Origin of the sequence: Hymenobacter psoromatis, assembly GCF_020012125.1 — a bacterium.
Classification (GTDB): domain Bacteria; phylum Bacteroidota; class Bacteroidia; order Cytophagales; family Hymenobacteraceae; genus Hymenobacter; species Hymenobacter psoromatis.
This window is the reverse complement of the sequence record NZ_JAIFAG010000001.1, coordinates 345,017-460,359: the sequence shown is the minus strand read 5'-3', so window position 1 is coordinate 460,359 and position 115,343 is coordinate 345,017. Positions and strand designations below refer to the sequence as shown.

General features: G+C 61.2%; 98 protein-coding genes, 1 tRNA gene and 1 pseudogene (2 of these 100 running past the window's edge). 58 read left to right on the top strand and 42 right to left on the bottom strand.

Annotated features, from left to right (window positions below):
• The 4 genes from LC531_RS01925 to yidD all read right to left on the bottom strand — a co-directional run.
• Positions 1-2,827, bottom strand: partial view of a SusC/RagA family TonB-linked outer membrane protein gene (locus tag LC531_RS01925; RefSeq protein WP_223648643.1) — the 5' portion only. It extends 638 nt beyond the left edge of the window; only the first 2,827 of its 3,465 coding nucleotides appear in the window; the start codon lies at positions 2,825-2,827; its stop codon lies off the left edge, out of view.
• 100 nt (positions 2,828-2,927) lie between these two features.
• Positions 2,928-4,010 (bottom strand): FecR family protein, encoded by a 1,083-nt coding sequence (locus LC531_RS01920; protein WP_223648642.1) that lies wholly within the window; start codon positions 4,008-4,010, stop codon positions 2,928-2,930.
• A gap of 210 nt (positions 4,011-4,220) precedes the next feature.
• On the bottom strand, positions 4,221-4,799 hold the full coding sequence (locus LC531_RS01915) for an RNA polymerase sigma factor (RefSeq protein ID WP_223648641.1): 579 nt from the start codon (positions 4,797-4,799) through the stop codon (positions 4,221-4,223).
• A gap of 186 nt (positions 4,800-4,985) precedes the next feature.
• Entirely contained in the window at positions 4,986-5,198 is a 213-nt protein-coding gene (gene yidD / locus LC531_RS01910; protein ID WP_223648640.1) for a membrane protein insertion efficiency factor YidD, read from the bottom strand.
• 131 nt (positions 5,199-5,329) lie between these two features.
• On the opposite strand from yidD, the gene LC531_RS01905 reads away from it, so the two are divergent.
• From LC531_RS01905 to LC531_RS01895, 3 genes are all read left to right on the top strand, one after another.
• A complete protein-coding gene (locus LC531_RS01905) occupies positions 5,330-6,217 on the top strand; it encodes a hypothetical protein (protein WP_223648639.1) in 888 nt (295 codons plus the stop codon).
• Between the two features lie 148 nt (positions 6,218-6,365).
• A complete protein-coding gene (locus LC531_RS01900; RefSeq protein ID WP_223648638.1) occupies positions 6,366-8,498 on the top strand; it encodes a helix-hairpin-helix domain-containing protein in 2,133 nt (710 codons plus the stop codon).
• A gap of 172 nt (positions 8,499-8,670) precedes the next feature.
• Positions 8,671-9,318 (top strand): hypothetical protein, encoded by a 648-nt coding sequence (locus LC531_RS01895; protein WP_223648636.1) that lies wholly within the window; start codon positions 8,671-8,673, stop codon positions 9,316-9,318.
• A 140-nt stretch (positions 9,319-9,458) separates the two neighbouring features.
• Here LC531_RS01895 and LC531_RS22585 read toward each other — a convergent pair whose 3' ends face one another.
• From LC531_RS22585 to LC531_RS01875, 4 genes are all read right to left on the bottom strand, one after another.
• Positions 9,459-11,408, bottom strand: coding sequence for a DUF3857 domain-containing transglutaminase family protein (locus LC531_RS22585; protein ID WP_262903251.1), 1,950 nt, complete (start codon positions 11,406-11,408; stop codon positions 9,459-9,461).
• 153 nt (positions 11,409-11,561) lie between these two features.
• Entirely contained in the window at positions 11,562-13,655 is a 2,094-nt protein-coding gene (locus tag LC531_RS01885; protein WP_223648634.1) for a DUF3857 domain-containing protein, read from the bottom strand.
• Between the two features lie 2 nt (positions 13,656-13,657).
• Positions 13,658-15,739, bottom strand: coding sequence for a DUF3857 domain-containing protein (locus LC531_RS01880; protein WP_223648633.1), 2,082 nt, complete (start codon positions 15,737-15,739; stop codon positions 13,658-13,660).
• Positions 15,740-15,844: 105 nt separating this feature from the next.
• Positions 15,845-17,077 (bottom strand): MFS transporter, encoded by a 1,233-nt coding sequence (locus tag LC531_RS01875; protein WP_223648632.1) that lies wholly within the window; start codon positions 17,075-17,077, stop codon positions 15,845-15,847.
• A gap of 275 nt (positions 17,078-17,352) precedes the next feature.
• On the opposite strand from LC531_RS01875, the gene LC531_RS01870 reads away from it, so the two are divergent.
• Both LC531_RS01870 and LC531_RS01865 read left to right on the top strand, forming a co-directional pair.
• Positions 17,353-19,242 (top strand): ABC transporter ATP-binding protein, encoded by a 1,890-nt coding sequence (locus tag LC531_RS01870; RefSeq protein ID WP_223648631.1) that lies wholly within the window; start codon positions 17,353-17,355, stop codon positions 19,240-19,242.
• 75 nt (positions 19,243-19,317) lie between these two features.
• Complete coding sequence (locus tag LC531_RS01865; protein WP_223648630.1) at positions 19,318-19,719, top strand: hypothetical protein; 402 nt, start codon at positions 19,318-19,320, stop codon at positions 19,717-19,719.
• Positions 19,720-19,781: 62 nt separating this feature from the next.
• Here the strand turns inward: LC531_RS01865 and LC531_RS01860 are convergent, their stop codons facing one another.
• Positions 19,782-20,393 (bottom strand): Uma2 family endonuclease, encoded by a 612-nt coding sequence (locus tag LC531_RS01860; RefSeq protein ID WP_223648629.1) that lies wholly within the window; start codon positions 20,391-20,393, stop codon positions 19,782-19,784.
• Positions 20,394-20,518: 125 nt separating this feature from the next.
• On the opposite strand from LC531_RS01860, the gene LC531_RS01855 reads away from it, so the two are divergent.
• Entirely contained in the window at positions 20,519-21,100 is a 582-nt protein-coding gene (locus LC531_RS01855; RefSeq protein ID WP_223648628.1) for a histidine phosphatase family protein, read from the top strand.
• A 13-nt stretch (positions 21,101-21,113) separates the two neighbouring features.
• Here the strand turns inward: LC531_RS01855 and LC531_RS01850 are convergent, their stop codons facing one another.
• Positions 21,114-21,719 (bottom strand): Uma2 family endonuclease, encoded by a 606-nt coding sequence (locus tag LC531_RS01850; protein ID WP_223648627.1) that lies wholly within the window; start codon positions 21,717-21,719, stop codon positions 21,114-21,116.
• 143 nt (positions 21,720-21,862) lie between these two features.
• Between LC531_RS01850 and LC531_RS01845 the strand changes: the two genes are divergently transcribed.
• From LC531_RS01845 to LC531_RS01790, 12 genes and pseudogenes are all read left to right on the top strand, one after another.
• On the top strand, positions 21,863-22,525 hold the full coding sequence (locus tag LC531_RS01845; RefSeq protein ID WP_223648626.1) for a DUF4136 domain-containing protein: 663 nt from the start codon (positions 21,863-21,865) through the stop codon (positions 22,523-22,525).
• 96 nt (positions 22,526-22,621) lie between these two features.
• Positions 22,622-22,999, top strand: a pseudogene (locus LC531_RS01840) (NADH-quinone oxidoreductase subunit A); the annotation flags it as partial.
• 195 nt (positions 23,000-23,194) lie between these two features.
• Positions 23,195-23,752 carry an NADH-quinone oxidoreductase subunit B gene (locus LC531_RS01835; protein ID WP_223648625.1) on the top strand — a complete coding sequence of 186 codons (558 nt, stop codon included), beginning with the start codon at positions 23,195-23,197 and terminating at the stop codon, positions 23,750-23,752.
• Positions 23,753-23,813: 61 nt separating this feature from the next.
• The gene (locus tag LC531_RS01830) at positions 23,814-24,383 is read left to right on the top strand and encodes an NADH-quinone oxidoreductase subunit C (protein WP_223648624.1); all 570 of its coding nucleotides are present in this window, start codon (positions 23,814-23,816) and stop codon (positions 24,381-24,383) included.
• A 122-nt stretch (positions 24,384-24,505) separates the two neighbouring features.
• The gene (nuoD, locus tag LC531_RS01825; RefSeq protein WP_223648623.1) at positions 24,506-25,768 is read left to right on the top strand and encodes an NADH dehydrogenase (quinone) subunit D; all 1,263 of its coding nucleotides are present in this window, start codon (positions 24,506-24,508) and stop codon (positions 25,766-25,768) included.
• A 22-nt stretch (positions 25,769-25,790) separates the two neighbouring features.
• Positions 25,791-26,357: an NADH-quinone oxidoreductase subunit NuoE family protein gene (locus LC531_RS01820; protein ID WP_223648622.1), complete on the top strand. Its 567-nt coding sequence runs from the start codon at positions 25,791-25,793 to the stop codon at positions 26,355-26,357.
• A gap of 12 nt (positions 26,358-26,369) precedes the next feature.
• Positions 26,370-26,600: a hypothetical protein gene (locus LC531_RS01815; RefSeq protein WP_223648621.1), complete on the top strand. Its 231-nt coding sequence runs from the start codon at positions 26,370-26,372 to the stop codon at positions 26,598-26,600.
• 160 nt (positions 26,601-26,760) lie between these two features.
• The gene (gene nuoF / locus LC531_RS01810; protein WP_223648620.1) at positions 26,761-28,098 is read left to right on the top strand and encodes an NADH-quinone oxidoreductase subunit NuoF; all 1,338 of its coding nucleotides are present in this window, start codon (positions 26,761-26,763) and stop codon (positions 28,096-28,098) included.
• 112 nt (positions 28,099-28,210) lie between these two features.
• Entirely contained in the window at positions 28,211-29,236 is a 1,026-nt protein-coding gene (locus LC531_RS01805; RefSeq protein ID WP_223648619.1) for an NADH-quinone oxidoreductase subunit G, read from the top strand.
• Positions 29,237-29,288: 52 nt separating this feature from the next.
• On the top strand, positions 29,289-30,425 hold the full coding sequence (gene nuoH, locus LC531_RS01800) for an NADH-quinone oxidoreductase subunit NuoH (protein ID WP_223648618.1): 1,137 nt from the start codon (positions 29,289-29,291) through the stop codon (positions 30,423-30,425).
• 296 nt (positions 30,426-30,721) lie between these two features.
• On the top strand, positions 30,722-31,300 hold the full coding sequence (locus tag LC531_RS01795) for a NuoI/complex I 23 kDa subunit family protein (RefSeq protein ID WP_223648617.1): 579 nt from the start codon (positions 30,722-30,724) through the stop codon (positions 31,298-31,300).
• A 79-nt stretch (positions 31,301-31,379) separates the two neighbouring features.
• Positions 31,380-31,886, top strand: a complete 507-nt coding sequence (locus tag LC531_RS01790) for an NADH-quinone oxidoreductase subunit J family protein (RefSeq protein ID WP_223648616.1) — start codon at positions 31,380-31,382, stop codon at positions 31,884-31,886.
• Here LC531_RS01790 and LC531_RS01785 read toward each other — a convergent pair.
• The 4 genes from LC531_RS01785 to aspS form a co-directional block, all read right to left on the bottom strand.
• Entirely contained in the window at positions 31,780-32,958 is a 1,179-nt protein-coding gene (locus LC531_RS01785) for an SWIM zinc finger family protein (protein WP_223648615.1), read from the bottom strand. The genes LC531_RS01790 and LC531_RS01785 overlap by 107 nt on opposite strands.
• A 113-nt stretch (positions 32,959-33,071) precedes the next feature.
• Entirely contained in the window at positions 33,072-33,272 is a 201-nt protein-coding gene (locus LC531_RS01780; protein WP_223648614.1) for a hypothetical protein, read from the bottom strand.
• Positions 33,273-33,282: 10 nt separating this feature from the next.
• Positions 33,283-33,786, bottom strand: coding sequence for a hypothetical protein (locus tag LC531_RS01775; RefSeq protein ID WP_223648613.1), 504 nt, complete (start codon positions 33,784-33,786; stop codon positions 33,283-33,285).
• A gap of 24 nt (positions 33,787-33,810) precedes the next feature.
• The gene (aspS, locus tag LC531_RS01770; RefSeq protein ID WP_223648612.1) at positions 33,811-35,574 is read right to left on the bottom strand and encodes an aspartate--tRNA ligase; all 1,764 of its coding nucleotides are present in this window, start codon (positions 35,572-35,574) and stop codon (positions 33,811-33,813) included.
• A gap of 246 nt (positions 35,575-35,820) precedes the next feature.
• Between aspS and LC531_RS01765 the strand changes: the two genes are divergently transcribed.
• From LC531_RS01765 to LC531_RS01745, 5 genes are all read left to right on the top strand, one after another.
• Positions 35,821-36,261 (top strand): T9SS type A sorting domain-containing protein, encoded by a 441-nt coding sequence (locus tag LC531_RS01765; RefSeq protein ID WP_223648611.1) that lies wholly within the window; start codon positions 35,821-35,823, stop codon positions 36,259-36,261.
• Between the two features lie 122 nt (positions 36,262-36,383).
• Positions 36,384-36,932 (top strand): hypothetical protein, encoded by a 549-nt coding sequence (locus LC531_RS01760; RefSeq protein WP_223648610.1) that lies wholly within the window; start codon positions 36,384-36,386, stop codon positions 36,930-36,932.
• A 60-nt stretch (positions 36,933-36,992) separates the two neighbouring features.
• Positions 36,993-37,433 carry a nucleoside deaminase gene (locus tag LC531_RS01755; RefSeq protein WP_223648609.1) on the top strand — a complete coding sequence of 147 codons (441 nt, stop codon included), beginning with the start codon at positions 36,993-36,995 and terminating at the stop codon, positions 37,431-37,433.
• A gap of 92 nt (positions 37,434-37,525) precedes the next feature.
• A complete protein-coding gene (locus tag LC531_RS01750; protein WP_223648608.1) occupies positions 37,526-38,134 on the top strand; it encodes a superoxide dismutase in 609 nt (202 codons plus the stop codon).
• A gap of 216 nt (positions 38,135-38,350) precedes the next feature.
• Entirely contained in the window at positions 38,351-39,625 is a 1,275-nt protein-coding gene (locus LC531_RS01745) for a nucleoside permease (protein ID WP_223648607.1), read from the top strand.
• A gap of 216 nt (positions 39,626-39,841) precedes the next feature.
• On the opposite strand, the gene tssD (LC531_RS01740) is transcribed toward LC531_RS01745, so the two are convergent.
• The 3 genes from tssD (LC531_RS01740) to LC531_RS01730 form a co-directional block, all read right to left on the bottom strand.
• Positions 39,842-40,243, bottom strand: coding sequence for a type VI secretion system tube protein TssD (gene tssD, locus LC531_RS01740; RefSeq protein ID WP_223648606.1), 402 nt, complete (start codon positions 40,241-40,243; stop codon positions 39,842-39,844).
• A 147-nt stretch (positions 40,244-40,390) separates the two neighbouring features.
• Positions 40,391-41,764 carry a DUF5458 family protein gene (locus LC531_RS01735; protein ID WP_223648605.1) on the bottom strand — a complete coding sequence of 458 codons (1,374 nt, stop codon included), beginning with the start codon at positions 41,762-41,764 and terminating at the stop codon, positions 40,391-40,393.
• A 46-nt stretch (positions 41,765-41,810) separates the two neighbouring features.
• The gene (locus LC531_RS01730; protein WP_223648604.1) at positions 41,811-42,251 is read right to left on the bottom strand and encodes a hypothetical protein; all 441 of its coding nucleotides are present in this window, start codon (positions 42,249-42,251) and stop codon (positions 41,811-41,813) included.
• A 412-nt stretch (positions 42,252-42,663) separates the two neighbouring features.
• Here LC531_RS01730 and LC531_RS01725 point away from each other — a divergent pair, with 412 nt between their 5' ends.
• Positions 42,664-45,159, top strand: coding sequence for an ATP-dependent Clp protease ATP-binding subunit (locus LC531_RS01725; RefSeq protein WP_223648603.1), 2,496 nt, complete (start codon positions 42,664-42,666; stop codon positions 45,157-45,159).
• A 26-nt stretch (positions 45,160-45,185) separates the two neighbouring features.
• Here the strand turns inward: LC531_RS01725 and LC531_RS01720 are convergent, their stop codons facing one another.
• Both LC531_RS01720 and LC531_RS01715 read right to left on the bottom strand, forming a co-directional pair.
• Positions 45,186-47,057: a type VI secretion system baseplate subunit TssF gene (locus LC531_RS01720; RefSeq protein ID WP_223648602.1), complete on the bottom strand. Its 1,872-nt coding sequence runs from the start codon at positions 47,055-47,057 to the stop codon at positions 45,186-45,188.
• A 127-nt stretch (positions 47,058-47,184) separates the two neighbouring features.
• Positions 47,185-47,610 (bottom strand): GPW/gp25 family protein, encoded by a 426-nt coding sequence (locus LC531_RS01715; RefSeq protein WP_223648601.1) that lies wholly within the window; start codon positions 47,608-47,610, stop codon positions 47,185-47,187.
• A gap of 387 nt (positions 47,611-47,997) precedes the next feature.
• Between LC531_RS01715 and tssD (LC531_RS01710) the strand changes: the two genes are divergently transcribed.
• The 17 genes from tssD (LC531_RS01710) (at position 47,998) to LC531_RS01630 (ending at position 62,108) form a co-directional block, all read left to right on the top strand.
• The gene (gene tssD, locus LC531_RS01710; protein ID WP_223648600.1) at positions 47,998-48,408 is read left to right on the top strand and encodes a type VI secretion system tube protein TssD; all 411 of its coding nucleotides are present in this window, start codon (positions 47,998-48,000) and stop codon (positions 48,406-48,408) included.
• Between the two features lie 44 nt (positions 48,409-48,452).
• Positions 48,453-48,857: a type VI secretion system tube protein TssD gene (gene tssD / locus LC531_RS01705; RefSeq protein ID WP_223648599.1), complete on the top strand. Its 405-nt coding sequence runs from the start codon at positions 48,453-48,455 to the stop codon at positions 48,855-48,857.
• A gap of 47 nt (positions 48,858-48,904) precedes the next feature.
• Positions 48,905-50,053 (top strand): hypothetical protein, encoded by a 1,149-nt coding sequence (locus tag LC531_RS01700; RefSeq protein WP_223648598.1) that lies wholly within the window; start codon positions 48,905-48,907, stop codon positions 50,051-50,053.
• A 209-nt stretch (positions 50,054-50,262) separates the two neighbouring features.
• Positions 50,263-50,694, top strand: a complete 432-nt coding sequence (locus LC531_RS01695) for a hypothetical protein (RefSeq protein ID WP_223648597.1) — start codon at positions 50,263-50,265, stop codon at positions 50,692-50,694.
• A 256-nt stretch (positions 50,695-50,950) separates the two neighbouring features.
• Positions 50,951-51,196, top strand: a complete 246-nt coding sequence (locus LC531_RS01690) for a hypothetical protein (RefSeq protein ID WP_223648596.1) — start codon at positions 50,951-50,953, stop codon at positions 51,194-51,196.
• Positions 51,197-51,370: 174 nt separating this feature from the next.
• Positions 51,371-51,709: a hypothetical protein gene (locus tag LC531_RS01685; protein WP_223648595.1), complete on the top strand. Its 339-nt coding sequence runs from the start codon at positions 51,371-51,373 to the stop codon at positions 51,707-51,709.
• A gap of 56 nt (positions 51,710-51,765) precedes the next feature.
• Positions 51,766-53,604, top strand: a complete 1,839-nt coding sequence (locus LC531_RS01680; protein WP_223648594.1) for a type VI secretion system Vgr family protein — start codon at positions 51,766-51,768, stop codon at positions 53,602-53,604.
• 1 nt (position 53,605) lies between these two features.
• Positions 53,606-54,562 carry a hypothetical protein gene (locus LC531_RS01675; protein WP_223648593.1) on the top strand — a complete coding sequence of 319 codons (957 nt, stop codon included), beginning with the start codon at positions 53,606-53,608 and terminating at the stop codon, positions 54,560-54,562.
• Positions 54,559-54,969, top strand: coding sequence for a DUF4280 domain-containing protein (locus LC531_RS01670; protein ID WP_223648592.1), 411 nt, complete (start codon positions 54,559-54,561; stop codon positions 54,967-54,969). The genes LC531_RS01675 and LC531_RS01670 overlap by 4 nt, the downstream gene beginning before the upstream one ends.
• 21 nt (positions 54,970-54,990) lie before the next feature.
• On the top strand, positions 54,991-56,427 hold the full coding sequence (locus LC531_RS01665) for a phospholipase effector Tle1 domain-containing protein (protein WP_223648591.1): 1,437 nt from the start codon (positions 54,991-54,993) through the stop codon (positions 56,425-56,427).
• 12 nt (positions 56,428-56,439) lie between these two features.
• Complete coding sequence (locus LC531_RS01660) at positions 56,440-57,531, top strand: DUF2931 family protein (protein ID WP_223648590.1); 1,092 nt, start codon at positions 56,440-56,442, stop codon at positions 57,529-57,531.
• Positions 57,532-57,587: 56 nt separating this feature from the next.
• A complete protein-coding gene (locus tag LC531_RS01655) occupies positions 57,588-58,241 on the top strand; it encodes a DUF2235 domain-containing protein (protein WP_223648589.1) in 654 nt (217 codons plus the stop codon).
• Positions 58,242-58,244: 3 nt separating this feature from the next.
• The gene (locus LC531_RS01650) at positions 58,245-58,937 is read left to right on the top strand and encodes a hypothetical protein (protein WP_223648588.1); all 693 of its coding nucleotides are present in this window, start codon (positions 58,245-58,247) and stop codon (positions 58,935-58,937) included.
• A gap of 146 nt (positions 58,938-59,083) precedes the next feature.
• Positions 59,084-60,067: a DUF2931 family protein gene (locus LC531_RS01645; protein ID WP_223648587.1), complete on the top strand. Its 984-nt coding sequence runs from the start codon at positions 59,084-59,086 to the stop codon at positions 60,065-60,067.
• 66 nt (positions 60,068-60,133) lie between these two features.
• Complete coding sequence (locus tag LC531_RS01640; protein WP_223648586.1) at positions 60,134-60,967, top strand: phospholipase effector Tle1 domain-containing protein; 834 nt, start codon at positions 60,134-60,136, stop codon at positions 60,965-60,967.
• A 45-nt stretch (positions 60,968-61,012) separates the two neighbouring features.
• Positions 61,013-61,363, top strand: a complete 351-nt coding sequence (locus LC531_RS01635; protein ID WP_223648584.1) for a hypothetical protein — start codon at positions 61,013-61,015, stop codon at positions 61,361-61,363.
• Positions 61,320-62,108, top strand: a complete 789-nt coding sequence (locus LC531_RS01630) for a DUF2931 family protein (protein WP_223653830.1) — start codon at positions 61,320-61,322, stop codon at positions 62,106-62,108. The genes LC531_RS01635 and LC531_RS01630 overlap by 44 nt, the downstream gene beginning before the upstream one ends.
• Before the next feature lie 134 nt (positions 62,109-62,242).
• Here the strand turns inward: LC531_RS01630 and LC531_RS01625 are convergent, their stop codons facing one another.
• The 3 genes from LC531_RS01625 to LC531_RS01615 form a co-directional block, all read right to left on the bottom strand.
• Positions 62,243-63,133, bottom strand: coding sequence for a hypothetical protein (locus LC531_RS01625; protein WP_223648583.1), 891 nt, complete (start codon positions 63,131-63,133; stop codon positions 62,243-62,245).
• A 123-nt stretch (positions 63,134-63,256) separates the two neighbouring features.
• Entirely contained in the window at positions 63,257-64,447 is a 1,191-nt protein-coding gene (locus LC531_RS01620; RefSeq protein WP_223648582.1) for a hypothetical protein, read from the bottom strand.
• Positions 64,448-64,498: 51 nt separating this feature from the next.
• Positions 64,499-65,359 carry a TssN family type VI secretion system protein gene (locus LC531_RS01615; protein WP_223648581.1) on the bottom strand — a complete coding sequence of 287 codons (861 nt, stop codon included), beginning with the start codon at positions 65,357-65,359 and terminating at the stop codon, positions 64,499-64,501.
• A gap of 185 nt (positions 65,360-65,544) precedes the next feature.
• Here LC531_RS01615 and LC531_RS01610 point away from each other — a divergent pair, with 185 nt between their 5' ends.
• Positions 65,545-66,510 carry a type VI secretion system baseplate subunit TssG gene (locus tag LC531_RS01610; RefSeq protein ID WP_223648580.1) on the top strand — a complete coding sequence of 322 codons (966 nt, stop codon included), beginning with the start codon at positions 65,545-65,547 and terminating at the stop codon, positions 66,508-66,510.
• A 498-nt stretch (positions 66,511-67,008) separates the two neighbouring features.
• Here the strand turns inward: LC531_RS01610 and LC531_RS01605 are convergent, their stop codons facing one another.
• Entirely contained in the window at positions 67,009-67,416 is a 408-nt protein-coding gene (locus tag LC531_RS01605) for a nucleoside-diphosphate kinase (RefSeq protein ID WP_223648579.1), read from the bottom strand.
• 240 nt (positions 67,417-67,656) lie between these two features.
• Here LC531_RS01605 and LC531_RS01600 point away from each other — a divergent pair, with 240 nt between their 5' ends.
• From LC531_RS01600 to LC531_RS01590, 3 genes are all read left to right on the top strand, one after another.
• Positions 67,657-68,712, top strand: a complete 1,056-nt coding sequence (locus LC531_RS01600; protein ID WP_223648578.1) for a DHH family phosphoesterase — start codon at positions 67,657-67,659, stop codon at positions 68,710-68,712.
• 114 nt (positions 68,713-68,826) lie between these two features.
• Entirely contained in the window at positions 68,827-69,870 is a 1,044-nt protein-coding gene (locus tag LC531_RS01595; RefSeq protein WP_223648577.1) for an FKBP-type peptidyl-prolyl cis-trans isomerase, read from the top strand.
• An 87-nt stretch (positions 69,871-69,957) separates the two neighbouring features.
• Complete coding sequence (locus LC531_RS01590; protein ID WP_223648576.1) at positions 69,958-70,935, top strand: FKBP-type peptidyl-prolyl cis-trans isomerase; 978 nt, start codon at positions 69,958-69,960, stop codon at positions 70,933-70,935.
• Positions 70,936-71,033: 98 nt separating this feature from the next.
• Here LC531_RS01590 and recO read toward each other — a convergent pair whose 3' ends face one another.
• Positions 71,034-71,756, bottom strand: coding sequence for a DNA repair protein RecO (recO, locus tag LC531_RS01585; protein WP_223648575.1), 723 nt, complete (start codon positions 71,754-71,756; stop codon positions 71,034-71,036).
• A 736-nt stretch (positions 71,757-72,492) separates the two neighbouring features.
• On the opposite strand from recO, the gene LC531_RS01580 reads away from it, so the two are divergent.
• The 3 genes from LC531_RS01580 to LC531_RS01570 are packed head-to-tail and all read left to right on the top strand — an operon-like array spanning position 72,493 to position 78,238.
• On the top strand, positions 72,493-73,575 hold the full coding sequence (locus LC531_RS01580; protein WP_223648574.1) for an efflux RND transporter periplasmic adaptor subunit: 1,083 nt from the start codon (positions 72,493-72,495) through the stop codon (positions 73,573-73,575).
• Positions 73,576-73,605: 30 nt separating this feature from the next.
• Positions 73,606-76,803: an efflux RND transporter permease subunit gene (locus tag LC531_RS01575; protein WP_223648573.1), complete on the top strand. Its 3,198-nt coding sequence runs from the start codon at positions 73,606-73,608 to the stop codon at positions 76,801-76,803.
• Entirely contained in the window at positions 76,796-78,238 is a 1,443-nt protein-coding gene (locus LC531_RS01570; RefSeq protein ID WP_223648572.1) for a TolC family protein, read from the top strand. The genes LC531_RS01575 and LC531_RS01570 overlap by 8 nt, the downstream gene beginning before the upstream one ends.
• Positions 78,239-78,388: 150 nt before the next feature.
• Here the strand turns inward: LC531_RS01570 and porZ are convergent, their stop codons facing one another.
• The 3 genes from porZ to LC531_RS01555 form a co-directional block, all read right to left on the bottom strand.
• Positions 78,389-80,800: a type IX secretion system anionic LPS delivery protein PorZ gene (gene porZ / locus LC531_RS01565; RefSeq protein WP_223648571.1), complete on the bottom strand. Its 2,412-nt coding sequence runs from the start codon at positions 80,798-80,800 to the stop codon at positions 78,389-78,391.
• 79 nt (positions 80,801-80,879) lie between these two features.
• On the bottom strand, positions 80,880-81,509 hold the full coding sequence (locus LC531_RS01560; RefSeq protein WP_223648570.1) for a thymidine kinase: 630 nt from the start codon (positions 81,507-81,509) through the stop codon (positions 80,880-80,882).
• Positions 81,510-81,666: 157 nt separating this feature from the next.
• Positions 81,667-81,927 (bottom strand): 2Fe-2S iron-sulfur cluster-binding protein, encoded by a 261-nt coding sequence (locus LC531_RS01555; protein WP_223648569.1) that lies wholly within the window; start codon positions 81,925-81,927, stop codon positions 81,667-81,669.
• A 49-nt stretch (positions 81,928-81,976) separates the two neighbouring features.
• Between LC531_RS01555 and LC531_RS22580 the strand changes: the two genes are divergently transcribed.
• Together LC531_RS22580 and LC531_RS01545 are read left to right on the top strand one after the other, a co-directional pair.
• Complete coding sequence (locus tag LC531_RS22580; protein ID WP_262903250.1) at positions 81,977-83,206, top strand: hypothetical protein; 1,230 nt, start codon at positions 81,977-81,979, stop codon at positions 83,204-83,206.
• 10 nt (positions 83,207-83,216) lie between these two features.
• Positions 83,217-84,263: a hypothetical protein gene (locus LC531_RS01545; protein ID WP_223648568.1), complete on the top strand. Its 1,047-nt coding sequence runs from the start codon at positions 83,217-83,219 to the stop codon at positions 84,261-84,263.
• Here the strand turns inward: LC531_RS01545 and LC531_RS01540 are convergent.
• The 4 genes from LC531_RS01540 to LC531_RS01525 form a co-directional block, all read right to left on the bottom strand.
• Entirely contained in the window at positions 84,158-85,822 is a 1,665-nt protein-coding gene (locus tag LC531_RS01540; protein WP_223648567.1) for a hypothetical protein, read from the bottom strand. The two genes, LC531_RS01545 and LC531_RS01540, sit on opposite strands and share 106 nt — an antisense overlap.
• A gap of 33 nt (positions 85,823-85,855) precedes the next feature.
• The gene (locus LC531_RS01535) at positions 85,856-86,185 is read right to left on the bottom strand and encodes a hypothetical protein (protein WP_223648566.1); all 330 of its coding nucleotides are present in this window, start codon (positions 86,183-86,185) and stop codon (positions 85,856-85,858) included.
• A gap of 104 nt (positions 86,186-86,289) precedes the next feature.
• Positions 86,290-87,585 carry a rod shape-determining protein RodA gene (rodA, locus tag LC531_RS01530; protein ID WP_223648565.1) on the bottom strand — a complete coding sequence of 432 codons (1,296 nt, stop codon included), beginning with the start codon at positions 87,583-87,585 and terminating at the stop codon, positions 86,290-86,292.
• 159 nt (positions 87,586-87,744) lie between these two features.
• Positions 87,745-89,583, bottom strand: a complete 1,839-nt coding sequence (locus LC531_RS01525) for a penicillin-binding transpeptidase domain-containing protein (protein WP_223648564.1) — start codon at positions 89,581-89,583, stop codon at positions 87,745-87,747.
• Between the two features lie 127 nt (positions 89,584-89,710).
• Here LC531_RS01525 and LC531_RS01520 point away from each other — a divergent pair, with 127 nt between their 5' ends.
• Entirely contained in the window at positions 89,711-90,703 is a 993-nt protein-coding gene (locus tag LC531_RS01520) for a glycosyltransferase family 2 protein (RefSeq protein ID WP_223648563.1), read from the top strand.
• Positions 90,704-90,770: 67 nt separating this feature from the next.
• A complete protein-coding gene (locus LC531_RS01515) occupies positions 90,771-91,574 on the top strand; it encodes a carbohydrate deacetylase (RefSeq protein ID WP_223648562.1) in 804 nt (267 codons plus the stop codon).
• A gap of 688 nt (positions 91,575-92,262) precedes the next feature.
• Here the strand turns inward: LC531_RS01515 and LC531_RS01510 are convergent.
• Positions 92,263-95,292 carry an ATP-binding protein gene (locus tag LC531_RS01510; RefSeq protein WP_223648561.1) on the bottom strand — a complete coding sequence of 1,010 codons (3,030 nt, stop codon included), beginning with the start codon at positions 95,290-95,292 and terminating at the stop codon, positions 92,263-92,265.
• Positions 95,293-95,676: 384 nt separating this feature from the next.
• Between LC531_RS01510 and LC531_RS01505 the strand changes: the two genes are divergently transcribed.
• The 3 genes from LC531_RS01505 to LC531_RS01495 all read left to right on the top strand — a co-directional run bounded on the left by LC531_RS01505 (position 95,677) and on the right by LC531_RS01495 (position 98,447).
• Positions 95,677-96,054, top strand: coding sequence for a hypothetical protein (locus LC531_RS01505; RefSeq protein WP_223648560.1), 378 nt, complete (start codon positions 95,677-95,679; stop codon positions 96,052-96,054).
• Between the two features lie 89 nt (positions 96,055-96,143).
• On the top strand, positions 96,144-96,995 hold the full coding sequence (locus LC531_RS01500; RefSeq protein ID WP_223648559.1) for a hypothetical protein: 852 nt from the start codon (positions 96,144-96,146) through the stop codon (positions 96,993-96,995).
• Positions 96,996-97,133: 138 nt separating this feature from the next.
• Positions 97,134-98,447, top strand: coding sequence for a vanadium-dependent haloperoxidase (locus tag LC531_RS01495; RefSeq protein WP_223648558.1), 1,314 nt, complete (start codon positions 97,134-97,136; stop codon positions 98,445-98,447).
• Between the two features lie 92 nt (positions 98,448-98,539).
• Here the strand turns inward: LC531_RS01495 and LC531_RS01490 are convergent, their stop codons facing one another.
• Both LC531_RS01490 and LC531_RS01485 read right to left on the bottom strand, forming a co-directional pair.
• Complete coding sequence (locus LC531_RS01490; protein ID WP_223648557.1) at positions 98,540-99,430, bottom strand: lysylphosphatidylglycerol synthase transmembrane domain-containing protein; 891 nt, start codon at positions 99,428-99,430, stop codon at positions 98,540-98,542.
• A gap of 50 nt (positions 99,431-99,480) precedes the next feature.
• Positions 99,481-101,127 carry an ArnT family glycosyltransferase gene (locus LC531_RS01485; RefSeq protein ID WP_223648556.1) on the bottom strand — a complete coding sequence of 549 codons (1,647 nt, stop codon included), beginning with the start codon at positions 101,125-101,127 and terminating at the stop codon, positions 99,481-99,483.
• Between the two features lie 121 nt (positions 101,128-101,248).
• On the opposite strand from LC531_RS01485, the gene LC531_RS01480 reads away from it, so the two are divergent.
• Both LC531_RS01480 and LC531_RS01475 read left to right on the top strand, forming a co-directional pair.
• The gene (locus LC531_RS01480; RefSeq protein ID WP_223648555.1) at positions 101,249-101,695 is read left to right on the top strand and encodes a Fur family transcriptional regulator; all 447 of its coding nucleotides are present in this window, start codon (positions 101,249-101,251) and stop codon (positions 101,693-101,695) included.
• A gap of 106 nt (positions 101,696-101,801) precedes the next feature.
• A complete protein-coding gene (locus LC531_RS01475; protein ID WP_223648554.1) occupies positions 101,802-102,215 on the top strand; it encodes an EamA family transporter in 414 nt (137 codons plus the stop codon).
• A 55-nt stretch (positions 102,216-102,270) separates the two neighbouring features.
• Here LC531_RS01475 and LC531_RS01470 read toward each other — a convergent pair whose 3' ends face one another.
• The 5 genes from LC531_RS01470 to LC531_RS01450 form a co-directional block, all read right to left on the bottom strand.
• Positions 102,271-102,735: a hypothetical protein gene (locus tag LC531_RS01470; protein WP_223648553.1), complete on the bottom strand. Its 465-nt coding sequence runs from the start codon at positions 102,733-102,735 to the stop codon at positions 102,271-102,273.
• A 146-nt stretch (positions 102,736-102,881) separates the two neighbouring features.
• A tRNA-Ala gene (locus tag LC531_RS01465) sits at positions 102,882-102,955 on the bottom strand.
• Between the two features lie 169 nt (positions 102,956-103,124).
• Positions 103,125-106,241, bottom strand: coding sequence for a TonB-dependent receptor (locus tag LC531_RS01460; protein ID WP_223648552.1), 3,117 nt, complete (start codon positions 106,239-106,241; stop codon positions 103,125-103,127).
• A 364-nt stretch (positions 106,242-106,605) separates the two neighbouring features.
• Positions 106,606-110,085, bottom strand: coding sequence for a carboxypeptidase-like regulatory domain-containing protein (locus tag LC531_RS01455; protein ID WP_223648551.1), 3,480 nt, complete (start codon positions 110,083-110,085; stop codon positions 106,606-106,608).
• A 148-nt stretch (positions 110,086-110,233) separates the two neighbouring features.
• The gene (locus LC531_RS01450) at positions 110,234-110,935 is read right to left on the bottom strand and encodes a C40 family peptidase (protein WP_223648550.1); all 702 of its coding nucleotides are present in this window, start codon (positions 110,933-110,935) and stop codon (positions 110,234-110,236) included.
• 46 nt (positions 110,936-110,981) lie between these two features.
• On the opposite strand from LC531_RS01450, the gene LC531_RS01445 reads away from it, so the two are divergent.
• A complete protein-coding gene (locus LC531_RS01445) occupies positions 110,982-112,391 on the top strand; it encodes an FAD-binding oxidoreductase (protein WP_223648549.1) in 1,410 nt (469 codons plus the stop codon).
• 111 nt (positions 112,392-112,502) lie between these two features.
• Here LC531_RS01445 and LC531_RS01440 read toward each other — a convergent pair whose 3' ends face one another.
• The 3 genes from LC531_RS01440 to LC531_RS01430 all read right to left on the bottom strand — a co-directional run.
• Positions 112,503-113,255 carry an SDR family oxidoreductase gene (locus tag LC531_RS01440; protein WP_223648548.1) on the bottom strand — a complete coding sequence of 251 codons (753 nt, stop codon included), beginning with the start codon at positions 113,253-113,255 and terminating at the stop codon, positions 112,503-112,505.
• 90 nt (positions 113,256-113,345) lie between these two features.
• On the bottom strand, positions 113,346-114,284 hold the full coding sequence (locus LC531_RS01435; RefSeq protein ID WP_223648547.1) for a helix-turn-helix domain-containing protein: 939 nt from the start codon (positions 114,282-114,284) through the stop codon (positions 113,346-113,348).
• A gap of 158 nt (positions 114,285-114,442) precedes the next feature.
• Positions 114,443-115,343 carry the 3' portion of an amidase gene (locus LC531_RS01430; RefSeq protein ID WP_223648546.1) on the bottom strand. It continues 734 nt past the right edge of the window, so the window shows 901 of its 1,635 coding nt (coding positions 735-1,635); the start codon falls outside the window, past its right edge; the stop codon is at positions 114,443-114,445.

Below are 115,343 nucleotides of genomic sequence, written 5' to 3'. Positions count from 1 at the left end.
GGGTAAACACCTCCTGCGCGTTCTGAAAAATACCCTCCGTTTGCAGCAGGTAGAACGCGCCGATGGGGTGGCCCACGTCGGTAAGGGTGGCGTAGTAATTGTTGTCGATGCGGCCGCCCACGATGGGCGGCGCTTCACCCAACGACCGCACCTCGTTGTGCAGGGTAGCAAAGTTGCCGCTCAGCCCGTAGCTCCAGTCCTTGCCGGCGGTGGTGCGGTAGCTCAGCTCCAGCTCCAGGCCGTTGTTGCGGATTTTGCCGGTGTTCACGGCCGGGCTACCCACGGCCCCGCCGCTGGGCGGCTGCGGCAAAAACAGCAGCACATCGGACGTATTCTTGATAAAATAATCGACCGTGAGCTGCAACGCACCCTTCAGCAGCCCCACGTCGAGGCCGGCATCGGATTGAGTGCTGGTTTCCCAGCGCACGTTGGGGTTGCCGGTCGTCACGATGCTCAGGCTCTGGGTAGAGGCCCCGCCGAAGGGGTAGTAGCCGGCATTGCCGATGAGCGAGGCGTAGGGATAATTGCCAATGGCCGAATTGCCAAGCTGCCCCACGCTGGCCCGCACCTTGAGCAGATTTAGAAACGTAAAACGCTGCATAAAAGTCTCCTGCGCCAGGTTCCAGCCCACCGAGCCCGAGTAGAAGCTTTCGGCCCGCCGGCCCGGCGAGAGCTGCGAGGAGCCATCGCGCCGGAAGTTGAGGCTGGCCAGGTAGCGCCCGCCGTCGTAGTCGTAGCTCAGCCGCCCGAAGCCCGACAGCAGCGCCGAATGCGCCTCGCCGCCACCGTTGAGCGAGATGCCGGTGCCGCTGTCCAGGTACTGAAAGTCGGGGGCTTGGTTGACGTAGCCCGTGCGCGAGGCCGAGATGGCCTGCGCGTCGTTGTGAATGGCCTCTGAGCCCAGCAGCACGCTCACGCTGTGCTTGCCCAGCGGCAGGTCATACACGGCCGTGTTGGTCCAGTTATAGTTGAACTGCTTGGTGCTCGACTGCGCCAATTGCGGCGGCGAGTTGAAGTTGCGGTCAATGCCGAAGGTCTTGAAAAACTGCTTGTAGTCGGTGATATTGAACGTCACGCCGTAGTCGGAGCGCAGGCGCAGGTGCGCCGTGGGGGTCACCTCTAGGTAGGCGTCGCCCAGCAGGGCGTAGGCGTTGAAGTTGCGGTCGGCCGCGTCGGCCAGCGCCACCGGGTTGATGCCGTCGCCCAGGTAGGCCGCCGCGCTTTTGCCGTCCAGCATGGGCAGGTCCACCAGCTGACCCTGGTCGTTGTAGACGGGGGTAGCCGGGGTCCGAAACAGGGCGTAGCGCACCACGCTAGCCCCTGGGTTGCCGGCCCCGAAACCATCGCCGGAAGTGCCCACCTGCCGGGTTTTGGCATACGAGAGGTTGGCATTGGTGCCAATTTTCACGTATTTCGACAGGGCACTGCTCACTGCCGTGCGCAGGTTGTAGCGGTCGTAGGACGAGTTTTGGATGAGGCCATCCTGGTTGAGGTAGCTCCCCGACACGATATACTGCGAGTTGTCATTGCCACCGCTCACGTCGAGCTGCACGCTGTGCTGCTGGGCGGGCTTAAGCACTTCCTTGAGCCAGTTGACATCGGGCAGGGTAGGCACGGCGGCCGCCGGAAACTGGTCGCGCCCGTCGTTCTGGGCCGCCACGTTGTAGGCCGCCACGTACTGGGCGGTATTGGCCATCTTGATGAGATTGGCCGCCGTTTGCACCCCGGAATAGGCGCTCACGCTCAGCCGCGCCTTGCCGCTCTGGCCGCGCTTGGTCGTCACGATGACGACCCCGTTGGAGGCCCGTGCCCCGTAGATGGCCGCCGAAGAAGCATCCTTCAAAATGTTGATGCTCACAATGTCGGCGGGCGAAATCTGGTTGATACCGTCCTTGGTCGGCACCCCGTCAATGATGTAGAGCGGGTCATTATCGTTGATGGTCCCTACCCCCCGGATACGCACCGAAATAGCCTCGCCCGGCGCGCCGGTAGCGGCCGTAATGGCCACGCCCGCCGCCTTGCCCTGCATAATCTGGGCTACGTTGGTCACCGGCAGGTCCTTGATGTCGCTCTGCTTTATCTGCGACACGGCCCCGGTCAGGTCGGCCTTGCGCTGGGTGGTATAGCCCGTCACCAGCACCTCGTCCAGCGATTTGGCATCGACTTGCAGCACCACGGCCAGCTGGGTGCGCCCTTGCAGCGCAATTTCCTGCGTCACGTAGCCAATAGCCGACACCACTAGCGTGGCCTCCGCCTCGGTCAGGGTGAGGGTAAAGTTGCCGCTCGCGTCGGCCGTTGTGCCGTTGGTGGTGCCCTTCACCACCACCGTTGCGCCCGGAATGGCCGCCTGGTCGGGGCCGGTTACGTGGCCCGTTACGGGGACGGCCGCAGTCGGCGCGGTAGTAGCTGCCCGGCCGGGTAGGCTGGCCTCGCCCGCGCCGCCCGGCCCCGGCAGCGCGGCCCCGGCTTTTTTGGGAGCCGAGATGATGTAGAGGTTGCGCCCGCTCTTTTCCACGCGCAGGCCGCACACCGTTATTACGTACGTCAGCTCTTCTTCCCAGGTGCTGAATTTCAGCGCTTCCCGGTTCACGAACTTATCCTTCACCACCTCGCTGCGGTAGAGAAACAGCGCATGGTGGGCGGTTTTCATCTCTTGCAGAATACTTTCCAGCGAGGTGCCGCGCTCATCGCGCCGGCTGCTGGCGCGGGGCTCGGCGGCCTGCCCGGCCCTAGTGAGCGCCGCTTCCAGCTGCGCCTGGGCCTGCGCTGGCCGGCCGCCAAGGAGCAAAAGCGGCAGTACTTTCAGTAAGTGAGTAGCGTGTGCCATGAGTGGGAGAATGGCAAGGGTGGGAAAAGGAAGAAGCTGGCCGGCCGCCGCAGGCGGCCACCGCAACAGGAGAGGTAACGCCGCGCCACGCGCCCGGCCGCTAGTAGAGCCAAACGTGACTACCCTGGCGGCGCACGCTGACATCCAGCGACTTACCAAAGGCAGTGAGCAGGCCATCGAGGTCGCGGCCGGGGAGCGAGCCACTCAGCTTCTGGCGCAGCAAGGCGGGGTCGCGCACCGTAATCTGGAGGCCATAGGTGTCTTGCAGGGCCGCGATGATGTCGGCCACCGGCGTGTCGGTAAAGTCCAGCTGCCCGCTGGTCCAGGCCGAGTAGAGGGCCGCCTGCACCGGCCGCTTCGTAAGCGGGGCATCGGGGGTAGCCGCGTTGTAGGTCACCAGCTCGCCGGGCCGCATCAGCACCGGCTTCACCGGGCCGCGGGGCAAGCTCAGTTGCACCTGCCCGGCACTGAGCACCACCTCCGCCCGCTGGGCCCGGCTGAATACCGTGAACCGCGTGCCCAGCACCGCAATATCGAGCGGCCCCGCGTGCACCGTGAACTTCACGCTGGCCGGAGCCGCCGCCACGGCTTTGAGCTGGGCCGGAGCCGTGTGCCGCACGTCGAAATACGCATCGCCCGTGAGCCACACTTCGCGGGCCTGGCCGGGCTGCCAGGCAGCGGCCAGGCGCAGTTCGGTGCTGCCGCTCAGCACGATGCGGGAGCCGTCGGGCAGGGTGAGGCGGCGCTGCTCGCCCGGCCGGGTAGCGTAGCGGGCATACGTGGCCGGGGCAAGCGCCACTGGCGCTTGTCCCGGCCACCGGCCACGGCCCGTCAGCAGCAGCCCCACCACGGCCAGCACGGCCACCAGGGCCAGCCAGTAGGGCGCGCGCCGGGCGCGCCGCCCGCCACGCAAAGCCGGCCGCGCGCGCGGCCGGTCGTCGGCGTGGAGGTAGTGCCGCAGCTTGGTTAGCTCGGCCGCCAGCAACCCGGCGCGCAGGGGCCGCGGGGCTCCGGCCAGCTGCTGCAGCGTGGCCACAGCTTCTTCAAAATCAGCCGCTTGGGCCGGGTGGTCGGCGCGCCACTGCTGCCAAAACTGCACCGCTTCGGGGTCGCGTCCCCACACAAAATCCTGGAAGGACTCGTCGGCCAGAAAATCTTCCAGGGAGTAAGCGGAGTACGGCATAAGTCGCGGAAGAATAGCCTGGCCGGCTGGGTTCACCTCCATCACGGCCCGCCTAGCCATTTATACTCATCCCGGACTCTTTTTTTTGAAACTATTTTTCAGGGCCGCCTTGTAAAGCTTATCGCGACACTTTAGGCATGGCTTTGCTTCCCCTTCCTGGCTCGCCCTACCCCCTCCAAAAGGGGTGAGGAGAGCGACGGTAGCCCCACGCTAGCCAACCAGCAGGCACAGCAAAGCCAGCGATACCACCAGAACGCGCCTCAACACTTGCAAAGCGTTAAAAATCAGGTTGCGAACTGATTGGGTATTCAGCGACATTACCTCGGCAATGCGCTCGTAGGAAAAGCCGTCGAAGAACTTGAGGTATAGGGCTTCGCGCTGCCGCTTGGAGAGGCGGTTGAGCGCCGTTAGCAGCCGGGCGCTCTGCTCGGCATCGTGCTGCCGGGCAATGAGAAACTCCTCGTGCGAGTAGGTAACTTCAAACGAGTCGGTGTAGGCGGGCAGCAGGTGCCGGTGCTGCCGCAGCAGCTTGGTTTCGTCGCCGAGGTGGCGGCGCAGGGCTTTGAATAAGTAAGCTTTCACGACCAGCACGGCCCGCACTCCGGACCGCCGCCGCCACAGCTTCTGGAAGAGGTTCTGGATGCAGTCTTTCACCAGCTCCTCGTCACCGGTCAGCTTGAGGCCGTAGCTGAATAAGGCCGGGTAATACGCCTCAAATAGCGCCGCTAGGGCCTCGGCATCGCCGCCTTTAAAAGCTTCCCAAAGCTGCGCGCTGTATTGGTCGGTCATGGGGCGGGTGGCGCGGGTGGCGAAAGACGCTACCGCTCAGTAAATGTGCAGCTAAGCTGAACAATTTAGCCCAAATTATTTTCTGGCGCGAGTTCCCGGTTTGCGCTACCCGCCTGCTTGGCGCAAGCTGGATAGCACGGGCGCATTTTTTGTTCTTCCCGCTGCTGAACCCGTCCTCTACCCTTCCTACGGCACCGGGTCGTGGCCCGAGCCGCCCCAGGGGTGGCAGCGCCCAATGCGGCGCAGCGCCAGCCTACCCCCCCGCCAGGCCCCGTAGCGCCCAATAGCCTCGGCCGCGTAGGCCGAGCAGGTGGGTACGTAGCGGCAGCTCGGCGGGGTAAGCGGCGAAATAAAAAGCTGATAGAAGCGCACCAGCAGCAGCAATAAGCGGCGAAGCATAAGCAAAGAAGACCCGGCGGAGAAGCAAAGTTCGCGGCCGGCGCACCGTTGCCTGGTAGCAGCTCAGCCAGAAGATGAGTATTGGCTGAATTTTAGAGTATATTTCGGCTTTGCTTACCTCAACGGTACTTATGGTGAAATACTTACTCTTTCTCTTAACTGGCTTACTTTTTATTCGCCTACCCCTGCGGGCGCAGGGCAACGGCCCGGCCGGGCACGGCGGGCGGGCGCAGGCGCTGGGCAACGCCTCGGCCACGCTGGGCGGCGAGGTGTGGGCCGTGGCCAACAACGCGGCCGGCCTGGGCAGCCTCACCCAGCCCGCGGCGGGCGCGTATTTCGAGAACCGCTACCTCATCCCGAGCCTCAACCTGGCGGCCGTGGCCCTGGCCCTGCCGCTGGGCGTGGTAGAACCGGCGGCGGGCGGCCTGCCCGCCCGCGCCGGCCGGGGCGTGCTAGGCCTTGAAGCTCAACGATTTGGCGGCATTTTATACAATGAAACGCGGGTGGGCGCGGCCTACGGCTACCGGCTGGGCGTGGTGAGCGTGGGCGGCCGGCTCGACGCGCTGCAAATCAGCTTTCAGGACCTGGGCAGCCGCCGCGCGGTGGTGGCCTCGCTGGGCGGGCAGGCCGACATTCTGCCCCGGCAGCTCACGCTGGGCGTGTATTTATACAACCTCACCCAAGCTAAACTAGCTGACTACCAGGATGAGCGCGTGCCTACCGTGCTGCGCGCCGGCCTGGCCTACCGCCCCGGCGCGCAGGTACTCCTGCTAGCCGAAGTCGAAAAGGACGTGGAGCGCGACGCGGGCCTGAAGGCCGGCATCGAGTACGGCCCTACCCCCGCCGTGGCCCTGCGCCTGGGCTACGCCAGCCTGAGCCAGCAAAGCACCGCCGGCGTGGGCCTGCACGCCGGCGACTGGCAACTCGACTACGCCGCCGGCTGGCATAACGTACTGGGCCTGAGCCAGTATTTCAGCGTGGGCTGGCAGTGGGGGGAGAGGGAGGCAATTAAGAATTAAAGCCCCGATTGTCATTGCGAGCGCAGCGCGGCAATCGCACCCGAACGATGGACGAACGACCGGCGCGGGTGTCGTGCGGGTGCGATTGCCGCGCTGCGCTCGCAATGACAATCGATTTTTTTGTGAGTCTCAAAAGCAGGCGCTATCCATGAAAAAACTACTACCTCGATTTTTAATTTATCATTTATCATTTTTAATTCTCTCACTGCTGGCGGGCCGCGCCGCCGCGCAGGAATTTCCGCGCCGCGCCCCCGAATTTGACCGGCTGGCGCAGGAGCTTTTCGCCGAAATTCAATCGGACCAGATTCCCTACGAAAACCTGTACGGCACGCTGCTGAGCCTGTACCAGTCGCCGCTCAACCTCAACGCGGCCAGCCCGGAGGAGCTGCGCGCCCTACCTCTGCTGCGCGAGGCGCAGGTGGCGGCACTGCTGGCGCACCGCCGCGCCACCGGCCCGCTGCTGAGCGTGTATGAGCTGCAAGCCGTGCCGGGCTGGGACGTGCGGACTATTGAGCGGGTCGCGCCCTTCGTGACGGTGGCCGGCCTGAGTCCTAATCTGGCGCGCGGCCCGCTTTGGCAACGCATTAAGAACGAAGAGAATAACGCCGTGCTATTGCGCTACGAGCGCATTCTGCAACAGCGCAAGGGATACACCGCCGCCGATACCTTCCGGGGCCGGCCCACGCTGCGCTACCTGGGCTCGCCCGATGCCGTGGCGCTGCGCTACCGGGTGAGCCACGCCCACGATTTCAGCCTGGGCTTCACGCTGGAGAAAGACGCGGGCGAGCCCGTGGCCTGGCGGCCGGCGCAGCGCCAGTTCGGGCCCGATTTTTTGTCGGCGCACGTCGTGCTCTACGAGCAGGGTAGGCTGAAAACGCTGGCGCTGGGCGACTACCAGCTGCAATTTGGGCAGGGGCTGCTGCTGTCGTCGGGGCTAACAGCGGGCAAGGGGGCCGAGACGATAACGACCCTGCGCCGGGCCTCGCTGGGCGTGCGGCCCTACGCGGCGCTACTCGAAAACACGTTTTTTCGGGGCGCGGCGGCCACCTATCAGCTCGCGCCGCGCTGGGAGGCCACGGCCTTCGCCTCGCGCAAAAACATTGATGCCAATGCCCAATTGGCCACCGATTCGCTGGCGCAGTTCGACGAGTTCAGCAGCAGCCTGCTGCTGATCGGCCTGCACCGCACGGCCACCGAAATCGCCAACCGCCAGCGCCTGACCGAAACCGTGGGCGGCGGCCACCTTGGCTACCGCAGTCACGATGGCAACCTGCTGCTGGGCGTTACGGCCGTGGGTACGCACTACGGCACGGCCTTTCAGAAGCGGCCGGAGCCGTATAATCGGTACGAATTCCGGGGCCGCGACAACCTGGCGCTGGGCGCGCACTACAGCTACGGTTGGCGCAATCTGCTGCTCTTCGGCGAGGGCGGGCGCAGCCGCGGCGGCGGCCTGGGCCTGGTGAACGGCGTGCTGGCCAGCCTGGGGCCGCACGTGGACGCGGCCGTGCTGCTGCGGCACTACGACGCGGATTTTCACACGTTTTACGGCAATGCGTTTGGCGAGAATACCCGGAATATTAATGAGAGCGGCTTGTATTTGGGGCTGAAAGTCAGGCCCCTACCCCGCTGGGAAATCTCGGCGTACTTCGACCAGTTTCGGTTTGCCTGGCTGCGCTACCGGGTGAGCGCGCCCAGCCAGGGCCAGGACGCGCTGCTGCGGCTGGCTTTCGCGCCCACCAAAACCGGCCTGCTCTACGTGCAGTACCGCGCCCGCCTCAAGCCCCTGGACCTGCCCACCAGCACCACCGGCCGCCCGGTGCCACTGCCCGGCCAGCAGCTGCGCCACTCGCTGCTGCTCTATGCCGACGTGCAGCCTACCCCCCGCCTGGGCCTGCGCACCCGCCTGCAAGGCAGCTACTTGCGCGCCGATGACGGCTTACCCTGGCGGCGCGGCACGGTGCTCAGCCAGGATGCCAGCGTGGCGCTGGCCCGCCGCGTGCGCCTGAGCGCCCGCTACGCCATCTTCGACACCGACGACTACGACACCCGGCAGTACATCTTTGAGCAGGACGTGCTCTACGCCGTGTCGCTACCCGCCCTCTACGGCCAGGGCACGCGGGCCTACGCCCTGCTGCAAGCCACGCTCAACCAACACTTCACCCTCTGGCTGCGCTACGCCGAAACCCGCTACCGCCACCAGGCTACCGTGGGCTCGGGGCTGGAAGAAATCAAGGGCAATGCGCGCTCGGAGGTGACGGCGCAGGTGCGGTACCGGCTCTGAAGGTTGGTGTGGGGGTAGGGGCCAGTTGTGAGCGTTTTAATACCACGCTTAGATGCTACACATACTTTTACTAAGAAAAGTCAATCAACATAGCATGTCTTACCCCACTACTCTTGGAAAAGTGGCAGTTTCCGGCCGGTCCGACTTCTATGCCTAGCAGGGCACTTTAGAAATGAATAAACATCTCAGTACGATGACTAACCGAGACCTGCGTAATACCCTATTGACACTTCTAAAGGCAGAATTTGAGCCTTATGGATTCGCACTCAATAAAGCGAAAGCAGAATTTACTAAAAGGGTACCAGATGGGTGGCAAAAACTTCACTTGGTTTTTTTAGTGCGCAGCGAAGGATGGGAAATAAATCCAGGGCTACTGATACGGAAGAATGTAGTAGAGAATTTATACCACCAAGCGTCCTATTTCGAGGCTAAGTACCACAAGACCACTGCAACAATTGGTCTTCCAATAGCGGACTTTATTAAGGATGGCCACGACTATCGCTTTCAACTAAATAAGGAGGCAGACCTTAGCCCTACTTTTCAGGGGTTAGTAGCCTTGTTTAGGCAGGTAGCCATTCCGTTTTTTCAGCAATATAATAGTTTGAAAGAAATTGAGAAAGAGGTCAATATCAAAGATAGAAAGAGCCTTTTTCCCTGGATTAATCAAGGCAGTGTGGGACTTATTCTAGCTAAACTAGTTTCTAATCCTCATTATGGCCAACTTGAAAAAAAATACCGCAGCTACTACGAACAAATGTCAAAGGGATTCTACTTACCTGAATATGAAGGAGTCGTTAAAATACTTAATAATATGAGATAATTTTAGATTTTGACAAAAAAGTAGGTCAACGAACGTAAAAAAAGCAGATTACAATGTTCTGAAAACGGTCTTGCTGCTCCAACGGCCATTTCTCACTTTTCAACGTGCGCCATATAATTACCAGCTTCTAGCTAATTCACTTACGCATCGGTCTTCACCAGCACCACCTGGGCGTGGTCGGCCTGGCTAATTTTGCGGCGGAAGTCCTGGTACTCCGCGTACTTGGCGGGGGGTAGGGTGGCGCTGGCGGGGCGGCGGGTTTCGAGCTGGCGCACGTACTGGAGGGTGCCGTCGGGCAGGGTGGTGCAGGCGCTGGAATAGGTGCCGTAGGCCGAGGTGAGCAGGGTGGGCTGGGGCAGGTTTTCCACGTGGAAGCCGGCGGGCAGGTGCAGGCGCACGGTATCCTGGTGGAGGCTGGCGGGGGGCAGGGCCAGCGGGGCGGTGCGCGGCCCCACCTGGGGGGGTAGGGCGGCCAGGCGGCCGAGCAGGTTGGGCTCCAGCAGCAGGCGGCGGCCGGCGGTGGTGCCCACGCTGGGCAGGTCCAGGCCCATCACTTCCACTACCCCCGGCAGGGCGGCCGGGCCGGGCGTGGGCGCGGCGGCCAGCCGCAGGCTGGTGATGGTGAACTGGTTCAGCCGCAGGTGGTTGGCGACGTATTTTTTCTGGTCCTCAGGGCCGACGTCGTGCAGCAATTGGGAATAAATATCCTGGGCCAGCCCGAGGCGACGGGTGCGCACTGTCGCCTTGGCCGCGCCGGTGGCATCGAGCCAGAGGTCAGTGTGGCGCTGCTGGCGGTTGGCCTGCGCGCCGTAGCGGGGGGTAGCCACCAGGCGGCCGCCCTCGGGCGTGAGCAGCAGCGCGTGGCGGTTGCCGGTGAAGGAGCCCATGTAGCCGAATGCCTCGGTCTGGCTGGTGCATTCCAGCCACACCGTATCGGCGGGCACGGCACCGTGGGCAGCCAGCGGCATGCACAGGATGACGTGGTCGAACTGGCTGCTGGGGAAGGTGGCGCGCACGTCGGGCGCGTCGTCGCCGGACTTCACCAGGGCCACGTAGGCGGGCAGACCGGCCGCCTTCAGCAGGGCGCAGGTGTAGTTGCTCAGGGCTTTGCAGTCGCCGTAGCCACCCGTGGCCACGCTGCTGGCGGGGGCCGTTTGCCAGCCGCCCAGGCCCAGCTGCACCGAGATGTAGCGCGTCGAGCCCTGCAAAAACTCATACACCTTGCGGGCCCGCTCGCGGGCATCGGGGGCTACTACTATTAGCTGGGCCATCTTGGCGGTGAGGGCGGGGGGTAGGGCGTCACGGCCCTGCCCGAGCTGGTACACCCACTGCCCCAGGCTCTGCCACGAGGCCAGCGAGCCGGCGTGGCCCTGCACCTCGAAGGTAGCCGGGGCCAGGCGCACGGCCGGCAATAGCGTGGCCAGGGGCGGCGACAGCGGCTCCTCCTCCACGGCGGGGGCTGCGGGCAGCTGCCAGCGGTAGGTGGTCTGGCTGCCGGCCACGGCGGGCGCGCTGGCCGCACCGGCCGGCAGCAGCTGCTCCTGGTAGCGCAGGGGTAGGGCGGTGGGCGTCGTGACTTGCAGCGTCGCGCCTTCCAGTGACACATTTTCGGCGCTCTGGGGCTGCCAGCTGGGGTAGAAGAGCGTGTTTTCCGAGGTTACCTCGTAGTCAAACTCCACGGTATATGGCACGGCGGGCTGGCGCAGGTCGGCGTAGCGCACGCGCAAATCGGTCATCAGGTCGCCGCCGTTGCTGCCCATCCCCTGGTCGTGCACCTCAGCCGGGCGCAGCTGGTGCAGCAGGTGGCCCTGGGCATCGTACACGGCCCCGTGCAGGTAGTTGAGGTGCCGCAGGGCGTTGTAGTATACCTCCAGCCTGCCATAATCGTCATTGCCCGCCTGGTCGAGTATCGTCACTACCTGATGCACGGTTTCGACCAGTTGGCTGGCCGATTTCACCACCACTACCTCATCGTAGGCGCGTACCACCACGTGCGCGTTCTCGCGCAGTACCGGCGCAATGGCATCGGCCGGATACTTGGGGGTAGGCGCGGCCAGCAGTACCAGCGAGGAGAAAATGGGGAGGAACATAGTAATTAGTGGGTAGTAGGTAATGGCTTGTTATAATTGGTTGTCCTTGCGAGCCTGCGAAGCAATCTTTCCCTTCTGCCTCGGGGATGTTTGCAGTCGATTAGGAAAGATTGCTTCGCAGGCTCGCAAGGACAAACTTCCTTCAATCAGGAATTAGGAACCCGTTTTCTTAATCACCAGCGCCTCCGCCTGCTTGGCCAGCATTTGGCGGTACAGCTCGCGCAGGGCGTGGTATTCGTCGGCGCTGTACACGGGCTTGTCTAGGGTGAGGCGACTGAGCAGCCGCACCGTGCCGGGGGTAGGGCTGCTGGCCGCGTACACGTAGCGCCCGCCCTGGTTGGGTAGCGCCAGCGTCACGGGCTGGGGTAGCTCGGCCGCGTAGCCGGGGGGTAGGGTCAGGGTGAGAGAAATGATTTCCTGCTGCATCATGCCAATGTCCACGGGGTAGAAGCGCTGGGCGTGCCGAAACGGGTTGCGGCGTTCGCCGAAGGCTTCCAGGGGATTAACATATAACTCCTGGGCCGCGCCGGGGCTGACGGATGGCTGGCGAAACTCGTAGCTGAGGGCCAGCGACTTATCCACTTCGCTCGTCTGGCTGAAAGTATAGCTGGGCACCTCCCAGCCGGAGTGCTGGCCGGCCAGCTCCGTCACGTATTTTTTCTCGCCTAGCTGCTGTAGTTTCTCGCGGGCTTCGAGGCCGGCGTAGCCGGCGTGCTCGTCGCGCACCTGCCCGCTCAGGTTACCCTGGGCATCCAGGGTCAGCTTCACTTCCTGGTAGTGATTGTAACGGGGGGTAGGCACCAGGCTCACCCAGCGGCCCTCGCCAGTGTCGGGCACGGTGTGGCCGCTTTGGTTGAGGCAACGCTGAGGCAGCATCCCGGCGGGCAGCAGCGGCTCGGTAGCGTCGAGCAGCAGGTCGGGCTGGCCGGGCGTTTCCACCAGTGCCACCACGTAGTTAAATTGCTCTAACAACGGATATTCCTCGCTCACGCGGCCGTGGCCGCGGGTGCTCAGCAGCAGCGGCTGCACGGCTAGCCCGGCCTGGCGCAAGGCCGCGATGAGCAGCAAATTCACATCGGCCGACGTGCCGCGGTGCAGGTCGTAGCTCTTCTTGAGCGCGCCGCTGGCAAAGAGCCGGTTCGAGCCGTCGTACTTCACGGCCCGCATCACCAGCTCGCGCACGGCGGCCGCCCGCGCCGCCGCCGCCGGGTACTGCGCCGCCAGCGGCCTCATGGTGGCTTCCAGAAAGCCATCGCGCTTCAGCACCAGACCAAACGACTCATTTTCCAGCAGCGCCTTATTCTTCTTGGGCCAGCTATCGGTCAGGTCGCGATACTCCTGCTCGGGCATCTGAATGCCAGCCAGCTCAAAGGTCATGCGCGCCAGGTAGTCGTTAGCGGTCGTCATGTAGGGCTCGTCCCGGAAGGCTGGCGCGTTGCGGATTACCCAGCGGTGCTGCTCGGTGCTGATGCTCAGGCCCACGCTCCCTACCCCCATCCCGGCCCCCGCCCCCGCCCCGGCATCTGCCTTCTGGTTCAGCAACAGGCTCACCGTGCCTATCCCCATCTCGTTCACGGCCAGCGGTAAATAACCCTGGTACAGCACTTTATACTTGTACACCTGCGGAATGCTGGTGCGGTATTCGCTCCACCGCGTCGGAATCTCGCGCTGAAAGGTCCAGTCCTGGTAATTATCGAAAAACGTGGACGTGACCGTGTAGGCGTACTCAATCACTGCGCCCTCCTGCACGCCCGGCAGCGTGAATTTGCGCACCTTCAGATTATCGGTGCGCTTTTCCTCAAACGTGGCGTTGGCATCGAGCTTGGTTTTGCTGATTTTGCCATCGGCCCCGCGCACGTAAGTGAAGCCGCGCAAATTGCTCAGCCGCTCGTTCTGCTGGTCGCGGTGGTAGAGCGGTATTTCCACGGTGGCGTAGTCGTAGCCGGCTTTCTTGAGAATCTTGATGCGCGTGGTGCGCTCCGAAATAATGCTCATCTCGCCCGATGGGCTAGCGAAGCGCGCCGTGCCGTAGTCGCACAGCACCACGGCCGCCGCCCCGCTGTCGGCCACAAAGTTGGTAGCTTCAAAGTCCTTGGCCTCGGGCTCGCCAAAGCGCACGGGCAGCGGGGCCGGCGTCCTGGGCATGAGCGTTTGGGCCGCCGCGCCGCCGGCCGCCAGGGCCAGCAGCAGCGCGGCCCCGGCCCGCCGGCAGTTTTTCCAGCTCAGGTAAACCATCGTGTGGAGCACGGCTACTTCTTCTTAATTACCAACGCTTCGGCCTGCTTGGCCAGGGCCAGGCGATAAAACTCGCGCAGCGAAGCGTATTCCTCAGCCCCGTACACGGGCTTGGTCAGGTTGAGGCGGCTCATCAGCTGCACCGTACCCGGTGTGGGGCTGCTGGCCGCGTACATGTAGCGCCCGCCCTGGTCGGGCAGCTCCAGCACGGTCGGCTTGGGCAGCTCGGCCGTGTAGCCGGGGGGTAGGGTCAGGGTCAGCAGGATAACCTCTTGAGTGGGCGCGCCAAAATCGACGGGATACGTGCGGTCAGCGTGCCGAAACGGATTTTGGCGGCTGCCAAAGGCTTCCAGCGGATTGATGTACAGCTCCTGGGCCGCGCCGGGGGTAGCAGCCGGCTGGCGCAGTTCATAGCTAAGGGCCAGCGGCTTACCCACTTCGTTTACTTCGCTAAATTTATAGCTCGGCACTTCCCAGCCGGGGTGCTGGCCGGCCAGTTCGGTCACGTACTTTTTCTCGCCCAGCTGCTGCAATTTCTCGCGGGCTGCGGCTCCCGAGTAGCCGCCGTGCTCGTCGCGCACCTGCCCGCTCAGATTGCCCTGTTCATCCACCGTCATGGTCACCTGCTGAAAGTGGTTGTGGCTTTGGGCGGGGGCCAGGCTCACCCAGCGGCCCTCGGCCTCCTGGGCGGCTACCAGGCGGCCGGCCTGGCTCAGGCAGCGGCTGGGCAGCATGCCGCAGGGCAGCAGCGGCTCGGTGGCATCGAGCAGCAGGTCTTTGCCATCGGCCAGCGGCAGCACGCCCACCACGTAGTTGAACTGCTGAAGCAGCGGAAAATTCTGGTTCACGCGCCCGTGGTTGCGCGTGCTCAGCAACACGGGCTGCACGGCTAGCCCCGCCTGGCGCAGGGCCGCGATGAGCAGCAGGTTCACGTCGGCCGACGTGCCCCGGTGCAGCTCGTAGCTCTTCTTGAGCGGGCCACTGGCAAAGACCCGGTTCGTGCCGTCGTACTTCACGGCCTTCACTATTAGCTCGCGCACGGCGGCCGCCCGCGCCGCCGGGTCGGGGTATTGCGCTACTAAAGGCTTCAACGAGGCTTCCAGGAAGCCCAGCCGCTCTAGCTGGCCCCCAAAGTCACTGTCGCTCAGCAGGTCGGAGTTAATCTTACCCCAGGTACCGGCTACGTTGTGGTAGGCCTGGCCAGGCATCCGCTCGCCGGCCAGCTCAAAGTTGATGCGCGCTACGTAGTCGCGCATGGTTGTCATGTAAGGTTCGTCGCGCAGGGCGGGCACGTTCTGCATGGCCCAGTGGTAGGTAGTCGCTTGCGCCATAATCGCATCCGAGCGCGTAGCCGAGTGGCTCGTGTTGCCCCCCAGGGTCGCGCCATCGGCCACCTGCACGCGCTCGCTGGCCAGGTACTGGGTAGTACTTTGCTCCTTGGTTTGCAGCGCCAGCGGCTCGTAGCCCTGCATCAGCATCTTGTAGTCAAAATACTCCGGAATGATGGCCTGAAACTCACTCCAGCGCGTCGGGATATCGCGCTGAAAAGTCCAGTCCTGAAACTGCGAGAGAAAATCCGACGTCACAGTGTAGCTGTACTCAATCACCGCGCCCTCGCGCACGTTGGGCAGCGTAAACTTGCGCACCCGCACGTTCTTGGTGCGCTCCTCGGTGAAGGCCTGGCTGGTTTCGAGCTTTATCTTCTCAATCTTACCGCCTACCTCATTGTAGGTAAAGCCTTTGAGGCTCACGATTTTTTCCTCCGACTGGTTTTGGTGGTAGAGCGGCACCTCTATGGTGGCCGCGTCATAACCCGATTTTTTCAGAATCTTAATTCGCGTAATGCGGTCCGACTCCAATTTAAAGCTGAGGCCATCGAGCCGGAAATGGGCCGAGCCGTAGTCGTAGAGCACCACGGCCCCAGCGGCGCTGTCGCCCACGAAGTTCTTGGCCTCAAAATCGGCCGGCTCGGGCTTACCAAATTTTATTGCCACCGGCCTCACCGGAGCTTGCTGGGCATGGCTACCGGCCGGGCTCAGCAAGAAAAGGAGCGCTGCCGCGGAGCCGGGCGCTAATGCACGTAAAGTTTGCTTCATAAATCAGAAAAAAGGAATGAAGTAGAAAAGCGCGCCTATATAGCCCGCAAAAACTAGGTAAAAATAAGCAACGGCAAATAGTCTACCAACTTTTTTTCAGGCGGTCTATACCACCTCCTCGGGCGCGGCCACGGCCATCGCGGCGGCGGCCAGGTCATCGCTGCCGGGCAGGGCGGGGGTAGGGCGCACCACCAGCAGCAAATAGCCGATAGCCGCCAGTACGCTGGCCAGGCTCAGGGCGTGCACCCAGGGTAGGCGGCTGGGTTGGTTATCAAAAATCCAGCCCGCCAGCACGGCTCCCAGCCCGATGCCTACTTCAAGCGCTATGTACATGGTGGCCACGCCCCTACCCCGGCGCGTGGGGTCGCTCAGGTCAATGGTCCAGGCGTAGAGCGTAGGCGAGTTCAGGCCCGTGCCGAGGCCAAAAATCAACGCCCCCAATAGAAATACCGGTACCGACGGCGACCACACCAGCACCGCCAGCCCCAGCGCCAGCACGCCCGCCGACCAGCGCAGCACCGGCACCCGCCCGTGTTTGTCTGACGCCTTGCCCAGCACCAGCCGCACCAGCAGCGAGGCCACCGTGTAGCAGATGTAAAACAGCCCCTTAGTAGGCCCGGCCAGGCCCAGCAGCCGGCTCTGGTCGGGTATCACGGTGAGCACCGCGCCGTAGGGAAACAGGCATAGCAGCGTCACCAGGGCCGGATGCAGCACCCGCGGCTCCAGAATTTCGTCGAGCTTGAGCTTTAACAAAGAGAAGCTGAACTTACGGCGCTGCCGCCGGGGTAGGGTTTCGGTGAGCGTGCCCTGCACCAGCACCGAGAGCAGCGCCGCCGCGCTCGACAGGTAAAACATGGCGTTCAGGGAGAACGTCTCGGCCACCCACGAGCCCAGGGCCGGGCCGGCGGCCATGCCCAGGCTGCCCGTCACGCCGAGCAACCCCATCGCCTCGCCCCGCTTTTCGGCGGGCACAATATCGGCCACAAAGGCGGCCGTAGCCGTGGGCTTGAAGCCCGTGCTGAAGCCGTGCAGCAGCCGCAGCAGCAAAAACCCGCTCACCGTGAGCGCCCAGGGGTAGAAAAACCCGCAGACAAAGCACACCAGCGAGCCAAACACCATCACCGGAATACGCCCCACCGTGTCGGCGAGCTTGCCCGAAAACGGCCGCGAAATAGCCGCCGTGAGCGTAAACAGCGCGATAATGAAACCCTTGTACTCGCCCCCGCCCAGGTCGGCCAGGTGCTGCGGCAACTCGGGCAGCAGCAGATTAAAGGACAGAAAAAACAGGAACGACGACAGGCACATCAGCCAGAAGCCGCGGGAGTAGGAACCCAGCATAAGTGGGCGCAAAGGTCGGGGGTAGGCGTCTTATTGGTAAGACTCGCATGTAATCGTCTGTCATTGCGAGCGCAGCGCGGCAATCGCATCCGCACGACACCCGCGCCGCTCATTCGTTCATCGTTCTGGGGCGATTGCCGCGCTGCGCTCGTAATGACAAACGTTTGTTATCGTTCGGGTGCAACTCTTGAGCTGGCTTGCAATGACGGGCGGGCTACCCTGCCAAAAAGTCCCCTACCCCCACCCCGGCCCCAAATGTGCCCTGAGTAGCGCCTATGAGTTTTCTATCTGATTTATTTCAAAGCATTTCCGCCAAAAACCCCCGCGGCGGGCACGGCCCCGACAAGCCCGCCGTGAGCGTGCGCGAGCGGGTGTCGGCCCTGCGCCACCTGCCGGCTTTTTTGCGGCTGATTTGGCAGACTTCGCCGGCCCTCACGCTGGGCAACATCGTGCTGCGGCTCATCCGGGCGGCCCTACCCCTGGCCATGCTCTACGTGGGCCGGCTCATCATTGACGATATCGTGCAGCTGACCAAACTGCCGCCCGCCGCCCGCGCCCTACCCCCCGTGTTCGGGCTGGTGGCGCTGGAATTTGGCCTCGTGCTGCTGGCCGACGCGCTGGGCCGCGCCGTGGCCCTGCTCGATTCGCTGCTCGGCGACTTGTTTGCCAATGCCTCGTCGGTGCGCCTCATGCGCCACGCCGCCGAGCTGGACCTCGACCAGTTTGAGGACAGCAACTTTTACGACAAGCTGGAGCGCGCCCGCCGCCAGACGCTCTCGCGCTCGGTGCTCATGAGCCAGGTGCTGGCCCAGGGCCAGGATGCCGTGACGCTGGTGCTGCTGGCCGCCGGGCTGGTGGCGTTTCAGCCGTGGCTGCTGGGGCTGCTGCTGCTGGCCGTGGTGCCCGCCTTCTTGGGCGAAAGCCACTTCAACGAGCGCAGCTACTCGCTCTCGCACTCCTGGACGCCCGAGCGCCGCGAGCTGGACTACCTGCGCCAGACCGGGGCCAGCGACGAAACGGCCAAGGAGGTCAAAATCTTCGGCTTATCCGATTTTTTGATTGACCGCTTCGCGACCCTCTCCGACCAGTTTTATACCCAGAACAAGGCCCTGGCGCTGCGCCGCGCCGGCTGGGGCACGGTGTTCGCGGCGGTGGGCGCGGCGGGCTACTATGGGGCCTACCTCTACATTATTCAGCAGGCCGTGGCGGGGGCCATTTCCATTGGGCAGCTCACGTTTCTGGCCGGCTCGTTTGCCCGGCTGCGGGGCTTGCTCGAAGGCATCCTGAGCCGCTTCAGCCAGGTGGCCGACGGGGCGCTGTACTTGCAGGATTTCTTTGATTTTTTCCAGATTCAGCCGCGCATCGTGCGCCCTACCCTGGGCCAGGCGGTGCGGCCGTTCCCGCGGCCCATCCGGCAGGGCTTCACGTTTGAGGACGTGGGCTTTAAGTACAAGAATGCCGAGAAATGGGCGCTGCGCCACCTGAGCTTCGAGCTGCAAGCCGGCGAAAAGCTGGCGCTGGTGGGCGAAAACGGGGCCGGCAAAACCACGCTCGTCAAGCTGCTGGCCCGCCTCTACGACCCCAGCGAGGGCCGCATCCTGCTCGACGGCCACGACCTGCGCGAGTACGACCCGGCCGAGCTGCGCCAGGAAATCGGGGTCATCTTCCAGGATTTCGTGCGCTTCCAGCTGCCCGCCGGCCAGAACCTGGCCGTGGGCCGCATCGAGGAGCGCCAGAACCAGTCCCGCATCGAGCAGGCCGCCAGCCAGAGCCTGGCCGATACCGTCATTGCCAAGCTGCCCCTGGGCTACGACCAGATGATTGGCCGCCGCTTCAACGGCGGCGTTGACCTGAGCGGCGGCGAGTGGCAGAAAATCGCCCTCGGCCGCGCCTACATGCGCGAGGCGCAACTGCTCATCCTCGACGAGCCCACTGCCGCCCTCGACGCCCGCGCCGAGTACGAAGTCTTCCAGCGCTTCAAGGAGTTGACGCAGGGCAAAACCGCCGTGCTCATCTCCCACCGCTTCAGCACCGTCCGCATGGCCGACCGCATCCTGGTGGTCGAAAACGGCCGCGTACAGGAAATCGGCTCGCACGAGGAGCTGCTGGCCAAGGACGGGCGCTACGCGGAGCTGTTCGCCTTGCAGGCGGCGGGGTACCGGTAGGAGGCGGGTTTGAGGAAGCGCGTAGGGCGGCTAACTTGCGGCAGTACGGTGTAGCCAATTATATCCAAACCGAAAATGAACTTCAGGGCTTCTTTCTGCAATCCGTTTAACCCAAAAATTATTGAGTTAGGAAAGATTGACCAGCATAAAGTAATGGAAACTTTCGAGAATATTCCTTGGAAGGAATACTTAGCCAAGATGAAAACCACAGCCTTAAATGAAATTCATTATTCACCTTCCCTGGAAGTTGAAAACATGGATAACAAAAATGGCCTCTCCCTATCAATCATTAGTAATATAGAGTGGTACATTTTTTATAAAAGGCCTAAGCTTGTCAAAACTTTCTTTGGATTAAGTGAAAAGGTGAAAAGCAATTACTTAACTGAAATCCATGCTCAGACAGAGAAAGACGTGAAGGATTGCTTGGCCGCATTGATAAAAAATAATCTGCAGTTTTTAGAAGACAAAATACGCTAGCTCCTCATCCGCTGTATTTCTGGGATGAGTACCACCTACCCGCCTTGTGTAGTCCCGCCTGCCTACTCCTCCGCGCCTTCACCCGGCCCGTGCGCTCGCAGCTGCGCTACGCCGGTTTCCTCGTATACTTCGGCCACCGTCAGCTGCAAGTTCAATTCCGTGATGGCCAGCACCTCCTGCGGCTCAGTGAGCACTGTAATAACCCACTCGCTGGCCTCGTTGCGCCGGTACCACTCGACGCGCCAGGTTGTTTGCGCCACTAAAATATAGTGCCACAACGAGGGCAGCTTTTGGTACTGCTTGAATTTCTTACCCCGGTCGTAGGCAGCTGTGGAGGGCGAAAGCACTTCTACGATAAGTGCCGGATGATGCTGCCGACGGGTTTCAAGCTGGTCGCGCGGGTCGCAGCTTACCATAATATCGGGGTACGTGTAGTGGCGACCATGCTCGACGGCCAGCTGAACGGTTTCCAGCAGCACTTGACATTTCTTGCCCCGCAACGCGGGCCGCAACCCCAGCACAAAGTTTTGGGCAATGATATTGTGAGCGATACTCTCGCCCGCCATCGCAAATACTTCGCCCTCAAAAAACTCGTGGCGAATTTCACTGGTTGCTTCCAGCGCGAAATACTCTTCCGACGTATAACGGCGCTGTTGTAGTTCTGCCTGTGCCATAAGACCAAAGATACCGGCGGCGGGCGGCAGATAATCGCCCACACCAAACCACCGGGCCAAGGCTGCTACCACATTCTAGCCCTACGGTAGCTGGCCTAGCTGCCTACCCCCCCCATTCAGCCAGTATGCCCAAATTTACCGCTACCGATAAAGCCCGCCTCTACCTACTGTATTTGCTCAGCCCGCTTGCCCCGCCTAAGCTACCGACGCTACGAGTCATTATTATCCGGCACGGCGAGAAGCCTGAAGAAGGTGACAACCTCTCCTGCGCCGGCCTCAACCGGGCGTTGGCCCTACCGGCGGTGCTCAATCAGTTGATGCCTACCCCCCCCGATTACACCTACGTGCCCCTCATCGGCACTGACGACCAGAATACCAGCACGGCCCGCATGTTTCAGACGGTTACGCCTTATGCCGTACAGCGCAACCTTGTTATTAATAGCGACTACGATGTTGACAATACTAAGGGTATTGCCAAAGAGCTGCGGTACCAACGGGGCACAGCGTTGCTGGTATGGGAGCACGAAAGCATCCCGGAAATCGCTAAAGAGCTGGGCATAAAAGGCCCGTTAGAGTGGTCTGATGCCGATTTCGATAGCATCTGGATTATTGATTTCAGCGGCGGCGGGGCCAAAGGCAAGGCTAAACGCCCCGTGCTTATTAGAAGTCGGGAAGCCATTTATCCGTCGGTTACCTGCCCCAGTTAGGTAAGCCGCGTACTTATTCCTCTTCCGCCGCAAAGCCGATTTTCATCGGCGCGATGCCTGCCTCCTCGTAAATCTGAGCGAGCATCAGCGTTAGATTCAATTCGGGAATCACTATGGCATCGGCTGCTTCGGCCAGGGCAGTGTGCCCCCACACGCCGTGCTCGGTGAGTTGGTACCACTCCACCAGCCAGGTTTTTTGCGAGACTAACAGGTAATGGCGCAGTCTCGGCAGCTTCTTGTACTGGTTGAATTTCAGGCCCCGGTCGTAGGCTTCGGTGGAGGGCGAAAGCACCTCCACGATAAGCATGGGACTACGTAGCTGCTGGCTTTCGTGCTGGTCGTGCGGGTCGCAGCTTACCATCGCGTCAGGGTAGGCGTAGTAGCGATTTGCTTCTACGGCCAGCCGCACGGCTTCCATCTGCACCCGGCATTTTTTGCCACGCAGGGCCTGCCGGCAAGCCATGTACACATTGCCAGCAATGGTGTTGTGCGCAATGCTGGCACCGGCCATCGCAAAGACTTCGCCCTCGAAAAATTCGTGGCGCACCGGACTTTTTTCTTCTAAGGCAAAATATTCTTCCGCCGAGTAGTGGAGCGGGCGGGCAAGGGTCTGTTCCATTGGGCGGGCCTTTTTGGGAAAGCCAAATATAACTCGTCCTACCCCGGCCGGCGGGGGGTAGGCGGCAATAAGCTGAGCCCTAGTTGCAAACCAGGTTTCCGAGTGTAGCTTAGAGAGTTCAACGAATTCCCTACCCTACTCTCATGAAACCAACTGTTACTTTGCAACTCATCTGCCTGTTCGGCTTGCTGCTGCTGTCGGGCTGTTTCACTTCCCGCGAGGCGCGCATCGAGTCGAGCTACAGCTACCGGGGGCGCTTTCGGCACTACCGCACCTACGGCTTTTTGAGCGGCAACGGCCTCACCGCCGACAGCACTCGCCTCAGCGAGTCTTTGCGCGATGCCGTGAAGCAGCGGATGCGCCTGCAAGGCTACCATTTCGCGCGCCGCAACCCTGATTTGATGGTCAGCTTCAAGCTTTTCGAGGGTGACATGCGCTTTCCGGGCTTCGTGCAGGAAGACATTACCCGGTGGGTGAAAGACAATGATGCCGAGAACGAAGAAACCCCTGACGAGCAGCGCCATACCTACCAGCCTACCCGCCTACTGCTGCTCGATGGTACGCTCATGGTCACGCTCATTGACACGCATACCGACAACGCCATCTGGAATGGCTACGCCTCGGGCGTAACTGTGCCCGAGGGGCCGCGCGGCGAGTATGTGCTTGTGCGCTCGGTGCGCGCCGTATTCGACCGCTACCGCATTTTCACGGAGAATTACTTCAACGGCGGCAACCTCGAAGGAGCCCTGAACGGCCAGCCCAGCGTGGACCCCGGCGCGGTTCCTACCCCCGAAACCCCGCGCTAAGCGGCCGCGGTGCCCTTTTTGCTTTTGTCCAGCCGGGCGCGGGTGTACCTTTGCCTGTCCGCGCCCGCGCGCCCGCTACCTAACTAGCTGACCCCTATGCTTCTCGCCATTAACTCCGCTTACCAGCCCAGCGACTACCTGCCCATACTCATTCAGTTTGGGCTGGCGGTGGCCTTCGTGGCCTTCGCCATGATAGTCTCGCACTTGGTGGGCCCCAACCGCCACAGCCGCGTAAAGGATGCCTCCTTCGAATGCGGCATCGAGAGCGTAGGCAACGCCCGCACGCCCATTTCGGTCAAGTATTTCCTCACGGCCATTCTGTTCGTGCTGTTCGATGTGGAGGTAATTTTCATGTATCCGTGGGCTGTGAATTTCCGGCAACTCGGTACGGCCGGCTTTGTGGAGATGATTATCTTCATGACGCTGCTAATGGCAGGCTTCGGCTACGTCATCAAAAAAGGCATTCTGCGTTGGAATGAGGCCGTTCCGGACCAAACTTTCACGGCGAAACCGGTGTTGAAAAAGCAGCCCGCCATCGCCGCGCAGGCCGCCTAACAATTATCAGTCATCAAGTATCAGTTGTCAGCGAACGAAGCCGGGATTGGCTTTACCTAATTCACTGATTGATAGTTGAGTTGATAATTGATAACTGTTAATTGATACTTGAAAATGGTTGATAGCCGCGTTCCCGAAATTAAATCCGTGCCGGCCCCCGAGGGCGTTGAGGGCGCGGGCTTTTTTGCTACCTCGCTGGAAAAAGTCGTGGGCATTGCCCGCGCTAATTCACTCTGGCCCTTGCCCTTTGCTACCTCCTGCTGCGGCATCGAGTTCATGGCCACGATGGGTTCGCACTACGACATCTCGCGCTTTGGCTCCGAGCGCCCCAGCTTCTCACCCCGCCAGGCCGACCTGCTGATGGTGATGGGCACCATCGCCAAGAAAATGGCCCCCATCGTGAAGCAGGTGTATGAGCAGATGGCTGAGCCCCGCTGGGTGCTGGCAATGGGTGCATGCGCCTGCTCGGGCGGCATTTTCGACAGCTACTCGGTGCTGCAAGGCATTGACCGTATTATTCCGGTTGACGTGTACATTCCCGGCTGCCCGCCCCGCCCCGAGCAAGTGCTTGATGGCCTAATGCGCGTGCAGGACTTGGCCAAAAATGAAAGCATCCGCCGCCGCAACTCACCTGAGTACCAAGCACTGCTGGCTTCTTATAATATTAAATAATTTGTTGTCTGTTGGCCAGATGAGTATGACCTCCTTTTTTGACCAGTAGTAGAAAAGCCCAATGGCTGACCCGACCAAAGAAGAATCTACCGCCGCCCAGGCGCTGGCCGCCGAGCAGGACCCTACCGCGCAACAAAACGCGCAGGTGCTGGCCCTGTTGCATAGCCTGTTTGGCGAGGCCACGTTTACGGACGTGCACGAGCCGTATGGCTTGCTAACGGTCACCACCAAGCGCGAGCACATTCACCGCATTGTGGAAGGCTTGCAGCAGGATGAAACGCTGAAGTTTCACTTCCTGACTACGATGTGCGGGATTAATTACCCTGAGAACCTGAACCAGGAACTCGGGATGATTTACCACCTGCACAGCTTGGTGCATAATATTCGGGTGCGTATCAAAATCTTCTTTCCGCTGGCCGACCCGGTGGTGCCTACCCTCTCCGACATCTACGCCGCCGCCAACTGGATGGAGCGCGAAGCCTACGATTTCTACGGCATCATCTTCACCGGCCACCCCAATCTGCGCCGTATTCTGAACGTGGAGGACATGGATTACTACCCCATGCGCAAGCAGTACCCGCTTGAAGACGGCACCCGCGAGGATAAAACTGACCTGTTTTTCGGTCGTTAATTTTTAAGATTGTTATGCTCACCAGGAAAGCATCTTATCACATCTTCCTCGTCAGAAATTAATCATCCGAGTAGTGCGAACCTGATAAGATGCTTCGCAAGCTCAGCATGACATAGCACACAATGGCAGTAAACGACGCCCTGGCCGGCACCCACAAGATTGTTGAGGAAGCGCGCGAGCAGCAGGGCGGACAGCTTGTGCCCACGCTCAATGACTTCTCGCAGGAGCTAACGACCCTCAACCTGGGTCCTACCCACCCCGCCACGCACGGCATCTTCCAGAACATCCTGCAAATGGATGGTGAGCGCATCATTTCGGGCGTGCCCACCATCGGCTACATTCACCGGGCATTTGAGAAAATCGCGGAGCGGCGGCCGTTCTATCAGATTACGCCTCTGACGGACCGCATGAACTACTGCTCGTCGCCCATTAACAATATGGGCTGGCACCTGACGGTAGAGAAGCTACTGGGCATTCAGGTGCCCAAACGGGCGCAGTACATGCGCGTGATTATGATGGAGTTGGCCCGTATCGCCGACCACCTTATCTGCAACTCCATCCTGGGAGTAGATACGGGTGCCTTCACGGGCTTCCTCTACGTGTTTCAGGAGCGCGAGAAGATTTATGAGATTTACGAGGAAGTCTGCGGCTCACGCCTGACTACCAATATGGGCCGGGTAGGCGGCATGGAGCGCGACTTTACGCCCGTGGCCATCGAGAAGCTGCGCAAGTGGCTCAAGGAATTTCCGACCGTGATGAAGGAGTTCGAAGCTATGTTCAATCGCAACCGCATTTTCATGGACCGCGTGGTGAACGTAGGTCCGATTACGGCGGAAAAGGCGTTGAACTACGGCTTCACTGGCCCCAACCTCCGGGCCGCGGGCGTTGATTACGACGTGCGCGTAATGAACCCGTATTCTTCCTACGAAGACTTCGAGTTTGATATCCCGGTAGGCACCAATGGCGACACTTACGACCGCTTTATCGTGCGCAATGAGGAAATCTGGCAGAGCCTGCGCATTATCAATCAGGCCCTTGACCGGCTGCCCGAAGGTCCGTTCCACGCCGATGCGCCCCACTACTACCTACCCCCCAAGCAGGCGGTGTATAAGAACATGGAGGCCCTGATTTACCACTTCAAAATCATCATGGGGGAGATTGACGCGCCCGTGGGTGAGGTCTACCACTCGGTGGAAGGCGGCAATGGCGAGTTGGGTTTTTACCTCGTTTCGGATGGTGGGCGCACGCCCTACCGCCTGCATTTCCGGCGGCCGTGCTTTATCTACTACCAAGCCTATTCGGAGATGGTAGTGGGCACGAGTCTTTCGGATGCCATCGTGATTTTGTCTTCCATGAATGTAATTGCCGGCGAGTTGGACGCCTAGCTGTTAGTTGAAAGTATCTGATATGGAGCCGAATATCGCCATCAAGCCTCAATTTTCGCCCGCCGCACAGGCCGAAATTAAACGCCTGCTCACGCACTACCCCGCTGACCGGAAGAAATCGACGCTGCTACCGATTCTGCACATCGCGCAAGCAGAATTTGGTGGCTGGGTAAGCCCCGAGGTGCAGGACCTGGTGGCTGAAACGCTGGATTTGACGCCGATTGAGGTGTATGAGGTGAGCACGTTCTACACGATGTTCAACCTCAAGCCGGTGGGTAAGCACGTGTTGGAAATTTGCCGCACCGGCCCCTGCATGTTGCGCGGCTCCGATGAGTTGACCGCGCACCTAGAGCGCATTACCGGCGCGAAAGTGGGCGAAACTTCCCCTGATGGGCTTTTCACTTTGAAAGAAGTGGAATGCCTGGCCGCCTGCGGCTTCGCACCCGTGGTGCAGGTCGGTGAGCAGTATTACGAGTCGCTCGACACGGAGGAAAACGTGCAGGCCATGCTGAGCGAATTAAAGAATATGGTGCACCGGCCTATGCTGCCGTGGGAAGGCAACCTACCTAATTCATTGCAAAACAATTAACTATCTACTACTATGGCTGAGCAGGATAAAAACCTACCGCTGGTAGTAGCAGAAATTTTGATTGAGATGCACGGTATGAATGACCGGCTAAAGCGTGTTGAAAGTCGCTTAGAAAGCGTTGATAACCACCTAGAAAATGTGGAGAACCGCCTAGAAAATGTGGAGAATATTTTATTACAAGCAGTAGATAATATTCAGCAGATAAGTAAAACTGTTAACCGCACGGCCGAAGTATTACTGTAACAACAGCAGAAATTCAACCGTCGCTTTGACCAGCGGCAACAGGAAAGCGACCGTCGCTTTGAATTACCACTAGAAGCTGACCGGCAACAGGCTGACCGCCTAGAACGAGCCATAGTCGGCATTGGAAATCGCTTTGGACGCTTAGAAAACCACTAAAAATATGGGACGCAAGCTATTAACCGAATACGTCAACGTTGAGGGTATCGAAACCTTCGCCGTGTACCGCAAGCACGGCGGCTACCGGTCCGTGGAGAAGGCCCTGAAAATGACTCCTGAGGAAGTAGTGGAAGAGGTCAAGAAGTCGGGCCTGCGCGGGCGCGGCGGCGCTGGCTTCCCTACCGGCCTTAAGTGGAGCTTTCTGGCCAAGCCGGAGGGCGTGCCGCGCTACCTCGTCTGCAACGCCGACGAGTCGGAGCCCGGCACGTTCAAGGACCGCTACCTGATGTCGAAGCTGCCGCATTTGCTCATTGAGGGCATGATTGCGGGCAGCTACGCGCTAGGGGCGCGCACCAGCTACATCTATATTCGGGGTGAGTTACTGTATGTGCTCCGCATTCTGGAAAAGGCGATTGCCGAAGCGTATGCGGCCGGTTTTCTAGGCGAGAATATTCAAGGCTCGGGCTATTCACTAGACTTGCACGTGCATCCGGGCGCGGGGGCCTACATCTGCGGCGAGGAAACGGCGCTACTGGAATCCCTGGAAGGCAAGCGCGGCAACCCACGCAACAAGCCGCCGTTCCCGGCCGTGCAGGGTCTATACGCCCGGCCCACGGTGGTCAATAATGTCGAGAGCATCGCGTCGGTGGTATCTATCCTGAATATGGGCGGTGAGGAGTACGCCAAGATAGGGGTAGGGAAAAGCACCGGTACCAAGCTCTTTTCGGCCTGCGGCCACCTCAACAAGCCGGGTATCTACGAGTTGGAGCTGGGCGTGCCGGTGGAGGAATTTATTTACTCCGATGAGTACTGCGGCGGCATCTGGAAGGGTAGGGAGTTGAAGGCCGTCGTGGCCGGCGGCTCTTCAGTACCAATTCTACCCAAGGAGCTGATTCTTAAAACGGCGGCAGGTGAGGACCGGCTGATGACTTATGAGTCGCTCAGCGACGGGGGATTCATCACGGGCACCATGTTGGGTTCAGGCGGCTTCATCGCGATGGACGAAACCACGTCTATCGTCAAGAACACCTGGAACTTCGCGCGTTTCTACCATCACGAAAGCTGCGGACAGTGCTCACCCTGCCGCGAGGGCACCGGCTGGCTCGAAAAAGTGTTGCACCGCCTCGCGCACGGCCACGGTTCGATGCATGACATTGACTTGATTGTGAGCGTGGCCAAACAGATTGAGGGTAATACCATTTGCCCATTGGGCGAGGCCGCTGCCTGGCCGGTAGCCGCCGCCGTGCGCCACTTCCGCGACGAGTTTGAGTGGTACGTGACACACCCCCAGGAGGCCACCGCGCCGGGTGCTTACTACCGGGGCAACTTAGTGCTAGCCTGATTTTAATCATCAATCAGTATTTATCAATTATCAATCTGCGAACCTCTGCGTAAGCCTCTGCGAACCTCTGCGAGAAATACCTTTGGGCCAACTTTGCTACTTGTCAATTAGAATGGCTAAAATAACTTTCGACGGAATTGAGGTAGAAGTGCCCGACGGCACAACTATTCTCAATGCGGCCCGCCAAATTGGTGGCGGCATAGTGCCGCCCGCTATGTGTTACTACACGCCCTTGAAGGGTAGCGGCGGCAAGTGCCGCGCTTGCCTGGTGCGCGTGGCAGCCGGCTCGGCCAAGGACCCGCGCCCCATGCCCAAGCTCGTGGCCTCGTGCATCACGCCCGTGCAGGATGGCATGGTGGTCGAAAACACGACCAGCCAGCAAGTGCTGGACGTGCGTAAGGGCATCGTAGAGATGCTACTCATTAACCACCCGCTCGACTGCCCAGTGTGTGACCAAGCTGGTGAATGCGACTTGCAAAACTTCGCCTTTGAGCACGGCGTAAGCACTACCCGCTACGAGGAAGAGCGTCGCACATTCGAGAAGATTGATATCGGCCCCTACGTGCAGTTGCACATGACGCGCTGCATTCTGTGCTATCGTTGCGTGTACACTGCCAACCAGCTTACCGACAACCGCGTGCATGGTGTGCTGGGCCGGGGCGATGCTTCCGAAATCGGCACTTACATCGAGAATTCGATTGATAACGATTTCAGCGGTAATGTTATCGACGTATGCCCGGTGGGTGCGCTCACCGACAAAACCTGGCGCTTTAAGCAGCGCGTATGGTTTACCAAACCTGTGAACGCGCACCGCGAGTGCAGCCACGAGAAGTGCAACGGCCACGTAACGCTTTGGTATAAAGGCAAAGACGTGCTGCGCGTGACCGCCCGTAAGGACGAGTACGGCGAGGTAAAAGAGTGGATTTGCAATGAGTGCCGTTTTGAGAAGAAAGAAACTGCGGATTGGGTAATTGAAGGCCCGGCGCATATCGACCGCTCATCGGTAATTGCGCAGAATCACTACGAGCTGCCCGTCATCAACCCGCAGGTAATCGCCGATTTGCCCGAAAGCACCGTTCGCGAGCTGGAGCAAAACCCACCGCTAAAGCTAGGCGGCTTGAGCGGCACGAGCTTCTAGCTGTTGGCTTTTCGTTATCGTTTAATTTTTTAAAAGCTAGTAGCTAACTAAAATGTCTCTGGAATCTATTGGCTGGCCGAATTTTTCTCTGGGGTGGCAAGGCATCGTGGTGCTGGTAATATTCGGCGTTTCGCTGCTGATTGCCACTTACTGTACCTACGCCGAGCGCGTGATTGCGGCCTTCCTACAAGACCGCGTGGGACCGGACCGTGCCGGCCCCTGGGGCCTCGCGCAACCGCTGGCCGATGCCGTGAAGCTGTTTACAAAGGAAGAATTCTTCCCGGCCGGGGCCAACAAGGCGCTGTTCGTTTTCGGGCCCTGCCTAGCCATGGTTACGGCGCTGATGTCGTCGGCGGTTATCCCGTTTGGCAACTCTCTCAAGTTTGGCGATACCGTTGTGCATTTGCGAGGTATCGATAGCAACATTGGAATGCTCTACGTGTTCGGCATCGTGTCGCTGGGCGTGTACGGTATCATGATTGGTGGCTGGGCTTCCAACAACAAGTTTTCGCTGCTAGGTGCCATTCGTGCGGCCTCTCAAAATATTAGCTACGAGCTAGCAATGGGCCTGGCCCTGATTGCGGTGCTCATGATGTCGGGCTCACTATCGTTGAGTACCATTACCTTGCAGCAGAGCAGTGCCACCGGCTGGCACTGGGGCGACATTTTTGCCTGGAACGTATTTAAGCAGCCGCTGGGCTTCATCATCTTTCTCGTTTGCGCGTTTGCTGAAACCAACCGCACGCCTTTCGACCTACCCGAATGCGAAACCGAGCTAGTAGGCGGCTACCACACCGAGTATAGCTCCATGAAGATGGGCTTGTATTTGTTTTCGGAGTACGTGAATGTGTTCGTGGCAACGGCTATCATGTCGGTGCTCTATTTTGGAGGCTTCAACTACCCGTTTCAATACGAGTTTCTCGATTTTCTGCAAACGAAAGCTGGCCTTTCGGTTGACTGGGCCCATAACTTATTTGTGCTGATGGGCGTGGTGGCTATGTTCGCCAAAATATTTACCGGTATCTTTTTCTTCATGTGGGTGCGCTGGACGCTACCCCGCTTCCGCTACGACCAGCTTATGCGCTTAGGCTGGACCATTCTTATCCCGCTGGCCATCTTCAATATTCTGCTAACCGGGGTGCTTATTACAACGGGCATTATCCCCGACCTGACCATCGCCGTTCGCTAACGTATTTTTGAGCTTTGGCTGACGACAGTTTGATTGAGATAATGGCTGAACTACTGGCTGAGGTGCATTAGATGCGCGTTGATAACAACGAGCGTCTGGACACTACCAACAAACGTCTGGACCGCCTGGGAACTCAAACCGCAAAAAATAACGCGGCTATCAGCGAGCTTCGGGTTTCTGTGATGCGGCTGACAGACAAGATTTAAGAAATTTACTATCTCGGCCAGCGTGTGCCGATATTGGATAACATTGTCTTACCGAAGTCGCCACTGTAAGCTGCTTAGAAACTATCCCTTATGCAATCCTTAAGTAACCGCGCTAAGAAACTGGAAAAGAAGCCGATGACGTTCGCTGAGCGAGCTTATTTACCGGCCATTTTTCAGGGCTTGAGCATTACGATGCAGCACTTTTTTCGGGCTGCCACCAAGAAGCAAATTACCATTCGCTATCCCGAAGAAACCCGGCCGTTCTCGCCCGTTTTCCGGGGCTTGCACGTGCTGAAGCGCGATGAGCAAGGCCGCGAGCGCTGCACAGCCTGCGGCTTGTGCGCCGTGGCCTGCCCCGCCGAAGCCATTACGATGGTGGCAGGCGAGCGCAAGAAAGGCGAGCAAAACCTCTACCGCGAGGAGAAGTATGCCGTAAGCTACGAGATTAATATGTTGCGCTGCATCTTCTGCGGCCTCTGCGAAGAGGCTTGCCCGAAGGCGGCCATCTACTTGCAGGCTGATAAGATGGCTCCGCCGCGCTACGAACGCGACGAGTTTATCTACGGTAAGGACCGCCTGGTAGAGCCCACGTCGCCGGACAATCGCTCGGCACGCGGTATCCAACTCACGCCCGAGCAAGCGGAGAAGCTGCGGACGCAGTTGGCGTAAAGCTATGCGGTAAGCTTTAGCTTGCCGTATTCAATTCAGAATTTTAACGGTCGGTAAACTCACGCTTACCGCGCATGATATGTCCCTTTTTCTCTTCCTGTCGTTCGTAGCCCTGTTGAGTGCCCTGGGCGTGGTGCTGACCAAGAACCCAGTATACAGCGTACTATTTCTCATCCTCACGTTCTTCACGCTATCGGCTCATTACTTACTGCTGAACGCGCAGTTTCTGGCGGCCGTGAACATCATCGTGTATGCCGGGGCCATTATGGTGCTGTTCCTGTTCGTGATTATGTTCCTGAACCTCAACAAGGAAACGGAGCCGCACAAGCCTGCCCTGGCCAAAATTGCCGCCGCCATCGCGGGCGGCTCGCTGCTGCTCATTATGGTAGCGGCGTTGCACAACGTGCAGCCTGTAGGCTACGACGCGGCCACCTTCGATTCGCAGGTGGGCATGGTGGACCGCCTGGGCCTGGTACTGTTTAAGCAGTACTCCCTACCCTTCGAGTTAGCCTCCATTCTACTGCTGGCCGCAATGGTCGGCTCCGTGATGCTGGGTAGGCGCGAAACGGGCGAGCGCAATTTTTAACCGGACTTTTTCCTGGGTTTTGGCAGCGGCTCCTGACCAGTTCGGGGCCGCTGCTGCGTTTGAGGGTAGGGCGGCCGGGCCGTTTGGGCGGGGTAGCGGCGGGGTCGGTTTTAACCTTCGCGGCGGCCGTTTTCTTTTGCAGCGCGGCTTCCTGCTCGTCGGTGGGCAAGGGCGCGAAGCCGGCTTCTGTGAGCGCGGCGCGCAGCTCGGCGCGGCGGCCGTGCTGCTTCCAAAGCTCCGAGGCAAACAGACGCACTTGCGCAGCAATGATGGGCACGGTGCTCAGCACAAAGAGCCAAACGACTAAGTGGGCGTAGAAACCAGGGCCGCGCTGCGCGGCAGCGAGGTAGCTTTCGATGCGCTCCATCACGGCATCAAGCGTGGGCTCGGGTTGCTGGCGGGCGGCTTCCATAAGTAGCACGGCCAGCTTGGGGGCATCGGCTTCCGTCACGGTCCGCCAGTCGTGGCGCAGCAAGTGGGGTAGCAAATCGGGCGGGTAGCCGGTGCGCAGCATATCCTGCCCCTCTTGCACGAACGTGCGCCGGGCGGCCGGGCGCAGTTTAGGCTTAACCACCGGCGCAGGAGCCAGCAACAGAGGTAGGCTGAATTCAAACGTAGCGGGAAAACCCGGAATCAGGTCGGGCTGCTGGTGCAGCAGTTGGCCGAGGTAAGCGAGCTTTTCCTTGTCGCTGGTGCGGGCAAACGCCTCTTTCAAAGCTTGGCGCAGCTGCTGGGGGGTAGGCGGCACGGCGCGGGCCGCACTAGGCGCGGGAGGTGGCGGCGGCGGGGCCGGCTCACTCTCCCCAAGCAGGTCGAGCACGGCCAAGCCAAGGGCGATGCCGTGCTTGCACACCGGCCCGTAGTTGTAAGGGCAGTCGCACCCGATGTCGGGCGGGCCGCTGGGCAGCACCGTCAACTCGACGTGGTAGGTTTCGGTGCCGCGTACTTTGGCTTTGTAGGTATTGCCTTTTTGCTTAATTCGGCCTACCGCATCATATTCCGTGTAATAGACTTCGCCCCGGTCAAATATCTTACGGGGCACGAGGTCGGCCAGGTCGTGGATAGTGAACATGGGGGTAGCAAGTGCGGGTAAGCCACCAAAAATAGCGGCCGCCTCGGAAACATTGACCGGGTAGCTCGCAGCTGCTTATCAGACCATTATTTTCTTCGGAGCGCGAACGGCAGCTACAGGTGTTGGCGCGTCGAAAACGCGGTCCGGTCTAACTTTGGCGGGTCGTCCAGGTCGTAGCCATAGGCCACGCTGTTGAGGTAAGCGGCGGCCCACAGGCGCTCGGCGGGGGTAGGGGGCTGGTGCGTGGCGTGGTAGCGGGCGTTTTCCGCGTGGGTGCCGGCGTGGTGGGCAGTGCGGTCGAGGCGGAAGGGCATAGCAGGTATTTTATTTCAAATACAAGTTGACATTGTACTGATTACTTGCTTTATTAGGACTTGTCCAAATCGCCATATCAACTTCATATTTAGCTCCCGTAAAGACACTTATTGTCCAAGTAGAGCCATCTTTATCTTCCGTGACTTCCGTATTAAGCAGCTTCATAGAATACTTTTCTATTTCCGCTCTTATTGCGTAGAAAGTTTGCACCTCAATGGTTTGCAAGCTAACATAGTTACCACAATTTTTACCAATCTTAACGGTAATATAAGACGACGATAATATTGATTGGTTATCCCAAGTTAACACATCATACAAACAATTCTCTTCCGTTGCTGGGACAACATGAGGTTGCCGTCCTTTGAATACCCAACCTCGCGGCAGTAGAATCTGATTTGCCTTATCTAAGTCCCCGCTCCTTATAGAAATAAGTTCACTGAGTGATACCTGCTGGGCATCTGCTACGTGCATGGTTCCCAAGCATAGCATAAGAGCAAAAAGATAATCTTTCATTCTACTTTCCAGTAAAGACGATTCTTATTTCCTCACCACCTCCGTCTTAATACTCAACTCCTTTAACTGCGCATCCGCAATCGGTGAAGGCGAGTCAATCATCACGTCCCTACCCGAGTTATTCTTAGGGAAGGCGATGAAATCCCGGATGGAATCGGCCCCGCCGAAGAGCGAGCAGAGGCGGTCGAAGCCGAAGGCGATGCCGCCGTGGGGCGGCGCGCCGTACTCGAAGGCATCGAGCAGGAAGCCGAACTGGGCCTGGGCCTCCTCGGGGGTGAAGCCGAGCAGCGAGAACATGCGGGCCTGCACGGCGCGGTCGTGGATGCGGATGGAGCCGCCGCCGACCTCTACCCCGTTAATTACCAGGTCGTAGGCATTGGCGCGGGCCTGGCCGATGGTGGTGGGGTTGTCGAGCAGGTGCATGTCTTCGGGCTTGGGCGAGGTGAAGGGGTGGTGCATGGCGAAGTAGCGGCCCTCCTCTTCAATATATTCGAGCAACGGGAAGTTGACGACCCACAGCGGGGCAAACGTGTCCTTGTCTCGCAGGCCGAGGCGCTGGCCCATTTCCAGGCGCAGCTCGCTGAGGGCCTTGCGGGTTTTATCGGCCGGGCCGGCCAGCAGGAGCAGCAAATCGCCCTCGTTGGCGTGGAACGCGGCGGCCCACTTCTGCAATTCTTCCTGCGGGTAGAACTTATCGACCGATGATTTTACTACCCCCCCAGCTTCGACGCGGGCGTACACGAGGCCGGTGGCCCCGAGCTGCGGGCGCTTCACGAAGGCGGTGAGCTCGTCGAGCTGCTTGCGGGTGTAGGCGGCGCAGGTGGCGGCGTTGATGCCCACCACCAGCTCGGCCTGGTCGAAGACCGGGAAGCCGTGGCCTTTTACTACCCCATCCAATTCCACGAACTCCATTGCGAAGCGCACGTCGGGCTTGTCGTTGCCGAAGCGGCGCATGGCGTCGGCGTATTCCATGCGGGGCACGGTGGGGAAATCGAGATTTTTGATTTCCTTGAACAGGTATCGCACCAAGCCCTCGAAGGTGTTGAGAATGTCTTCCTGGGTTACGAAGGCCATTTCGCAGTCAATCTGCGTGAACTCGGGCTGGCGGTCGGCGCGCAGGTCTTCGTCGCGGAAGCACTTGACAATCTGGAAATAGCGGTCGAAACCCGACACCATGAGCAGCTGCTTGAACGTCTGCGGCGACTGCGGCAGGGCGTAGAACTCGCCGGGGTTCATGCGCGAGGGCACCACAAAGTCGCGCGCGCCTTCGGGCGTGCTTTTGATGAGCACGGGAGTTTCGACTTCGATAAAATCCTGGCCGTCGAGGTAGCGGCGCACGGCCTGAGCCATGCGGTGGCGCAGCATCAGGTTGTTGCGCACGGGCGTGCGGCGCAAGTCCAGGTAGCGGTACTTCATGCGCAACTCGTCGCCGCCATCGGTCTCATCCTCAATGAGAAAGGGCGGCAGCTTGGCGGGGTTCAACACGTCTATTTTCGCCACGCGGATTTCGATGTCGCCGGTCGGGATATGCGCGTTTTTGGAGTAGCGCTCGGCTACTTTACCGGTGACGGAGATGACAAATTCGCGGCCGAGATGGCGGGCCTGCTCGCGCACTTCGTCGCGCTCTACCCCCTCTTCGAGCGCTAGTTGGGTGAGGCCGTAGCGGTCGCGCAGGTCAATCCAGAGGATGCCGCCTTTGTCGCGGGTGCGCTGCACCCAGCCCACGAGGGTGACGGTTTGGCCGGCGTGTTCGAGGCGGAGTTCGCCATTGGTGTGCGTTCTTAACATAAACCGCAGATTCAAACTGATTTAACGGATTTCGCGGATACGCCGCTGACGCGGCTGGTAGCGCGATTGATGGATTTTGGGGGTGCGCCGCAGTGCGGCTGGGCGCGCGGGCGGGGGGCAGGAAATTATTGCTGGGTGCGAAGGTACTGGCGGGGGCGCGGGGATAAAATTGCTGGTTTGGTACGGAGTATGCAAGAGGGGGTAGGGACGACATTCTTTTGTCTGGTTTTTTCTTCCTTTTCAACCATGAAATCTTTTCCTGCGCTGGCCCTGGCGGCCGCTTTGCTCGCGGCCGGCTCGGCCCAGGCCCAAACCAAAGTCAAAACTAAGAGCAAGTACGATGACGATGTTATAATCAAAACGAAGGGTGAAGTACCGGCCGTGACGCTCGACGGCCCCATCCGGCGCGTGGAAACGCTCTCGGGCATTGATATTTTTCCTAAGCCCAACTCCAACAGCGTATTGCTCAGCTTTACGCAGCAGTTTACCAAGCCCGGCACGCTGGTAATGACCAACTACCTCAACAAAGTGGTGTACCAGCAGGCGCTGGACCCGCAGGCCAACACCGGCGAGCCCGTGGACCTAGGCCACATCCAGGCCGGCACGTATCTGGTAGAAGCCAAAACGGGCAACTACGTGTACTGGAAAAAGGTCCGTATTAAGTACCCAACGGTGGCGCGCCGCTAGCAACGGCGCAATTAGTAAGCAAAAACACCAGAACGTCATGTTTTGACAAGTTCAGCATGACGTTCTGGTGTTTTTGTTCGTTTCTGCTACCCGTCTCCTACCCCCTACTTTTGCCTGTGCTTATGAAAACCCTACCCCTGCTCCTTGCTTTGCTCGCCCTCACCAGCTTTGGCCCCAAGCCTAAGCTGATGACCGTGAAGCTCGCGCCCGGCTTGTCGGTGGCGGTGCCGCAGGGCTTCACGCCGCTGCCCGATGAAGGCATCGCGGTCAAGTTTCCGTCGCCGCGCAAGCCGCTGGCCGTGTTCAGCAATCCCAGCGGGCGCGTGGATTACAGCATTTCGGTGCGGCCCACCACGTTTGGTCCCGACTATAACATCTTGCTGCCCTTTTATAAAGCCAGCGTGCAGCGGCTCTATACGAAGGTGGAATTTCTGACGCAGGAAGTGCGCAAGGTGAACGGCCGCGATTTCGTGGCGCTGGAGTTTGTCTCCACGCTCACCGATAGCCGCCGCTCGGCCATCACGCTGGCCGCCATCCGCAAATACGAGTACATCGAATATGCGGTGCAGGGCGAGCAGCTGTATATTTTCTCATTTTCGGCCCCGGCCGATGAGCAGGCACAGTGGCGCCCCGTGGCCCAGGCCGCGCTCAGTGATATCAGCTTGAAGTAGAGAATAATCTGTCATTGCTTTGCTTTGCTCGCAATGACAGGCTTCTACAAATAATCGCCCATGCTCACCGACGACTTCTTTATGCAACAAGCATTGGCCGAGGCGCGGCGGGCACTAGCGGCGGGCGAAATCCCGATTGGTGCGGTCGTGGTGCTGGAGAGGGAAATAATCGGACGGGGATACAACCAGACCGAGCAGCTGCGCGACGTGACGGCCCACGCCGAGATGCTGGCCCTAACGGCCGCCGCCAATTTTTTGGGCAATAAATACTTGACCCACTGTATCTTGTACGTAACGGTGGAGCCCTGCGTAATGTGCGCTGGGGCCAGCGCCTGGGCGCAGCTGGGGGGGGTAGTGTTTGGCGCGGCTGAGCCCCGCACCGGCTACCGGCGGCACACGCCCGGCCTGCTGCACCCGCGCACCCAGGTGCGGGCGAGCGTATGCGCCGAGGAATGCGCGGCATTGATGCAGGCGTTTTTTCGGGGCAAGCGGCCGGGGTAGGGGTAGCTTCCGCGTGCCCTGCACAACCCCGGCGGCTGGTTCGGGGTTATACATGGACCTGCCCATCTTTTCACTTTAAAACACCCTGCATCATGGCTTTTGAACTGCCCAAGCTCCCGTATTCCTACGATGCCCTCGAACCAACGTTCGACGCGCAGACGATGGAAATACACTATACCAAGCACCACCAGGCCTACGTAACCAACCTCAATGCCGCCGTGGCTGGCACCGAGATGGAAAACCAGAGCCTGGAAGAAATCATGCACAATATTGCCAAGGCTACCCCGGCTGTGCGCAACAACGGCGGCGGCCACTGGAACCACTCGCTGTGGTGGACCATCCTCTCGCCCAATGGCGGCGGGCAGCCCACTGGCGCGGTGGCCGACGCTATTACCAAGGCATTTGGCAGCTACGACAACTTCAAGACTGAGTTTAGCAAGGCCGCGACGACGCGCTTCGGCTCGGGCTGGGCGTGGCTGTGCAAGCAGCCCGACGGCGCGCTCCAAATCTGCTCGACGCCCAACCAGGACAACCCACTCATGCCCGATGCCGGCTGCAAGGGCATGCCCATTCTGGGCCTCGACGTGTGGGAGCACGCCTACTACCTCAAGTACCAGAATAAACGCCCCGACTACGTGGCTGCCTTTTTCAACCTCATCAATTGGGATGAAGTAAACAAGCGTTTCGCTACCGCCAACTAAGCAGCCCGGCAAGCCCGACGCTTTGCGTTGCAGCTCCGCAACTACTCGTTTCCAAGCCCGTTCGCACCCCGCGAGCGGGCTTTTTTATGCCCCCGCAAGTAGTTGGGCAGCTGTTGCGTTATTTTGAATGTCGTAATCCTAGCGTAATGCGGCAGGCGGCGGCTTTTGTATCTTTATCAGCAAAAGCGCCTACCCCGACTTTTAACCTGAGCCCTCATGTCTATCAAGCTGCGCCTCACCATCCTGAGCTTCTTGCAATTTTTCATCTGGGGCGCGTGGCTGATAACGATTGGCGCGTACTGGTTCCAAACCAAGCATTGGTCAGGGTCGCAGTTCGGGGCTATTTTCTCCACAATGGGCATCGCGTCCATTTTTATGCCCTCGCTCATGGGCATTGTGGCCGATAAGTGGGTAAACGCCGAAAAGCTCTACGGTGTGCTGCACCTGCTGGGGGCCGGCGTGCTGTGCACCATCCCCTTCGTAACGGACCCCGGCGTGTTCTTTTGGGTGATTCTGCTCAATATGATTTTCTACATGCCTACCCTGGCGCTGTCCATCGCCGTGTCGTACTCAGCGCTGAAAAGCCAGGGGCTGGACGTGGTGAAGGACTACCCCCCCATCCGGGTGTGGGGTACCATCGGCTTTATCGTGGCTATGTGGACGGTCACTTTCCTGGGTTTTGAGAAGTCGGCCAGCCAGTTTTACGTGGCCGCCGGGGCCGCGCTGGTATTGGGCATTTACTCGTTCACGCTGCCCAAGTGCCCGCCGCCATCCCGAGATACACCAGGCCGCACGCTGGTTGATGCACTAGGGCTCAAGTCGTTCGCGCTGCTACGCGACCGCAAGCTGGCGACCTTCTTCCTATTTGCTCTACTACTAGGGGCCGCCTTGCAGTTGACTAATGCCTACGGTGACACCTTTTTGCACGACTTTGACCAAGTGCCCGCCTACCGCGATACACTGACGGTGCGGCACCCGGCCTTTATTATGTCCATCTCGCAGATTTCGGAAACGCTCTTTATCTTGGCTATTCCGTTTTTTTTGCGGCGTTTCGGCATCAAGCAAGTGATGCTGTTCAGCATGGTGGCCTGGGTGCTGCGCTTCGGCCTGTTTGCCTATGGCGACCCCGGGAGCAATTTGTGGATGATTATTACCTCGTGCATCGTGTACGGCATGGCCTTCGACTTCTTCAATATCTCCGGCTCGCTGTTTGTCGAAACCCAGACCCAGCCCAGCATCCGGGCCAGCGCGCAGGGCCTGTTTATGATGATGACCAATGGCTTCGGAGCCGTGCTGGGCAGCTCGCTCAGCGGCGTCATTATTCAGCAGTATTTCACCGATGCCAGCGGCCATAAGGATTGGCACGGCATCTGGCTCACGTTCGCGGCTTATGCGCTAGCTATCGCGGTACTGTTCGTGTTCATTTTCAAGCATAAGCACGAGCCACAAGTGGCCGAAAATGAATACTCGGAGCCAGCGCTAGCTGCTTAGTCAATACTCTTGAGCAGTGGTTGAATACCATTAAATTCTACCAGTCTATGCAGCTATAAGCTTGGATATCTTGCCTTGTGTATTCAGTAAACTTACAGGCGTGGAAAATCATTGCCCAATTCCTTTTCATTTCACCTGAACACCTCGTGTCTCATGTAAAAAGGGCCGCCGCAGTAGTAACTGCGGCGGCCCTTTTTACTTAATTCTCAGCGGCACTTATACCCACTTATTATCCAGTGAAGCGCCGTTCACATCAATTTTGTTAGCCGAGATGACGAGGCTAAGCACCATTGAAGCCTGAGTTTCGGCCCCACGGGCATCGAAGCTTTCGGCGTAGCTCACGCAGTAGGCTTCTTTGAAGGCAATCTCCTTCATTTTGGAATCCTGGTCGCCTCGCTTAAATACGATTTTACCGTCGGCCCGCTTGTAGGGGTCCAGCATCCAGCTAATAAGCTTTACACTATCCGTTGATACAATCGTTACCTTGATAGTTCCGCCCTGAACCACGGAAGAGGGCCGGCCCTTGTCGTCGGTAGTTTGGTTGAAGGAGTAGCTGCAGCTTACTACTTCGCATTCTTCGCTGCCGGCAGCGTCAAATACAGCACTAAAAGAGGCCATGAATTAGGGGATTTGGTGAGAGGAAAAAATTTCTAAACGGTTTTACGCAGGTCCTGTCCGATGGTTCGCTATAAACCAGTGTAATTATAGTTAAAAAAATACAAGCTCCTACTGTTTGCCGGCTACCGGGCTAAAGATCTGTGCCAGTTATTGCTGCGCATATTCAGCGCTCCAGTCGCGGCCGGGGTTATCAGGGTCGTCGCCCTTAGTGCCATCCAGTGATACCAAGAAGGTTTTGGCCGGAAAATAGGGGACCATATGAATGTCCAGATTAATTCGGTCTTTTTGGTCGGGGTCGCGCTCGAATTTCTTTACTGAAAATTTCTCAATAAGCTTGCCTGGTCCCGCAATGCCGTCCAGAAACCGCACAATCTGGTTTTGAATATCCATTCGCATATTATGGTCCCAGTTCTCAAAGGCGCGGCGGTTGAGAAAGTCAATCAGCACTTTAGTTACGTAGTCAAACACCCGCACTACCGAGTACGTCTGCAACCCAATATTATCGCCGTTGAAGAGGGTTTTGGCCGAAAAAGCCATAACGCGGCCGTACTCGTTGACCATCGGTACGAGGCCAATTTTCTCCAGGTTGGAGATTTCGCTTTTGCGCAAGGGAAACTTCACGCCGTCTACTTCGCTGAGTGTGCCGTGCTTGCGGCCCGCCGTTACCTGCGAGGCCAGCGTGGAGTAGATACGGCCCGCCAGCGCCGAGGATGGCGGCACAAACAGGTCTTCCTCCTCGCCTACCTCCTCTATTTTGCCGCGGCCCACCAGCCAGTTGGCGGCCATCACCACGTTCGACTTGTAGGCATCAGCTCCGGTCAGGTTGGCCTCTTCAAACAGCTCAATCACGTCTTCGGGCGTGTCGTAGTGCTCGAAGTCGGTCACCATCATTACCTTGTTCTTGTGGGCGATTTTGGCCCACTTATCCACCACTTTGTTCGAACCCAGGTAGCCGGGCACCACCAGTAGCGAGTAGTTGTCGCGCAGGTCAAGGCGGTCGTAGTTCTGCTCTAGCTCGGCCGATACGGCGTCAATGAACGTGGTATTATCCAAGTCTTGCAGCTGGTCCTTATCCGCATTCATTACCGAGATGTTCTTCACTTCATCCTGCTCGGTATTCTTGTAGAACAGCGCTACTGAGCGGTAGGACTGCTCCAGCTCATTGGTCGCCTCAATTGCTTTTTTGAGGTTACTAGTTAGTAGCTGCTCCTGCGCTTCCACGCGCTGGGTGCCCTGCTCCACGGCATCGGCCACAGTGGTGGTTTCGCTTAGCAGCGAGTGCCACAGAGCCAAGCGCTTTTTAAGCTGCTTACGGTCCTGCTTTTTGGTAGCTTCTGAGAGGAAAATCTTCTTACGGGCCTTTTTCTCAGGATTGAGGTTGGACGCACCGTCAATGGTCGTTTCAAGCAGGTCAAAGCCGCCAACTTTGAGCAGCGACTGAATACTTTGGTCGAGGGCCGGGGCGGCCGCCTCGCGGCTTTTGTAGCCAGCAGCGGCGGCATCTTGTTGTTCGAGGGCCATATATACTAAGAGAAAGTCATATTATGTTGAAAAAGGCCGGCCTACCCTAGTCCAGCTCATCCATCATAGCCTGCACCGCCGCCAGGAAGGCCGCCTTGTACTCGGGGTTTTCGAGGGCCGTTTTCAGGATTTTATTGGACTTGAGCTGCCGTAGCAGCTTTTGCAGGTCGTCGGTTTCGGAGGCCAGGCTTTTCAGGAAATCGCTCTGATTGATAATGCCCTTTTTACCAAAATCACCCAGCGACGCGAATTGCAGCTTTTCGGGCACCACGGTGCCGTTTGCATCGTCGAAGGATACGCCGATTTCGGGCTTGAAATGCGCGAACACCGCCTCGGGGGTTTTAAGGCCTTCCACCACTACTGGCCGCAGGGGCGCGTTGGTGGTTAGTTTCTGCACCAGCAGGGTCCGGTTGAGGGGAATGTCCGAAATTGCTTCGGAGGCATTGTCGAGCTTACGCTCCTGGCCGCCAATTCCGTAAGAGTACATAGAAGGAGGGGATAGTGATGGAGCTGAACGCCCGGCTACCCGGCGTAGCCACTGGTAAAAAGCGTTCATTAAGGGAGCATTCCGGCTGCTCTACGCACCGGCGGCCCCCAAAGTTGGCTCCGGTGTATAGCATTCTTTGGAACTTAGCGCCTGGCCGTTAGGACTTGCGCAAAATCGTCCGTTATTGCGAGCGGCGTGGCGTAATCACGCTCAAACAACAACGTTTAGAGGCTATTGCCGCGCCGGGCTCGCAAGTATAACCAATTTTGCGCAAGCCTTGGTCTTAAAGGCCGGCCCGTCGGCTCATGCCTGCCGCCAGCTGCTCCCCCAAACCTACTCCCGGCCCAGCCCGTAGCCAAGGGCAGCTGTTCTCTACTTCTTCCCTCCTCACTTTTTTTACGCTCTTCTGCTGGTGGCTTATTCCGACACTCTTCAACGCAGCCTGCACATTGCCCAGGCCGTGGCTCACGAATACCGCCAGGCGCAGTACGCCGCGCCGCACCTGCTTACCGCCTTGCTGCACAATGAGATAGGCCTGGCCTCATGGCTGGTAGCAGTGCTAGATAAAGATATTCACTACCTGCGCGAGTGGGCCGAAGTGCGCCTCGAAGACGAGCCAAAGGCCGCCCGCCCCCCGGAGCTGCCTACCCCCGACATTCACGTGCAGCAGGTGCTCACGATGGCCGACCTCGTGGCCTTGCAACTCAACCGCGACCCGACCGACGCGCTCTGCGCCTTGTCGGCGCTGTTGCGCCCTGGCCTGGCTTTCACGGCCGACCAACTGAAATCGCTACCCCTCACGCAAAATGAGCTTATGGCCGCGGCCCAGGCCGAGATGCCCGCCGCCCCTACCCCCCCCGGCGGGGCCGATGGTGCGCCCGCCGCCGGCCCTACCCCCGCCGGCAAGGGCGGTGCGCTCGCCACTTACTGCACCGATAAAACCGCCCAGGCCCGCGCCGGCAAGCTGGACCCCATCGTGGGCCGCGACCGCGAAATCCGGCTCGTGGCCGAGATTCTGGGCCGGCGCACCAAGCCCAACGTGCTGCTCATCGGCGAGCCGGGGGTAGGGAAGTCGGCGCTGGTGGAGGGCTTCGCGCAGCAGATTGCCGAAGGGCTGGTACCGGTTCACTTGCGCGAGGTCACGCTCTTTGAGCTGGATATGGGCACCCTGGTGGCGGGCGCTTCTTATAAAGGGGAGGTGGAGGACCGCATCAAAAAGGTGCTCACTGAGCTGAAGCAATACACGCGGGCCATCTTGTTTATTGATGAAATCCACGTGTTGCTCGACCCGAAGGGTAGCGCGGGCAGCGGCATTGCGCAGCTGCTCAAACCGGAGCTGGCGCGGGGCGAGCTGACGGTTATCGGGGCTACGACGAGCGACGAGTACAGGCAGTATATCGAAAAGGATGAGGCCTTTAACCGCCGCTTCGACACCGTGCGGGTGGAGGAGCCCTCGCTGGTGGTGGCCGAGCGGATGTTGGCGCGCATCATGCCCATTTATGCCGCCCACCACGGCCTGACGCTGGGCGAGGGCACCATCGGCGAGGCCGTGCGCCTGGCTAAGCGCTACCTCAAGGACCGGCAGCTGCCCGACTCGGCCATTGACCTAGTGGACCGCACGATGGCCGCCATTCGGATGCTCGACGAGCAGGCCGTGGCCGGCCTCACCCGGCTGCAAACCGACCTGGAAGCCCTGGCCGCCCGCCGCGACGAACTGGGCGAGGCCGACTACCTGCGCGAGCTGCGCTGGCTGCTCTACCAAATGCAGAACCAGGTTAGTCAGCTTTGGCTCAACCAACTAGAAAATGAGCAGCAGCCCGATAAGCTCGAAACCAGCGCCGAGCTGGAAACCTACCTGCGCGAAATCCTGGCGGCGGTGCTGGCGCTGGCCGACACCAAGAAGGAAAGCGTGGAAAAGCAGGACGTGGCCGCCATCGTGTCGGGCAAAACGGGAATTCCGCTGGGCAAGCTGCAAAGCAACGAGCGCGATAAGCTGCTGACGATGGACCAGGCGCTGCAAAAGCGCGTGGTGGGCCAGGAAGTGGCTGTGCGGGCCATGTGCGCCGCCATTCTGGAGTCGCGCTCGGGCCTCACCAAAGCGGGGCAGCCCATCGGCTCGTTCTTCCTGCTCGGCCCCACTGGCACCGGCAAAACGGAGCTGGCCAAGGCGTTGGCCGACTTCTTATTTAATGATGAATCTTTCCTCATTCGCTTCGATATGTCGGAGTTCAAGGAGGAGCACTCGGCGGCGCTGCTTTATGGCGCGCCTCCCGGCTACGTGGGCTACGAAGAGGGCGGCCTGCTGGTGAATAAAATCCGGGAGAAGCCCTACTCGGTGGTGCTGTTTGATGAGATTGAGAAGGCGCACCCGTCGGTGTTCGATATTTTCCTGCAAATTTTGGACGAAGGCAAGCTGCACGACCGGCTGGGCCGCGAGGGCGATTTCTCCAACGCGGTTATTTTATTTACCTCTAATATTGGCTCAGAGCAGATTAGCCAGCACTTTGCGGCCGGGCAGGTGCCGCCCGCCGCGGAGCTGCTCGAAAGCATGAGCCGCTACTTCCGGCCTGAGTTTCTGGCCCGCCTCACCGAAATCGTGCCCTTCGCCCCCATCTCAGAGGAAAACGTGGGCCGCATCTTCGATATTCACCTGCGGCCGCTGCTGGAGCAGCTGCGGCGGCAGGGCATAACCCTGGAACTCAGCCCCGAGGCGCGGCAGCACCTGGCCTTGTCGGGCTTCACGCCCAAGTATGGGGCGCGGCCCATCACGGGGGTTATCCGCTCGCAGCTGCGGCGGCCCATCTCGCGGCTCATCATCAGCGGCGAGGCCCGCAAGGGCACAGTGCTGACGCTGAGCAAGCCCGAAGACAGCGCCGAAATCGTGTGGACGACGGCGCAGGAAGCCTAGCACAAACGGGGGGGGTAGGGCCGGCCCTACCCCCCCGTTTGCGCTATAACGACCTCATACGGCAGGTTCACGGCCGACTGCCCGCTGAGCGTGGCTTGCAGCTCGTGGGCGGCCCGCTCCCACTCCAGGGCGCTGAAGCGGCTGGTATTTAGCGGTGTCAGTTGCACCCGGATGCAGCGGATGAAGCCGGCCGTGGGGGTAGGGCTGGTTTGAAAGCCTTTCTCGACGTGCACGGCGGCCAGGTGCAGGCCCAGCTCGGCCCAGCAGGCGGCGCGAATGTCGGCCAGCGTCACGAGGCGGTTGCGGGCCAGCAGGTTGCGGCGCAGGGCGTGGGTGCGCTCCTCGGGGCGGGGGCGCTCACGGCCGCCGCTGGTGCTGGTGAGCAGGCGCACGTCATCCAGGTACTGGCCGTCGTGGATGCGCAGGCGGCTACCGGCGGGCAGGCGGTTGGCGGCCTCGCCGTTACTGACCCAGTACTCGATATAGACGCTGTCATCCACGTCCTGTGGGCGCAGCAGCAGGTAGGGCACCGGCGGCGCGGTGGCGCGGCGGTCCAGGCGTTCCTGGAGGCGAGCCAGGTTCTGGTCCAGCTCGCGCAGAATGGTACCCACGAAGTCGGTGCCGGCGGCGGTAAAGGCCCGGCTTTCATCGCGCAATAATTCCAGCAGTTCGCGCAGGGCCTCGTGGCCGGTGCGGGTGTTGAAGCGGCCCGCGCCGTGGCTGCGCAGCGTGTAGGTATCGGTAGCGCCTTCACTGAGGTCGGTGAGGGTGGTAGAGCGGTAGGCTACGTTACTGAGGCTATACACGTCGCGCACGGCCAGAAACGGCTCCTCGCTTACCAGTGGAAACAGATTGAGCGCCGGCTGCAAGCGAAATAGTACTTTATACAAGCGCCGGTTGAGCACCGGAAAGCAGTTGAGCGCGCAAATAATCTGCTGAAAAGCCTCGGGAGGCAAGGCCGGGGCGAAACGAATTTCCAGCCAGGTCAGCGGCTCGCTGAGGGCCTGCAGGTCGGTGCTGGGCTGGGGGTAGGCGGCCGCCATCTCGGCCGGGTAGGGCCGCGGCACATAGGCGGCCAGCGCGCCGGCCGGCCCCGCCAGCCGCACGAAGGATGGCGCGTACAGGTCGCGCACCCGCTCCTCGATGCGGTGCAGGTAGTCGTACTCCCCGTTTAGCTGGCCCGGCGACTCGTCCCGGTGGGTATCAGCCAGGGGGGCACCTCGCCGGGGTGTCAGCTCCGCGCCGCCCAGCAGCCACTGCTCGCCGGGCAAAAAGGCGGCGTAGGTATCCTTGCGCGGCTCGTTCAGCCAGTCGAAGTAGAAAGTTAGGTCGTCCAACTCCACGCCGGTCGTCGGCAGGGTTAAGCCTACCCACAGGCGGCGGTGCGCGGCGGGCGCGGGGGTAGCTACCTGGGCCACGGTCCGTTTCTGGCCGTTGGCGTCCAGTTGCCACACCTCCGTGTCAGTGGCCAGGCAGCGCACGCTGCCGCTTACCAGCCGGGTGGCTTGCAGAGGCGAAAAATACAGGGCCGGGCCTGTGGCCTGCCTTCCGACCACGGGCGTTTCAAACACAAATTGGGCCGCGGCGGGCAGGGCCACGGTAGCCTCGCGGGCGCGGGCCTGGGCCACGGCGTGGGCCGGCTGCGGCGTGTCCACCACATCGGGGTTAAGCAGGGTGGCCAGCCGCTCCACCAGCCGCGACTGGGTGCTGTGCAGCTCCTGGCCCATCTTCTCGAACTCCACGGCGCAGGCTTCCAGCAGCAGGTTCACTAGCGGGTCGAAGCCGTCGAGGTCGGCCTCGCCGTAGCCCCACAGCTCGGCGGCCTGGCGCGTGAGGCGGCTCTTAATGCTGGCCTTACTGAAATCGGGGGGGGTAGGGAGGCGGGGAGGCGGCAGCACGGGGCGAGAAAGGGGTAGGAGGGTTTGGGAGTGGGAGGGCAGAAGGTGGGGGTAGGAGGGTAAAAAGCGGACGTTCAGATGGGCAAACTAGTCCCCCTTACTCTCTCACCCTCCTACCCCCAAACCTTTAATCCACCGACAGCGGGGCCACAAATAAACTAGCCTGGAATGCAAACGGCTCGTTGGTGCGGTGCAGCGCGGCGTTGATGGTGACTTCCAGCCGCTTGCGGATGCGTTGGCTCACGTTTCTCAACTCAAAATCCAGGATGGTGACCTGCGCCCGCACCCGCACCAGGCGCGGCTCATATTCGCGCACGGCGGCCTCAATAGAGTACTGCACGGTGTCTTTCCAACTCATGTTGGTCATGGCCTCAAAGTCCTGCTCCCACACCTGGCAGCCGAAGCCGGGGTCGTAGCGCGACTCGCCGAAGTGCGTAGTCAGTAGCAAGTACAGGTGCTGGGCAATGGACTCCTGGGCCGAGCAGCGCGGCAGCTGCTGGCGGCTCACGATGCCTTCGAGGTCGAGGGGTAGGCGGTAGTACGTATCGGCCATAACGCGGGAACGGCAAGAAAGCGGCAAGCTACGGCGGCCAACCGGCTCCGCCGGACTTACAGTAGCCATGTGTTGCCCGGCTACGGAATACGGCCCTACCCTGGTGGTGAAACAGGAAGCACCGAGTCAGGCACGGGCAGTTTGCTTGCAGTAGGGGCGGGTATCCTGCCGGGGCAGGTCGTCGGCGCGGGCGGTGGTCCGTCTAACTGCTTGTGGGCATCAGCCGTTCAAGCATCGAGGAACGGATACTAAATTTTATCAGCAGTGCAGATGTGAAAAACTTATTACCTTCTGAGCCACTAGTCGTATTCCTATACCTTTGTTAGGGGCAAATAACTCCCCCTTTGGTTTTTCTCTTACTTTTCATTTCATTCGGCTGGGCTGCTTATGTCTGATTTTCAAGTTACACTGCTTTTGGACGGCAACGCCATCCGGGTGCGCGAGTACCACTGGGCCATCGTGCAAACCACCGACGAGATGAACCGGCCGCAGGGCGGCGTGCTGGCCGGCAAGCTGCACGTGGTGCTTGATTGCCTGGCCCACCCCGTTGTGGATGCGTGGATGGCCGACAGCCGCAAAACTATGAGCGGCGAGCTGCTGGTGCTGGGTCCTGACGGCCAGCGGGCGCGCACTATCCGCTTCACCGATGCTTATTGCGTGAACCAGGGGCTGTTTTTTGATGGCATGAGTAATCAGCAGGCCGGCGCTTTGTCGGTGCTGCTATCAGCCCACACGCTGCTCGTGGACCAGGAGCTGGAAATTCGCAACGTGTGGCCCCTCGACCACGGGGTTTCCTGAAACGCGTCTTTTCTTCTTCCTGACTTTTAAGTAACGTCTTATTTATGAGTTCTTTCTTTGCTACCCTGCACGTCGAAGCGTTAGCGATACCCGTGCTTACCTGCTCGCAGCACGTGCACCAGAGCACCAGCATCCGGGGCTTGCCCAGCAGCAAGGTGTACAGCGGGGAACTGCAGCTACAGCTGGGCCTGAGCCCCGGCATTCTGCTGCCGCACTGGGCCTACCAGCCGGATTTGGCGCTGGATGGCTACGTCAGGTTTGCCGCCACCGATGGGGCGTCGCCGAGCCTGATGCTGGTGTTTGAGGAGGGCTACTGCGTGAGCTACGAAGAGCATTTTGAGCCCGGCCTGGCGGGGCACCCCGCGCTGCACTGCCGCCTCAGCATCGTGGCCCGCCGCATTACCAAGCAAGGCGTGGCCTACGAAAGTGCCTGGCCGGCCCCGAATTAGTAGTGGGCGGCTAGCGCGCCCCTTCTTTCATTTTCAGCTTTGTTAAAATGGTTCCCCCTACCCCCCGCCCTGGTTCGCGTTCGGCAAAGGCTGGCCCTACCCCCCTGGCCCAGCAGCAGGCCCGCGCTGCCGACCGCTACCACGCCCAGCTCCGCTTTAGCGGCCTCGGCCCCGGCATCAGGGGGTACGTGGCCCGGCAGGATGGACACTTGGCCGAGCAGGCGCACCTCGGCGCGCGCACCATGCGCCACTACGAGCTGTGCCTGACCAATGCGCGCACCCGGCAGGCGCAGTGGGCCCGGCAGCTGCGGCAGCCGGCTCAGCCCACCGCCGTTATCCGGCAGGGAGAACACCGCTCGCCGGGGGAGATACAGGCCCGCCAGCGGCAAATCGCCCTGGCCAAAGCCCACGATAAATACGTGGAAAACGTGGAGCTTATCAGCGGCGAGTTTACTCCGCTGACCCTCTACGACCCCGTTATCCGCAGCACGGCCGAGGCCGGGCTGCTGACGATGAGCGGCGTGGCCGTGGGCGGTGTAGTGGCCGGCTTGCCCAGCGGGCTGCGCTGGGCGGGGGCGGGCCTGGAAGCGGGCACCGGGATGCGGGCCAGCTACGCGGCGTTGCGCACAGCTCCTAAGGCATTTGCGTGGCAAGCAGGTACGCGAATATTTGTTGATGGTGTTGGCCAATACGGGGCTAACGTAGCGTTTGGCAACGGATGGGGTGGCTCCTTGGGCGAGATAAACGCCATAGAATCTATCATGGTTGGCGCTAACATCAATCCTTACACAACGACTATTGGATTATCGGCCTTTTCTTTTTCTTATAATCACGGGTACCAAAGCGTTTTGTATGCCGATAATAACCCGCGCACCATCACCACCGCCAAGTTCTTAGCGCAGGCGGGCACGGGGCTGCTGCTGACCAGGGGGGGGAAGTACTTGGAGAAGATGACTGAGAACAGCTACTTGTCCTGGAAGCTCTACCAGGGAGCCATGCACGTGGGCACTCCACGGGTAGCTCTGCCCCTGCTCGACACGGGCGTTCGCTTCGGGCAGACCTACGGCATACCTCTGACCAACAGTATAATCGGCGCGTTTGGCTTCTCGGCAACTGGGATGGCCGCCGATTCGCTGGCTCCTAACCAAGCGGTACCCATGCCTATGCACCCTGATTCCCCCGTTTTTATCAAGTAATGCCTATGGCTTCTTCCTGGCAGTGGTCCGACATTGGCGTATTTACCATTTTAGTCGGCTTAATAACTTTATTATTAATTTACACCACAATTCACTTATTTTCCGAAGCTTTGCAAGTGGCAAGGGGAAAGCTACCTGTAAATCCTTACAAGTTATTTGTGACGCTGATTGCTCTACCAGTAACGTTTGGCGCGGGGTGGCTAACATATATGTCAGCTTACAGAACGCGCCTGCTGCGGGGGGAGTGCCGCTACACCGTGGCCCGCGTCTACGAGAACCGGCGCATCAAGGGGGCCAAGGTCTCGCGCTACACCTACCAGGTGCAGGGTAAGCGCTACGAGGATAAGCAGGAAGTGGACTGGCTCGGGGGCTGGCGGCCGCTGGGCTCGCGCTGGTACGTGCGCTTTGCCGTGCCCGACCCCGACATCCACGAGCACCCCGGCCGCCCCGTGCCCGATTCCGTGACCCAGGTGCCCCCCGCCGGCTGGGCCCGCCTACCCCCCACCAGCGAACAAGTGGCTGAGGCAGCGGCAAAAGTGAGGGCCGACTCGCTGGCTGCGGTGGCCCCAACGCCGCCTACCCCCGCCCCCGCGCCTACCCCCGCCCCCGCGCACCCGGACTCCCCCGTCTTTCTTAAGTAAGCGCTATGGCTCCTTGCTGGCAGTGGTCCGATAGGGAAGCTGTTACTATCCTAGCAGGCATACTAACACCTTTGGTCAGGTATGGTACGCGGGATGTATTCTCCAAAACCCTACAAATGGCAAAGGGAAAGTTACGCCTCACTACCAAAGCATTGTATAGGCTGATAACAACCCGCGCACCATCACCACCGCCAAGTTTTTAGCGCAGGCCGGCACGGGGCTGCTGCTGACTAGGGGCGGGAAGTACCTGGAGAAGATGACTGAGAACAGCTACTTGTCTTGGAAGCTTTACCAGGGGGCCATGCACGTGGGCACCCCACGGGTAGCTTTCCCCTTGCTGAACGCTGGTATTCGCTTCGGGCAGAGCTACGGCGTGCCCCTGACCAACAGCCTAGTCGGCGCGCTTGGCTTTTCGGCAGCCGGCATGGCCGCCGATTCGCTGGCCCCTAATCAAGCGGTGCCTGTACCCGTGCACCCTGCCTCCCCCGTTTTTATCAAGTAATATATTATGACCCCTTCTTGGCAGTGGTCTGACATTGAAGCTGTTACTGTTCTAGCTGGACTAATAACTCCATTATTAATTTACGGGACTTGGCATTCATTCTCCGAAGCCCTGCAAATGGCAAGAGGGCAGGTTCCGGTAAATCCATATAAGATATTTATAACATTGATTGCCTTGCCGGTAACGTTCGGGGCGGGATGGACAGCCTACGCATCGGCCAATAAGAACCGCCTGCTGCGGGGGGAGTGTCGCTACACCGTGGCCCGCGTTTACGAGAACCGGCGCATCAAGGGGGCCAAGGTCTCGCGCTACACCTACCAGGTGCAAGGCAAACGCTACGAGGATAAACAGGAAGTGGACTGGCTCGGGGGCTGGCGGCCGCTGGGCTCGCGCTGGTACGTGCGCTTTGCCGTGCCCGACCCCGACATCCACGAGCACCCCGGCCGCCCCGTGCCCGATTCCGTGACCCAGGTGCCCCCCGCCGGCTGGGCCCGCCTACCCCCCGCTTGGTAGCGCAGCCTAAGCTAGGCGGATTACGTAATAGATAGTTAGTAGTATCTTTCCGCTCTATGCCCTACCCTGTTAAAGTGAGCGTGCACGTCGATGGCGTGACTGACCCTTCGCTGGCCCTGGCCGACTTCAACCAGCTTTCGCTGGAGCAGCACCTGGTGCAGCACCACACCTTCGCCCTGGATTTTTCGTGCGAAAACCTAGGCAAGGCACTGGGTATCAAGCCTGAGCTGGTGCCGACCCAGGCCCACGAGCGCCTCAGCGGCAAGGACATTACCCTGGGCTGGACCAGCCGCCTGGCCAGCGAGGCCGGCCACTCGTTTCAATTCAAGGGCATCATCACCGACATCAGCATCCAGACCGATGCCGACCTGGTCAACTACTACCATATCAGCGGCTATAGCCCCACTTTTTTGCTCGAAGATGGCTGGCAGAGCCGCACGTTTGTCAAAAAGTCGTTGCCCGCCATCTTCCAGCAGGTGCTGGGCGACTACGCCGGCAACGCCCTGCGCCAGCAGCTAAAGGCAGAAAATCAGCAGCTGCTACCCTATACGGTACAGTACCAGGAAACCAACTTTCACTTTCTAAGCCGGCTGGCGGCGGCGCAGGGGGAGTGGTTTTACTACGACGGCACGACTTTGCGTCTGGGCCGCGAGCCGGCGCAGGTCATCGCTTTTCGCAGCAGCAGCGCCCAGGTTTTTGGCCTGTCCATGCGCCTGCAGCCCACCCGCGCTGAGGGCGGCAGCTACGACTACCGCACCCACGCCCCGGCCCAGGCCACGGCCGCCGCCCCGGCGGGGGGCTACGCGCTCAATCAGTTTGCCACGACCCAGTCGGCGGCCCTCTTTCCCCAGCCCCGGCGGCTGGGGCCGGGTCCCCAGGGCCGGGACCAGGCCCAGCTGCAACGCGCCCTGGACGGGCTGGCGGCGGGCCAGGCGGGCAGCCAGGTGGGCCTGCACGGCAGCGGGGAGGCGTTCGACACCGCCCCCGGCCGGGTGCTGGAGGTAAGTGACGCGCTGGGCACGGCCTACGGGCAGTTCCGGGTGCTGAGTGTCGTGCACCAGATTGACGGGCAGGGTAATTATGCCAACCACTTTGCGGCCCAGCCCGAGGCCACGCCTACCCCCCCGGCTACCCCCCACCTGCGCCCGGTGCTGCCCCAGCCCGAGCTGGCCGAGGTCATCGATTTGCAGGACCCCAAGCGTCTGGGCCGGGTGCGCGTGCGCTACCACTGGGCCGTAGCCCAGCCACAGGACGCGGAGAGTGGCTGGCTGCGGGTGAGCACCCCCTACGCGGGCGACGGCAAGGGGCACCTGTTCACCCCGGAAGTGGGCTCTCAGCTGCTGGTGGGCTACGAGCAGGGCCTGGCCGAGCTGCCCGTGGGCCTGGGCAACCTCTTCCACGCCCAGAACCCGCAGGGGGCTTCCTACTCCTTTCCCCAAAACAACCTCAAGGGCTTGCAAACGGCGGGCGGCAACAAGTTCGTGATGAGTGAGGTGGCCGGGGCGCAAACTATTCTGCTCTCCAACTCTAATAATAAGGATACGGCCATCTTGGTTGATTTCAAGGGCGATGGCAGCATCACCATCAAGAGCAACGGGCCGATTAAACTGGTTTCGGGCGATACGATTACCTTGGAAGCTGTCAAAAATATTGAGCTGCGCGCGGGCGAGGACATCCGCATCGCGGCCCAGAAAAACGTGTCGGTGGCCGCTCGGGAGGAGAGTGTGAGCGTGCGGGCGCAAAAAGAGCTGCTACTCACGGCCGTCAGCGACGACCTGACGCTGGAGGCGGCGGGCAAGAAGGTAATTGCCAAGGCCGTCGATAACGTCGAGATTACCGCCTCGGGCGTGGTGAAGGTGAGCGGACAGGATGTCAAACTTAATAACCCTGGTTGAGGTGACGACGCTGCCCGCCGCGAGCCCCGCCCTACCCCCCGCCCCGCGCCGGGCCGTGCCCTACCCCCACGCGGCGGCGCAGCACCCACCCGTGCGCCTGACCCGCCAGCCTACCCCCCCCACGGGCCTGCGCTACGCGCTGGCCTCCTACTGGGAGGTGCGCCAGGCGGGCCAGGTGCGGCGCACGACCCTGACCAAAACGCTGACTTTGCACTGGCAGCCGCTACCCAGTGGCCTGGCCCGGTTTAGCTACTACGCCGCCGCGCCTGCCTTTCAGCAGCCCGAGGTGCCGAGCCTGGAGCGCATCCTGCTGCGCCTGGCCGACCTCTACCAGCACCTAGAGCTGCGGGCCACGGCGGCCGGGCAACTGGTGGGCCTGGATAACTTCGCGGCCATTACTCAGACCTGGGCTGGGCTGCGGGCTGAGCTGCGAGCGCGCTCGGGCGGGGACGACGAGCTGACGCAGGCCCTGATGACCGGTCTGGATGCGCAGCTAGCCGAGCCTGGGCCGCTGCTGGCCTCGCTGCGGCTGGATTATGCCTTTGCCTTTCTATTGCCCGACGTGTACGGTCCGCGCTGGGAAAGCGGCTGGCGCTACGAGCAGACCCGCGCCTTCCCCCACTTCTTTACCGACACCGACCTGTGGGTGAGCGAGCAATTGGAGGTAGGGCCGCCCACAGCCGCCGGGTACCCCACACTGCACCTGCGCGGGCCACTGGATGCGGTGCGTACCGACCTGGCCGCCGTGGCCCAGCAAATCGGGGCCGAGCGTTTGGCGGCTGACCCGGCCGCCGACCTGACCGACCCGCCCCTACCGCAGGCCCGCTGCGAGGCCACGTATGCGCTGGACCCGGCCACGGGCTGGCCCCTGGCCCTGGACGCGAGCGTGCGCTGCTGGGCGGGCGACTCCTACAGCAAAGAGTATTTCCTCCGCCTCGAACAACTCCCGCCCGCATGAGCCAGACCGGACAAGAATACGTGTGTGACAAAGCCATCTGCCGCTGCGACAAGGGCACGCTGCCGAGTATGCTGCAAGTGCTGGCCAACCAGACAGTGCATTTGCAGGGCAAGGCCGTGGCCACGACTCTGGACAAGCTGTTTCTGCCCTTTGGCACCTGCGCGCTGAAGTACAACACGCCCTGCGTGCCGATGCTGCTGCTCTGGCAGGACTACTTCGACAAGGTGAGCCTGGTGGCCCCCGGCTGCCACCCGCTGCTGGAAAAGAGCACCATTAAGTGCGCCTTGGGGGGCACGGTGAGCATCGTGAACACCTTGCAGGTGGCGGTGCCGCTACCGCCGCTGCCGGTGCAGGCCGAGAGCACCCGCAGCAGCTGCCTGAGTTTGTGCCCGCTGTTGCTGACTTAACCCTTTCGTTTCTGCGCTAACATGGCAATTTATTCGCAACTGCTCCGGGGCCAGCGGGTGGGCATGGACAAGATGGTAGTGGGCAAAGCGCCCGGCCGGCAAAACCAGACGGGCATTGAGGTATCGGTAGCCATTTTCTTCGACGGCACGGGCAACAACCGCAACAACGTGGCCCAGCGCCACATGGTGCAGCAAAACAAGCAGGAGGAGGACGGTATCCGGCGCAACGGCAGCTTTGAGAAGTATGGCCTTAAAAAGGGCCAGCTGAAGGATAACAGCTACGCCGCCGGCTATTCCAACGTCTCCATTCTGGAACGGCTGAACCGCAAGCGCATAACGGAGCAGCGGGAAATCTCGCTCTACGTGGAGGGCATCGGCACGACGGATGATAAAGACGACGCTATGCTCGGCTCGGGCCTGGGCAACTGGTCTACCGGCATCGCGGGCAAAGTAGAAAGGGGCGTGATGCTGCTGGCGGATAGAATTGCCCTCGTCCTAAAACCACTGAAAAATGCTTATGTAAACCAGCTAACGCTTGACGTATTTGGCTTCAGTCGAGGCTCAGCGGCGGCGCGCCACTTCATCTCCCTGGTGCACGAGGCCAAGCACCCGCTGGCCGTGCGCCTGGGCACGCCCCAGGCGCAAGTGCGCATCAAGTTTGTGGGCCTCTTCGACACAGTGTCTTCCTACCGCGGCACGGGCGTGCTGCTGGAGCAAAGCAACGTCCAGGAGCTGGGCCTGGCCCTGGGGGCCGTGCCCCAGAAGGTGGTGCACCTGACGGCGGGCAACGAGTATCGGCGCAATTTCTCCTTGACTGACATTACCAGCTCGTTAGGGGTGGGCTACGAGCTGACGTTGCCGGGGGTACATTCCAACATCGGGGGCAGCTACGGCGAGCACGAGGACGAGGAGCGCCACCTGCACCTGTGGGAGCGGGCGGCCCTGATTGCCCAGGGCTGGTACACCAAAGAAGAAGCGCCCGTGCACGAGGCCCCGGTCTATGACGAGTACGGCAACCAGATTGGCACCCAGCAGTGGGCCGTGGGCGTGCGCAAGGGTCTGGGCCAGGACTACCAGTTCATCCCCCTGCGCATTATGGCCGACAATGCCGCGAAAGAAGCGATGAGCTTGCAACCCCTAAGCGGGGACTACGCCAAGTACGCCATTGCCCCTACCCACCCGCTGGCCCCGGTGCAGGCGGCCATCCTGGCCCAGGTCGGCCCGCACGGCTCCCACGGGCGGCACGCGCTGGTGCTGGCCGGCGAGTGGAGCCAGGTGCCGCCTGGTGCCGACATCAAGCCCCTGGCCCTGACCCCCGGCCAAGCCGTGCTGGTGCGCCACTGCTACCTGCGGCGCTCGGCCAGCATCGGCTGGCAGGGCCTGGGCGACGGGCGCCTGGGCATGGGCGAGCGCCGCGACGACGACAACCGTCCCCACCGCAAAATCTTTCCTGGCTAATCTCGTTCGCCCATGCGCTTTTCCCCCTTTTTCCGCCTGGTCCTGCTGGCCAGCCTGGGCCCGGTGGCCGCCGCCTGCGGCCAGGCCCCGGCCACGTCCCCCTCATCCTCCCACCGTATGCCAAAATACCAGACCGAGAAGTTCCGCCTCTCCGCCGGCCCCTGCGCCGCCGATGGGTACTTTGTGATGATTCAGAGCGGCTCGTTCATCAACTCGCAGGGCACCGGCTTTCCCGTACCCAGCGGCCATGTGTTGGAAGCCAACTGGGGGGCGTCGGGCACGGCCTGGGCGGTGGGCGACGAGTTCCAGGCCGTGCCCGAGCGCCTGACTATGCTCTGGTTTTCCTACGCCGAGAACAAGTTCTACCAGGGCGACTTCGCCCTGCCTCAGCAACGGCTCTACGACCTGCTCCAGCAAGGCACCTGGGATATTGACAAGCAAAAGCACGTGACCTACACCGAGTTCACGGTGTGCGTGCTGCCCAAGGGCGTGGTGGTGGTCTGGCTGACGGGCGGCAACCAGGTGTTGGTCGGCCGCTATCAGGCCCACGAGACCTTCCCCTCCGCCGACGACTACCGGCAGTATTACGGTGATGCGAACCGGGTGGAGTTTGTGCAAATGCGCCGCGAGCAGATGCCGGCTCCCGTGCAGGCCGAGATAAAAGCCGGCACGCTGAGCACCAAAAAGTGGGACGACTACCTGAAAACCTACCCCTGGCAGGTGGCCTTTAACGTGCCCTTCCCCCTCTACGAGTACAGCGTCAACTTCGTCAACGCCGAGCGGGCCAGCGACCCCTTGACCCGCGACGGCCTGGAGCCCTACCGCCAGTTCCTGCTCACGCCCGTCCCTAAGCCCGCCCCCAAAGCCGGCTACTTCTACGGCACGGCTGAGCACGGGGGGCACTACCTGGTGCAGGTGCGCGCTTTTGATGAGGCCGAGACGCTGGCCGCCTTTCGCACTTTACACCAACTCAGCCCCAGCAGCCCCATCACCCTGCTCTTCACCCTGGACAAGCCCTTTCAGAAGGCCACCATGACCCTTAAGAACGAGGCGAAGGAAATTCCCCTGACTAAAACCAAGATAGACATGTTCAATGAGGACTAAACCCTTGCTGCGGTACCAGGCAAGCCCCCGGCCGGCAGAACCAGACGGGCATTGCCGTGACGGTAGCCATTTTCTTCGACGGCACGGGCAACAACCGCAACAACGTGGCCCAGCGCCACATGAGCCAGCACAACGCCGCGCATCCGCAGCAGGCCGTCACGCAAGAGGATGGTATTCCGTGGACCCGCAGCTACGAGAAGTACGGCCTGGATAAGCACGGCAAGCAAACGGACAGCAGCTTTGCCGGGGGGTATTCTAACGTGTCCATCCTGGAGCGACTTAACCGAAAAAGAGAACTCGAAAAGAAAGAGATTTCTCTTTACATCGAAGGCATTGGGACCTTCAATGATATGAAGGATTCGACCCTAGGCTACGCCATCGGCACGGGTGAGGCAGGCATTGAGATGCGAGTACTAATTGGGGCTATGCGCGTGGCTGAGAGTATAGCAATGATACTAAAAGACGAAGATGAAGCATATATAGAACAGGTGACAGTGGACGTATTTGGTTTCAGTCGGGGCTCGGCGGCAGCGCGATACTTCATCTCAAAACTGCATACCCCACTACGACCATTACGGGTGTTATTCGGTACCCCTAAAGCCCAAGTGAAAATCAAGTTCGTGGGCATCTTCGATACGGTCTCTTCCTACGGTGCGTTTGGCTTCAACAACGTCGAGCAGTTGGGACTCAAGATTGGTGGCAACGCCTAGAAGGTGGTGCACCTGACGGCGGGCAATGAATACCGCCAGAACTTCTCGCTAACCGACATCACCTCCTCGCTAGGGGTAGGCTACGAGCTGACGCTGCCGGGGGTGCATTCTGACCTGGGTGGGGGCTACGCCGAGCTGGAGGAAGAGACCCGCCACTTGCCCTGGGACGAGCGCCAGCAACTGGTGGCGTTGGGCTGGTACGCGCCCCAGCAGATTCAGGAGCAAGAGCAGCCCGTGTTCGACCCCGAAACGGGCCAGTACCTGTACACCAGCCACGAAGCCACGGGCGTGCGCCTGGGTCTGCGCCCCGACTACCAGTTCATCCCCCTGCGCGTTATGGCCGACCAGGCCCGCCAGCACGAAATGAATTTATTTGAAATAGCTAATCGTTACGCCAAGTACGCCATTGAGAATGGGCACGAGTTGGCCCCGGTGCAGGCGGCGATTCTGGCCCAGGTGGGCCAGCACGGCGGTACGGGCCGCCACGCGCTGGTGCTCAGCAGCGGCGAGTGGCAGCTGCCGCCCCACGCCCAAATCACGCGCCTTGCCTTGACCCCGACCCAGGTCATAGTGCTGCGCCACCGCTACCTGCACCGCTCGGCCAGCACCGGCGTGCAGGGCCTCGATGACGGGCGCTTCGGCATGGGCGAGCGCCGCCAACACGGCCAGCCCCACCGCAAAATCTATACGGGCTAGCGGTGGGTAGCCCTCCCTCAGTTTTGCTGACTTCTCTTATGCACTTCCCTGCTTGGTTACCGCGTCCCGTTTGGCTAGTGGGGGCCTGTTTTTGGCTTATCACTTCTCCTGCCTGCGGGCAGCGGCCTTCTTATCGTTCAACTACCATGTCTGCTTACCAAACCGAAAAGTTCAAGCTCTCGGCCGGGCCCTGCGCCGCCGATGGCTACTGGGTTACCATTCAAGGCGGTATGTTTTACAACTCGCAAGGCACGGGCTTTCCCGTGCCGGGCGGACATACATTAGAAGGCGACTGGGGGGCATCGGGCACCTCGTGGGTGGTGGGCGATGAGATGCAGACCGTGCCCGAGCGCTTAAAAATACTCTGGTTTTCCTATGCCGAGGACAAGTTCTACGAAGGCGACTTTGCCTTGCCCCAAGAAAAACTCTATCACTTGCTCCAAGCCGGCACTTGGGATATCAAAGAGCAGAAAAAAGTAACGTACACTGAGTTCACGGTGTGCGTACTGCCCAAGGGGGTCGTCGTGGTCTGGCTCACAGGCGGTAACAAAGTACTGGTGGGTCGCTTCCTAGCTCACGAAATCATCCCTTCTCCCGCCGACTACCAGCGCTACTATGGCCCGGCCGAGCGCACTAGCATGGTCAAAGAAACCCAGGCCGAGATGCCGCCCGAAGTGCAGGCCCAAATCAAGGCGGGCACCATCAGCACCAAGAAATGGGATGACTACCTCCTGACCTACCCCTGGCAAGTGGCCTTCAACGTGCCTTTTCCACTCTACCGCTTCAACTTAACAGGTCTCAACGCCGAGCGCTTCACCGCTCCGCTTACCCAGGACCTGGCTCCCTACCGCCAGTTTATTACTACCCCCACCCCCAAGCCCGTGCCACGCAAGCTCTACCTCTACGGCACGGCCGAACACGGGGGGCACTACGTGGTACGGGTCCGCGAGTTGGACAAGACGGAGACGCAAGCCGCCTTCCAGGCGCTACACCGGCTTAGCCCCGCCAGCCCGATTACTCTGCTCTTCACCCTTGACAAGCCCTTCCAGAAAGCTACCCTCACCCTGAAAAACGAGGCGAAGGAAATCCCGCTCACTAAGAGTAAGATTGAAGTATTGAGCGAGGACTGAACCGCGCTATTCGGGGCTTCCTGCTTCAGCCGGGGGGCGGCGGCGGCGCGGCACTTTATTTTGTTATTGCGCGACCACCAGCCACGGCTTGCCGACCGCTTTGGTACGCCACGGGCCAGCAGCATCATCAACTTTGTGGGCCTGTTCGACACGGTGTCCTCCTACGGGGGGGAAAAGTACCAGAAGGTGAGCGGCCAGATATACAATAACCTGCGCCACAAGAGCTTTGACGACGACGTCAAGGAGCTGCACCTGGCCATCGGGGGCCACGCCCGGCAAGTGGTGCAGCTGGCGGCGGCCGACGAGTACCGCAAGAACTTTGCCTCCACCAACATCCGCAGCTCGGTGCTGGCGGGCGTGGGCCTGGAAGTGCGCCTGCCGGGGGTGCACTCCGACATCGGCGGCAGCTACGAGGAGCACAAGGTGGAGACGCGCTGGGTCACCGCCCCCGAGGTGGCGCGCCTGGTGAACGAGGGCTGGTACGCGCGGCGGCAGCTCGTGCCCCAGGGGGGCTGGTGGCTGGAGGGGGTGCGCGCGCTGACCCACGTCTACCAGCTCCTCCCCTTAGATATCATGCGCACCCTGGCCCAGCAGGGCGGAATGCAGTTCAAACCCTTTACCGGGGCTAATAAAGATTACGCCGTGCCGCCGCACTTACAAAAAGTCGGGGCGCAGATGAAGGCGTTCGTGCTGGCCCGGCCCGGCCCGGTGAGCCAGCACCCCTACGAGCCGGCCACCTACGAGCTGCCGGCCGACGAGCGGTGGGTGCGCCGCGAGTACCTGCACCGCTCGGCCGTGAAGGGTGAGTTCAGCACGGCCGACCTGACGATGGCCGGGCGCTACGTCAAGCACTTGCCCGAACGCCAAATCTTCTCCGACGCCCCCCAGCCCGTAAAATAGCTGCCTGACCAGTAGTTTCCTTCTGCTTTAGTCTTCCTATCTCTCATGTCTTTTTCCGTGCGTTCCTGGCTGGGCCTGACGAGCTTACTGGCCCTAGCGCTGCCGGCCTGCGCCCAGCACCCTACCCGGCGCGCCCCTTCCGCTATGCCTGCCTATCAGACCGACACGTTTCCGCTCTCGGCCAGCCCCTGCGCGGCCCAGGGCTACCCGATGACCATCCAGCTTGGGGCTTTCGTGCGCTCCGACGGGAAGACCTTTCCCGTGCCCTCCGGCCATTATCTGCGGGGCGACTGGGGCGCGTCTTCCATTGGCTGGGGGGTAGGCGACCCCAACCAGGCGGCCCCCGGACAGCCTGGAGATTCTCTATTTCTCCTTCACGGAGGACAAGTTTTATGAGGGCCGCTTTGCCCTGCCCCAGCAGCGCCTCTATGAGTTGCTCAAAACTGGCTTCTGGGATACCCAAGACCAGAAACACATTACTTACCATGAGTTGACCGTGTGCGTGTTGCCCAAGGGTCTGGTCTGCGTCTGGCTGACCGGACTTGGCCGCAAGGTGCTTATCGGAGCCTTTCGGGGCAGCGTCTCCGATGCTGACTTCCGCCGCTTCTATCCCAAAACCGACCGGCCCCAAATGTACCGCGACGAGATGGCCGAGCGTCCGGCCGAAGTACAGCAGCAGATGAAAGCGGGTACCATCAACACGAAGCAGTGGGACGACTACCTCAAGACCTACCCCTGGCAGGTCGCCTTCAGCGTACCGCTGACTTTGGACAACTTCACCATGCGCTTTCTCAACGCCGAGGTCACCAACTACCCCCTCACCCCCGACCTGGCGCTACACGCCCGCGCCCTGCTCACCCCCCAGGCCCGCGCCGTGCCCCGCTCCTGCACTTTCTATGTGCGCGACGAGGCCGGGCACGCCCACCGGGTGCGGGCCAAAACCTTCGACGAGGCTCAGACGATGGCCGCCTTCGCCACCCTGCACCAGCAGAGCCCCAACCAGCACCTGACCCTGCGCGTGGAAACGGACAAGTACGTCAAGAAGGCCAGCTTCGTGCTCACCAACGGCCTGCAAACCATTCCCCTCACCAGACTCCCGTCGGGGTCCTGGCCCAGGACTGAGGGGGTAGGGGTACTTTAGGGATTGGCGAACAGACTATATTTTCGGTGTTCTTTTTTGACCAAAGCAGCTATTGACTGCGGGTAAGCATACCTTCCACGGCCAGCTAAAATTAGCCATAATGCTAACCCTGGTGGTAATACCTGCCAGGCGGCCTACCCCCCCCCCAGCAGACCGAAGAAGCGCGGCGGCCGCCCTAGCTCTACATTGATGGGCTCCAGGGTTTTTTCGATGCTTGTCTTCAGGTCCTCGGTAGCGGGGGCTTGCAAAATTTGAATGAACGCCGTGCGGGCCTGTTCCAGCAGCTGCTTGCGCTCCTTGCTGCGGCTCTTGTGGTCGAGGGCACGCTGGCGCAGGCAGTCGGCTTCGGCAAAGGCTACCTGGTCACGCAGCAGCTCAATCTGCTGCTTGGCCACGGCGTTGACCGAAGGGGGTAGTGGCGGCGGCACGCTGCCGCCACCACCGCCACTGTTGGCTGCCCCGGCCCGCAGTTGAGCCATCGCGGTTTCTAGTAGTATTACCCGCTGCTGCGACTGGTCGAGTCGCTGCTGGAGCCGGTCGCTGCCGGCCGCGGCCTGCCCGTTCCGGCCGGCTTCCTGGCGCAGGGTTTCAATCGTGCTGCGGTTGGAACGGAATAAATCGAAGTCGCGGAGCATGTTGCGGGCCATCCGCCGGTGGGCCGGCACCTTCATCTGGGCCGAGTCGAGACGCAGCTGGCTCATAACCACAGCAATACTATTCAGATTATCGTTGATACCCACGCTCAGCTTACCCCGAACCAGCTCGTTGGGGTTCGCCAGCATTTGCTGGTCGGCCCCATCAATACGCAGCAGGTGCCGGGTCAGGGTATCAAACTGCGTCACCAGGCGGCCCTGCTCCTCGTGGGTGCGGTCCAGCTCCGTCTTCAGGCGGCGGCTCTCGTCGGCCAGGCTGTTGTTGGAAAACAAATAGTACGAAGCCCCCAGCGGCACGAGCAGCGCCAGCAGATAAAGTAACAGGAACTGCCACAGACGGGTACGCCGCTCGGGTTGGTTAAGGGGGGTCATAGGGGATAAAATTAGGTGCTAGCATGCACAAGCACCGTGCGAAGGCAGTTTCCGCAGCGCGGCTTGCATCTCAGCCAGCTAAAGCAGCTTCAGTCTTCGTCAACATCCTGGCTGCGTCGGCAACTAAAAGGGATTCCAGCGGGCTGCTCCATTGGGGCGCGGCGCGGGAGCCGGGGTAGTAGCCAGGGGGTTTTCGACGATGAAAGGCTGCCAGCCTTCGCGGTTTTTGCCGATGTACTCCAACTGGCTCAGCTGCCGGAAAATAACGCCTAGCAAGTACCACAGTTGCTGCTGCTGGCGCAGGTGCTCGTGCAGCTGCTGGTGGTCGTAACGCAGATTCAGCGCTTCCTGCAAGCCGCCCAGCAGCGCCGCCGGCGTCACCTCCGACCACTGCTCAAAGTAGCGCAGCAGCTCTTCGCGCTCGCCCTCGGTGAGGCGGTCGAGGGCCGTTTTCACCGGTTTGGCTACCCGCAGCAGCGCGTCGAGCAGGTAGATGGGCGGCTGCGCGGCGGCCAGCAGGCGCAGGGTCGTCAGCTGCTGGGCCAGGGCCAGGGCGGTTTGGTCGGCCAGCTCGCGCACCAGGTCGGCCAGCGGGCTGCCCTTGTCGGGGCGCAGCTTCACTTTATGAATAATCTTGAAGGCATCCGTTTCCAGCTCCGTCAGCTGCAAATCCAGCTGATATAGAGCTTGCAGCAGCGCCGGGTGGCTGGCCAGCGCCGTGCTGGGCGGAATGAACTGCGCCACGGGCCGCAGCTCGCCTTCGGCATACAATAGCTCGCCTACTACCAGGGCGAAGGCCGAGCTGGTTTCGCTGGCCAGCTGCGCCGCGGGCACAAAGCTCAGTTCGTAGGTGGGGCGGGTGTAAGGGTGGCGGGGCGGCACTTCTTCGGGGGCCGGCGTGCCGGTAGGCAGCCGCTCGAAGGGGTTCACGGTGAGCACCACGCGGAAGCGCTGGCCCTCAGTGGCCGCCAGGTTATAGGTGCTAAGCAGCTGGGCCAGGCTGGTGCGGGCCGTGAGCGGGGTGCTGCTGGCCGCGATTTCAACGCGGGCCCCGCCGGCCGTCACGGCCCGGCACTGCGTGAGGCGGGCCTGCACCTCGCCCTGCACGTCCACGCTCAACAGCAGCTCGAAGGCCGCCGGGCTGCCCAAGGCATCGGTGGCGGGCAGCAGGCCGTAGTTGTCGGGACGCAGATATACGGCGGTAGCATCGCGCAGGTGGTCGAGGGTAAAGCGCTCGGTTTCGGTGAAATGGCGGCGGGCAATTTTCATCCCGTCCACCCAGTTTACCGGGTAATAAGTAATTTCTGGAAGCATAGCCGCGAATGAGGAGCGAAAGTACGGGAGAAAGCAGGCTGCACTCGTGCCTTAGGCAGTAGTTTCGGGCGCGGGGGTAGGCGGCACGCGCTGGGCCACCACGATGCTATCCGGCCGCAGAAAGTTATCCTGAAAGCTACGGTCGGGGTCGTAGTAGCGCCGCCGCCGCCACCACGGCTGCTTGGCGTAAAACAGCCAGCCGTAGGAGTGGCCCTGGCCGTCCATATACTGGATGGCCTGGTCGGGCTTGAGCCGGTTGTAATCGGTCAGAAAGATGCCGAATAAGTCGCTCAGCCGCATTTGAAAGGGTGCTTTGGAAGAGAAGTCGTGGTAGAGTGTTTCTCCTTGGCGGCGCGTCATCCAGAAGTGCAGCACCATGAAGTGGTTGAGGTCCATGCGCGATAGGTCGGGGCCGGGAGCCAGCGGATTGTAGCGCCAGAGCTTATAGTGGGGGTAGGGAATGGCCCGCCAGGCCTGATAGGATTCCCAGAAGAAGAACGGCAGCACAAACGGAATGACCGCGGGCACGAAGCCTAGGGGCGGCAAGTGGTTTTTGGCCCACGGCAGCCACTGCAGCGCCACGATGGCTCCGGCTCCCAAGGCCGCCGTACCCACCAGAATAAGTGCCGATTGCCAACGGCTACGCGCGTCGTACCACGGCAGCCAGCCGGGTAATTGCGCCGCATACAGCCAGCCCAGCAGCAGCAACGCCAGTTGCAGCAGGCCCAGCGTGAGCGGAAACGCCCACGGGCTGCGCACCGCAGCCAGGCCCAGCAGCCCAAATCCCAGCACCGTGACTACTACGTATAAAAAGCTGCTAATAAATACTTTGCTACCCCTTACCCGCGTGCCGAGGCTATTGAGGGAATTGGTAACGGCTCCGCGGGCCTGCGACTCGGGGTTGGGAATCATGAGAATGGATAATCACAAGAACGACAACGGCGCGGGCTCCGCTGGGGAGCCCGCGCCGAATGTACGGATAAATCCAGGTGCTAGTCCACCCTACCCTACTCTTTGGGACCAACGCGGAGCCGGCGGCCGCCGTAGGTTTGCAGGGGTTACCGAGCGTATTTTTGGCTACATTCCCTTTTGCTTATATGGCTGACAGTACCTCCGTTCACCAGCTGTTGGCCAGCCTACGCCGCCAGCCCTTCGACCTGCGCACGGAAGTAATTCTGGCCGAGCTATTGGCCTACGGCTATGAGTTCGACGACTTTCTGGTGCGGCCGGTGGGGTTATTTGCCCGCCGCTACCGCCGTGACCTGGGCCTGGTGGGGGAAGAAGAATTTGAGCGCGGCGGCCGGCCGGTGGTGCGCACTACCCTGGAGGTACACCGCGAAGGCCTCTACGACGCCCTGCCGCAGCAGGTATTTCACCAGCCCGGCACCCCGGCCCCCAGCGTGCGGGCGATGGTAGAGGATATTCAGGTGCAGCGCCGCAAGGAAAAGGCTACCCGGCTGTTTTTTCTACCCTTCGAGCAGGAGTTTTTCCGGTTTCGCGTCCACATCGAGCAGGAAGAGCGCCGCTACTTCACCAACCTCTCGTCCCGCTGGTACAACCAGGCCCTGGGCCGCTTCTGGGATATTGCCGATAGTGGCCTGCCGGCCGGCCCTCTTACCAACCTGCTGTACCTGATACCCCTGGCCCACGGCATCACCGGCGACCTGCCGCGCACTCAATACTGCTTCGAGAGCGTGTTGGGCCAGCCCGTGCAACTGCGCGTAGTGCCCCCGCTGCGCCACCCGCTACCGGCGGCGGGTGGCGTAAGCGGCAGCGGCACGCTGGGCGACCTGGCCCTGGGCCGCGACCTGGTGCTGGGCGGCGAGTATCAGGAAACACTGCCCGCCCTCGAAATAGCGCTGCAAAATCTGTCGGTGGTCGAGTTGGAAGCTTACCTGGCCGGCGGGTGGCCCGCCAAGGCACTAGCCCTGCTTTGCAGTTATTTCGTGGCCTTCGAAACCGACGTGGTGCTGCGCTACGAAATGGCGGCCCCTACCCCCTCCTTCTGGCTGGGCGAAGGCGAGCAAGCCCCCGTATTGGGCTACACCACGGGGGGCATTTAGCGGCGGGGCAAGTCAGCCACTACTCTTCGATACGTATGGGGCGGGCGCAGTAAAAAAGGGGTCGTATGAAAGATAAGGAAAGCAGGTATCGGCAAGAAAAATCTGCCTGGTATCACAACCGAGAGCATGGCTGCGGCAAAGCAGTCGGTCCATGGTCTGGCACCCGAAGCAACAAAAGCAGGTCTTACCCCCAAAAGGAATGGAGGCGTGTACCGAATACGCCGCTAAGGCAGCCAATTCCGGGCTCACCGCGTGGCAATTTCTGCTGGAGCTGGGGCCCACCTAACCGCACCCACTGCAACCGGAGCTGCATCGCCCGACGCTATTTCACAGTAAGAAAGTGTTCGCCAATAAGACTACATCGGTTTCGGAGTAGTCAACTAAGCTCATCGATACAAAATTGGTACAAAAAAAGTCTGCTTTGAGTATAAAGCAAAAGCCGCTCTGCACGATGCAGAACGGCTTTTTGAGGCTTATTCCTTCTAAAGGGGGTAGGGCTTACTTGTTGAAGAAAAATTCGCCTTCAATCTGGGCGTTTTCGTCTGAGTCGGAGCCGTGCACGGCATTGGCCTCCATGCTTTTCGCGTATTTCTTACGAATGGTGCCCTCGGCAGCCTGCGCCGGGTTGGTAGCACCGATGAGATTACGGAAGTCGGCTACCGCATTGTCTTTCTCCAGAATGGCCGCCACGATGGGACCGCTCGACATGTATTTCACCAGGTCGTTGTAGAAAGGGCGCTCCTTGTGCACGGCGTAGAACTGGCCGGCGCGCTCGGGCGTAAGAGTAACTTTTTGAAGCTCCACGACGCGGAAGCCGCCCTGCTCCATCATGTGCAGGATGCCGCCAATGTGGTTTTCGGCCACGGCGTCGGGCTTAATCATCGTGAAGGTGCGGTTAGTTGCCATTGTACTCAAAAAAAAATTAGTTTGGGGCAAAGGTAGGAGCCGAACGCCTTGGGCTTGCGCCGTAGCGGGGGGTAGGCGGCCTGTGGGGCGCGTAGCCAGCCAGCTGGTTGGCGGGCTTCGCAGAACCTTCGCAGGGGGTTCACTTGTTGAAAGCCAATTCGTGCCGAACTTTGTCGGCCATTTGCGCCAGATATTTCCACTGGCTCTTTTCTTCGCATTCGCAGGCCATTTTCCTAGTCGATGTTTCCTTCCGTATCCGAGTTGCAAACTCTGCTGGCGCAGCCCCGGCAGATTTTTATTACCACGCACCACAAGCCCGACGCCGACGCGCTGGGTTCGTCGCTGGCCTGGGCCGCCTACCTCAAGAAAAAGGGCCACTCCGTGACCGTCGTCACGCCCTCCGACTACCCCGCCTTCCTCAACTGGATGCAGGGCAACGACGAGGTTGTTATCTACGACGCGCGCCAGAATGACCGCCAGGTGCGCGACCTGATAAACCGGGCTGAGTTGCTTTTTTGCCTTGATTTTAACTGCCTGGGCCGCATCAACGAGTTGGGCGAGTACGTGCGCCAGGCTCCTGGCACGAAGGTGCTCATCGACCACCACCAGCGCCCCGAGGGTTTCGCCGATGTAAGCTTTTCGGACCCCAAGGCGGCGGCCACGGCCGAGCTTATTTTTGAGATTATCCGGGCCCTGGGCGACCAAGACCTCGTGGACCAGGGCATGGGCGAGGCGCTCTACGCGGGTATTATGACCGATACGGGCTCGTTTCGGCACCCCAGCACCTCGCGCAACGTGCACCTCATCATTGCCGAGCTGCTGAATACGGGTATTGACCTGGCCTCGGTGCACCGCCGCATCTACGACTCGCACTCCGAAATCCGGCTGCGTTTCCTGGGCTACATTCTGAAAGACAAGCTAGTCGTGAATCGCGCGTTTAATACGGCCTACATTGCCGTGACGCAACAAGAGCTACGCGACTACGAGAGCAAAACCGGCGATACTGAGGGCTTAGTCAACTACGCGCTCAGCATCGAGGGCATTGTGCTGGCAGCCGTGTTTATTGACCGCGGCTCGGCGGTAAAAATCTCGTTCCGCTCGGTGGGCGACTTCTCGGTGAGCGATTTTTCGCGCAATCACTTCAACGGTGGTGGGCACAATAACGCCTCGGGCGGCATTAGCTACGAGCCGCTGGATGCCACCGTACAGCGATTTTTGGAGGTGCTGCCGCAATACCAGGCGCAGCTGGTGAGCACACCACCCGCCCCCGTAGCGGTTGCGCCGCCCGTGGCCTAACTTTGCCCATTGCATGCGGAAAATGTGGAAATGTGGAAAATGTAAGCCCCAATGGCCTTTACAATTCCATACTTTCCACATTTCCCGCATTTCCCACACTATCAACCCCTTTTCATGCAGTTTTCCTCCCGGCCCCGCGCGGCCCGGCAGCTGGCCCTGGCGGCCAGCGTGCTTAGTGTAGCTTCCTTCCTGACTTCCTGCAACAAAGGCGGAGGCGACTTCACCAAAACGAAGTCGGGCATGGAGTATAAGATTTACAAAAATGTGAACGGCAAGTACGAGGCGCGCGATATCGTCAACGGCGTAGACCCCGGCTACAAGGACCGCATCGGTAAGGTAATGTCGGCCCACATTGAGTACCTGACCTCGGGCGACTCGGTGATGATGAAATCGCGCGAGCGGCAGTTTGGCATTCCGGTGCGCATCCCGCTCGAAGCCTTGACGCCCAAGCAATTTGGAGCTGAGCCCGAGGCCTTTTCGTTGCTTCAGCCCGGCGACAGCGGCGTGTTTCGCTTCAACGCCGACACGCTGTATAAGCGCAACGCCCGTGTGCTGGCCCCGGCCTATCTCAAGAAAAAGGGTAACTACATCGTGCTGACGGTGAAGGCGGTAGCGCTTCAGCCCCGCGAGGCCGCGATGGCCGAGGCAATGGCCGACCAGCAGAAAATGATGGCTGAGCAACAGAAGCAGATGCGTACCTACGCTGCCGACCAAGACAAGAAGGACGAGACCATTCTGCAAGATTATATCAAGAAGAACAACCTGACTACTGCCAAGAAGCTGCCCAGCGGCGTGTACGTTGTGACTACCCAGCCCGGCACCGGCCCCAACGCTAAGCCCGGCCAGATGGTGACGGTGCAGTACCGTGGCACGCTGCTCGACGGCAAGGAGTTCGACGCGTCGGCGAAGCACGGCGGGCAGCCCTTCTCGTTTGCGCTGGGCCGCGGCCAAGTGATTCCGGGCTGGGACGATGCCTTGCAGCAGCTTAACAAGGGCAGCAAGGCGACGATTCTCATCCCGTCGTCGCTGGCATACGGTAAGCAGGGCTCGCCGCCCGCCATCCCGGCCAACTCGCCCCTGCGCTTCGATGTGGAGCTGACCGACGTGCAGGAGGCCCCCGCCGGGCCGGCCGCAATGGGCCAGCCGGCGGGACGCTAGCCGTTGCTTGTTCAATTAAAATTTTAGTAAAGCCGCCATGCCGCTCTGGCGTGGCGGCTTTATTTTTCCCTACCCCCTGCCTTGCACATGAAGCGCTTTTTGAATCTTTTATTGCTGCTGGTGGCCGTGGCCGGCCCAGCTTGCCTGCGGGCGCAGGCCCCTACCCCTACTCCCGGCTTCGAGCGGCTGCCGAGCGGCACCGAGTACCAGCTATTTCGGCGCGATGCGGCGGGGCACTACCAGCGGCGGCCGCTGGTGGTAGCCGGCGACTCGGCCTACAGCACGCGGCAGGGCCGCTTTTTGCTGGGCTACATAACGTTTCTGACGGGCCGCGACTCGGTGTTGCAGAGCTCGCGCCAGCAGATGCACAACAATCCGATTCCGGTGCCTTTGCAGGCGCTGACCAAAAAGGGCGGCCAGGAAGAGGCTATTTCGCTGGTGCTGCCCGGCGATAGCGCCGTGTTTCGCTTCGCGGCCGATTCGCTGTTTCCGGGCCGCCCGGTGCCGCCCGAGCTAAAGCGCGCCGGCAACGTGCTGGTAGTGCGCGTGGTGGGCGTGCGGCTGGTGAACGAAGCCACGGCCCGCGCCGACATGCAGCGGCTCCAGACGCAGATGATGGCCGAGCAGCAGGCGAAGGCCAAAGCTCACAATGCCAAGCAGCTGGTTAAGGACGAAGCGGCCATTCAGGCATATTTGAAGAAGAATAAGCTGACCGCTAAGGCCAAGAAAACGCCGGGCGGCACTTGGTACGTGGTAACCCTACGCGGCCAGGGCCTACCCCCCAAGAAAGGCCAGACGGTGAGCGTGAAATACCGCGGCACGGTGCTGGCCACGGGTAAGGAGTTCGACTCGTCGGCTAAACACGGCGGCACGCCCTTCGACTTCGTGCTGGGCCAGGGCGGCGTAATTCCGGGCTGGGACCAGGGCATCGCGGTGCTGCCTAAGGGCAGCAAAGCCATGCTGCTCATCCCCTCCACGCTGGCCTATGGCGAGCGCGGCGCGGGCGGCGATATTCCGCCCAACGCCCCGCTGCGGTTTGACGTGGAGTTGGTGGGGGTGAAATAGGGTTCACTTAACAAGTATCAATCAACAGTTAGCAATCGTTCTGCATGTGCTCTGTGCGCAAGCAGAGCGATTGCTAACTGTTAATTGATAACTGACACTTAGCCCGCTAGCACCTGGCCCAGAATCTCCAGCGACTTTATTTCGCCCAGCCCTTCGAGGTGCAGCTGATAGTAACGAATGAGCACGGCCAGCAGCTCGCGGCGCACTTGGCCATTGGGGATGCTGGTGGTGGCCGGCGCGTGCAGCAGCTCGTCAAAATATTGCTCAAACTCGCGCAGGCGCAGCGTGGCGGGGCCGCTACTGAAGCCGCTACCCGTGGCCGGGCCAGCCAGCGCCACCTGGTCGGTGAGGGCGGCCCCGCTGCTGATGCCAAAGCCCAGGTAGCCGGCCAGGTGCAGTAGAAAAAGTAGCGCGAAGTTCTCGGTGCCCGCGTCCTGCTCATCGAAGGCCAGGATGGAATCGTGTAGGAAGCGAAACAGCGGCAGATTTTCCTCTTCCTCACGCACGGCCTTGCTCAACACCTCGCTTAAAAACAAGGCCACGCTGCTTTTATGCACTTCGTAGGGCAAGGACCGGAACGGCTCGGCGCAACGAAACTCGGCTAGCCGGGTGAGGCTACCCCCCTGCCGGGGCACGTAGGCCACCAGCTCCAGCAGCGTGAGGGGCTGAAAGAGGGCGATGCGCCCCGGCGGCTTGGCCCGGCGCACACCGTTGACGAGGTAGCTCTGCACACCGCGCTGCTCGGTGTAAACGCGGACAATGATGCTGCTTTCGCGGTATTTGAGGTAGCTTAGAACAAGGCCGCGGGTTTTAATTAGCATAACAGGAAAGGCGGGGTAGGAAACACCAGCAAGCGGCGCGCGTGGCAGGCTAACCTGGGCCGGCAAGGCAAAGTTGCGCGTCGGCTCGGGCAAGGAGGGTAGCAGTTACTTTTTGTTCATCAATAATTCATATTACCAAACTCAGCAATAAAAAGTTAACATATGTAGTATCAAGCGGAACGTAAGCTTTCTGCTTGCGTTTAAAGGCATGAATTTGGGGGTAGCTGGCGTCAGGCTGATGCCAGCTACCCCGCCGCTTTCTCGGCTGCATTAAGCCTTCGGACTGGCTGCTTGTCGCCCTTAGCCAACTATTTGTAAATAAAGATAATCGCCTTAAACCCACCTGCTGGTTAGGTGTCAGAAGGGCTTTCTGAAGCAATTCAGGTTGTTCCTTCATATTGTCTTTATGTTTAGGTCTTTATTTTGTACCATCCAGCAGCCGACGTTCGCTTTCCAACGTTGGTCCTTTCCCACCCTTTCGCGCTTACAAAGTTGAAAATGGGACCAGCTTTTTGCTGGCGTTCAGTGGTCTTTTATGGCCCCGACAAAGCTGATTACGAAGTATGTAGCAACCTTCTATTTGATGACGATGCCTGTTGGGCCTCCAACGGACCAGTTCCCATCAAGACGGACCTGAGGCCCCTACCCACCGGAATAGGACCCTTCGTTCGCCATACTTTTCCTCCTCACATTACCTGGGACTTACCAACTGCTTATTATGCTGTCTAGCGCATTTATGAAAAAATTATTCTTGTTTTTGAGCGTAGGTACCTTGTGCTACGGCACGAGCTGCGCCAGCAAAAAAGAAGAAGTTGAAGAACAAGTAAAACTTCTGGTTACCAGTCCGCTGCTGACCGATACTACCGTTACTAAAGAGTACGTGGCGCAGATTCACGCCTACCAGCACATCGAGCTGCGGGCACTGGAAAAGGGCTATCTGCAAAAAATCTTCGTTGACGAGGGTCAGGTCGTCAAGCAGGGGCAGCCCATGTTTCAGATTACGCCGCTGATATACAATGCCGACCTGCAAAAATCGCAGGCTGAGGCCAACTACGTAGGCATCGAGTACAAGAACACGAAAAGCCTGGCTGACAGCAACATCGTGTCGCCCAATGAGTTGGCGCTATCTAAAGCCAAGTTTGACAAGGCTAAGGCCGACGTATCGCTGGCCCAGACGCACTTGCAGTTCACGTCGATTAAAGCGCCGTTTACGGGTATCATGGACCACTTCCAAGGCCGGCTGGGCAGCCTCGTGGATGAGGGCGACCTGCTGACGACGCTTTCCGACAACAGCAAGATGTGGGTCTACTTCAACGTGCCCGAGGCTGAGTACCTGGCTTACAAAGCGCAGGCTAAAGCCGACAACATTGTGAATGTGAAGCTATTGATGGCTAACAATGAGGTGTTTCCGCTCCCTGGCAAAGTCCAAACTATTGAGGCCGATTTTAACAATGAGACCGGTAATATCGCCTTCCGGGCCACCTTTCCGAATCCTAACGGCCTGCTACGCAACGGCGAAACCGGTAGCATCCTAATGACGACGCCGCTTAACCATGCCCTCATCATTCCGCAGAAAGCCTCCTTCGAGGTGCTGGAAAAGCGCTACGTATACGTAGTGGATGCCAAGAACATCGTGCATCAGCGTGAAATCACGGTAGGGTCCGAGATGCCTGACTTGTACGTAATTAAGTCGGGCTTGGCAGCCGGTGATAAGATTCTGCTCGAAGGCATTCGCAAGGTGAAGGACGGCGACAAGATTAGCTACACTTTCGAGAGCATGAAGAAGGTGTTGCCCACGCTGAAAGTGTATTCTGAGTAGGTTCGATTATTTACATTAGTAACTCATCCTATGTTTAGTAGATTCATTCGCAGGCCCGTATTTGCTATCGTTATTTCGATAGCTATTGTCTTGCTGGGTATGTTGGCCATCAACACCCTACCTACCTCGCAGTTTCCCGAGATTTCGCCCCCGATGGTGATGGTGAGCGCGGCCTACCCCGGAGCCAGCGCCAAGGTGCTGACCGAGTCGGTGCTCATTCCGCTGGAGCAGGCCGTGAACGGCGTGCCGGGCATGAAGTACATGACCTCCGACGCCGTGAGTGCCGGCGAGGCCAACATCCAGGTGGTATTTAACCTCGGCACCAACCCCGACCAGGCCGTGGTGAACGTGAACACCCGCATTGCGCAGGTGCTCAACCGTTTGCCCATCCTGGTGCAGCGCGAAGGCGTGATTGTGAACCGCGTGGTGCCGAACATGCTGATGTACGTGAACTTGTACAGCAAGGACAAGAACACGGACATGAAGTTCCTCTTCAACTTCGCCGGCGTGAACATGCTGCCCGAGTTGCAGCGCATCAACGGCATCGGGCGGGCCAACCTGCTGGGTAGCCGGCAGTACGCCATGCGCGTGTGGCTGAAGCCCGACCGGATGCGGGCCTACAAAATCTCGGTCGATGACGTAATGAAGGCCATTGGCGACCAGAGCGTGATTGGCTCGCCGGGCCGCATCGGCCGCTCGGACGGGGGCCGCGCCGAGGCGCTGGAATACGTGCTATCCTATAAGGGCCGCTTCAACGACGCGAACGAGTACAAGAACATTGTGCTGCGAGCCAACGCCAACGGGGAAATGCTGCGCCTTAAGGACGTGGCTAACGTGGAGCTGGGTAGCGAATTCTACGACATCTACTCCAACCTCGATGGGTATCCGTCGGCGGCAATGGTGCTCAAGCAGACTTATGGCTCGAACGCCAGCGACGTCATCGCGCAGGTGAAAGCCAAGCTGGAGGAGATGAAGAAAACGTCGTTTCCGCCCGGCATGGACTACAAAATCAGCTACGACGTGTCGAGCTTCCTTGATGCTTCGACTGAGAACGTGATTCATACTCTGCGCGACGCTTTTATCCTGGTGGCGCTGGTAGTGTTTCTGTTTCTGGGCGACTGGCGCTCCACGCTCATCCCGATTATTGCCGTGCCAGTTTCGCTCATTGGAGCGTTTGCGGCCATGCAGGCATTCGGGCTAACCATCAACATGATTACGCTCTTTGCATTGGTGCTCGCCATTGGCATCGTGGTGGATAACGCCATTGTGGTGGTGGAAGCCGTGCACGTGAAGATGGAGGAAAAGCACCTGTCGCCCTTCGGGGCGGTGCAGGAAGTGGTAGGCGAAATCAGCGGTGCTATTATCGCCATCACCATCCTGATGACGGCCGTGTTCGTGCCGGTGGCCTTTATGAGCGGTCCGGTGGGTATTTTTTACCGGCAGTTCTCGATTACGATGGCCACGGCCATTATCATTTCGGGGGTGGTCGCGCTCACGCTTACGCCGGTGCTTTGCGCCATGCTGCTGAAAAACACGCACGGCCAGCCCCGCTCCCAAAACCCCCTCAATCGCTTCCTCGACTGGTTTAACCGCGGCTTCGACCGCCTCACCAAGAGCTACACTGGTCTGCTGCAAAAGGTGGTGGACAAGCGCCTCGTGACGCTGGCGATGCTGGGAGCCTTTCTGGCGGGCATCTACTTCATCTCGCTCAATCTCCCTACCGGCTTTATTCCGAGCGAAGACCAGGGAATGCTATACGCCATTGTGCAAACGCCGCCCGGCTCGACGCTGGAACGTACCTACGCCATTTCGGAGAGGTTGCAGCAGCTGGCCAAAGATGTGCCGGGTATCCAGAGTATTTCCACGCTGGCGGGCTACGAAGTGCTCACCGAAGGCCGCGGCTCCAACGCGGGTACCTGCCTGATTAACCTCAAGCCTTGGTCCGAGCGCAAGCAATCCATCCATGACGTGGTGGCGGCCTTGGAAATAAAGGCGAAGGAGATACCGGGAGCCAACATCGAATTCTTCGAGCCGCCGGCGGTGCCGGGCTACGGCGCGGCGGGTGGTTTCCAGCTGCAATTGCTGGATAAAACTAACACCGGTGACTACAAGGCGCTCGAAAAAGTAAACAACGAGTTTCTGGCTAACCTCAAGAAGCGCAAGGAGCTGGCGGGCCTCTTCACCTTCTACTCGGCCAAATACCCGCAGTACGAGTTGAAGATTGACAACGACCTGGCCATGCAGAAGGGCGTAGACATCGGCAACGCCATGAACACGCTCAGCATCATGATTGGCTCGACCTACGAGCAGGGCTTCATCAAGTACCAGCGCTTCTTTAAGGTGTACGTGCAGGCCGCGCCCGAGTACCGCCGCTTGCCGGAAGACGTGCTGAACATGTGGGCTAAGAACGACAAGGGCGAGATGGTGCCGTTCTCGGCTTTCATGACCATCGAGAAGACGCAGGGCGCGAACGAGATTAACCGGTATAATATGTACACTACCGGCTCCATCCGGGGCGATGCCGCCCAGGGCTACAGTTCGGGCGAGGCCATCAAGGCGGTGCAGGAAGTGGCGGCCAAAACCCTGCCGCGCGGCTACGACATCGACTGGGGCGGCCTCTCGAAAGACGAGGTAGGCCGGGGCAACGAGGCGGTAGTCATTTTCCTTATCGTGCTGGCTTTCGTGTACCTGGTACTCGCCGCGCAGTACGAGAGCTTCCTGCTGCCGCTGGTTGTTATCCTGTCGCTGCCCACGGGCGTGTTCGGCTCGTTTCTGCTGCTCAAAATGATGGGACTGGCCAACAACATCTACGCCCAGGTGGGCTTGGTGATGCTGGTGGGTCTGCTGGGTAAAAACGCCGTGCTCATCGTGGAAGTAGCGGTGCAAAACCACGAGCGCGGGATGTCGGTACGCGACGCGGCCATTGAGGGTGCCCGCGCCCGATTCCGCCCGATTCTGATGACCTCCTTTGCCTTTATCGCGGGCCTTATTCCATTGGTGCTGGCTACTGGGGCGGGGGCTAACGGCAACCGCACTATTGGTACGGCGGCGCTGGGCGGCATGCTGTTCGGTACCGTGTTCGGGGTAATTATTATCCCTGGCTTGTATTTCCTGTTCGGCACGGTAGCCGAGGGCCGCAAGCTCATCGACGATGAAAATGAATACCCAATCAGCGAAGGTTTAGAGCCTCGGGTGTTGGTGGAAGAAGAACTGGAAACTCATGCTTAAAAGACGCATTTATCAAGGTCTGACCGCGGCCAGCCTCGCGCTGGCCGTGGCTGGCTGCAAACTACCAACGCTGGTGCAGCGCGACGTAAATCGCAGCGTACCAGGCACATTCAATCCTGCCAACGCATCGGACACGACCAATACGGCCGCGCAGGTCCGGTGGAAACAATTCTTCACCGACCCCAACCTGGCGGCCCTGATTGATACTGCACTCCAGGGCAACCAGGAGTTGAATATCACCTTGCAGGAGATTCAGATTGCCCGCAACGAGGTGCTGGTCCGCAAGGGTGATTACCTGCCCTACGTGGGCCTTGGTGTGCAAACTGAGGCCGAAAAGCCCGGTCGCTACACGCTGCAAGGAGCCACGGAGGATGCCATCAACATTCAGCCCGACCACCCTACCCCTACCCCCCTGGCTAACTATCAGGTGGGCGCATTTGCGAGCTGGGAGGTAGATATCTGGCACAAGCTGCGCAACGCCCGCAAGTCGGCCGTGGCGCGCTACCTGGGTTCGGTAGAAGGTAAGAACTTCGTGATAACCAACCTGATTGCTGAGATTGCCAATTCGTATTACGAGTTGCTGGCGCTGGATAATGAGTTACTCATTTACAAGCAAAATATTGAGATTCAGGCGAACGCATTGCGCATCGTGCGGGAGGAGAAGTTGGCGGCACGGGTAACCGAGCTGGCCGTAAAACGCTTTGAGGCCCAGGTGCAAAACACGACCAGCCTGCAATTCAAGACGCAGCAGCGCATCATAGAAACTCAGAACCGGATTAATTTCCTGATGGGCCGGTATCCGCAGCCCATCACCCGCGACGCGCAGTCATTCAATGGGCTGGTGCCGCCGATGGTTCAGGCCGGTGTTCCGACGCAGCTACTGGAAAACCGCCCGGATATCCGGCAGGCCGAGCAGCAGTTGGTTGCCGCTAAGCTGGACCTGAAGATAGCTCGCGCCAACTTCTACCCTTCGCTGGATATTTCAGCCAACGTCGGGTACGCAGCCTACAAGCCGGGTTTGCTGTTCAACTCGCCACAGTCTATCCTATACAACATGGCTGGCGAGCTAACGGCTCCGCTCATCAACCGTAACTCCATTAAAGCCTTATATGCCAGCGCCAACGCGCTCCAGATTCAGGCCGTGTATAACTACGAACGCACCGTGCTCAACGCCTACATTGAGGTGGCGAACCAGCTAGCGAACATCAATAACCTGCAAAATAGCTATGATGCGAAACTGCTGGAAGTGGAAGCCCTGAGTCAGTCCATCCGCATCTCCAACAGCTTGTTTAAAGCCGTGCGGGCCGACTACACGGAAGTGCTCTTCACGCAGCGCGATGCTTTGAACTCGCGCTTCGACCTAACCGAAACCAAGATGCAGCAGCTCAATGCCACAGTGAACGTCTACCGGGCTCTGGGTGGCGGGTGGCGGTAGACTAGCCTTAGCTTTCAACGTAAAAGCGCGTTCTGCTTAGCAGAACGCGCTTTTTTTAGGTAGAGACGCGACCCTTCGCGTCTCTCGGCGTGCGCATCGTTCAACGAAGAGAAACGCGAGGGGTCGCGTCTCTACGGCGCACACGTCAACCTACCTGCTCAGCACGGCTACTTTGCTCACGCAAGTATTTTTGCCGTCGGCATCGGAAGTGAGGACTAGGTACACGCCCGAATGCACGCGGCGGCCGTCGGTATCGGCCAGGTTCCAGGTGACGGTGCCGCCCGCCGCTTTGGTGCTGAAAACGAGGTGCCCGGCCACGTCGGTGATGCGCACCTGGGCATTGTTGGCTACCCCCCGGATGCCGACCGTACCCGCAAAATCGGGCCGCACGGGGTTGGGCGACACTTGGGCGCAGCTCGGCGGCCCATCGGTGACGCTGGCCGAGCCCTGGTAGCTGACCACACCGGCATCGGTGGCCACGAAGACCTCGCCGGTTTTGTCGTTCACGGCCACGTCGTTGATACTGTTACTAGGCAGCGGGCTGTTGGCGGTGGTGAAGTTGAGGAGCGCTTCGGTAGCATCCGCATTGAAGAGCCACAGGCCGTTGGGCGTGCCAAACCACTTGCGGTTGGCCCCGTCGATGGCAATGCAGCGCACGCTTTCATTGTAGAGGGCTTCAAAACCCGTGCCCGTGCCCTTACGCACCACGGGCTGGCGAAAGCCATTAGCTAAACTAGTGTTCTGGCTGCCGGCGCTCACGAGTTGGCTGGGGTCGCTGAAAACCGCCACGCCCGCCCCGGTGCCCACCCAAATATCGCCGTTGCGGTCGCGGGCGACGCTGTAGAGCGCGTTGCTCGACCGGCTGGGCAGGCCGTTGCCCACCGTAAAAAGAAAGGACCGCTGGCTGGCCGTGTCGAACGCGACTAGGCCCTGGCCGCCCTTGCGCGACTGCGTGGCCCAGGGATTACCAAAGTTGTCCACCACTATCCGGTCCAGGTTATCGGAGCCCGCGAAGGCAGGGGTGGCCTTCCAGGTAGCAGTGGCCGGCCGGAAGCGAAACAGGCCCGTTGCGTTGGGGCGCTGGTGGCGGTTCACGACCCACAGGTAGGAGCCGCCGGGGTCGGTAGCCACGTCGGTAACGCGCACGTAGTTGAGGTCGCCGATGGTTCCCTGGCTGCTGAGCAGCGGCGAGCCGGGCGTACCCTCCGTGAACCGCCGGAACTGCCCTACCCCCCTCCATTCCAGCAAGCCGTTACCATAGCTGGCGATGTAGAGCGTGCCATCGGGCGTGCGGGTGCCATGCGAGAGCTCGCGCAGGTTAGGGTAATCAGCAGCGGAGGGGTAGGCCGTGGGGGTATAGTTGGTCCAGTGCTGGTCCTTATATTCATAAAAACCATTATCACTTGCCGATTTAATAACACCCGTATTCGGCAACCCGTTATCGCCAGAATAACCACCACTGAATACATCCAGGATATTGGTAGCCGCATCGGCCAGCAGGCTGTACGAAAAGGCCGTTTCGGGGGCGTTGGGCTGAATGAGTTCGGGGGCGGTGGTAGTACCGGGCGCAAAGCGCAGCAGGCCCTGATAAAAGCTAGCCACGTAGTACGTACCATCCAGGGCGCGCACGGCATCATCAACGTCAGTGCCCACAGCCGTTGCCGGCAGCACATCTACCACTAAGCCAGTGGCCGCGTCGAAGCGCCGCAGCGGGCTCTTCTGAAACGAAACCAGCAGTTGCCCCGCGCTTACGTGCAGCCGGATGGCCACGTCGCCATAGCTATTGGGCGAATAGTGCCACGCACGGGCCGGCCCTACCCCCGCCAGGTAGTCAACCCCCCGAAACCAAGCTGCCATTACCAAGTGCCCCCGATAGATTGTCAGCTCCACCGGGTGGGAATAAATTGTGGGCGTACTGGCACCAAACGGCATTTCTGTCGTCCAGCTGCGGTAGTCCAGCAAGTTGATGGCCGGACTGATGCGGCCGCGCAGAATGCCCATCGAGGTAGCTGCGTAAATGGTATCGTGTAGCACGGCGGCCGCGTAGGCCGTGATGGCCTGGCCGCCCGGCCCAATGGCGCTGTATGTATCGCGCACCTCGCCCTTGGCCAGGTCGAGCACCACCACGCCCAGGTTGGTGCTCACGTAGGCCAGTCCATTGTACACCTGCACCTGCGTAATCGCCTTGGCTACCTGGCTTTCCTTACGCAGCAAGTCGCTGATATTACGCACTTTACCATTAGTACCCAGCAGGTCGATATTGCCGTTTTTGTACACAATCACCAGCTGCGCCGAAGCCGAGTCGTAGGCCAGGGCGGTAGCTCCTACGTCGCTGAGGCCATCGCGCCGCGAGAGCACCTGCGTAGTATGCAGGTCCTTATCGTAAAAATAAAAGGACGACTGGTCTATCACGTAGAGCCGATTACCAGCGTTGGCCAGGCCCTGCGGATGCCGGGCGGGCAGGTACAGCTGCCAGTCACCGTAGGCCGCGCCCTGCGCCCAGGCCCCGGTAGCAGCCAGCAGCATTCCTACTAAAAAAATCCAGGCGGAAAAACGAATCATAGCGTGTTAATTACTACTGACTATTGGCCAGCGCGTAGAAATGAAGTTGGGAAAGCCCGGACTCGCCGAACCCCAACGCCTACCCTTCCTTATTCATTGTTAACTGCTCCTTGTGCACTACTTTAATGCTGTCGCCGGCCAGGAAGCAGGGGCGGCAGCGGGCCTCGTAGCTGTCGGTTTCGCCCAGCAGCACCTGCTTTTCGCTGGCCACGATGCGGTAGGAGTAGGCGGCCAGTTCGCCGCAGCACACGCACACGGCGTGTACTTTGGTCACAAACTCGGCGGTGGCCAGCAGCGCCGGCAGGGGGCCGAAGGGCCGGCCGCGGTAGTCCATATCGAGCCCGGCCACGATGACGCGCACCCCGTTATCGGCCAGCTGTCGGCACACGTCCACCAGGCTTTCGTCAAAGAACTGGGCTTCGTCGATGCCCACCACGTCGGTGCTACCGCCGGCCAGCAGCAGGATTTCGGCCGGCGACTGCACCGGCGTCGAGCGGATACTATTTTGGTTGTGGCTCACCACGTCTTGGGCGTGGTAGCGGGTATCGAGGGCGGGCTTGAAAATCTCGACCCGCTGCCGCGCAATGCGGGCGCGGGTGAGGCGGCGAATCAGCTCCTCGGTTTTACCCGAAAACATGGAGCCGCAAATGACTTCCAGCCAGCCCCGGTGGCGCGGAAAGTCGGCGTGGCGGCGGGGCTCAGTAAACAAGTTAAGTTGAGAATTAAGAGTTAAGAGTGATAAGTTAAAGGTTGGCTGCTAAGCGCTGCGGCAATTTAGCAGCCAGCTTCCGGCTTTGGCACTCTCTACAAAGTACGGCACCGCCCGCCGATACCCGGCCCGGCCAACCTTCTATACCTATTAACTCTCAACTGACTCTGGCTTGGCAGGCCAGGCGCTCGGCTTCGCCGAGGCGGCCGGCGGCGCGGTAGCGTAGCTCAGCCGGCGTGGGTGGGGTAAGGAACTCGGCACCGGCCAGCACCCGCACCCGGCAGGTGGTGCAGCGGCCCTTGGCCCCGCAGGCGTGCCACCAGGCGTGGCCCGCCGCGTGAATGGCAGCTAGCACCGTGCGGCCGGCGGGCACTTCCAGAGGCGGGGCAGGCAGGTTAGCAAGGGTCAGCAAGGGCATTTTGGGGCTAACTTGGCGCACGAAACCGGCCTACCGACCGGCCCACGCCATGCCCGACAAATATAGCCTCGCCAAGTGCGCGCAATACGGCCGCCGGCTGGCCGCCCGGCTCAGCCAGCAGTTTTTCGACGCCCAGCCCGACGCTACCCTCGACGGCCCCGCGCTGCTTAAGTTCACGCCCCTGCGGCAAGTCAACCTACTGGTGTTGCGGCAGCTGCTGAGCCGCTGGCAGCAGGAAGCCAGCGCTTTACGCAGCCCGTATTTCGATTTTGAGGCCGCGCCGGTGCGCGCCGCGCTGGGGCAGTTTATGAACGTGCTTTCGCGCCACATTGGCCTGGGCCGGGCGGCCCTGGAGCCCCTGCTGGCCCAGGCCGTGGCCGATACGCTGGCGCTGGCCACCGACCCCGCCGCCGCCTTCGAGCGCCTGCTGCTACCTCCCGCCGGCCCCGACCCCGACGAAGCCGTGCCGCTGGCTACCCTGCGCGATTCGCTACGCTACTTCGACCAGGCCAAGCCGTTTTTTGAGGGCTTCGTGGGCAGCCTGCCCACCGGCCACGCGCCGCTGAACCGCGAGTTTTTGAGCCAGCGCTTCGACCTCTACCTCACCGCGCACCGCAAAGAGTTGCCCGCCCTACCCCCCCTGGTGAGCGAGCTGAGCGCCCTGCTGCCCCTCACCGAAGCCGACCTCTGGGACGATGGCCCGGCTAAGCCAGTGGTCCTCGCCCCTACCCCCCCACCCGCCCGCGAGCTCGCCGCCAAGTCGGAACCGCTCGCCATGCCAAAGCCAGCCCTTACCCCCCCGCCCGCAGCCGCAGCCGAACCAGCCCCTACCCCCCCGCCCACGCCTAAACCCGTCGTAAGCACGCCGGCCCCTGTCCTCGCGCCCAAGCCGACCGCTAGCCCTACCGTGCGCCCCGCCGAGGTACCGCTTTACGAAAAGCTGAAGGCGACCCAGGCCGCCACGCCCCATCTGGCTGACACGCTACGCGAGGCGGCCACGCTAACCGCGCCGCCCCTGGCCGAGCGCGGGGCTCCCAAGGTGGGCAGCCTGCGCGAAGCTATTTCTATTAATCAGCGCTTTAGCTTTATTAATGAGCTATTTGGCGGCGAGGATGACGACTACCACGCCGCCATTGCGCACCTCGATACCCTGCCCGACGCCGCTACCGCCACCGCCTACGTACGCCAGGACCTGGCCCGCCAGCACGACTGGAGCCGCAAGGAAGAGCACGTTGGCCGCCTGCTAAAGCTGATTGAGCGCAAGTTCGCGGGGGCTTAGGTGAAAAAAAATGCGCAACCAACTCGTTCGCTGGGGGCTGCCGTGGGCGCTGGCGCTGGGCTTGCTGCTGAATGCGGCCTACCCCACCTACCGGCACTATGACTTCTCGCACTCCCTGGACACGCGCAGCTACCTACGCCTGGCCAGCGGGCGCTTCGACAGCGTGAACGTGACGCGGCGCTACCGCCTGCTGGTGCCGCTGGCGGCCGGCGCGCTGGCCCGGCCGCTGGCCGCGCTGGGCACGCCCGGTGGCCCAACGCGGCAGGCCGGCGAGTGGCCCTTGCGGACGGCCTTTTATTTAATTAACTGCTTGCTGCTGAGCGCGGCGGGCGCGTGTTTTTACCAATGTGCCCGGCTGGCGGGGGCCGGCGCGGGGCCGGCCGCGCTGGCGCTGGCGGCGGTGCTCAGCAGCCGCTGGGCGGGCTATGCGGCGGGCCTGCCACTCACCGATAGTCTGTATTTGCTGGTGTTTGGGCTGGGCTACCACGCCGTGCGGCGCGGGCTGGGGGCGGCTTGGGCGCTGGCACTGACGTTGCTGGTGGGGCCGCTGGCCAAGGAGTCATTCGTATTTTTGCTGCCCTGGCTGCTGTGGTACGGGCGGCGGGCGCTGAGCTGGCGCGGCCAAGCGTTGGCCCTGGCGCTGGGGGTAGGCGCGCTGGCGGCGGCGCACTTCTGGGTGGATAAAGCGGCCGGCGCGGCCCCCGATACCAGCGTCGCCAACGCTTTCTCACACCTCGAAAATCTGACTTTTTCGCTGCGCAAAGCTTTTTCCATCAAGGGTTTGGCGGAGCTGTTCAGCATCTTCGGCTTGTTTTGGCTGCCGGTACTGGTGGCGCTGGCGCGGCCGGGCGGGCGGCGGGCGCTGGCCCCGGTGCTGGGTGGGGCCGAGGCGGCGCTACTGGTTGTGGTGGCCGGGCACATGCTGCTTTCTGCCGACCTCGGCCGCATGGGCTATCTGCTGGCTCCGGTTTTCACGGCCGCACTGGCGCTGAGCATGGGTTGGGTGCGCGCCGGGCTGGTTCCTACCCCCCTCGCCGGCCCAAGCCGCGTGAGGTAGCGCGGGCCGAAGAAAGTCGGAAAGGAATCCACACGCACGGCCGCGAAGCCGGCCAGCCGCTGCGCGGCCGCCGCACCCTGCGTGAGCTGGGCGCGGTCGAGGGGCCGGTAGCCGCCCAGCGCATCCGTATAAACGACTTCGCCGGCGGCCAGCCGGCCCGCCAGCCAGGCGCGGAAGGCGGCCGGGGCGGCGGGGCGGGTCAGGCCCACCACGCGAGGGGCGCTGGCGGGGCGGCCGGAATAATATTGGAGCTGGTTGAGGACTAAGTTGGGGTCGCGCAGTAAAAACCAGGCTTGCGGCTGGCGCAGCACCCACGCCCGTAGCGCCGGGCCGGTGCCGGTGTAGTCAAGCAAGTGCGCTGGCACCAGCCCGAAGGCCAGGTTCCAGCTCAGCAGGGCCGCGCCCAGGGCCGCCACCCGGCGCGGCGGCCAGGCGGCCAGTGGCCCGCCCGCCAGCGCCAGGGCCGCCAGCGCGGGCAGCATCACCATAAATTCGGCATTGCCGGCCGCCTGCGCCGCGAACGCCAGGTGTAGCCCGCCGATGAGTGCGTGCGTCCTGACAGTGAGTAAGTAATTAAGCGATTGCGTGCATAACGGAAGGGTAGGGCGCGGCATCGGCGCGGGGGTAGACTTGCGCCACGCGGCGCGTGCGCCGAGCGCGCCATAGGTACCCAGCGCCAAGCTACTTATGCCAACGCCGCCCAGCAAAAGTGGCCAGCGGTGCAACAGCGGTAGCAGGTTGCCGTGAACCTGCCCGGTCGTGCGCACCAGGTTGATACCCGTGAGCAGCAAGCCCTTACCACCCAGCTCAACCCGCGCGTTACCGGTGAGGTAGTCGTGCAGCGCGAAGCGAACCATGCCTCCTACCCCCCCCGGCGCGGCCAGCGCGTAGGCCAGCGGTACTAAGACGGCGGGTACCAAGTACCATAGCGCCCGCGCCGCCGCGGGCCGGCCGCGCCAGGGCCGCAGCCCCAGCAGCAGCCCTAGCCACCACCACACCATCAGCTGGTGCACTAGGCAGGCCCCAGCCGCCAGTAGGCCGGCCAGCAATAGCCAGCGGCCGGACTGCTTTTCCGTGCGCAACGCCCGCGCCCAGGCCAGGCTGGCCAGCAGCGCCAGCAGCAGCGGCTGCATATACGCCTCATTCTCCGTGGCGAAACGCAGCATGCCGAAGCAGCTGCCCACCAGCAGCAGCCAAGCCGGCACGGCGGCGCGGGCTACCCCCGCCCAGGGCAGCAGCCGGCCCAGCGCCAGCAGGCAGCCGCCGTAGGCCAGCGCGTTCAAAGCCTGCAACCAGGGTAGGGCCGCCAGCCCGGCCGGCGCGGGGCCGGCCGCGCCCACCACCCGCAGCCACCCCCAGCCGATGGCATTATACAGCAGATGGTGCGGCTGCCACAGCTCCTGCCCCCAGCGGGCGCAGGCGGCGTAGTACCAGGCATCGCCAGTCGCGTTGGCGGTGGGTAGGGCTAGGCAAATACTTGTGAGCAAGCCTACTACGGCCAGGCTGAGCCAGAACCAGCCGATACACTGGGGGTAGGGAAATACGGGGCGGGGGGGCATTGGACGCGCAAGCTAGGTGCGGACGCGGCTTTCCTATTTGGTTGAGTCTGTTGAGGCTTTGACAAATAGTAGGGTAGTATCAGCAGTCCTATTGGTAAATGTGCTCTGCAAGATGTACCCCTCTTGGTAAAGCTGTTGAAAGAGCTGATAGTACTCCTCATTACATTGAATCTGGTCTTTTTTTGAACCCCCATTATTAAGCGCTATAGTCTCACTTTTACCTTTACCACGCGTAATAATTGCATTATAATCGCCAGCAAATAATGAAATTTGCACCACGATAATATCGGGTGGCCCCGCCACGGCACGTAGCGGCATGGCCAACGCCCATAGGCAGGCGCACAGAAACAGTAGGTTTTTCATATCGTCAAGATAAGCGGCTCAACAGGAGTGAATGATGAATGATAAACCGTATTTACCAAACCGAGCTTATCCACCTACTCACCATTTCACCACCTCGCCGCCCGCTACCGCACCAAGTCCTGCTTGCGGTGGGCATCCAGCGCCAATAGGGTGAAAACCAGTATCGTGAATGACCATAGCGAGGAGCCCCCGTAGCTGAAAAAGGGCAGCGGAATGCCTACCACCGGCATCAGGCCCATCGTCATGCCCAGGTTCACGGTAAAGTGCACGAATAGGATGCTGGCCGCGCAGTAGCCGTAGGTGCGGCCGAATACGGATTTTTGGCGCTCGGCCACCAGCAGGATGCGCCACAAAAGCGTGAGGTAGAGGCCGATAATGACCAGGCAGCCCGTCCAGCCCCACTCCTCGCCCACGGTGCAGAAGATGAAGTCGGTGCTCTGCTCGGGCACGAAGTCGAACTTGGTTTGGGTGCCTTGCAGGAAGCCTTTGCCCAGCCAGCCGCCCGAGCCGAGCGCGATTTTGCTCTGCGTCACGTTCCAGCCCTTGCCCAGCGGGTCTTTGCCAGGGTCAATAAGCATTTCGATGCGCTGCCGCTGGTGGGGCTGCAACACCTTATTGAAGAAAAAGTCAACCCCGAATACCATCCCAATCACCAGCGCCCAGGCCCCGAGGCTCAGCGGCAAGTGGTGCCGCCACAACCGCGAATTGAGCAGAAACGCGACTCCCAGCACCACCGTGAAGCCGCCCACCAGCCACAGCTTGGGCACCAGCAGCGCCAGCAGCAGAATGATACCGCCCGCCGCCAGCAGCAGCAGAATAATCGGCGACATACCCTCGCGGAAATACGCCAGCAGCAACGCCCCGAACACCAGTGCCTGCCCCGTCTCGTTAGAGGCCAGAATCAGCAGCACCGGCAGCAGCGTGAGGCCGGCCAGCACGGCCTGGTCGCGCCAGTTCTGGTTGCGCAGGTTGATGCCGGCCATAAAGCGCGAGGCTGCCAACGCCGTGGTGAACTTAGCAAATTCGGCCGGCTGCAGGCGCACCGGCCCAAACTCCAGCCACGAGCGCGAGCCCGCAATGGGCCGCGCCACGACGAGCGTAATCAGCAGCAGCACTATCATGCCACCGTAGAGGGGGTAGGCCAGCGCATCATACGCCTTATAATCAACCACTAGCAGCACCACGATGAGTAGCACGGCCGTGCCCATCCAGATGAGCTGCTTGAACCAGTTGAAGGCCATCAGCTCCGAAAAGCTGAGCGCGGAAAATGGGTGGGCCGGGGCCTCGGGCGAATAGCTGGCCGCATACACCGCCACCCAGCCCAGGCCCACCAGCACCAGGTAGAGCAGCAGCAGCGGCCAGTCGAGGTTGCGGGAAGAGCGGGGGGTAGGGGGCGACATGCGGGCAGAAAACTCCCGCAAAGGTCGGAACGACCAGGGGTTTTTATGCCGGCCCTTTCACCCAGTTATAATTACGAGCAACGCGCATCGCACCCGAACGACATCCGCACGACTCGTTCGGGTGCGATTGCTATGACGAACGCCTTTGCGCAACTTTCCTCAATGATGCCCGGCCAGGGGGCGGCCATACATCACCCAGTCTTCCCAGCGCTTGCGGCCGGGGGCCACTTTGCCGCGCAGGTACTTCTCCATCATCAGGCCGGCGGTAGGGGCGGCGAAGGTGCCGCCAAAGCCCATGTTTTCGATAAAAACGACGATGGCGATTCTGGGATTATTGGCCGGGGCAAAGGCGGCGAAGGTGGAGTGGTCGAGGCCGTGCGGGTTCTGCACGGTACCGGTTTTGCCGGCCACCGAAATGCCATACTGGGCCAGGCTGGCGAAGCTGCCGGTGCCGCCGCGGCCGTCCACCACCTGCTGCATTCCCGGAATAATATACTTGAAGAGCGCCGTGTCTACGGCCGTATAGTGGCGCTGCCGAAACTCGGGCAGCGGCTGGCCGCTGTTGCCGATGCTACGCACAAAATGCGGCGCGTAGTAGTAGCCCCGATTGGCAATGGTAGCTAGCACATTGGCCATTTGCAGGCCCGTGATGCCGATTTCGCCCTGCCCAATGCTGAGCGAGTACACCGTCTTGAAGTTCCAGTGGTGGTAGCCCCGGAGCTTATCGTAGTATTCGGGCGAGGGGATGAGGCCGCGCTTCTCGTGGCCCAGGTCTACCCCCAGCTTTTCGCCCAGCCCGAAGGATTTTACCATTTTCTGCCACTGGCCCAGGCCCAGCCGGGCGTCCTCGAAGGCGTTGCGCGACTGCCCGCGCAGCACCGCCGCCCGCATTACTTGGTAGAAATACGGGTTGCAGCTCTGCTTGATGGCGATGGTGACATTGCTGGGGTACTCGTGGCGGTGAGTGCAGTGGACTAGGTCCTGGTTACACGGAAAGCCCGTGCTCGGGCTCACTACGCCCAACTGCATGGCTACCAGCTCGTTCACCAACTTAAAGACCGAGCCGGGGGGGTAGGTCGCCATCAGGGGGCGGTCGAAGAGCGGGCGCTCGGGATTGCGCAGCAGGTCCATGTAGCGGTTGCCCATGCCCTTGCCGGTCAGCATCTGGGGCGCGAAGTGCGGGGCCGATACGAAGCACAGGATTTCGCCCGTCTTGGGGTCTACGGCCACAATGGAGCCGCGCCGGCCGGCCAGCAGCTTCTCGCCGTAGGCTTGCAATTCCGAGTCAATACTGAGGTGCAAGTCCCGCCCGGCCTGCGAAAGCGTGTCGAACTCGCCGCCCCGAAACGGGCCTTTGTCGATGCCGCGCACGTTCACCAGCCGATATTTCACCCCGCGCTGGCCCATCAGGATGGGCTCATAAAACGATTCCAGGCCCGCAATGCCCACGTTTTCGCCAGGGGTGTAGTGGGCGTACTTGGGCGCTTCGAGCAGCTTAGGCGTGATGGGGCCCACGTAGCCCAGGGCGTGGGCCAGGTTTTGGGTGCGGTAGGCGCGGGCCAGCCGCACCTGCACCCGGAAGCCCGGAAAGCTAATCAGGTGGTCATTAATAGCCGCCAGCTCGGGCGTGCTCAGGTTTTGCATCATGGGCGAGGGCCGCACCCGCGAGTACGCCCTGGCGGCGCTCAGGCCCAGGCGCAGGTCCTCGATGGGCATCTGCATTACCTCGCAAAACCGGGCCGAATCGAGGTGCTTCACCTCGCGGGGCACCACCATGAGGTCGTAGACGGGCGTGTTGGACACCAGCAGCGAATCATGGCGGTCGTAGATGACGCCCCGGTAGGGCACCTGCACCTGCCGCTGCAAGGTATTGCGGTCGGCAGCCGTCTTGTACGAGTCGTCCAGCACTTGCAGGTAGAAGAGCCGGCTGGCAAACAGCAGCCCGACCAGCGTAAAAATCGCCAGTACTACGTAGCGGCGGCCCTCCAGGTATTGCATACATCAAAGTTACGACTGGCTTAACCGGGGTTGGTGCGGAATCATTCACCGGTCGAGCTTATTCGTTTCTTTCGCCTCCCTACCCCCCGCGCCCGCGCCAGTACCTTTGTGGTTTCGCCTCCTGCCCATGCTCGCCCTCGCCACGCCCACCGCCAATACCGCCTTCGCCGGCCTCATCTCGGTCGTCGCGCCGGTATATAATGAGGTAGATACCGTGGCCCAGCTCGTGCGCCGGGTGGCGGCCGTGATGCAAGAGCACGGCTACGACTACGAGCTTATTCTGGTCAACGATGGCAGCACCGACAGCAGCTGGCAGCTGCTGCGCGAGCTGGCTACCCACGACAGCCACCTGGTAGCCATCGACCTGGCCGGCAACTACGGCCAGACGCTGAGCCTGCGCGCCGGCTTCGCCCAGGCCCGCGGCGAGGTCATCATCGCCATGGACGGCGACTTGCAGCACGACCCGGCCTACATCCCGCAGTTTATCAGCCTCATCAACGAGGGCTACGACATGGTGGGCGGGGCCAAAGCCAAGCGCCCCGAAGGCCCCATTGCCACGGCGCTGGCCACCACGGCGCACGGCATCATCCGGCGCTTGTCGGGGGTGCAGCTGCGCTATTTTGGGGCTACTTACAAAGCCTACCGCAGCTATTTGGTCAAAAACGCCGAGATGCTCGGCGATGCCCACCGCTTTCTGGGCGCGCTGGTAGCCCGCAAAAACCTGCGCTACTGCGAGTTTCCGATTGAGATTCACGAGCGGCAGTTTGGGCAGAGCAACTACAAGATTAGCAAGCTCTTCTACGTCATTCTGGACCTGTTTATCCTGCGTTTTTTCATCGTGCACGGGCGCAAGCCGTTCCGGCTGTTTGGCCTGGCGGGCCTGCTGAGTTTGCTGACGGGCGGCGTGCTGGCGGGGCAGTTTCTCATCCGCTCGGTATTCTTCGGGCTCAATATCGAAGCCCGCTACCCCCTCGAATTTATCTTCAGCCTGTTCCTGCTCATGGCCGGCATTTTCCTGCTCTGCTTCGGCGTGCTGGCCGAAATCGGGATGTATAACTACTACTCGCGGCGCTCGCGCAAGCCATACGTGGTGCGGCATTTGGCTACGTCAGGGGGGTAGGGCATACCAAAGCGTTTGTCCTTGCGAGCGCAACGAAATGGAGCGCGGCAAGGACGCTACTTTCATCATGCAGAAAAAGCTCATCATCAACTGCGACGACTTTGGCTGGGACGCGCCTGCCACCCAGGCCATTCTGGAGCTGGGCGCGGCCGGGCAGGTGAGCAGCACCACCGTGATGGCCAACTTCGCCCACGATGCCGACCTGCGCGCGCTGCAAAAGCTGGCCTCCCCTACCCTCTCCGTGGGCCTGCACCTGACCCTGAACGCCGGCCAGCCGCTAAGCGCCGCCGCGGCCGTACCCTCCTTGGTGGATAAAGACGGGCAGTTTTATTCATCCAGCCAGCTGTGGCAGCGCTACCTGCGCGGCCAGGTGCGGCGGGCGGACTTGAAGACCGAAATAGCCGCCCAGCTGCACCGCCTGGCCGCCGCCGGCCTACCCCCCTCGCACGCCGACAGCCACCAGCACCTGCACCAGTATCCGCTGCTGGGGCCGGCGCTGCTGAGCATCTTGCGCGAGCTGGGCGTGCGCCGGGTGCGCCGCCTCACGGCCGCCGGCCGGCTCGACGGCCGCGGGCTGGTGCTGCAAGCCTTCGCGCTCAGCAGCCGCCCGGCCCTGCGCGGCCTGGCCACGCCGGGCGCGCTGGTGAGCACGTTTTCGACCGAGCCGGCCAGCGCGTCGAGCTTCCGGCGGGGGGTAGGGGCCGCGTTCCGGCAGGCCGAGGTGGTGGAGTTCATGAGCCACCCCGGCCTGAACGAGCGCCCCGGCTCGCCGCTGATGCGGGTGCCGGAATACGAGTTCTGGCGCGGCGGCGAGGCGCGGGAGCTGCTGCGCGAGTTGGGTGGAGAAATGGTGAGTTACGCGGCGGTGTAGAAAGGTTAGCAACGCGGCAAACTACTCATGCTTTATTCATGGCGGAACAGCTATGTTTAAAGCAGCGTAGCAAACGGCCATTGCCTTGCTGCTCAACCTTCTTACCAGCCACGCGATGAAAACTATTTCACTACTCGGCCTGCTGGCATTGCTTACTATTTGCCCAGCCGGAGCCCAAACTACTTCACCAGGGCAGCCGGGTGCTATTGGGTCAGCGGCTACCCTTCGTATTGACAGCGTAGCCGTGTTACGGCAGGTATTTCGCCACAACCGATATAGCAGTCCTCTTGGGGTGTCTATAGGGCTTTACGAAGGTATATTCGGCGTTAGCGCCTTAGGTAGTGACCGGACGGTAAGTAAGGTGCTGGGGGGTCCGCTAATCGGTATCGGTATAGGCACTATGGTACTCAGCATTGTGCGCTGGTCCCGCTATAGCAAGCGCCGGGAAGAGGAAGCAGTGCTACAGCTACGGCACGGCAGGCCTTTGCCGCACTACGCGCAGGGTCCTTATATTTTAGCTTTAGGGCAGGTGAGGAAGTATTTACATTGAACTTAACGTTTGATAGTCAGCACAATATAAACTATAAATAGTGGCTGCTGGCTTAATGCATGCGCTCCACCTTTACAACCGCATCAACCAGCGACACCGTTTGTGTAACCACGCAGAAGCGGGTACTACTGGTCTGAACTACTTAACACCCACCCGGCGGCGGGTTTCGCTGGGGGCATAGCCGAAGTGGCGCGAGAAGCTGGTGGAGAAATTGGCCGGGTTGCCGTAGCCCACCTGGTAGGCGGCCTCGGCCACGGTAGTTGTGCCGCCGGCCAGCAGCGCGTGGGCCCGGTTGAGGCGCACGAGGCGGATGAAGTCGCCGGGGGCCTGACCGGTGAGGGCCTTGAGCTTGCGGTGCAGCTGGGTACGGCTCAGGGCCAGTTCGTGGCTCAGGGTTTCCACGCCCAGGGTTTCATCATCGAGGGCGGCCTCCACGGCCTGCCGCACCCGCGCCAGGAAGGCTTCCTCCATCGTGGGTGGGCGCGGGGGAGCAGGCTCGGCCAGGCTGCGGCGGTAGGCGGCTTGCAGCTGCTGGCGGCCCAGCACGAGGTTGCGCAGCTGGGCCAGCAGCTCCTCGCGCCGGAAAGGCTTGGTGAGGTAGGCATCGGCCCCCGTATCCAGGCCCTGGAGGCGGCTGGGCAGGTCGGCCTTAGCGGTGAGCAGCACCAGCGGAATGTGGCTGGTGCGCTCATCGAGCTTGAGGGCGCGGCACACGCCGTAGCCGTCGAGGCGGGGCATCATGGCATCGCTCAGCACCAGGTCGGGCAGGTGCTCGCGGGCCAGGGCCAGGCCGGCTTCGCCGTTGGGGGCTTCCAGCAATTGGTAGTCGGCCGCGAGCACGGTACGCAGGTAGGCCCGCATGTCGGCATTGTCCTCGATGACCAGCACGCAGGGCGCTTCCGCGTCGGCGGTGGGCAGCGGGGCGTCGGTAAAAATTTTCTCCGCGGTTATTTCAGCTACAGCCGGTGGAGCCGGCACTGCCGGCCCCGCCTCAGCCAGGGCCAGCGGCAGGCGCACGATGGCGGTGGTGCCCCTCCCCGGTTCGCTGTGCAGCACGATGGTGCCGCCGTGCAGCTCCACCAATTCTTTGGTGAGGGCCAGGCCGATGCCGGAGCCTTCGTGCTCGCGGGTGTCGGAGGCATCGGCCTGGTAAAAGCGGTCGAAGACGTGCGGCAGCTGGGCCGCCGCGATGCCGCAGCCGGTGTCGCGCACCGTTAGCTCTAGTTGAGCCGGCGAGTCAGCTTCGGCCGCCCAGTGCAGGCGCACGGCTACTTCGCCCGCGCTGGGCGTAAACTTAAAGGCATTGGAGAGCAGGTTAAGCACCACTTTTTCCAGCTGGTCGGCATCAAACGCCACGAGCAGGGTAGGGTGGTCGGTAGCAAACGAGTAGCCAATGCCGCGCTGCTGGGCCAGCGACTCGAACGAGCCCACCAGCCCGCGCACGAAGCCTACGACCTCGCCGGGCGCGGGATGTAGCGGCTGCTGGCCGGCTTCGAGGCGGCTCAGGTCGAGCAGCTGGTTGATGAGGTGCAGCAGGCGCTGGGCATTGCGCTGCACCAGGGCGGCTTGCTGGCGGGTAGCCGGCTCGTGGGTATCGGCCGCGATTTGGGCGGCGGGCCCGAGCATGAGCGTGAGCGGGGTGCGAAACTCGTGGGTGATGTTGGTAAAGAAGCGCGTTTTTTCCTGGTCCAGGGTGCGCAGGCGCTCGGCCTGGGCAGTCAGCTCGTCGCGCTGAGTAGCCAGCACGAGGTTTTGGTGGCTGATTTCCTCGGTACGGGCCTGCACGGTGGCTTCCAGGCGCTCATTTTGGGCGCTCACCAGCCGGCGGCGCTCAGTTTCCTGGGTTAGGGTTTGGGCCGAAAGCTGCTCCACTTGCCGCAGCTGCACTTCCAGGTGGCGGCGGGTGATGGCAAAGTCGCGGGCCAGGTACACCGACATGCAGATGGGCAGCATCAGGAAGCCCAGCTGAATAACGAGCATCTGGGCCAGCGAGTACGCAGAATGCCACACGTGAAAGACATCGTAGGAAGCAAACACCTGCACCAAAATGGTGGCCACCACCCCCAGCGCCACCAGCCCAATGCCGGGCTGCCGCCGCCGCAGGGCGCGGCTCAGCACCCACAGCATGTTGAGCCAGGGTAGCAGAAAGGCCGCTAGCAGCAGCGGGTGCCGGGGCCACTCATCGGCCTGGCCCGTGGGGTGCGCCAGCCACAGGGCCGCTTGCACCAGCCGCAGCAGCCCCAGTAGGCCCAGCCAGCGCCAGGGCAGCCGCCCCTCGCAAACCGAGTACAGGAAAGCCAGCAGCAGCACCGTATTAACGGACTGCGCCACCACGAAGCCCAGCTGAAGTCCCCACAGCAGGCCCACATCCATCTCCGTGCCGCGGAAATACACGACCAGGGCGGTGCTCATAAGCACGCTCGCGTAGAGGCTAAAGTAGAGGTTGACTCGCAGCGGCCGGTAAAATAGGAACAAAAAGAAGTGCAGCAGCGCCAACAGCCCCGTACCGGTGACGACTATTAAATGCAGCGAGTAGGCGCGCATCAGCAGCACCTGGCCAGTTAGCAGGCGGCTAGCCGGGCCTACGCGCAGGGTCAGGCCACCGTAGGGCAGCGGCCACGCCCCAAACCGCGCGTAGCGTACGGCCAGCAGGTGCGGACCGGCCGTGCGCAACATAAAGGGCAGGGTGCGGTAGCGCGGATTAAAGCCCCGCGTCGTTTGGGCCGAGGTGCCCAGGGTGCCATAGCCTCCCAGCAGCTGCCCGTCGAGGTAAATTTCCGAAGCCCCTTGCTGCATAATAACTAGGCCCAGCGCCTGGCCCAGCAAAGTCGAATCGAGGGTGAAGCGCAGCCGGAAGCAGCCCGTGCCGCGCCAGCCGGGCGGCTCCTGGCCTACCAGGAAATCGGGGTCGGCCAGCAGCCAGCCCTGGTCAGGGGTGGTGGGGCTGGCCCAGCCCGGTGGCTGGCCCGGCCGGTAGCGCCAGCGCACGCGGGCATCGAGGCGCTGCATGGCTGCGGAGCTTACCTGGGTAGCCGTGAGATGTAGCAAGGCGCTGTCAGGCGAGGCCGACGCAAGCGCCGGCCGGCTGCCGCCTACGGCCCCAGCCGCCGGGCCGGCCAATAGCAGGCAGCACCCCAGGAGCAGGCAAAGGAAGCCGGAGGTTTTCATAGAAAGGTGCCCGGATATGCCTGACCGTAAGGCACTCCTGAAGATACGACCCACCCGCCACATCCAGCTCCGCCATCGAGCTGCTAGCTAAGCAAATAGGCTGGCCGAAGGTACCGTTTATTTCTGCCCTACCCCCCGCTCAGCCCGCAAACGCGGCGCTTGGCACGCTGGCAAACGCATTTGCAACCTCCGCAAAGGCCCGCGTCACGACCGCACTCGCATTTGCAACCCCCGCAAATGCCGGCCGGCGCGGCACCTTCTTCCTTTGCGGTGGTTAAAACGCCTTCGTTTTCAACTACTTATCAAGCTATGAAAACCCGCCCCCCGCCCGTTGGGCCGCCGCCCGCCCGCTACTTCCCTTTTCTCTTCTCCCTACGCTAGCTTATGAAAACCTGCTTCTTCTTCCGCCTAGCCGTTTGGGCACTGCTTTTTTTAACGGCCCAGGCCGGCCACGCCCAGGCCGCCCCCGCCTCCGACCTGCCGGGCTACTGGAACCTGGAAATCAACCGCACGACGCACGACTACACCATCGTGCGCTTCTACGACGGCCACGACCAACTCGTGTACGAAGAGCGGCTGCCGCGGCTGTGCCTCGACCTGGGCAAAGGCTCGCGCCGCTGCCGCCAGCGCACCGGCCGCCAGCTCTCTCAGGCGCTGCAACTGGCGCTGCACGACCCCACGCACGCCGCCCAGGCCACGGCCTGGCTCACGCAGCAGCTCGGCCACGACCACCGTGAGACGCGGCTGTACGCCGTGCGCTGAATGGCGCTCAGGCCAGGCCGCCTGGCTGCCTGCGCTCCTACCCTCCTACAAGCTATAAAACAACCTTCCCATCCTCTTTTTGCTGAGCTATGAAAACCGCTTTGTTTATTTTGGGAGCCGCCTTGCTGCTCCCCGTTGCCGCTGGGGCCCAGGTATTTGCTACTGCTGTCGGCAGCCCACAGTCGGGCATTACTCGCGCCCTACCACCTCCTTCGCCGGGGGTAATACCCAGCACTCAACTGGTAGCCGGGGGCGGCAGCATCACGTACTTCGGCACGGTGTGCTCGCACGATTGCCAGCACGAGCAATTTGCGCGGCTCCGGCAGGCTTTCGAGACGGCCCGGCCCACGGTCGTCTTTTTTGAGAGTGCCGAAGGGGCAGTTGACAGCACCGAAACGGCCACCATCAGCCGCCAGGGCGAGGCGAGCTACGTGCGCTTCCTGGCTCAGGAGCATCAGGTGCCCACCGAGCGGCTCGACGACCCGGTGGCCGAGTATGCCTACCTGCAAACCCGACTCGCCCCCGAGCGCCTGAAGCTGTTGTGCCTGCTGCGCGAAACGCAGAAGTTTCGGGCGCGCACGGGTGCTTCAAAAGCGCTGACAAAGAAGGCAATGCGGGCGCTTCTGGCGAATAGTGCTTTTTTCCTGCCCGGCACGGACGAGGTTATCCATAACCAGGCGGAGCTGGCAGCCGCCTACCGCCGGTACTGCCCCGCCGGGGGCAAGTGGTGGGAAGCCCCAGCGGCGTGGTTCAACCCGGCCGCTCCGGCGGCTGGCGTGAGCAGCCCAACTATCGAGGAGTTTAAAGACGCCATTCGGGAGTTTCGCGCGCAAACGCTGTACGGCAAGCTGGCGGCGCAGGCGCAGGCCGGGCAGCGGGTATTCGTCGTGCTCAGCCGCGACAACCTCCCCCTGGTCCGCCTCCCTCTGGCGCACCGGTAAAGCCATCAGCTGGCCGGCCGGGCCAGCCAGCGCACTGAGAAAGGGTTCGCTTGCCAGAGGGAGGCAACGTGCGAGCAAGCGGACTCTTTTTCAACGCGCCTGTTTTTTGTAATCACTTTCTTTTTAATCTCTTACCCCATGAAAACAACTTCCCTCCTCCGGCTGCTCGCGCAGCGCGGGGCCGCGCTACTCGGGTGCGTACTGCTGGCCGCTTCGTGCCAGAAAACGACCGTGGAGGCGGCCGACCCCACGGCGGGGCGCGCCACGGTACTGGCCTGGAACCAAGCCAGTACCGTGGCCGTCACGCGCATGACCAACCCCACTATCGGCTTCTTCGTACTGCCCCACATAGAGGCACGGGCCTACGCCATCGTGAGCCTGGCCATGTACGACGCACTGAATAATATTCAGCAGAAAAACGCGCCCTACGCCCTGCATGGCACCTTGGTGCCCGATGCCTCGCCCGATGCGGCCGTGTGCGCCGCCGCCCACGATGCGCTGGTGGCGGTGCTGCCTACCGAGCAGGCGTATGCCGACTCGCTCTACCAGGCAATGCTGGGCAAAATCGCCGCCAGCGATGCCAAAACCAAGGGCGTGGCCCTGGGCCAGGCGGCGGCTAAGGCCATGCTGGCGAATCGGGCGAACGACGGGTCGGACAACGCCCAAATCCCGATTATTATCAGCCCTACCCCCGGCAGCTACCAGTATACGCCGCCTTTCGATGGGCCGCCCTTCAATGGCTACTACGCCCTGGACGGCTGGAAAAACGTGAAGCCTTTCGTGCTGAGCGCGGCAAATCAGTTTCGCCCCGTGCCGCCCCCGGCGCTGACCTCGGCTGACTACACGACCAATTTTAACGAGGTGAAAAGCATTGGTGGGGCTACCAGCACCGTGCGCACGGCCGACCAATCGGCCATCGCGCTGTTTTGGCTCGATAACTCGGGCTTGCAGTGGAACCGCGTGGCCCGCGCCATGCTGACCGCCCAAAACGCCGATACCTACGCCACCGTGCGCCTGCTGGCCCTGCTGCAAATGTCTCTGGCCGATACCTACGTGGCTGTGGGCGACGCCAAGTCTTTCTATATGCACTGGCGGCCCATCACGGCCATTCGGCAGGCGGCCGCCGACGGCAACCCCGATACCACGCCCGATGCGGCCTGGCTGCCCTTCGCCTTCCCCAACCCGCCCGATTCTGACTATCCCTCGGGCCACGCCACGGCCGGGGCCGCCGCCGCCGCCGTGCTCAAAGACTTTTTCGGTGCCGATGCCGCCACGTTCTCCATCACCAATAACGCGGGTAAAACCCGCAGCTACACCAGCTTCAGCCAAGCCAGCGACGAGAACGCCCTCTCGCGGGTGTACGCTGGCTACCACTTCCGCGACTCCTCCACGAAGGGCCAGCTAATGGGCACGCAGCTAGGTACCTACGTGGTGCAAAAGGCTTTACCGTAACCGCACAGTTCTGTGCATCAACAGGCGGGGGCAACCTGCCGAAACAAGTAGCCGGGCTGCCCCCTACCCGCCGCGGCGGCCGCTTTGCGGCGCTAGCGCTCCCGCTCCGCCTTCACCCCCGCGCCCACCAGCGACACCGCCGCCGTAATCACGTAGAAAAGCACGCTCACGCTCACCGCCACCGGCACGCTGAGCGCAAATAGTTTCGCCCCGTACAAAAACGTTAACTCCCTGGCTCCCAAGCCACCCACCGTGAGCGGTAGCACCGCCGCAATGCTGGAGGCCAGAAACACCAACAGGTAGGGCAGCACCGGCCCATCGGCCGCACCTAGGGCCGCCAGCAGCGCCCAAGCGCATAGTACCTGCGCGCCCTGCACGCCCAGCGCCTCCCACGAAGTGCGCCCGAAGGCCCGCCGAAACTCCCGGAACAGCCCGAGGCCCAGCGCGTAGCTTAGGCCCAGGCCCAGCGGCACCAACGCCAGCGGCACCGCCCGCCACCAGGGGGGTAGGGCCAGCGCGCCGGCCGGGCGCAGCTCGGCGGGCGGCACGGCGGCTAGCAGCGCCAGCAGCAGCACCAGCAGCGCCAGCATTCCGCTGAGCCGGTCGAGCAGCAGGGCGCGAAAAATCAGCCCCCGCCGCCCCGGATATTCCTTGCCCAGCAGGTACACCTTGTAGCCGTCGCCGCCCACGCCGCCCGGTAAAAACAGGTTGTAAAACATACCCAGCCAGTACAGCCGCAGGTTGTAGCGCTCGGTAAGCTGAATGTCTACGGTGCGAAAAAACGTGTTCAGCCGCACCGACGAAATCAGCTTGGAAAGCGTGAACAGCGCCGCCGCCAGCGCCAGCCAGCCCGGCCGCGCCTGCCGCAGAGTGCGCCCCAGCGCCGGCAAATCCAGGTGGCGCGCCACCAGCCACAGCGCCCCGGCCATGAAGGCCAGCTTGAGTAGCAGGGCCGCGTAGCGCCGCCAGGGGGGGGTAGGCATGGGGATTCTGAGTTAAGAGTTGAGAGTCAAGAAGGACGGTCATGCTGAACTCAATAAACCTGCACCAGCCGGAACCGGATGCCGCGGTCAACGCGCATGGTATCAAGGAGGCGGAAGCGGCGGCTGCCGAGGGCGTAGTCGTCGGTCAGGTAGAGGGTATCAGGGTGGGGCGGGTGGGCACTGGTGCGCAGCGTTTGGCCGCGCTCGCGGGCGATGTAGAACGCCTCCACGTTGTCGAGGGCGGTGCCGGGCAGCAGCAGCAGCGGCCTACCCCTGGTTTCGCGGCCAATGCGGATGGCGGCGGTGCGGTAGGGCACTTCGGGCGAAGTGGCCATCCGGGCCGGGAAGATGAAAATATCAAACGCCAGCCGCAGCACCAACAGGTAGTAGCCCAGCACCAGCAGGCGGTAATCAATTAATTTCCAAAATAAATACGCGCCTAGCGCCAGCACCGCGAACAGCCCCAGGCTGAGCGGCCAGGCATCGGGCACGCCGCGCAATATGGCCAGCGGCCCCGGCCCTACCCCCCCGCGCGCCGCCAACGCCCGCAGCCCCGGTGGCAGCAGCAAAGCCAAGGTGCTGATTACCAGCAGGCCCAGCAGCGCGGCATCGAGCCAGCGCACCGGCCAGCGGGCGGTGCGCGCCAGCTCCTTATACAGCGGAATAATGACCGTGAGGCCCAGCGGCACCAGCATGAAGAGGTAGCGCGGAATGGTGGCCGGCGAGAGCCAGTACACTGGCAGCACCGCCAGAAACAGCAGCGCGTTGTAGCGCAAAAACGGCTGCCCCAGCACCCAGCGCCGCGCCCCGCGCGCCAGCAGGCCAAAGGCCAGCAGCGTCCAGGGCAAAAAGTGCTTGATGAAATCAAACGGAAACAGCAGCACGTACTGCACCGAATCGGCCAGGGGCTGCGCGGCCACCGTGCGCTGACTCGACTGCGACCAGAGGGTTTCCAGCGCTACTTCGAGGGAATTGTGGCGGCTGTAGAGGAAAAAATATACTCCCAAGATGCTCAGCAGCACCCCTACCCCCAGCGCGTGCTGCCAGCTGAACAAGCGCCGCCACTGCCGGGTATCGAGGCAGTACACGAGCAGCGCAATACCCTGAAAAACCACCGAGGGCAGCCCTTTCAGTAGAAAGCCGGCCGCCGTGAGGGCGTAGGTGAGCACGAACATGCGCGCCCACTGCCCGCGCTGCCCCAAGTACCACACGGCCATGAAGGCCAGCCACGTCAGTCCCGCGTGCCAGAGGTCAATCAGCCCCAGAAAGGAATCGTAAAACAGCACCCGGCCGGTGGTAGCAAAGGCCAGCGCCACCGTAAACGCCAGGCGGCTACCCAGTTGGGGCCGCAGCACCCGCCACATGGCGGTGGTGTAGAGCAGCAGCGCCGCGATGGTGGGCAAGCGCAGAATAAACTCGTCCTCGCGCCCGGTGAGGCGAAACAGCGCCACCAGCAGCCAATTGAACAGCGGCGGCTTGTTATAATAAGGAAAGCCTTGCAGGGTGGGCGAAAAGAAGCGGCTCGAAAAGTGCATTTCCAGCGCCACCAGCGCCCGGATGGGCTCATCGACCAGCAGCGGCTGCCAGCCCAGGTGCAGCAGCAGGGCCGGCAGGGCCAGCGCCAGCGTGAGCACCACTACCCACCCCGGCCGCCGGCTAAGCGCAGTAAAAACCCGGCGAGCTAACGTTTCGACCACAAGTTTGGTTAGAGGTGGGGCGGGCCGCGCCGGGAGCGGCGCAGGCCCTGCAAAGGTACGCGCCCGGCCGCCGGCCCGTCAGCGTACCGCCCACTCCCTCCCGCTCTCGTAAGTTTGGCCTATGGCATCCGCTGCTACCCTCCCTACCCCCCCCGACCGCCTCACCCAGACGCTGGTGCGCCACGGCCTGCGCCAGACGCCCGTGCGCCGGGCCGTCCTCAAAGCCGTTTCCGGCAAAGGCTACGCCCTCACCGGGGCCGAGATTGAGCAGGAAATCGGGACTGATGTGGACCGCATCACCCTCTACCGTACCCTCAAAAGCTTTGAGCAGCAGGGGCTTATCCACCGCGTTATCGACGATACCGACGTGCTGCGCTACGCCGCCTGCTCCATCGAGTGCTCGGCCGAGGCGCATTTTGATAACCACGTGCACTTCAAGTGCGGCGTGTGCCAGCACACGTACTGCCTGAGCCAGGTGGCCATTCCGGCCGTGCAACTGCCCGGCGGCTTCGAGGCCCAGCGCCGCGATTTCCTGCTCTCCGGCACCTGCCAGTTCTGTCAGGGGTAGGCTAATTCAGGTTTTCAACAGAAAACCATCCGTCCTTGCGAGCACGTTGCGCCTCAGGCAAGGACCGACGAATTGATAACTACTCACTGATAACTGCTCACTGACCATGTGGTGGACCTACGCCCTGGCCTCGGCCGTATTTGCGGCCCTCACGGCGGTGCTGGCCAAGGTCGGCATTAAAGGGGTTAGTTCCGATTTGGCGACGGCCATTCGCACGGTCGTGATTCTGGTGGTGGCGTGGGGCATCGTGTTTTTCAAGGATAACCCGGCCGATATTTTCACGCTTCAGCCGCGCACCTGGTTGTTTCTAGTGCTGTCGGGCATCGCCACGGGGCTGTCGTGGCTATGTTACTTCCGGGCTTTGCAGCTGGGCAAGGTGTCGCAGGTGGCTCCGGTGGACAAGCTGAGCGTGGCGCTGGCTATCGTGCTATCGGTAGTCTTTCTGGGCGAAACCCTCACCCTGAAGGCGGCGCTGGGCGCGCTGCTCATCATCGGCGGCACGCTGGTACTCATCTTTTAAAAAGCGGGGGGTAGGGCGCGCCTGGCGTTCCCTACCCCCCGCTTGATTTAATAACTTATTGCGCGGGCGTCGCGGCGGCTTGGGGCGAGGCCGCTTTTTTGCTACCCCCGTGCTTGCCGCCGTGGGCTGAATACTGCGCGAACTGCGCGGGCGTCAGAATGCCTTGCAGCGCCGCCTTGAAGGTCTGGGCATTGGCCACCAGGGCGGTATTCTTGTCTTTGTTGCTGGTGCTGCCGTTCTGGATGGCATCAATCTGCTGGTCGCGGATGAGGGCAGCGGCCTGCACCTTAGCCGTAGTGGCGGCGTCGAGGCCCAGCTGCCGGGCCAGCTCCTGGCTCATCTTAGCGGCGCGCTGCTCGGGCGGCGCGGCCTTGTACACGAGCGCGCGGCTCGCGTTGGGCATTGGGGAAGCGGCAGCGGGGGCAGTGGTGGCCGGCGCTTGCTGCGCCGCGGCGGTGGTGGTGGTAGCTACGGCGGCGAGCAGCCCCAGCCACCAGGCACGGGTACGAAGGGTAGTCATGCGAAACGGGTTTAGAAAGGTGAAGATGAAGCAAAGTTCACCCGCTAGCTTAAACGCCGGATGAAGACTAGCGCGGCCCCTACCCCCCCAAACGCCGAAAGCGTCCGCAAGCCAGGGCCTGCGGACGCTTTCAAAGAAAACGGGAGTGGAGAATATCGGAGTCGAACCGATGACCTCTTGCATGCCATGCAAGCGCTCTAGCCAGCTGAGCTAATCCCCCGTTTGGTAGTATTACTAGCGTGCCGGTCGCGCGTTGGTTCTGCAAAAGTACGGCGGCAATTGGCTTGCGCAAGCGTTGGGGCCAATATTCTTCGCAAGTGCCGCAAAATCAAGGCCAAAAAAAGGGCGGGGAAAGCTCCCCGCCCTTTTAGTACCCGGCAGGCCGGGGCTTAGTTGAAGCTGTAGCGCACGCCCAGCTGCCCCTGCCAGCGCGAGCCCAGGTTCGAGAAGTCGTACGAGCGGTTGGTGGTGGCAAACGAAGCCGGAAATGAGAACGTCGGCTGCTGGTTGGGACCGGTACTCTCCGCCTTCAGCAGCTCCACGGCATTATTCAATACTACGTATTGGTTGCCCCAGTTCTTGTTGAGCAGGTTGCCGAGATTGAAGATGTCGAACGTAATCTGGAGGGTATTTTTCTTACCCCCCGCCGTGAAGTTGAAGTCCTGCGCCACGCGGATATCAAGCTCGTGGGTCCAGGGCAGGCGGGCGGCAAAGCGCTCGGCTACCTGGCCGCGGTGCGTGCGCAGGTAGGGGTCGTTGTTGATGTAGGCATCGAGCTGGTTTTGCACCGTGGCCAGGTCCCGGCCCTCGCTCGCTACCAGGCGAATCTGGCTGGGGTCGCGCACATCGGTCGGAATGTAGAGCAGGTCGTTGCTGTTGTTGCCGTCGTTGTTCAGGTCGCGGGTCTGGCCGTAGATGTAAGTGAGGGGCTGGCCCGACAAGCCCTCGTAGAAGGCGGTGAAGGTGGTGGCCATTGCGCCGCCAGCGTAGGTGAAGGTATAGCCCGTGCTGGCGATGACGCGGTGGCGCTGGTCGTTGCGCGAGTAGCCTAGCTCGGGGTTGTTGGGGTCGTAGGCCACCTGGTTGAAGCCGAAGTTCGACGAAGCCGTGCTGCTGCTGCCACTGTTGATTTCCTTGGCCACGCCGTAGGTATAGGCTACGGTCGAGTTCAGGCCGCCCACGAAGCGCTTTTGCAGCTGGAAAGTGGCGTTGTAGCGGTAGCCCTTGCTGGTGTTATCCAGCAGGTACACGTTGGTGTAGTTGTTGTTGACGCGGCGGGCCGACGATGACGACGGGTACACCGGGCGCTGGTCGGGGCCGGCCAGGCGGCCGGTGGGCGCCACCAGGTTTATGTCCTTGTAGTAGATATCGTTGACCGTCTTGGAGTAGATACCCTCCAGGGTGGCCACCACGTCGCCGGGCAGGCGGAAGTCCACGGCCAGATTCGAGCGCCACACCTGCGGCAGCTTGAAATCATTGCGCACCAGGTTAATCTGCGTTTGGGTCGTGTTGCTGTAGGCCCCCGAGATTTTGGTGGGGTCCAGCTCGATGCGCGGCAGGAAGGCCGTGTTCGAGCTTTGGCTTACCCCGCCCTGAATCAGCCCGCTGTTGGTGTAGCTGTTCGACAGCCACACGAAGGGCACGCGGCCGGTGAAGATGCCCGTGCCCCCACGCAGCTGCACTTTCGAATCGTTGTTCACGTCCCAGTTGAAGCCCAGGCGGGGCGAGTACAGCACCTGGCCGTTGGGGGTGTTGCTGGTGCGGTACTGGCTGCCAAACTGAGCGGCTACCCCCTCGTTCGCACCGGGCTTGTCGAAAAATACCGGAATGTCAATGCGCATCCCTAGCGTCAGGCGCAGGTTTTCCACGGGCGTGTATTCATCCTGCACGTAGAAGCCCAGCTGGGCGGCCTTGAAGCGGGCCTCGCCGCCGTTGGCGGTGGGGTAGCTCTGCTGCACGCCCGACGCCCTACCCTGCTCGAAGTTGGCAATGGACGAAAAAGTATAGTAGCCGGCCGCATTGTTCAGAAACAGGTTGCGGAACTTGTAGCCTTCGTTGTGGGTGCCCAGCGTGATAGTGTGCTTGCCGTAGGCTTTGGTCAGGTTATCGGTAACCTCCCCAATGTCCTGGTCGAGCTGGTTGCCCACCGAGCTACGCTCCTGACCTAGGCTGTAGGTAATGCCGTTGTCCTGAATCTGGTAGGCCGGGCCGGCCGCCCCCGCCACGGCACGGGCATCGCGGATGGCGGTATAAGTCAGAATCAGCTTATTAGAGAAGCCACCCGCGAAGCGCGAATTCAACTCAGCTACCGTACTGTTGGTGAGGTTATCGAACTGATAGATATTATTGCCGAAGCGGAAGTTGTTGCTGGTGCGCGTGAGGTTGTCATCAAACGCCTTCACGTAGTTGTGGCGCAGCGACAGGGTATTATTTTCCGAGAGGTTGAAGTCGAGACGGGCAAAAATCTTATTGCTCTGGGTGCGGCGATTGAAGCTGCCGTAGCCGCCCACGTCGTAGTTGCCGTAGGTAGCCGTGTTGGCGGCCGTGGCAATGCGCTGCAAGTCAGCCACGGCAATTTTTGAGTCGGGCGTGCCGGGCTGGAAGCCGAGCGGCGCGCTTACGCGGGCAATCTCCCCGTTGAGGAAGAAGAATACCTTATCCTTCACTAAGGGGCCGCCCACCCGGAAGCCGGTCTGGTAGTTATAGAACTCATCGAGCTTGGTACGGGGCTCGTTCACGCTCTTGCCGGCCGAGTTCTGGTTGCGCCCAAAGCCGTAGATGGAGGCCGAAAAGTCATTGGTGCCCGAGCGGGTTACGGCGTTCACGCCGGCCCCGGTAAAGCTGCCCAGCGTCACGTCGTAGGGCGCGAGCACCACCTGAATCTGGTCGATGGCATCGAGGGCGATAGGGTTGGTATTGGCCTGCCCGCCGGGCGTACCCGAGCCGGCCAGGCCAAACACGTCGTTGTTTACGGCCCCGTCAATGGTGATATTGTTGTAGCGGTTGTTGGCCCCGCCAAACGACGAGCTGCCGCCGCCACCCGCCTGCGGCGTGAGGCGGGTGAAGTCCGTGAGGCTGCGGCTCAGGGTGGGCAGCTCCATAATCTGGTCGCGGCTCACGTTGGTGGCCGCGCCGGTGCGGCCGGCGTTGATGGTGGGGTCGGGGCGGCCGGTTACCACCACGTTGCCGAGCTCGGTGCTGGACGTGCTAAGCGGGAAGTCCAGGCGCAGGTTAGCGTTCAGCGACAGCACAATATTGGCGCGGGTACCATCCTGGTAGCCCACAAAGGATACTTTCACGGTGTAGGGCCCGCCCACGCGCATCCCCTGGATGTTGTAGCGGCCGTCGGCGTTGGTGCCTACCCCATACTGCGTGCCGGTTGGGGTGTGAATGGCCAGCACCGTAGCGCCCGGCAGTGGCTCGCCCTTCTCGTCCGTGACGATGCCGTTAATGGCGGCCGTAGTGGCACCCTGACCCCAACTCAACTGCGCGGTCAGCAGCAGCAAAAGCAGTAGGGAAACGTGTCGTAAACGTAAACTTCTCATAAAATGAAAAAAAGTGAAAAGGCTCATGGACGCCAATACGCCGCAAAGTTACGCGGTACCCGGACGCAAAACTCCACTTTCTCACCAAATCTTCATTTAACTATCGTTGATGTTCATTCATCATACACCAATACATGCTAGGGGTAGCAAGCAGGTATATGGAGAGTTACCCACCATCGAAATGCGTATATCTCCGTTTCCAACTTATTCAGCTAGCAAGTGGATTCATCAAATAATAAAATTCATCCCTTAGCAGCATAAAAAAGCGGGGGTAGGAATTGCTTCCTACCCCCGCTTGTGCTGGGTACCGGGCCGGAGCCGAGGTTTAGTTGAAGAGGTAGCGCAGGCCAATCTGCGCCTGCCAGCGCGAGGTCAGGGTCGTTACATCGGCGCGGAAGGGGGTGGTCAGCAGCTGCGGGCTGGTTACCCCGTTGGCTCCTACCGTGGGGTTGCCTACGTACTGAAACTGGAACGTGGGGGCACCCTGCGCATTGTAGCCCGCGAAGGCCAGCGGCTGGGACGTGTACTGGAACTGCCCCGCACCCCAGTTGCGGTTAATCAGGTTGCCCACGTTGAAGATGTCGATGCTGAACTGCAAGGCGTTGCGATTCTCGCCGATGTTGGTGAAAATGTCTTGCAGCACCCGCACGTCTACCTCATGCTGCCAGGGCAGCTGGGCCCCGTTGCGCTCGGCGTATTGGCCGCGGTGGGCACGCAGGTAGGGGTCGGCCTGGATGTATTTTTCCAGGTCAGCGGCCTGCTGGGCAGCGGTGTAGATAAACTTGTTGGCCGTGTTATTGAAAAACACCCGGTCCACCAGCTGAATCTGGTCAGGGCCGGTCGTTTTAGGGATGTACATCAGGTCGTTGCCGGTTACGCCGTCGCCGTTCATGTCACCGCCGTAGGTATATGAGTAGCGGCCGTTGGGCTGCCCGTTGTAGAACATCGAGAGGGTAGTGCCCAGGTGCCCGATGTAGTTGAAGCGGTACGAGACCGAGCCAATTACGCGGTTCGACACCAGGTAGGAGGAGTAGCTCAGCACGTTGGCGTTAGGGTCACCCGAAACGGGCCGGCCCGACCAGCTCGACTGCGCGATGGTACCGCCGTCGTTTACCGAGCGGGCATCGGAGTAGGTGTAGGCCGCCATCGCGTAGAAGCCGTTATTAAAGGTTTTCTGCAACTGGGCCGTGAAGCTGTACGAGTAGCCCTTATTGGTATTGGTGAGCAGGATGGCATCCGTAATGGCCGGGTTGGTTACCGTGGCGGCCGTGGCCTTGCCGTCGGGCGTTTGCCCGTAGATGCGGTAGTAGGGCGAGGCATTAACGCCACCCGTGCCGTTGGCAGTGTAAAAAATCGGGCGGTTATCCGGGCCGGCCGCGCGCTGCGTGGAGTTCGGCAGGTCTACATTCTGGAAATACACCGCATTCACGTCCTTGCTGTACAAGGCTTCGAGGGTAGCCACGATGCCGCCGGGTAGCTCATGGTCCACGGCCAGGTTCGAGCGCCACACCTGCGGAAATTTGAAGTCGCGGCCCGTGACGGCAATGTTGTACGAGGTGTTAGCCCCGCCCGCTGCCAGCTGGGTGCGGTACTTATTCACATCGCCGCTAAAGGTGTACGGCGCGGCGGCCGTACCCTGCACGTCAATCGAGCCAAACTGCACGCCGTTGTTGCTGGCCTGATTCGAGAGGTACACGTAGGGTACACGGCCGGTGAAGATGCCCGTGCCGCCGCGCAGCTGCGTTTTGCGGTCGTTGTTCACGTCCCAGTTAAAGCCCACGCGGGGCGAAAACAGCACCGTGCGCTTCGGCTCTTGGCTGGTATTAAGTCGAATCCCATCGCGGAAATTGGTGAGGTTAGCTAGCGCGGTGTTCTGCTGAATGGTGGAGTAGATGATGGGCAGGTCGCCGCGGATGCCGTAGGTCAGCTTGAAGTTGCTGGCCGGCGACCACTCATCCTGCACGTACAAACCAATCTGGGCGGCGTTGGTCACGGCGAACGGGAACGAGCCATCGGCCAGAGCCGAGTAGCGCAGCTGGTAGCGCTGGGCCGAGTTCAGGCCCTCAGTCTGGGTGCGGGGGGTAGGCTGGCCACCGCTGGTGTAGTCGTAGCCGTAGGGCGCGGCTGTGGTGGCGGCCGAGGCGTAGAAATCTTGCAGCGAGTTATACACGAACGCGCCGTAGTACTGCGGCGCGAAGCCGTTAGTAAACTTATACAGCTCGTTGTAGGTACCTACCGTCACGTTGTGCTCGCCCAGGAAGGCTGTGAAGTTGTCGCCAAACTGGTACGTATCGGTTTTCAGAATATTAAAGGCCGAGAAGGGCTCGTAGCCAAATGAAGTGAGCGTCTGTGGGGCCGTAACCCGCGTGCCCGGCGCGCTCAGGCCCGAGGCGTTGCCGATGTCCACCAGCGGAAACAGCGGAATAGCGCCGCCGCCGCCGGCCTCGCGGGTGTCGCGGTTGGCCAAGTAGCCCGCGGTCATGTTATTGGAGAATTTCGCCCCAAACGTGCTGTTCAACTCCGCGATAAACGAGTTGAGGTTGTTGTTGATGCGGTAGTATGAGCCGAAGTAGGGTAGGCCGTATATCGTCTGCGAGCGGTTGCTGATGGAGCCCGAGCCGCTGGGTGGCACATCGCGGTACGACTTCAAGTAGTTGTACTTGATGTTGAAACGGTGGTTCGAGCTGATGTTCCAGTCAATCTTGGCCGTAATCTTGTCGCTGTTTGAGGCCAGTGAGTAGCCCTGGTAGGCACCGGGGCTGTAGTTGTAGTTGCTCATCAAAAAGCTGTTGAGCGTAGTCAGGTCCTGCGCCGATGCTTGCGATACCGTTTGGCCATTGGCCGGGTTGCCAGGGCCGGAGGCCGTGTAGTTGCCCGTGGGCGGGTCAGTGCGCAGCTCGCGCTCGGCGTTCAGGAAGAAGAACAGCTTATCCTTGATAATGGGGCCACCCACGCGAAAGCCGAAGTTTTTCAGGTTGAAGGTCGGTACCGGGTTGTTCACGTCGGCAATCTGCTTGCCCACGTACTTCTGGTCGCGGTAAAAGCCATACACCGAAGCCGATACCTTGTTGGTACCCGAGCGGGTTACGGCGTTCACATTCGCGCCCGTAAACGAGCCTTGGCGCACGTCGTAAGGCGCGATGCTCACCTGAATCTGGTCGATGGCGTCGAGCGAAATCGGCTGGGCGTTGGCCTGCCCGCCAATGGTGCCCGCCAGGCCGAAGGCGTTGTTAAACAGTGCCCCGTCGATGGTCACGTTATTGAGGCGGCCATCGCGGCCCCCAAAGCCGCCGCTGCCGCTGGCCTGGGGCGTGAGGCGGGTGTAGTCAGCAAACGAGCGGTTGATGGTCGGCAGCTGCTCAATCACCTGCCGCTGAATGGTGGTGGCGGCTCCGGTGCGGTCGGCGTTGATAACCGGGTTCTGGCGGCCGGTCACGGTCACTTCGCTCAGCTGGGTCGAAGCATCACTCAGCTTCACGTCGAGGCGGAAGTTCTCCGACAACGTTAGGTTGACACCCGTGCGGTTGAAATCCTGAAAGCCCACGAAGGTTACTTTCACGGTGTAGGGCCCGCCTACCCGCATGTTCTGAATGCTGAAGCGGCCGTCGGAGTTGGTCGGGGCCACGTACTGGGTGTTGGTGGGCGTGTGCACGGCAATAACCGTGGCTCCGGGGAGGGCCTGGCCCTTGCTGTCGGTGATGGTGCCGCTCATGGCAGCCGTAGTAGCGCCCTGGCTCCAGCCCAGGTGGGCCATCAGTAGGAGGGTGACCAGCACAAACGCCTGTCGTAAGTACAGTAACTTCATAATGAAGAGAAAAAGTGAGGAAAAAGCACGAGCGGATGGGAGCACAAAGGTACTCAGCACCCACCAAAACCCCGTGTTACGACAGTGTTAACAATCTAAAGATTAGTTATTTGCGCGTCTATTTCCTCATCAAATCCTCATCTTTTCTTCATAATCGGGGTCGTACTGCCCGGATAAACCGGCTCAAATAATAGTCGGCTTCGAAGCTGTTCTCAATGACACCCAGGGAGGTAGAGGCGTGAATAAACTCCACCCCTTCCTCATCTACTACCGTCACCATACCCACGTGGGTGATAGTCGATGAGCCAGGCGAAGCCCCAAAAAAAAGAAAATCACCGGGCCGCAAATTAGTTGGCTTCACTGGGTCGCCCCAGGCGGCCTGCTCGTTGGAGGAGCGCGGGATGCTGACGCCCGCCTCGGCAAACGAGAGCTGAAGCAGCGCCGAGCAGTCGATACCCAGCCGCGTGGTACCGCCGTAGAGGTAGGGCGTGCCTTGGTAGCCGCGGGCGTGCTCAATGGCCTCGGCTACCACGCCGGTAGCGCTACTGGCGCGGGCTGGCCGCTTAATAACAGTTTTGGTAACGGCGCTGCCGCTGGCCGTAGTGGTACGCACTTTGGTTTTACTCACACTGGGGCGGGCTACCCGCTCGCCCCGCTTGAGGCGAACCATATCGCGGGCCGAGTAGTAGCGGCCGTTGTGCTGGTTGAGTTTGCGCTGGCAGCTGCTGCCGAGTAGTAACAATACGATTACCAGGCTGTAATATCCTCGCCGGCCGGCCCGCGCCGCGAACCAGCGCCCTGTAGTCAGCACTTTGGCCAGCGGCCTTACCTTCGTTTTTTCACACTGCATTACTGGCAAATATAGCCCGGCGGCCCTTGGCCGCGTTTTTTCACTCATGCCTTTCAACGCCCTTACCCCCGCGCTGGTATCTGCTTTCGAGCAAATTGTGAGTCCGGCGCACGTGCTCACGGCTGCCACCGCCGAAGCCCAGCAGTACGAAGCCTACGGCCGCGACCACACCGAGGACTTCCACTTCGTGCCCGACGTGGTGTTGCGGCCTGGCACCCCGGAGGAAATCAGCGCCATCCTGAAGCTCTGCCACGCGCACCGGGTGCCCGTCACGGCCCGCGGGGCGGGTACCGGCCTCAGCGGCGGGGCCCTACCCATCCATAAGGGCGTGGTGCTCAGCATGGAGCGATTCAATAAGATTCTGAAAATTGACGAGCGCAACCTGCAAGCTACCGTGGAGCCGGGCGTGGTAACGGAGGCTTTCCAGAACGCGGTGAAGGAAGTGGGCCTCTTCTACCCCCCCGACCCGGCCAGCAAGGGCTCGTGCTTTTTGGGCGGCAACCTGAGCCAAAGCAGCGGCGGCCCCAAGGCCGTGAAATACGGCACCACCCGCGACTACGTGCTTAATTTACAGGTAGTACTGCCCACTGGCGACATTATCTGGACCGGGGCCAATACCCTCAAAAATGCCACCGGCTACAACCTCACCCAGCTCATGGTGGGTTCGGAGGGCACGCTGGGCATCATCACCAAAGCCGTGTTCCGGCTCCTACCCTACCCCCCCCACAACATCCTGATGCTGGTGCCCTTCCGCCAGGAGGCGCAGGCGGCCGAGGCCGTATCGGCGGTATTTCGGGCGGGCATCATCCCGTCGGGCATGGAGTTTATGGAGCGCGAGGCCATCGCCTGGTCCTCCGATTATCTGAAAATTCCGCTCACCCTACCCGAAGACATCACTGCCCACCTGCTCATCGAGCTCGATGGCCAGGATTTGGACGAGCTATATAAGGAAGCCGAGCAGGTCTACGGTGTACTGGAAAAGTATGACGTGGGCGAAATCCTGCTCGCCGACACCGCCGGGCAAAAGGACGACCTGTGGAAGATTCGGCGCAACATTGGCAATTCGGTGCGCTACAACTCCGTCTATAAAGAGGAGGACACGGTGGTGCCCCGCGCCGAGCTGCCTACCCTGCTCAAAGGCGTGAAGGAAATAGGGGCCCGCCACGGCTTCAAGAGTGTATGCTACGGCCACGCCGGCGATGGCAACCTGCACGTCAACATCATCCGCGGCGACCTCACCGACGAGCAGTGGAACGTGGGCCTGCGCCAGCCCATCTCGGAGATTTTCCAGCTCTGCGTAAAGCTCGGCGGCACCATCTCGGGCGAGCACGGTATCGGGCTGGTGCAAAAGCAGTTCCTACCCATCGCCCTGGCCGAAGCCAACTTGAACCTCATGCGCGGCATCAAGCAGGTCTTTGACCCACACGGGATTCTGAATCCGGGGAAGATATTTTAGCACGAAGTAGGGTGCGGGGCTTGCCCCCGCCCGTTGGTGAACGTCTCGCATGGGAATCGTTCACCGACGGGCGGGGACGAGCCCCGCACCCTACTTCGTGCTGAGAGCCAGTTACAGGCCAACGCCACCCGTCAACTCAATGCGCTGGCCGTTCAGCCAGCCGGCTTCCTGGGTGCAGAGGAAAGCCACCACGCCGCCCACATCGTCGGGCAAGCCCACCCGGCCTAGCGCGGTCATTTGGGTCACGTAGGCCCGCGCTTCGGGCGTGTCAGTCATGGCTCCGCCGCCAAAAATGGCACCGGGGGCCACTACGTTGGCCGCAATGTTGCGCGCGCCCAGCTCCACCGCCAGCGCCCGCGTAAATACCTCAACCGCCCCTTTCATAGAGGCGTAGGCCGAAACGCCGGGGTAGGAAATCCGCGCGGTAGCCGACGAGATGTTGATGATGCGGCCACCGTCGTTGAGTAGCGGCAGGGCTTTCTGGGTCAAGAAGTAAACGCCCTTGAAGTGGATATTGAGCATATCGTCAAACTGCGCTTCCGTGGTATCCGCGATGGGGGCCATTACGACGGTACCCGCATTGTTGATAAGGAAGTCGAAGCGGCTGGTACCAAACGTGCCTTGCAGCGCCGCGGTCACCTGGGCGTAGAACGCATCGAAGCCGCTGAGGTCGGCGGCGTTCAGCTGCAAGGCCACGGCTTTGCGCCCCAGGGCTGCTATTTCGGCTACCGTGGCCTGGGCGTCGGCCTGCTGGCTGTGGTAGGTTAGGATAACATCAATGCCTTTTTTGGCGAGGCTCAGGGCCATGTTTTTGCCCAGGCCGCGGCTGCCGCCGGTCACGAGCGCGATTTTGGAAGTTGTCATGTGGTGAAACTAGGGGGTTTGAGAACCCGACAAAGGTCCCCCGGCCCACGAGCGCGCCACTTGCGCCCACCAATCCATTTTATGTAGAATTCAAACCAACACCTGATTGCGAAAAGCGCCGGGCGCTACCGCCGCGTGGCGCTTGAAAAAGTGCGAGAAGTGCGCCACGTCGGTAAAGCCCAGGCTATCGGCAATCTCTGCCATCGTCCAGTGCGTCTGGCGTAGCAGGGCCTGCGCCTCTTGCCCGATGCGGCCCATGATGAGGTCGGTAGTCGTGCGGCCGGTCGTTTCCCTGAGCACCTTATTGAGGTGGTTGACGTGCACCGCCAGCCGGTCGGCGTAGTCCGTGGCCGTGCGCAGCCGCAGCAGTTGCTGCGGACTTTCCAGCGGAAACTGCTGCTCCAGCAGCTCAATAAAGCGCGACGTGAGCCGCGCAGGGGCACTGTGCGCCGGGTGCAAGGCCGTGGCCGGCTGCCGCTTCTGGCCCAGGTGAATCAGCTCCAGCACGTAGGTGCGCAGTAGGTCATATTTATAAGCGTAATCGGAAGCAATTTCCTCCTGCATCCGCTCAAAAATGACCGCGGCGCGGGCGGCCTCGACTGCCGACAAGTGAAAAACCGGGTAGCCAGTGGCTTTGAAAATCGGCAGCTCGTCGAGCACTACCCCGCTGCTGGTGGGGCGCAGAAAGTCGGCCGTGAAGACGCAGAACTGACCGGTTTGCCGTTCCCGTGGCAGCCAGTAGTGCAACACTTTGGGGGTAGAAAACACCAGCGCCGGCCCGATTACCTCCACCGCTCCCTCGGGATACTCTAACCGGCTGTGGCTATTCAGCAGGCTGATTTTATAGAACGCCCGGCAGGGGTAGGGCGCAGTTGGCTTCCCGCCAATGGGCAGCCCCAGGTCGGCCAGGTTGAAAACATTGAAATGCCCTACTTCCTGCTGAATGCCGCTCGGCAAGAGCCCGCTCAACCCGGTACCCGTGCAGGTAGTCAGCTCCTGGTATAATTCGGCGAGGGGGACGGCGGGCATGGCAGCTGGGCTTTGTGAAATTCAAAGGTATGGCCCCCGTAGCGCTCCCGACCGGGACATGAGAAATAAGTAATCAAAGCGAACGTCATGCTTCCCTTCGGTCTGCATGACGTTCGCTTTGATTATAAATGACAGCTCCGACTAATTACGCTTGCTCTTCAGCCTATCACCGCCTTAAAATCCGGTGCCTTCCGGTGCTTAGTCGCCTGCTCGTAGGCGTAGCCGAGGGCCAGCAACTCCGCTTCTCTATAAGGAGCGCCGACGAAGGACAGGCCAACGGGTAGGCCATGAATATAGCCCATCGGCAGGGTAAGGTGGGGGTAGCCGGCCATTGCGGCCGCGCCCGAATAGCCGGGACCGGTGTCATACTCGCCATTCACGAGGTCGATGCAAGCGGCCGGGCCGGTCGTGATGCCCAGGATGGCGGCCAGGCCACCGTCGGTTTTCAGGGCCGCGTCGAGGGCGGCGCGGGACGTATCCACCACTTTGCGCAGCGCGGCTTTATACTTCTCGCTGCCCAGGCCATCGGTTTTTTCGGCCATTTCCAGGATTTCCTGCTGGAAGTAAGGCATAGCCTGGGCGGCGTGAGCTTTGTTGAAGGCAATAACCTCAGCCAGGGTTTTGACCGGGGCTTTGGTACCGGCCAGGTATTTGTTCAGGCCATCCTTGAACTCATAAAGTAGCACGTCAAACTCGGCTTCGCCGATGGGCTGGGTAGCGGCGTGCACGTCTACTTCGGTCACCGTGGCACCCTGGGCCTTGAGGTCGGCCACGGCTTTGCGCAGCAGCTCGCCGCCGATGGTTTGGCTGGCGAGGTGGCCTTTCTCTACCCCTAGCTTCTGGCCTTTCAGCGCGTCAGGACGGAGTAGACGGGTGTAGTCGGCGGCCTTGGCGGGATTTTTGGCCGAAACGGTGATGGTATCGGCGGGGTCGGGGCCAGCCATCGCGCCGAGCATCAGGGCCGCGTCGCGCACGCAGCGGGCCATTGGGCCGGCCGTATCCTGAGTGGCTGAAATGGGGATGATGCCGGTGCGGCTCACCAGCCCCACAGTGGGCTTG

Coding starts and splice junctions, on each gene's coding strand:
- LC531_RS01880 (WP_223648633.1), bottom strand. CDS start 15,739: ATGAAGCAAACTTTACGTGCATTAGCGCCCGGCTCCGCGGCAGCGCTC.
- LC531_RS01820 (WP_223648622.1), top strand. CDS start 25,791: ATGGAGCCGAATATCGCCATCAAGCCTCAATTTTCGCCCGCCGCACAG.
- LC531_RS01495 (WP_223648558.1), top strand. CDS start 97,134: ATGAAAACAACTTCCCTCCTCCGGCTGCTCGCGCAGCGCGGGGCCGCG.
- LC531_RS01790 (WP_223648616.1), top strand. CDS start 31,380: ATGTCCCTTTTTCTCTTCCTGTCGTTCGTAGCCCTGTTGAGTGCCCTG.
- LC531_RS01860 (WP_223648629.1), bottom strand. CDS start 20,393: ATGGCACAGGCAGAACTACAACAGCGCCGTTATACGTCGGAAGAGTAT.
- LC531_RS01920 (WP_223648642.1), bottom strand. CDS start 4,010: ATGCCGTACTCCGCTTACTCCCTGGAAGATTTTCTGGCCGACGAGTCC.
- LC531_RS01835 (WP_223648625.1), top strand. CDS start 23,195: ATGGTTGATAGCCGCGTTCCCGAAATTAAATCCGTGCCGGCCCCCGAG.
- LC531_RS01785 (WP_223648615.1), bottom strand. CDS start 32,958: ATGTTCACTATCCACGACCTGGCCGACCTCGTGCCCCGTAAGATATTT.
- LC531_RS01595 (WP_223648577.1), top strand. CDS start 68,827: ATGCAGTTTTCCTCCCGGCCCCGCGCGGCCCGGCAGCTGGCCCTGGCG.
- LC531_RS01715 (WP_223648601.1), bottom strand. CDS start 47,610: ATGGCCGATACGTACTACCGCCTACCCCTCGACCTCGAAGGCATCGTG.
- LC531_RS01870 (WP_223648631.1), top strand. CDS start 17,353: ATGAGTTTTCTATCTGATTTATTTCAAAGCATTTCCGCCAAAAACCCC.
- LC531_RS01680 (WP_223648594.1), top strand. CDS start 51,766: ATGCCCTACCCTGTTAAAGTGAGCGTGCACGTCGATGGCGTGACTGAC.
- LC531_RS01815 (WP_223648621.1), top strand. CDS start 26,370: ATGGCTGAGCAGGATAAAAACCTACCGCTGGTAGTAGCAGAAATTTTG.
- LC531_RS01605 (WP_223648579.1), bottom strand. CDS start 67,416: ATGGCAACTAACCGCACCTTCACGATGATTAAGCCCGACGCCGTGGCC.
- rodA (WP_223648565.1), bottom strand. CDS start 87,585: ATGTCGCCCCCTACCCCCCGCTCTTCCCGCAACCTCGACTGGCCGCTG.
- LC531_RS01520 (WP_223648563.1), top strand. CDS start 89,711: ATGCTCGCCCTCGCCACGCCCACCGCCAATACCGCCTTCGCCGGCCTC.
- LC531_RS01490 (WP_223648557.1), bottom strand. CDS start 99,430: ATGCCTACCCCCCCCTGGCGGCGCTACGCGGCCCTGCTACTCAAGCTG.
- LC531_RS01690 (WP_223648596.1), top strand. CDS start 50,951: ATGACTGAGAACAGCTACTTGTCTTGGAAGCTTTACCAGGGGGCCATG.
- LC531_RS01765 (WP_223648611.1), top strand. CDS start 35,821: ATGAAATCTTTTCCTGCGCTGGCCCTGGCGGCCGCTTTGCTCGCGGCC.
- LC531_RS01500 (WP_223648559.1), top strand. CDS start 96,144: ATGAAAACCGCTTTGTTTATTTTGGGAGCCGCCTTGCTGCTCCCCGTT.
- LC531_RS01445 (WP_223648549.1), top strand. CDS start 110,982: ATGCCTTTCAACGCCCTTACCCCCGCGCTGGTATCTGCTTTCGAGCAA.
- LC531_RS01915 (WP_223648641.1), bottom strand. CDS start 4,799: ATGACCGACCAATACAGCGCGCAGCTTTGGGAAGCTTTTAAAGGCGGC.
- LC531_RS01450 (WP_223648550.1), bottom strand. CDS start 110,935: ATGCAGTGTGAAAAAACGAAGGTAAGGCCGCTGGCCAAAGTGCTGACT.
- LC531_RS01610 (WP_223648580.1), top strand. CDS start 65,545: ATGGCTGACAGTACCTCCGTTCACCAGCTGTTGGCCAGCCTACGCCGC.
- LC531_RS01625 (WP_223648583.1), bottom strand. CDS start 63,133: ATGACCCCCCTTAACCAACCCGAGCGGCGTACCCGTCTGTGGCAGTTC.
- LC531_RS01700 (WP_223648598.1), top strand. CDS start 48,905: ATGGTTCCCCCTACCCCCCGCCCTGGTTCGCGTTCGGCAAAGGCTGGC.
- LC531_RS01455 (WP_223648551.1), bottom strand. CDS start 110,085: ATGAAGTTACTGTACTTACGACAGGCGTTTGTGCTGGTCACCCTCCTA.
- nuoH (WP_223648618.1), top strand. CDS start 29,289: ATGTCTCTGGAATCTATTGGCTGGCCGAATTTTTCTCTGGGGTGGCAA.
- LC531_RS01635 (WP_223648584.1), top strand. CDS start 61,013: ATGTCTTTTTCCGTGCGTTCCTGGCTGGGCCTGACGAGCTTACTGGCC.
- LC531_RS01805 (WP_223648619.1), top strand. CDS start 28,211: ATGGCTAAAATAACTTTCGACGGAATTGAGGTAGAAGTGCCCGACGGC.
- LC531_RS01660 (WP_223648590.1), top strand. CDS start 56,440: ATGCGCTTTTCCCCCTTTTTCCGCCTGGTCCTGCTGGCCAGCCTGGGC.
- LC531_RS01435 (WP_223648547.1), bottom strand. CDS start 114,284: ATGCCCGCCGTCCCCCTCGCCGAATTATACCAGGAGCTGACTACCTGC.
- LC531_RS01755 (WP_223648609.1), top strand. CDS start 36,993: ATGCTCACCGACGACTTCTTTATGCAACAAGCATTGGCCGAGGCGCGG.
- LC531_RS01535 (WP_223648566.1), bottom strand. CDS start 86,185: ATGAAAAACCTACTGTTTCTGTGCGCCTGCCTATGGGCGTTGGCCATG.
- aspS (WP_223648612.1), bottom strand. CDS start 35,574: ATGTTAAGAACGCACACCAATGGCGAACTCCGCCTCGAACACGCCGGC.
- LC531_RS01665 (WP_223648591.1), top strand. CDS start 54,991: ATGGCAATTTATTCGCAACTGCTCCGGGGCCAGCGGGTGGGCATGGAC.
- porZ (WP_223648571.1), bottom strand. CDS start 80,800: ATGATTCGTTTTTCCGCCTGGATTTTTTTAGTAGGAATGCTGCTGGCT.
- LC531_RS01555 (WP_223648569.1), bottom strand. CDS start 81,927: ATGCCCTTGCTGACCCTTGCTAACCTGCCTGCCCCGCCTCTGGAAGTG.
- LC531_RS01510 (WP_223648561.1), bottom strand. CDS start 95,292: ATGAAAACCTCCGGCTTCCTTTGCCTGCTCCTGGGGTGCTGCCTGCTA.
- nuoD (WP_223648623.1), top strand. CDS start 24,506: ATGGCAGTAAACGACGCCCTGGCCGGCACCCACAAGATTGTTGAGGAA.
- LC531_RS01470 (WP_223648553.1), bottom strand. CDS start 102,735: ATGACTACCCTTCGTACCCGTGCCTGGTGGCTGGGGCTGCTCGCCGCC.
- LC531_RS01830 (WP_223648624.1), top strand. CDS start 23,814: ATGGCTGACCCGACCAAAGAAGAATCTACCGCCGCCCAGGCGCTGGCC.
- LC531_RS01780 (WP_223648614.1), bottom strand. CDS start 33,272: ATGCCCTTCCGCCTCGACCGCACTGCCCACCACGCCGGCACCCACGCG.
- LC531_RS01760 (WP_223648610.1), top strand. CDS start 36,384: ATGAAAACCCTACCCCTGCTCCTTGCTTTGCTCGCCCTCACCAGCTTT.
- LC531_RS22580 (WP_262903250.1), top strand. CDS start 81,977: ATGCCCGACAAATATAGCCTCGCCAAGTGCGCGCAATACGGCCGCCGG.
- LC531_RS01505 (WP_223648560.1), top strand. CDS start 95,677: ATGAAAACCTGCTTCTTCTTCCGCCTAGCCGTTTGGGCACTGCTTTTT.
- yidD (WP_223648640.1), bottom strand. CDS start 5,198: ATGCTTCGCCGCTTATTGCTGCTGCTGGTGCGCTTCTATCAGCTTTTT.
- LC531_RS01615 (WP_223648581.1), bottom strand. CDS start 65,359: ATGATTCCCAACCCCGAGTCGCAGGCCCGCGGAGCCGTTACCAATTCC.
- LC531_RS01850 (WP_223648627.1), bottom strand. CDS start 21,719: ATGGAACAGACCCTTGCCCGCCCGCTCCACTACTCGGCGGAAGAATAT.
- LC531_RS01525 (WP_223648564.1), bottom strand. CDS start 89,583: ATGCAATACCTGGAGGGCCGCCGCTACGTAGTACTGGCGATTTTTACG.
- LC531_RS01515 (WP_223648562.1), top strand. CDS start 90,771: ATGCAGAAAAAGCTCATCATCAACTGCGACGACTTTGGCTGGGACGCG.
- LC531_RS01475 (WP_223648554.1), top strand. CDS start 101,802: ATGTGGTGGACCTACGCCCTGGCCTCGGCCGTATTTGCGGCCCTCACG.
- LC531_RS22585 (WP_262903251.1), bottom strand. CDS start 11,408: ATGTTCCTCCCCATTTTCTCCTCGCTGGTACTGCTGGCCGCGCCTACC.
- LC531_RS01855 (WP_223648628.1), top strand. CDS start 20,519: ATGCCCAAATTTACCGCTACCGATAAAGCCCGCCTCTACCTACTGTAT.
- LC531_RS01670 (WP_223648592.1), top strand. CDS start 54,559: ATGAGCCAGACCGGACAAGAATACGTGTGTGACAAAGCCATCTGCCGC.
- LC531_RS01580 (WP_223648574.1), top strand. CDS start 72,493: ATGAAAAAATTATTCTTGTTTTTGAGCGTAGGTACCTTGTGCTACGGC.
- LC531_RS01750 (WP_223648608.1), top strand. CDS start 37,526: ATGGCTTTTGAACTGCCCAAGCTCCCGTATTCCTACGATGCCCTCGAA.
- LC531_RS01590 (WP_223648576.1), top strand. CDS start 69,958: ATGAAGCGCTTTTTGAATCTTTTATTGCTGCTGGTGGCCGTGGCCGGC.
- LC531_RS01620 (WP_223648582.1), bottom strand. CDS start 64,447: ATGCTTCCAGAAATTACTTATTACCCGGTAAACTGGGTGGACGGGATG.
- LC531_RS01545 (WP_223648568.1), top strand. CDS start 83,217: ATGCGCAACCAACTCGTTCGCTGGGGGCTGCCGTGGGCGCTGGCGCTG.
- LC531_RS01440 (WP_223648548.1), bottom strand. CDS start 113,255: ATGACAACTTCCAAAATCGCGCTCGTGACCGGCGGCAGCCGCGGCCTG.
- LC531_RS01900 (WP_223648638.1), top strand. CDS start 6,366: ATGAAAAAACTACTACCTCGATTTTTAATTTATCATTTATCATTTTTA.
- LC531_RS01645 (WP_223648587.1), top strand. CDS start 59,084: ATGTCTGCTTACCAAACCGAAAAGTTCAAGCTCTCGGCCGGGCCCTGC.
- recO (WP_223648575.1), bottom strand. CDS start 71,756: ATGCTAATTAAAACCCGCGGCCTTGTTCTAAGCTACCTCAAATACCGC.
- LC531_RS01735 (WP_223648605.1), bottom strand. CDS start 41,764: ATGGCCCTCGAACAACAAGATGCCGCCGCTGCTGGCTACAAAAGCCGC.
- LC531_RS01540 (WP_223648567.1), bottom strand. CDS start 85,822: ATGCCCCCCCGCCCCGTATTTCCCTACCCCCAGTGTATCGGCTGGTTC.
- LC531_RS01570 (WP_223648572.1), top strand. CDS start 76,796: ATGCTTAAAAGACGCATTTATCAAGGTCTGACCGCGGCCAGCCTCGCG.
- LC531_RS01775 (WP_223648613.1), bottom strand. CDS start 33,786: ATGAAAGATTATCTTTTTGCTCTTATGCTATGCTTGGGAACCATGCAC.
- LC531_RS01865 (WP_223648630.1), top strand. CDS start 19,318: ATGAACTTCAGGGCTTCTTTCTGCAATCCGTTTAACCCAAAAATTATT.
- LC531_RS01695 (WP_223648597.1), top strand. CDS start 50,263: ATGTCAGCTTACAGAACGCGCCTGCTGCGGGGGGAGTGCCGCTACACC.
- tssD (WP_223648606.1), bottom strand. CDS start 40,243: ATGGCCTCTTTTAGTGCTGTATTTGACGCTGCCGGCAGCGAAGAATGC.
- tssD (WP_223648600.1), top strand. CDS start 47,998: ATGTCTGATTTTCAAGTTACACTGCTTTTGGACGGCAACGCCATCCGG.
- LC531_RS01905 (WP_223648639.1), top strand. CDS start 5,330: ATGGTGAAATACTTACTCTTTCTCTTAACTGGCTTACTTTTTATTCGC.
- tssD (WP_223648599.1), top strand. CDS start 48,453: ATGAGTTCTTTCTTTGCTACCCTGCACGTCGAAGCGTTAGCGATACCC.
- LC531_RS01895 (WP_223648636.1), top strand. CDS start 8,671: ATGAATAAACATCTCAGTACGATGACTAACCGAGACCTGCGTAATACC.
- LC531_RS01795 (WP_223648617.1), top strand. CDS start 30,722: ATGCAATCCTTAAGTAACCGCGCTAAGAAACTGGAAAAGAAGCCGATG.
- LC531_RS01480 (WP_223648555.1), top strand. CDS start 101,249: ATGGCATCCGCTGCTACCCTCCCTACCCCCCCCGACCGCCTCACCCAG.
- LC531_RS01875 (WP_223648632.1), bottom strand. CDS start 17,077: ATGCTGGGTTCCTACTCCCGCGGCTTCTGGCTGATGTGCCTGTCGTCG.
- LC531_RS01600 (WP_223648578.1), top strand. CDS start 67,657: ATGTTTCCTTCCGTATCCGAGTTGCAAACTCTGCTGGCGCAGCCCCGG.
- LC531_RS01845 (WP_223648626.1), top strand. CDS start 21,863: ATGAAACCAACTGTTACTTTGCAACTCATCTGCCTGTTCGGCTTGCTG.
- LC531_RS01575 (WP_223648573.1), top strand. CDS start 73,606: ATGTTTAGTAGATTCATTCGCAGGCCCGTATTTGCTATCGTTATTTCG.
- LC531_RS01745 (WP_223648607.1), top strand. CDS start 38,351: ATGTCTATCAAGCTGCGCCTCACCATCCTGAGCTTCTTGCAATTTTTC.
- LC531_RS01730 (WP_223648604.1), bottom strand. CDS start 42,251: ATGTACTCTTACGGAATTGGCGGCCAGGAGCGTAAGCTCGACAATGCC.
- nuoF (WP_223648620.1), top strand. CDS start 26,761: ATGGGACGCAAGCTATTAACCGAATACGTCAACGTTGAGGGTATCGAA.